The organism is Dongia sp. (assembly GCF_041905885.1).
GTDB lineage: Bacteria > Pseudomonadota > Alphaproteobacteria > Dongiales > Dongiaceae > Dongia.
In genome coordinates this window covers 1-111,448 of record NZ_JAYRKD010000013.1, presented here as the reverse complement: position 1 = coordinate 111,448, position 111,448 = coordinate 1, and the positions used below count along the sequence as shown (strand labels likewise).

Below are 111,448 nucleotides of genomic sequence, written 5' to 3'. Positions count from 1 at the left end.
CATGACCAACGGCGATGCGGCGATGGCCAAGCTTTACGCCAGCGAGATGCTCGGCCGCGTCACCGACCAGGCGATCCAGGTCTTCGGCGGCATGGGGCTGATGGAGGAGCTGCCGCTGGAGATGATGTGGCGCGACGCCCGCATCGAGCGCATCTGGGAAGGGACATCGGAGATCCAGCGCCATATCATCTCCCGTGAGATGTTGCGGCCTTTGGAAGGTTGAGCGGGTATTCTTCACGCGGAGAGGTCAACCCCCTTCCTAGCCTTCCCCATCTTGGGGGAAGGGACTCTTGTGAAGAGGCTGCATTGAGTGAGCGCGATGGCTCGCAGGCATCGCGAAGGCTCTCACCATCTTCCCCCCAAGATGGAGGCGGGTGAGGGACGGGGTTGATCGGAGAGCGACCCTCAGTGGTCACAGGAGCGGTGAGATGTTTCGAAACGACCTGCTGAAGGACAAGCGCATCCTGATCACCGGGGGCGGCACCGGGCTCGGTTTTGCCATGGGCCAGCGCTGCCATGAACTCGGGGCGAGGATCGTGATCTGCGGCCGCCGCGAAGAGGTGTTGCGCGAAGCCGCGGCGAAGCTCGGCGGTGAGTACCATGTCTGCGACATCCGGGACACGGCCCAGGTCGACGCGATGCTGGAAGCGATCTGGGAGAAGGGCCCGCTGGATGCGCTGGTGAACAACGCTGCCGGCAATTTCATCGCCAAGAGCGAGGATCTCTCGCCGCGCGCGGTCGATGCGGTGCTCGGCATCGTGCTGCATGGCACGGCCTATGTGACCCTCGGCTGCGGCAAGCGCTGGCTGGCGCAGAAGCACCCGGCCTCGGTGCTCTCGATCGTCACCACCTATGCCTGGACCGGGTCGGCCTATGTGGTGCCCTCGGCGATGGCGAAGGCAGGCGTGCTGGCGATGACGCGGAGCCTGGCGGTGGAGTGGGGCGGTCGCGGGATCCGGCTCAACGCGATCGCGCCGGGGCCGTTTCCGACACCCGGCGCCTGGGAGCGCCTGGTGCCGCGGCCGGAACTCGCCAAGACCTTCGAGACGCGAAATCCGCTGGGCCGTGCCGGCAGACATGAGGAACTCGCCAACCTCGCCGCCTTCCTGATGGCGGACGAGACCGGCTACGTGAACGGCGAGGTCGTGACCATCGACGGCGGCGAATGGCTGCAGGGCGCCGGCCAGTTCAATTTCCTCGGCCAGGCGATGACCGACGCCGACTGGGCAGCGATGAAACCGAAGAAGAAGTGACGCGCCGAAAGCGCGTCAGTCGCGGTCGCGTTTCAGGCCTTCGAGTGCGAGGTCGCCAGTCTGGATCGCGTGGCGGAGATTCTCCAGCGCGCGCTCGACTTCCTCATACATGAAGCGCGCGCGCTCGAGGTAGCGGACGTCCGATTCCGAGATCGGCCCATGCTCCGCGCTGGTCAGGTCGAGGGCCTGCGCGAAGTAGCGGCCTTTCAGCTTGGCGGCGAGGCGCGCGAGGCGCTGCACCTCGGCCGGCGTCGCGCCGACCACCGTGCCGCTGATCTCGGCGCGGGTGAAGCTGCGGATGTCCGAGGCGAGGTGGACCAGATACTGGCCGACGGTCGGCGGGTTCTCCAGCCGGGCCTTCGCGGACGGGACGGCTGCGCGCAAAGTCGGCCCAGTATTGGCAGGGCCGTTGGCGTTGGCAGGCCGGGCGGCGGCAATCGGCGCCGTTCCCGGCTTCATGGGCTTCGGCTCTTCGCCACGACCGAACATGGACAGCATCGATATACTCCCCGTCTGCAGGCGGAGCGCCTGTGGGGATTCCAGATGCAACTCTCGTGCCGGGGTCGGGCGAGGCTAAGGATATGAAATCGCTGAATACTTGGTCAGCGGGACGGCGGCAGGAATTGCCGGTTCAGGCGAAGGCGAACTGACCTTTGCCGCGTCCCTTCGCTCCAGCCAGCGCCTCGAACGCCTTGCCGATCAGCATGTCGGCATTGTCGGCGCTGGTCGGGAACAGCGAGATCCCGAGATTGACCGGAAATCTGTGCTCGAGATCGCCGAGCGGGAAGGGCTTGGTCAGCTCCTGGACGATCTTCTCGGCGACGATCTGGATGTCTTCGACCCGCGGCATCGATTCCACCAGGATTGCGAGCTGGTGATGCTCGAAGCGCGAGACCGTGTCGCTGGCCCGGAGCACGTGCGAGACCCGCTCGGCCGCGACCTGCATCACGATGTCGCCGATCGCGTCGCCGGCTTCCTGCGGCAGGTCGGCGACCTCGAGCAGGAGCAGGGCGAAGAAATCCTTGTTGCGCTTGGCGCGCCGTGCGGCGAGGCCAAGGATCTCCCAGAACAGGAACTGGCTGGCCAATCCGGTCGAAGGATCGAACAGGCGCGGCAGCCCGCGCTTCTGGCCGGCGGAGCCGGTGGCGATGACGGTGCGGATGGCGCGGCGCAGCGAGCGCGCATTCATCTCTTCGTCGAACAGGCAGTCGGCGGCCCCGGCCCGTTTCAACGACTGTTCGGTGGGGCGGTCGAGGGTGCCGGTCAGCGCGATCAGCGGGCCGCGCGAGGAGACGCTGGCGACGATGCCTTCCGCCTTGCTCATGCCGCCGCCCAGGAGCTGCTGCAGGTCCAAGAGGATCACGTCGAAGGCGGCATCGCCTTCCAGGGCTTCGGAAGAGGTCGCGGCGCGGCGCACGACATAGCGATCCTCGCCGAAGCTCTCGCACAGCCGGTCGATGGCCGCGAACACGGCCGGCGATTCGGAAATCACCAACAGGCGGACGATGCGTGGAAGTTCAGGGCCGGCCATTATTCCTATCCGGGCGCAGGGGTAGGGGATGAAACTGCCATCGGGGGTTTAAGAATATCTTAAACACGGTTACGACGCTGCCATGACAATCGATCCGATCCTGCAAAAGCTTTTGGCCTCCGTGCCCTTGCTGGCGGCGCGGCCGGCCGCCGAGTGGTCTGTCCGACCGCTGGCCGGCATGACCAACCAGAGCTGGCGGGTGACCGCCGGGGATCGGGATTTGGTCCTGCGTGCGCCGGGCGCTTCCTCGCAGCGCTACCTGTCCCGCGCCCAGGAGTTCCATAACGCGGCGATCGCCGCCGAGCTCGGCATCGCGCCGGCGCTGCTTTACGCCGATGCGCAGACCGGGGTCACATTGCAGCCGTTCCTCGCCGATGCCAGGGCACTGGCGCCGGAGGATTTCGCGGCGCCCGAGATCGCCCGCGAGATCGGCGCGCGGCTCGGGTGCCTGCACCGTTCGGGCCGAGCGTTTCAGGGCGTCATGCAGGCCTTTCCGATCATCGATACCTATCTCGGCCTTGCCGCCGATGCACGGCTGCGCCGGTTGCGGGATCGCGCCGAGCTCATCCGCGTCGCGCTGGAGGCGCATCCGGCGGCCCTGGTGCCGAGCCATATCGATCCCAATCCGGCGAACTTCCTGCTGCGTGCCGACGGCACGCTGCTGCTGATCGACTGGGAATATTCGGCGATGTGCGATCCGGCCTGGGATATCGCCGCGATCGTCATGGGCGGCCGGATCGATCAGGCTGCCTTCGCGCGAGGCTATGGCGCGCTACCGGGCGAAAGCCGGCTCTGGCTGATGCGCGCCGCCCTGCATCTGGTGGCGGGCAGCTGGACCTATGCGGAGATCGCCGGCGGCAACGCCGCGCCCGGCCTGGACGCCATGCTGGAGCGATACTTGAGCGACCTGGAGCGGATGCTGGACCATCCGGCGTTGAAGCGGCACCTCGCGGTGCTGGGCTAGGCGCGCAGCAATTCCCGCGCGGCGCCGAGGTCCCATTCCGTGCGCTCGCAATTCGCGAGATGGCGGCCGATCAGGCGGCGGAAGAAATCGCCGTGGCCGACCACGGCAATGCGCTCTTCCGGACGCGCGGCGATCAGCGCGGTGAAGTCGCGGACGCGCTCCTGGAGATGCGCTTCAGTCTCCTGGGGAAAGCCGAGCGAACAGGCGGGGAGGTCGTGCCGCCACCAGCGGTCGTCGAGCGCGCTGAAATCGAGATGCGGGAAATCGGCGCTGAGCGCCGCGACCTCGCGGCCGATATCGCAGCTGCTGATCTGCCATTCGCGGTGAATGGCGCAGATCTCGATCGGAATCTCGCGGTCGCCGAAGATGCCATGCGCGGTCTGGATCGCGCGGGTCAGCGGCGAGGCCAGCACGATGTCGTAGTCGCGGTCCCGGTAGCGATCGCGCGCCGCCATCACCTGCTGCTCGCCCAGCGTCGTCAGCCTTGCGTCGTAGTGCATCGGATCCTGGCCGGTCGCCTCGTAATGGGCGTTGAAGGTGGACTGGCCGTGGCGAATCAGGTCGACGGTGCGGGGCATGGTCTCTCTCGGGTTTTCGCTGGGATGATCTTCTAGACGGTCATAAGGAAAAGTTAAACCCGGCCCGCTGCATGGCTGGGTTCCGCTACCCGCTTGACATTGTCCCGGCTTCGACCGAAGGATGGCGCCACTCAACGGGGTGCCCCTGCTAGGGGGCTGAGAGATGCGACGGATCGCCTCAACCCGATGAACCTGATCCGGTTAGCACCGGCGGAGGGACATGAGTCAGCGATCCGAATCCCACACTCGCTGCTTCCTGTGCCCGCTGTCGGCAGAGGAGGTTTTCGCCATGCGTCTTTCGGCCCGTCTCGCTCTCGTCGCCCTCGCGTCTTTCGCCGGCATCGCCTCCGCCGCGGCGGATACGCCCAAGCTCACGGTCTACACCTACAGCTCTTTCGTCGCGGAATGGGGGCCGGGCCCGAAGATCACGCCGATCTTCGAGCAACAATGCGGCTGCAAGATCGAATGGGTCGGCGTCGGCGACGGCGCGGGCCTGCTCGCCAAGCTGAAGCTCGAGGGCGACAGGACGCCGGCCGACATCGTGCTCGGCATCGATACCAGCCTGACCGCCGAGGCTGCGGCGACCGGGCTGATCGCGCCGCACGGCATCGACGCCGGCGCGGTGAAGCTGCCGGTGGCCTGGGACGACCCGAATTTCGTGCCCTACGACTACGGCTACTTCGCCTTCATGTGGGACACGCAGCAGCTCAAGAATCCGCCGCAGAGCCTTGCCGATCTGGTCACAGCGGGCGCGGAGCCGAAGCTCCTGCTGGAGGACCCGCGCACCAGCACGCCGGGCCTGGGGCTCATGCTCTGGCTGAAGTCGGTCTATGGCGACAAGGCCGCCGATGCCTGGAAGGGGCTCGCGCCGAAGATCCTCACCGTCTCCAAGAGCTGGGACGAGGCCTACGGGCTCTTCACCAAGGGCGAGGCGCCGCTGGTGCTCTCCTACACGACGTCAGAGGCCTATCACGTGATGTCCGAGCAGACCGACCGCTACAAGGCGCTGGTCTTCCCGGAAGGCAATTACATGCAGATCGAGGTCGCCGGTATGCTGAAGAGCTCGAAGCATCCGGAACTCGCCAAGCAGTTCCTGCAGTTCCTGGTCTCGAAGGATTTCCAGACGGTGATCCCGACCACCAATTGGATGCTGCCGGTGATCGACGGCGCGACGCCGTCGGAATTCGCCACCGCCGCGCCAAAGCCGCAGAAGGCGCTGTTGCTGCCGGCCGACGAGGTGGCGAAGCACCGCGCCGCCTGGATCAAGGAATGGTTGGAGGCGTTGGGGCAGTGAATACTTCCTGCGTCGCCTCAAGCGGCTTGAAGCTGCGTGAGGTGGAGCAAGCAAAGCAGCGCTCGTGACTCTCTCACGCCTCGGCCTCATCCTCGCCGCGCTGATCGCCGCGACGATCCTGGCCGATTATGCCGCGCTGCTTTGGGGCGCGACGGCGATGGACCTCCAGAATCTCGCCGGCGATGTCTATCTCCGGCGGGTGATCGGCTTCACCGTCCTGCAGGCGACATTGTCGGCGCTGCTGGCTTTGGCCGCCGCGATCCCGGCCACCCGTGCGCTGGCCCGGCAGAGCGAATTCCCCGGCCGCGGCCTGATCCTGCAATTCTGCGCGCTGCCGATGGTGATGCCGTCGGTTGCGGCGATCTTCGGCATCGTCGCGATCTACGGGCGATCGGGCGCTATCGTGGAGCTGACGGGCTGGCGGCCGTCGATCTACGGCCTCAGCGGCATCCTGATCGCCCATGTCTTCTTCAACCTGCCGCTGGCGATCCGGCTGCTGCTGCCGGCCTGGAGCACGGTGCCGGCGGAGACTTGGCGCCTGACCGCGCAGCTCGGCATGTCGTCGAGCCAGGTATTCCGGCTGATCGAGCTGCCTTTGCTCCGGCAATACGTGCCGGCCGCGCTCGCCTTCATCTTCATTCTCTGCTTTCTCAGTTTCGCGGTGGTGCTGACGCTCGGCGGCGGCCCGCGCGCGACCACGTTGGAGGTCGCGATCTATCAGGCGTTGCGAGCCGACGTCGACTTGCCGCGCGGCGGCGCGTTGGCGCTGCTGCAGACCGTCGCATGTCTGGTCATGGTGGCGATCGCCTGGGCCATGGGGCGACAGCTCGATTTCGGCCGCGGCACGCGTCTCATTGGCGCACGCTTCGACGGTATGGGCGCCGGCGCAAGGCTTCGCGACTTCGCGGTGATCGCGCTGGCGACGGGCTTCGTTGCGTTGCCGGTCGCGGCGTTGGTGTTCGACGGTTTGCGTGGTCTACTGTTTGCGCAACAGAAGCTGTCGTCGCTGCTGAGTGCCAGCGCGGTCACCCTGGCGCTCGGGCTTCCGGCCGGGATCATCGCGACGGTGCTGGGCTATCCGATTGCCGTGGCCGCGGATCGCCTGCGCGCTTCGACCCCCGCGGTCATTCTCATCGGCATCGCCGGGCTCGCGGGGGTCATCGCCTCGCCGATGGCGATCGGCGCGGGCATCACCCTGGCGCTGACCGGACGGGTCGATCTCTACGCCGTCGCGCCGGCCGGCGTAATCGCGATGAATGCGCTGCTGATGCTGCCCTTCGCGGTGGGCGTGCTGCGGCCGGCGGTGGCGCGCAGCCATGCACAATATGACCGGCTCTGCGCCGGCCTCGGCATCGCCGGCTGGAACCGCTTCCGCGTGGTGGATTGGCCGATGCTGCGTCGCGCCGTGGGCCTCGCGCTCGGGCTCACCACCGCGGCGGCGATGGGCGATCTCGCGGCGATCGCCCTGTTCGGCAACCAGAACCTCACCAATCTCACGCTTCTGCTCTACAACCAGATCTCGGCCTATCGGATGGATTCCGCTGCCGGCACGGCGCTCGTCCTGCTGGCGCTCTGCCTCGCGAGCTTCGCGATCATCGAACGGGGCGTGGGAGGCAGACGTGCCGTTTCTTGAGATCGAAGGCCTCGCCTTCACCTATGAAGACCTGATGATGCGTTTCGATCTCGCGGTCGAAGCGGGGGAATGCATCGGCATCGTTGGCCCATCGGGTGCCGGCAAGTCGACCCTGCTGTCGCTGATCGGCGGCTTCGAGCGACCGCGCGGCGGCGCGATCCGGGTCGGCGGCGTCGATATCACGACGTTGCCGCCGGCGGAGCGACCGGTCACCACCTTGTTCCAGGACTTCAACCTGTTTCCGCATCTGAGCGTCGCGCAGAATGTCGGCCTCGGCCGCAATCCGGGGCTGAGTCTCGACGCCGCCGATCAGGAACAGGTCGCCTGGGCCTTGCGCCAGGTCGGGCTCGAAGGCTTCGAGGCGCGGCTGCCGGGCCAGCTCTCCGGCGGCGAGCGCCAACGGGTGGCGCTCGCGCGCAGCCTGATCCGGCACCGGCCGCTGCTGCTGCTGGATGAACCTTTCGCGGCCTTGGGCCCGGCGCTCAGGGTGGAAATGCTGGAACTCACCGACACTTTGCGCAAGGCTCAGGGGCTGACCGTGCTGCTGGTCACGCATGATCCGAACGAGGCGGCGCGGATCGCCAACCGCACCGCCTTCATCGCCGAGGGCAGAGTGGTTATGGTTGGGCCGACGCGCGACGTGCTGGCGTCTGATCGACCTGAGGTCAGGGACTATCTCGGACGATAGCCCTTTCGCTCTGTCGGGACATCCGGTCACAGCTTGGTGAAGGCGCTTGCGCCGCCCCGCAGTCTCCGCCAGATTTGCCCGATGGTGCTTCGGACACGCCGATTTATCCTCACCGCCTTGCTCGGATGCGCCTTCGCGCTGTCGGTAAGCCTGTCCGTGGCCCAGGCTGCGGCCATGGCTGTGCAGATGCCCGGCATGATGGGCATGAGCGGGCAGGGCGATTGCCGGTCCTGCCCGGACCCGACCGACAAGAGCGGGATGAAGGACGGCAGTTGCGTACAGGTCTGCGTGTTGGCCGCGATGAGCGCGGTGCTTCCTGTTGAGGTGCAGGTCGAAAAGACCAAGGCCCGGCTGCAGATGTCCGTTCGATCCGCTGCCGCGGCCGATTGGATCGCGGCGCCTAATCCCAGTCCTCCCAGATCCTGAAACCGCTTAGTCCGCATCCTGCCGGCGCAACTTCCGCCGGTTGCGGTGCGCGTTCGCAACGCCTTCCGGCGGTGCGATAGATCCAGCGCGGTCTCGAGGGAATCGCAATGTCCACGCATTTTTCGTCTGCGCTCACGCGGCGCAGGCTCCTGCTGGCCGGCGCCGGCCTTGTCGTCGCCGCGCCCGCCAGTATCCACGCCGCGGTGCCGTCCGTCACACGGCTCGTCGCGCGCAAGAGCGACACGGCGCTCGCCGGCGTTGATCGGCCGTCAACCGAGGTCTGGGCGTATGACGGCCGGGTTCCAGGCCCGACTCTGCGTCTGCGCCAGGGCGAGCCGGCAGAGCTCGTTGTCGAGAACCGGCTCGATGAGGAAACGACGGTGCATTGGCACGGCATCCGGTTGCCGATCGCGATGGACGGTGTTCCTGGAATCAGCCAGAGGCCGATCAAGCCGGGCGAGAGCTTCACCTACAGCTTCACACCACCGGATGCCGGGACCTTCTGGTATCACCCGCATGCCAACAGCCTGCAGCAGCTCGGGCGAGGCCTCGCGGGCGCGCTGATCGTCGAAGAAGCGGCACCGATTGCGGTCGATCGCGATCTCAGCTGGATGGTTTCCGACTGGCGTCTGCGCGCCGACGGCGGGATGGCGCCCGGCTTCGGCAATCCGATGGAGGCGGCGATGTCCGGCCGGGTCGGCAACCTGGTCACGGTGAACGGCGTGGCCGGCGCGGATCAACCGGTCCGCGCCGGCGAGCGGATCCGGCTCCGCCTGATCAACGCATCGCTGGCGCGGATCATGGCGCTGCGGATCGAAGGCCATCGGCCGGTCGTGGTCGCCTTCGATGGCCAGCCCTGCGAACCGCATGCGCCGGAGATGGGGCGCTTGCTGCTTGGACCGGCGATGCGCATTGACGTGATCATCGACCTCGATGGCGAGCCCGGCCGACGCTATGCGGTCGTCGACGACTTCTACGATGGCCTTGCCTACGACCTCACCCATCTCGCCTATTCGCAGGCGGCGGCGCTTCCGCGTCGTTCCACCGAGCCTCCCGTACTGCCGCCCAATCCATTGCCGGAGCCGGATCTCGCCGCTGCCGATCAATACGCGCTGAAGCTGCAAGGCGGGATGATGGGAGGTGGGGCGATGAACGGCATGGGCGGCATGTCTGGGATGACACATGCCGCCTGGGCGATCAACGGCATGTCGACGACCGGCGACGGCAGCATGGACATGCCGCCGCTGCTGACCTTGAAGCGCATGCAGACGGTGGTGCTAAGCCTGATCAATGAGACGGCCTGGTGGCATCCGATGCATCTGCACGGCCACAGCTTCCGGATTCTGAGGCGCAACGGCATCGAAGTCCCGCACCGGCAGTGGGGCGACACCGTCCTGCTGGCGCCGAAGGATCGGGTCGATTGCGCCTTCGTCGCCGACAATCCGGGCGAATGGATGTTCCATTGCCACGTCATGGACCATCAGATGACGGGATTGATGACTATTCTGCGTGTTTCCTAACCAACCCCGATGACATAGAAGGAGTCTGCCATGACACTCACCCGACGCGCCGCTCTCGCCGGTTTGCTGCTCGCCTATCCGCTGCGCGCCTTTGCGGCGACAACCTCAGTTCTGCTCTACAAGAATCCGCAGTGCAGCTGCTGCGAAGGCTATGCGGGCTATTTGAAGCAGAACGGCTTCGACGTCACCGTCAAGCCGACCAACGATCTCGCCGAGATCAGCGGGAAGGCCGGCGTGCCGGCGGATCTCCAGGGCTGCCACACGGCCTTCATCGAAGGCTATGTGGTCGACGGCCATGTGCCGGTGGCCGCGATCCAGAAGCTCCTCAGCGAACGCCCCTCCGTTGCCGGTATTGCGCTGCCGGGCATGCCGCTGGGCTCGCCGGGCATGGGCGGTGAGAAAAGCGAGCCGTTCGTGATTTACGCCGTGACCAAGGACGGTGCGGCGCCGACCGTCTTCCTGCAAATCTGATGCGCCGGCGCTGGATCACCCTGACGGCGATCGGCGGGATCGTCGTTCTCGGCATGGCGGCCTTCATCCTGCTGCAGCGAACCGCGCCGCCGGCCGCCGATCCGAACAACGCCGCCCAGGTGGAGGCCGGGCGGGTCGTCTATGTCGAGAACTGTGCGAGCTGCCATGGCGAGAAGCTGGAGGGTCAGCCGAACTGGCGCGAGCGAAAGGCCGACGACAAGCTGCCGGCACCGCCTCACGATGCGACCGGCCATACCTGGCATCATGCCGATTCACAGCTCTTCGACATCATCAAGCGCGGCGTCGCCGCTATCGTGCCCGGCTACCAGACCGACATGATCGGCTTCGGCGACAGGCTCTCGGATCAGGAAATCTGGAGCGTGATCGCCTACATCAAGAGCACCTGGCCGGCGGAGAACCTGGCAAGGCAGATGGAAATATCGCGGCGCGCGAGCGGACAATAGAGAAGGCCGCGGAGAAAACGAAGTCTCCGCGGCCTGCTTGCGTATCGTGACTACTCCGCCGCCCTGGCCGGTTCGTAGCCGATGACCGCCTTCACCTCGAGGAAGTCGTGGATGCCCCAGTCGGCGTATTCGCGGCCGTTGCCCGACTGCTTGTAGCCGCCGAACGGCGCGAAGGTGTCCCAGGCCGGGTAGTTGATCTTCACCTGGCCGGCGCGGATCTGGCGCGCGACCCTTGCGGCATGCTCGATGTCCTTCGATTCCACGTTCGCCGAGAGGCCATAGACCGTGTCGTTGGCGATGGCGATCGCCTCTTCCTCGGTCTTGTAGGGCAGGATGGCGATGACCGGGCCGAAGATCTCTTCGCGCGCGATGGTCATGTCGTTGCGGACATTGCCGAACACCGTCGGGCGCACATAGTAGCCGCGGTTGAGGCCGTCGGGACGGCCGGTTCCGCCAGTAACCAGCGTGGCACCTTCCTTGATGCCGGCTTCGATCAGGCCCTGGATTTTCTTGAACTGGGCCTCGCTGACCACGGGCCCGAGCATGGTCTCTTCCGACTTCGGGTCGCCGACCTTGTGCTTCTCCGCGGCGGCCTTGGCGATGACCAAGGCTTCGTCATGGCGGTCGAGCGGCACCAGCATGCGGGTCGGCGCGTTGCAGGACTGGCCGCTGTTGTTGAAGCAGGCGTAGATGCCCTTCTTCACGGCGGGCTCGAAATCGGCGTCGGGCAGGATCAGGTTGGGCGACTTGCCGCCGAGCTCCTGGCTGACGCGCTTCACCGTGTCGGCCGCCGCTTTCGCGACCAGGATGCCGGCGCGGGTCGAGCCGGTGAAGGACATCATGTCGATGCCGGGATGCGCCGACATCGGCGCGCCGACCGACGGGCCGTCGCCGTTGACCAGGTTGAAGACGCCGGCCGGGACACCGGCTTCATGCATCACCTCTGCGAATATAATGCCGGTGATCGGCGCGATCTCGCTGGGTTTCAGGATCATGGTGCAGCCGGCGGCGATCGCCGGGCCGACCTTGCAGGCGATCTGGTTCAACGGCCAGTTCCAGGGCGTGATCAGCCCGACCACGCCGATGCCTTCGCGCACCACGCGGGTGATGCCGCGCTGCTCCTCGAACTCCATCGCCTCGAGGGCTTTCAGCGTGGATTCGAGATGCACCTTGCCGGCAGCGGCCTGGGAATGCCGCGCCATGGCGATCGGTGCGCCCATCTCGGCGGAGACCGCCTGGGCGATGTCCTCGGCGCGCTTGTCGTAGGCGGCGATGATCTTCTTCAGCAGCACGACGCGCTCGGCCTTGCTGGTGCGCGAGAAGGCGGGGAAGGCGGCGCGGGCCGCGGCGACCGCCTTGTCGAGATCCGCCACGGAACCGGCGGAGATCTTGGTGAAGGTCTCCTCGGTCGCCGGGTTGACGACGTCGATGGTCGCCGGCTTCACCGGATCGACCCATTGGCCGTTGATGTAGAACTTCAGGTGGTTGGACATTTTCGATTCCTTGGCGGAGGAGATTCTAGGGAGCGAACAACTTCTGCAGCTGCGCGTCGGTGAGGGCGAGGCGATAATAGTTGCGATAGAAGCCGCGCACATCGGCAGCAAGGTCGCGCTTCGGCTCCTGGGGATAGAGCAAGGCCGAGAGCCATTCAAGCCCGATCAACCGATTGATACCGGGCGGCGACCCGAGCCACGCCCAAGGCAACTGGGGCGCGGCGAAGACCCGGCCCGCCGCGACCGCCGGCACCGCGCGCCATGCGGGATCCCGCGCGATCATCCGGGCGATCTTCCCGGTCGAAGCGACGACGATGTCGGGATTGAAGTCTGCGACCTGGCCGGGTGTGACGTTTCCGTGACCGCTGGCCGCATGCTCGCCCTGGAAGCCGACCGCGCCGAGCGCATCCAGGATCGCCGGATCGATGCCGACGCGGCCCATCGACGGCGGTGTATCGCGGCTTTGCGCATAGTAAACGCGACCGGGCCGGATCGCTCCGCTCTTCCGCGCGGCGATCTCGTCCAGCATCGAGGTGGTTTGCAGGGTCAGCAAGTCCCCCCGCATCCCGGCGCCCAGCAGCTCGGTCAGTTGCGCGTAGAGCGCGGCCGCCTGCGCGATGCCGCCATCCAGCACGACATAGGGGATGCCGGTCTCGCTCTGGATCTTGTCGGCGAGCGCGCGATACTGCGGCTTCAGGTCGCCGACATCGATGATAAGATCGGGTTTCAGCGCCTTCACCGCGGCGGCATCGAGATCGGCTTCCTTCCCGGTCAGCCGGCCGGCGACCGGCAGGCTGCGATAGGTCTCGCCGATGAATTCCTTCTGCTCATCTTCCAGGGGCTTCACCCAGCCGATCATCTTTTCCGGCGCCAGCGTGTAGATCGCCACCGCTGCCGGCGGGCCGGCCGGGAGGACGCGCGCGACCGTATCCGGCAAGGTGACAGTGCGGCCGAGGGAGTCGGTGAACTCGGCGGCCTGCGCCGGCACCAACCAGGCGGTGACCGTGAGCGCGACAAGCGCTAGAACCGTTACTCGACGCATGGATATTCCGTACGGATTCTTCGATATGTCGCCGGGAATATATCGTGGCGCCGCGATCGACCACAAGACCGGCGCAAGACAGTCTCTATCATGTTGAAAGTCAGACCCGGGCGATACTATATCCAGGGCAGAACCGAAGGAGAGCGCGCATGTCCGTTGCAGATCCCGTCGTGATCGTTTCCGCCGTCCGCACGCCGCTCGGGCGTTTCCAGGGCGAACTCTCGCCGGTCGCCGCTCCCGCGCTCGGCGCGCAGGCGATCAAGGCGGCGCTCGGCCGCGCCGGTCTCTCCGGCGACAAGATCGATGAAGTGCTGATGGGCTGCGTGCTGCCGGCGGGGCAGGGCCAGGCGCCGGCGCGCCAGGCCGCGCGGGCCGCCGGCCTGCCGGATGCGGTCGGCGCCACCACGGTCAACAAGGTCTGCGGCTCCGGCATGAAGGCGACCATGCTGGGCCACGATCTGCTGCGCGCGGGATCGGCCGGCATCGTCCTCTCGGGCGGCATGGAGTCGATGTCCAACGCACCCTATCTCCTGGCCAAGGCGCGCAGCGGTTATCGGGTCGGACATGACCGCATCTTCGATCACATGATGCTGGACGGTCTCGAGGACGCCTATGAGCAGGGCGTGCCGATGGGCGAGTTCGGCGAGCGCGCGGTGCAGGCGTTCCAGTTCAGCCGCGCCGACCAGGATGCCTATGCGGTCGAAACTCTCACGCGTGCGCGCAAGGCGATCACCGAAGGCGCCTTCAAGGCGGAGATCGTGCCGGTCGCCGTTCCGGCGAAGGGCGGCACGCAGACGATCGAGAACGACGAGCATGCGATGAAGATCTTGCCGGAGAAGATCCCGGGCTTGCGACCGGCCTTCCGTGCCGACGGCACGATCACCGCCGCCAGCGCTTCCGCCAATGCTGACGGCGCCGCGGCCCTGGTGCTGACCACGCGCTCGCGCGCCGAAAAGGAGGGGTTGCCGATCCTGGCCGAGATCAAGGGCCATGCGACCCATGCCCAGGAGCCGGCCTGGTTCACGACGGCGCCTATCCCGGCAATCCGCAAGCTTCTGGAGAAGAGCGGCTGGTCGGTCGCCGATGTCGATCTCTTCGAGATCAACGAGGCCTTCGCGGTGGTGGCGATGGCCGCCGCCAAGGATCTCGCCATCCCGCGCGAGAAGCTCAACGTGCATGGCGGCGCCTGCGCGCTCGGCCATCCGATCGGCGCCACCGGTGCACGGATCATCGTCACCCTGCTGCATGCCTTGCAGCGCTACGATTTGAAGCGCGGCGTTGCCTCGCTCTGCATCGGCGGTGGCGAGGCGACGGCGGTGGCGATCGAGCGGGTCTAGCGCAGCCTGCCCGGCCGATTCTTCCGGATGATCGCGATGATGATCGAGGCGAAGCTGACCGCGCGGGCCAGATAGACCAGCGGCTCGGTCTCCTCGGAGAGACGGCCGAGGCCGAGCACCAGGCGAATCGCCGCGTCCACGGCAAAGGCGAAGGCGAAGAACAGGAAGAAGGAATCCTGGGTCTGGCGCCAGAACCGCAGGAAGAACAGCATCGCCACGAAGGAAGCCATAGCGACGGCGCCGCTCAGGACAGGGAGGATGTTGCTCATGAGTCGGAATCCCAGATCAGGCCGAACAGCAGGATGATCATGGAGCCGAGCGCCACCAGGGTGCGCGCGACCGCGAGATCCTGTTCCGGCGGCAGCGCCACCTTGTCGATCACCAGCAGCAGGTTGTTGAGCGTGAGGCCGGCGAAGCAGAGGCCACTCCAGAACAGCAGTCGGTAGCGGCTGCGCCGGTAGCCGCGGAGCAGCAGGATGGCGCATCCCAGGGCGGTCAGGGCACAGAGGCCGTAGATGATCGCGGACATTATTTGTCCCTCTTGATCTTGAAGGCATCGGCGAAGGCGCGGATGCCGCGTGGCTTGCCATGAATGAGATTGGTGATCGGGATGAGTTGGCGGGCATAGGCCTCGGCCAACTGTTCGATGATCGGAGTCTGCGGGCCCGCCCGCTCGTAGCGATACGACCCGTCCTGTGCGACGATAAGGCCATGCGTATCCAGGTGCGCGAATATTGCCGCCGCCTCGGCTTCCTTGACATAGAGCCGCCTGGCCAGCTGCGCGACGTCCCAGCTCTTGTCCGGATCCGCGCGCAGCAGCAGAAGGGCCTCGAGCTGGCCCACCGAATCGATGCTCCCGACAATGAAATCCCGCAGTTCTGCGGGAATTCCGTCGTCTGTCATTTGTCTCGAACTCCCCCGACGGCGTCGACAAAACGCCGATTTTGCACCAATGCGTCAGCGGGACGAGGGTTCCCTGCGACGATGGGAGGGGCGCCCCCGGGTTCAGTGCGTGGACTTTGGTGTGCGGCCGAAGGCCTCGCGCAGCTTGTCCTTGGCGCGTTCGAGGGTCTTGAGGCGCGTGGCGCTCAGGTTCTTGCCGGCGCGGTTGATGTAGAAGTTCAGCATCGACATGGCCGAGCGGAAAGGCGGGGATTTCCGCCGATGGCTGCGCTCCGCCGAGCGCTTCAGCGACTGGGCGATGGCGGTCGGGCTGCGCTGCTTGAAGACGCTGTCCTCGAGGGTCATGGCGTCGCTGCGTTCGGTGACGCGGGCCGACCATTTGCGGGTCCCGGTCGTCTTTCGGGTCGTCTTGCGGGCGGCTTTGCGATGCGCCTTCTTGCGGTGGGCTTTCTTGCTTCTCGAAGCGGCCATGGCGGTCTCCATTTCCGTTCTCCGGAGCCAACGTCCGCGCGGGGGCGGCGTTGCATCACCAATGGCCCTTCCGGCGATTCCAGGCATAGAGGAAGTCGGCGAAGCGATCGTAGGCAAAGCGCGAAAGCTGGATCAGGCCGGGCAGGCCGAAGAGCTGCCCGAGCCAGGCCTGGCCCGGCGTCCGCCGCCAGATCGCGACCGCGCAATCGGCCCCGACATGGAGCCGGCCCTCGGCATCGACGGCGTGCAATCGTCGCCGCACGTCTTCGAGATTGGCGCCGAAGCGGGCGAGGGCATCGGGCTCGAAGTTGATGTCGCGAAACTCGATCGTGCCGGATTGCGCCGCCTGCAGCAGGCGATCGCGCTGCCAGTCGATTCCGGCGTTACAGACCGGGCATTTGGTGTTGTACCAGACGGTGAGCTTCGGGAGGTCGCTCATGGCCTTGCATCACTTCCGGCTGGAGATCTGAAGGGCATTGCCGTCCGGATCCTTCCCATCGCAGAGGTTGAAGCTTCCCGCGGAGACGACCTTGCCCATCTTGGCACCGCGGCGGGTGAGCGTCGCACGCACTGCGGCGACATCGGCGGCATAAAAGGCGAGCTTGGGCGGCCGGCTGCCGGCCTTGGACTCACCCTCATGCAGGGCGATGGCACAGCCCCCGGCGCGATACTCGCGCCATCCCGGCGCGGTATTGGCCAGCTCCAGGCCCAGCACTTCGGCGTAGAAGCGCCCCATCCCGTCCAGGTTCCGGGTGAACAGGATCACCCGCTGCAGCTCCAGACCCATTCATTCACCCTTGTGCTTCGGCTTCGTCAGTCACCTGACCGTAACGGCATCACGGCACTTTTTTATTCGCAAGTCTGTCCGCCTCGCCTTGACTCCGGGGCCGAGCGGAGGGATTAATCTTGCCTCAGCTGTATACAGCTTCGATGGTTCGGTTGCTCCGCGGTCGGGCGGCGGTCTAGTCTGTGAGATGAGAATCGGCTCGTCCGAAGCCGAGGAAATCTGGGGAGGATGGCATGGGTCTGGCGAAACGCGGGAATTGGGCAAGGCGCGGGCTTTGGCTCGCTTTGGTGGCAGCGGTCGCTCTGACGATCGGCGCCTGCGGCGAGAAGAAGGAAGAGCAGAGCGGCAACAGTGCCCCGGCCCCGGCCGAGCAGCAGACGACCGCAACGCCCGCACCGGCGCCGGCCCCTGCGACCACCGAGCCGCAGCCGGCGGCGACCCCTGCGCCTGCGACAACCGAGCAGCAGGCGGCGGCCACCCCGGCCCCCGCACCGGCGCCGAGCGCCGGCGAGAAGGTCCTGAAGCGCGGCATCGGCGCGACGATCGGCACGCTGGATCCCCAGGTCAATTTCCTCGCCTATGAGGGCTGGATTCAGGACGACATGTATGAGGGGTTGATCACGGCGGGGGCCGACGGCGAGCCGACGCCGGGCGCCGCCGAGAAGTGGGACATCTCCGACGACGGTCTCACCTACACCTTCCATCTGCGCGACGGCCTCAAATGGTCCGACGGCTCGCCGCTGGTGGCGCAGGCCTTCGTCGACGCGGTGGCGCGCACGCTGCTGCCGGAAACGGCCTCGGAGAAGAACTACATCTTCTCCTCGACCATCTCGATCACCGGCGCTGCCGCCTACATGGACAGCGAGAACAAGGACGCGCGCGATCCGAAGACTCTCGGCATCAGCGCGCCGGACGACAAGACCGTCGTCATCAAGCTCGATAAGCAGGCGCCCTACATGCTGTATCTGATGAACAGCTTCTACATGGCGCCGCTGCACAAGCCGAGTTTCGAGAAGTTCGGCAAGGATTTCATCAAGCCGGAGAACATTGTCTCCAACGGTCCCTATCACATGACCGAAAACGTGCCGCAGTCGCACGTGACCCTGGTGAAGAATCCGAACTTCTGGAACGCCGCCAACGTCAAGATCGACAAGGTGACCTACATCATCACCGAGAATGACGCGACGGCGATCAAGCTGTTCAAGACCGGCGAGCAGGACATCACCTACGACATCCCGAGCGACCAGCTCGAGCCGCTGAAGCAGGAGCTCGGCGACCAGGTGCACACCACCAACAGTACCGAGACGGTCTATTTCAGCTTCAACCTCACCAAGCCGCCGTTCGACAACATCAAGGTGCGCCAGGCGCTTTCCATGGCGCTCGACCGCGACACCCTGGTCAACAAGGTGGTGAAGGGCGGCTATGTGATGAACTGCGGCTATGTGATCCCGGTCCCGGGCTATGACGCGCCGAAAGTGCCGGAATGCGGCATGGACAAGGCGGCGCGCGAGGAGCAGGCCAAGGCGCTGTTCAAGGAAGGCATGGCCGAGGCCAAGATGGACAGCCTCAGCCTGAAGATCGAGGCCTCCAACAACGCCGCGATGAGCAAGTTCGCCGAGACCGCCGCGGTGATGTGGAAGCAGACCCTCGGCGTCAACGCCACGGTCAACGCCCAGGACCGCGACGCCTGGCTCTCCGCCTTCACGGCGGGCGGCTGGGACGTGTTCATGGATGACCTGGTCGGCGATTTCGCCGGGCCGGAAACCTTCCTCGCCTACATGGATCCCCGCGCCGAGGCCGGCTACAACTGGAAGAGCGAGGAGTTCGAGAAGCTCTACGACCAGGCGGTCGCGATCACCGACCAGGCGGCGCGTTACAAGGTGTTGGCCCAGGCGGAGAAGGTGCTGCTCGATTCCTACCTGACCGCGCCGGTTTCCGCGGCGCCGCAGAGGAACCTGGTCCGATCCAATGTGAAAGGCTGGGTGGACAACCCCACCGGCTGGCACGGCACGCAGTTCATGTCGCTGGAATAATGCCGCCGCGTGAACAGGGAGTGGATGGCGCCACTCCCTGTTTCGTTGCAAGGCCGGCCTGACCATGTGGAGCTATACCTTCCGCCGCGCGATCGGTGCCGTGCCGACGCTGTTCGCGCTCTCCGTCATCACCTTCTTCATGATGCGGATGGCGCCCGGCGGGCCGTTTTCCGGCAACCGCCGGATTTCGCCGGAAGTTCGCAAGGCGGTCGAGGATCACTTCCATCTCAACGACCCGCTCTGGGAGCAGTTCTGGCGCTGGTTCGTCGGCGTGCTGCATTTCGATCTCGGGCCCTCGCTGAAGCTCAAGGACTATAACGTCTCCGAGCTGATCGCGATCGGCTTCCCGACCTCGCTGGAGGTCGGCGCCTGGGCGATGCTGCTCTCGACCGTCGTCGGCATCGCGCTCGGCATTGCCGGCGCGCTCCGCCGCAACGGGCCGATAGACTATTCGGCCGGTGCCATCGCCATGGTCGGCGTCGCGGTGCCGATCTTCGTGATCGGCCCGTTGCTGCAGATCCTGTTCGGCCTGCAGCTCCATTGGCTGCCGGTGGCCCGCTGGGACGACAGCTGGCAATGCCGCGTGCTGCCGGTGCTGACACTCGCGTTGCCCAACATCGCCTATGTCTCGCGGCTGATGCGCAGCTCCATGATCGAGACCGCGCGCACCAACTATGTCCGCACCGCGCGAGCTAAGGGCATCGGCGAAAGGCGCACCATCATCAAGCACGCGCTGCGCGGCGCGATCATGCCGGTCGTCGCCTATCTCGGGCCCGCGACCGCCGTCACCATCACTGGCTCGGTCGTGGTCGAGAACATCTTCAGCATTCCCGGCATCGGCCGCTATTTCGTGCAGGGTGCGGAAGGCCGCGACTATCCGCTGATCATGGGCGTGACCTTGTTCTATGGCGCGATCGTCATCCTGGCCAACCTCGTGACCGACATCGCCCGCGGCCTGCTCGATCCGAAGGTGAGCTATGAATGATCTCACCTTCAATCCCGGCGGGCTGCCGGGCACGCCGCCGTTGAGCCCGGCGGACCAGGCGATGCCGGTCGGGATCAGCCCGTTCAAGGCCTCGGCGCGGCGCTTCGCCAAGAATCACCTAGCGGTGCTGAGCTGCTTCATCCTGCTGGCGATCGTGCTGGCCTGCTATATGGGGCCGTTCTTCTTTCCCTTCACCAGCGAGGAAGCGGATTTCGAGAACATCTCGGCGCCGGTCGATTTCTTCACCGCGCATCCCTTTGGCACCGACGATCTCGGCCGCGACCTGCTGCTGCGCACATTGGACGGCGGTCGGGTCTCGCTGGCGCTGGGCTTCTTCGGCGCCATGGTCTCGGTGCTGATCAGCGTCATCTACGGCGCCACCGCCGGCTATGCTGGTGGCTGGCTGGACGACATCATGATGCGCGCGGTCGATATCCTGCTCTCGCTGCCGTTCATCTTCCTGGCGATCCTGATCAAGGTGGTGCTGCAGGATTCCGGCCTGCATCTAGGGCCCATCCCGCTCGACAGCCCGAACATCGCGCTGTTCATCGCGGTGGCATTCACGCTCTGGCTCACCCCGGCGGTGATCGCCCGCGGCCAGGCGGTCAGCCTAAGGAGCCGCGAGTTCGTCGAGGCGGCCAGGGCCGGGGGCATGAATGCCTGGCAGATCATCACCCAGCATATCGCGCCCAATTCCGTGAACGTCGTCATCGTCTATTCGAGTCTGCTGGTGCTCGAGGCGATCCTGACCGAATCCTTCCTCTCTTATCTCGGCATCGGCGTGGCGCCGCCCTTCGCCAGCTGGGGCTCGCTGATCAACGAGGGCGCCGACAAGATCGAGACCGATATCCGGCTGCTGATGGTGCCGGGCGGCTTCCTGGCGGCGGTGCTGTTCTGCCTCAACTACATCACCGACGGGCTGCGCGATGCCTTCGACCCCAATGAGCGCTGAACGCGCCGCACCGCCCGACGCCGGCCGGCCCGTCCTGTCGGTCGCGGAGATGTCGGTGCAGTTCAAGCTGCCGCAGGGCTGGGTGACCGCGGTCGATCGGGTCAGCTTCGATCTCCGCCAGGGCGAGATCGTCGGCATCGTCGGCGAATCCGGCTCAGGTAAGAGCCAGATCCTGCTGTCGCTGATGGGCTTGCTGGCCAGCAACGGGCGCTGCTCGGGCAGCGCGGCGTTCGAGGGCCAGCAGCTGCTGAACCGGTCGCCGAAGGAGCTCGACGCGATCCGCGGCTCGGCGATGTCGATGATCTTCCAGGACCCGATGACCTCGCTCAACCCCTATATGCGGGTGAGCGACCAATTGACCGAGGTGCTGATTGCGCACCAGGGCAAGTCGAAGTCGGAGGCCGAGGAAGTCGCGATCGAGATGCTGGACCGGGTCCGCATCCCGGAGGCGCGGCGGCGCATCCGCATGTATCCGCACGAATTCTCCGGCGGCATGCGGCAGCGGGTGATGATCGCCATGGCCTTGCTCTGCCGCCCGGAAGTCCTGCTCGCCGACGAGCCGACCACCGCGCTCGACGTGACGGTGCAGGCGCAGATCCTGGAGCTGATGGCCGAGCTTGCCCGCGACATGAAGACCGCGGTCGCGATCGTGACTCACGACCTCGGCGTGATCGCCCGGCTCTGCGACCGCGTCATCGTGCTCTATGGCGGTCGGATCATGGAGCAGGGGAGTGTCGACGAGATCTTCTACAACCCGAAGCATCCTTACACGAAAGGCCTGCTGGCCTCGACGCCGCGCCTGGATGAGAAGGTGCACGGCGCGCTGAAGACCATCGCCGGCCAGCCGCGCGCCGCCATGGGCGACATTCCCGGCTGCCCGTTCGAGCCGCGCTGCACGCTGAAGGTCGAGCGCTGCAGGACCGAGATGCCCGCGCTGCTGGGCGACGGAAGCGGCCGCGCCGTGGCCTGTCGTGAAAGCAAGGCGTGACATGGCAGCCCCTCCGATTCAAAGGGATGCGCTCCTTGCGGTCGAAGACCTCAAAGTTCATTTCCCGATCAAGGGCGGGGTGCTCGGCACCACTTTCGCCCATGTGCGGGCGGTCGACGGTGTCAGCTTCGACCTGAAGCCCGGCGAGACCCTGGGCATCGTCGGTGAGTCCGGCTGCGGCAAGTCCACGCTCGGCCGCGCGGTCCTGCGGCTGATCAAGACCACCGAAGGCCGCGTGGTCTGGGCCGGGCACGACCTGTTCGACCTCGGCGCTCGGGAATTGCGTGCCGAGCGGCGGCAGATGCAGATCATCTTCCAGGACCCGCTGGCTTCGCTCGACCCGCGGATGTCGGTCGAGGCGATCATCAGCAAGCCCTTGCGCATCTTCCACCCGGAGCTCAGCCGTGCCGAGGTCAGGAAGCGCGTGTTCGAGACCATGAACCAGGTCGGCCTCGCCGCCAGCATGGCCAACCGCTATCCGCATGAATTCTCCGGCGGGCAATGCCAACGGATCGGCATCGCGCGGGCGATCATCCTCAAGCCTAAACTGCTCGTCTGCGACGAGCCGGTTTCGGCGCTCGACGTCTCGATCCAGGCGCAGATCATCAACCTGCTGATGGAGCTGCAACGTGAATTGGGCGTCTCGCTGCTGTTCATCTCGCACAATCTTGCCGTGGTGCGGCATATCAGCCACCGGGTGATGGTGCTCTATCTCGGCAAGGTCATGGAGATCGCCGAGCGCGACGATTTCTACGCGCGGCCTTTGCATCCCTATTCCCAGGCGCTGATCTCCGCCGTGCCGATCGCCGATCCCAAAGTGGAGCGCGGCCGACCGCGGGTGCTCTTGCAGGGCGACATCCCGTCACCGATCAACCCACCGAGCGGCTGCCGCTTTCGCACCCGCTGTCCCAAGGCGACGGAGATTTGCACCACGCAGGAGCCGGAAATGCGCGACTACGGCGGCGGGCATTTTGCGGCGTGCCATCACATCGGAGCATAAGGATACATTCGTCATCCCCGGGCTTGACCCGGGGATCTGCGCGACTAGAACTGCTTGCACATGACGCTCGAGTGACCATGCCCCTCGATCTCTCCCAGCACGACTCCTTCCTCGACCGGCTGCTGAAGACGCCGCAGCTCTACAGCGCGCGGATCTCGCCGGACGGGAATTCCGTGGCCTGGATCTGGGCGGGTCTCGCCGAGACGACGCAGCTCTGGGTGACGGCGGCGGACGGCAAGGGCACGCCGCGCTGCCTGGTCGGCGATGAATGGGACTGCGATTCCTTCCGCTGGGCGCCGGACAGCGGCAGCATCGTCTATGCCCGCAGCCAGGACGGCGACGAGCGCGTCGGGCTGCACCAGGTGTTTCTCGACGGGCGGCCGAGCGTCGCGCTGACCGAGGATCGCCCGGACTACTACATCCATGGCGGCCAGCTGGCCAAAGACGGACAGACGTTGTTGTTCTCGGCCAATGTCGATGAGGCCGGCAGCGAGATCGAGCCGACCCTGGTCTATGTGCAGGACGGGCCGAAGGGGAAGCGCCGCGTGCTGGCGCGGCCCAAACGCGCGCATTACGGCTGGCCCTTGCTCTCGCCCGACGATCGCCATGTGCTCTATGACCGCAACGACCCGCATCCCTCGGGCAGCCAGCTTTGGCTGACCGATCTTGCCGGCAGCTTCGACCGCGAGATCGTCAATGTCGGCGCGGAGAAGAAGGCCGACGGCGCCTGGTCGCCCGATGGCCAGTCGATTCTCGTCGTGGCCGAGGCGGAAACGCATCGCAGGATCGGCCTCTGGAACCTGGCGAGCGGAAAGCTGGACTGGCTGGTCGATGATCCGGAGCGCGCGGTCGCCAATGCCGACTGGCCGAAGCGCTCGGCGGAGATCGTGGTCGATGAAACCCTGGAGGCGCGGCCGAAGAGCCTGCTCCTCGATCCGCTGACGAAGCGCGAGCGTCCGTTCGGGCCGTTTGCCGATGGCGCACTGACCCCGGTCGGGCCGCTGGCGGACGGCGCCTGGCTGGCCTGGCATTACAGCGCGCGGGTCCCGGCCAGGCTGGTGCGGGTTGCGCTTGAGGCAAACGGGCCGCGGATCCTGGGCGCAATCTCGACACATCCCAGCGCGTCGATCCCGGCGCCGGATGAACTGGTCGCGGCCGAAGATTTCCGCTGGACCTCGGAAGATGGGCTGCCGATCCAGGGTTGGCTCTACCGCGCCCGTGGAACCGCGATCGGCACGATCCTGGATATCCATGGCGGCCCGACCGCGCATGACGAGGATGCTTTCGCGATCGATCCGCAGTATTTCGCCCGTGCGGGCTTCAACGTGCTGCAGACCAACTACCGCGGCTCGACCGGCTTCAGCTTCGCCTTCCAGGAGTCCATCAAGCTGCAGGGCTGGGGCGGGGCCGAGCAGATCGACATCCGCACCGGCGCCGAGGCGCTGATCCGCGCCGGCATCGCGCAGGCGGGCAAGGTCGGGATCACGGGCACGTCCTATGGCGGCTATTCCTCCTGGTGGGCGATCACCCATTTCCCGACGGAGATCATCGCCGCCGCGGCGCCGATCTGCGGGATGACCGATCTCGTGGTCGATTACGAGACCACGCGGCCCGACATCCGGCCCTATTCCGAGGAGATGATGGGCGGGCCACCCAGCGCCGTGCCGGAGCGCTATTACGAGCGTTCGCCGATCAACTTCATCGACGCTATTCAGGGCGCGTTGCTGATCGTGCAGGGCGCCAACGACCCCAACGTGACGCCGGAGAACGTCGCCGAGGTCAGGAAGCGCCTCGACGCCGCCGGCAAGAAGTATGGCGTCCTGCTGTTCGACGACGAGGGCCATGGCATCAGCCGGCCGGCCAACCGCCGCGTGCTGTTGAAGCGCCTGGCGGAATTCTTTGCCGCGGCCTTCGCATGAAGATCGACGATCTCGCCCGCAGCTGGGCGCGCTATCCGATCCTCTGGTCGCCGCGGGTCTCCGGCGACGGGCAGTGGCTGGCCTGGACCTGGACTGGCATCACCGAGACCGGCGAAGTCTGGATCGCGCCGACCGACGGCTCGCAACCGCCGGAACGGATCACCGAGGGCAAGGATCATTTCTATGTCCGCAGCCTCTCGCAGGACGGCAGCCAACTCATCCTCGCGCAGTCGATCGGCAGCAACGAGCATGACCAGCTGTTCCGCTTGGACCGGGCGAGTGGCGGGCTCGAAGCGCTGACGCCGCTGCAATCGACCAGCTATGTCTTCGGCGGCGCGCTGACCGAGGACGGCGGCGCGGTCGTCTATACGGCGGATCTCGTGAACGGTGAGCCGGTCGAGGGCAGTCGGATTCAACGCCTCGATCTCTCGACCCGCCGCACCCATGTGCTGGCGCATGCCAAGAGCTTCTATGACCTGGAGCCGGAAATATCGCCTGATGGCGATCTGGTGCTCTATGGCAGCTACGACGCCGATCCGAACGGCAACCAGATGTGGGTGGTCGGTATTGACGGCAGCGGCAATCGCGAGGTGCTGAACGCCGGAGCCCGGTTCAAGACCCGGGCGCATTGGCTGGGGAAGGGGAGCCGGCTGCTGGTGCAGGCCGAGACCGAGAGCCATGACCGGGTCGGCCTGCTGGACCTGGAGACCGGTGCGCTGCGCTGGCTGATCGACGACCCGCGCCGCAACATCGACGCCGTCGTTGCCGGCCAGGACGGGCGCAGCGCCATGATCCTCGAATACGCGGATGGCCGGCTGATGGCGAAATGGCTCGATGTCGAGACCGGGGTCGAGCAGCTGTTCATCCTGCCGGAAACCAGCCTGAAGCCGATCGCGCAGCTGCCCGGCGGCGACTGGGTCTGCGAACGCTACAGCGCGGCGCGCGGCCATGACCTGGTGCGGATCGAGCCTGTCACCATGCGCGTGACGAACCTCACCCGCAGTAGCGAGCGCTTCCGGGGCTGCACCCATCCAGCGCGTGACTTTCGTTGGACCTCGAGCGACGGGCTGCCGATTCAGGGCTGGCTCTATGAGCCCGAAGGCGAATCCCGCGGCCTCGTCGTCAATGTGCATGGCGGGCCGACCTGGCACAGCGAGGATTGGGTGACGCCGTTCATCCAGTTCATGGTCGGCGCCGGCTTCACCGTGCTCGACCCGAACTACCGCGGCTCGACCGGCTTCGGCCGCGCCTTCCGCGAGGCGATCAAGAAAGACGGCTGGGGCGGAGCCGAGCAGGACGACATCCGCACCGGCATCGAGGCACTGCTCGCCGCCGGCAAGGCCGAGCGCGGCAAGATCGGCGTCATGGGGCTCTCCTACGGCGGCTACTCGTCGTGGATCGCGATCACGCGCTTCGCCGACCTGGTGGATGCGGCCGTGCCGATCTGCGGCATGTATGCACTGGACATCGACTATCACGCGACCGAGATGCCGCATGGCCGCGCCTTCTCGATCGAAATGATGGGCGGCACGCCGGAACAGCTCCCGGACCGTTATTTCCGCGCCTCGCCGCAGAACTTCATCAAGAACATCAAGGGCCGGCTGTTGATCGTGCACGGGCTCGCCGACAGCAACGTATCGCCGGAGAATACCAAGGTGGCCTGCCGGGATCTCATGGCGGCGAAGATCCCCTTCGACCTCATGACCTTTGATGATGAAGGGCATGGGATCTATAAGGCAGGCAATCGCGAGAAGCTGCTGCTCCGGATCGAGCGCTTCTTCTCCAAGGCATTTGCGTAAGGATCAAGAACATGAATCAGGAAAAGCTGGCGCAGTTCATCGGCGGCATCTGGGACGCAGAGGTCATTCCGCTGCTCTGCGACTACATCAGGATCCCGAACAAGTCGCCGGACTTCGACCATGACTGGGAGAAGCACGGCTACATGGACCAGGCGGTCGACCTGCTGGCCGGCTGGGCGCGGCAGAAAATCGCGGCGATGCCGGGCGCGACGCTGGAGGTGCTGCGCCTGCCGGGCCGCACGCCGCTGATCGTGATCGATATCCCGGGCTCGGGCCGCGACCAGGATCCGGTGCTGATGTACGGCCATCTCGACAAGCAGCCGGAAATGGTCGGCTGGGCCGAGGGTTTCGGCCCCTGGATCCCGGTCTTGAAGGACGACAAGCTCTATGGCCGCGGCGGCGCCGATGACGGCTATGCGATCTTCTCGGCGATCACATCGATCATGGGCCTGCGCGAGCAGGGCATCCCGCATGCCCGCTGCGTGGTGCTGATCGAGGCCTGCGAGGAATCCGGCAGCCCGGACCTGCCCGTCTATATCGACCATATCGCCAAGCGGCTCGGCACGCCGTCGCTGGTGGTGTGTCTCGATTCCGGCTGCGGCAACTACGACCAGCTCTGGCTCACCACTTCCTTGCGCGGGCTGTGGAATGGCACGGTGACGGTGCGGGTGCTGGAGGAGGGGGTGCATTCCGGTGCCGCCTCCGGCATCGTGCCCTCGAGCTTCCGCATCATGCGCCAGCTGCTCTCGCGCATCGAGGACGAGGCGACCGGCGCGGTCCTGCCGCCGGAGCTCTATGCGCAGATCCCGGCCGACCGCATCGCCCAGGCGCGCGATGTAGCCCGGGTGCTGGGCGAGGCGGTCAGGACCACCTATCCCTTCGCCGGCGCGACCAAGCCGGTGACCGACGATTCCGTCGAGCTGATCCTGAACCGCGCCTGGCGCCCGCAGCTCGCGGTCACCGGCATGAAGGGCCTGCCCGAGCCGGAAAATGCCGGCAATGTGATGCTGCCCTTCACCACGGCGACCCTGAGCCTGCGCCTGCCGCCTTCCCTCGACGCGAAGGGCGCCGATGTCCTGCTGCGGAAGCTGCTGACGGAGGCGGTGCCGTATGGCGCCCAGGTCGAGCTCTCCGTCAGGGGCGTCGGCAGCGGCTGGAACGCGCCCAGCCTCTCGCCCTGGCTGGAGAAGTCGGTGGCTGAGGCCTCGCAGGCGACCTTCGGCAAGCCGCCGGCCTATTTCGGCGAAGGCGGCACGATTCCCTTCATGGGCATGCTGGGCGAGAAATTCCCCAAGGCGCAGTTCATGATCACCGGTGCGCTCGGCCCGCATTCGAATGCGCATGGGCCGAACGAGTTCCTGCACATCCCGGCCGCGAAGAAGGTGACCGCGGCGGTCGCGCATGTGCTGGCGGACCATTTCGCCGCTTGATTGAGGGCCTTGGCGCAAAGCGGCCAATTCGCTAGCTTCATGCCCGGGAAAACCATCTCGGGCCTGGCACCGCATGAAGCCTTCAGAGGCTCATACCTGCTATCTCAGCGGGCAGGAGCTGTTCCATCGCAACTCGCGCCGCAACTACGTGCGGGCGAAGGATATGTTTTCGAAAGCGATCGCGCTTGATCCCGGCTATGCGCAGGCTTACGCCGGAATTGCCGATGTCGATGCCTTCCTCTTTATCGATTATTCAATGGAAGGGGCGCTCGACGGTGTTCTGGTGAACAGCGACAAAGCGCTGGCGCTCGATCCCAATCTGGCCGAGGCGCGGGCCACGCGCGGCCTGGCGCTGTCCGGCAAACGGCGCTACGCGGAGGCGGAGGCGGAGTTCGAGCGGGCGATCGCGCTCAATTCAGAGCTCTATGAGGCGCATTATTTCTACGGCCGCTGCTGCTACGTTCAGGGCAAGCTGGAGGAGACGGCGCGCCATTGGACGCGGGCCTCGGAAGTCAACCCGAACGATTTCCAGGCGCAGGTCCTGCTGACCCAGGTGTATTTCTCGCTCAATCAGCGCGACAACGAATTGAACGCGGCACGCCGCGGCCTCGAGCGCGCGGAGCAGGAACTGGCACGAAACCCGGAAAACGTGCGTGCCGCCTATCTGGGGGCCAACGCGCTCTCCGTGCTTGGGCAGGTCGAGCAGGCAAAGGAGTGGTCGACCCGAGCCCTGGCGATCGACCCGACCGATGTCATGACCAGCTACAACATCGCCTGCCAGAGTGTCGCTTTCGGCGAGTTCGATCGGGCCTTCGATCTGCTCGAAAGCCTGTTGCCGCGCGCCAGCCGCGACACCAAGGTGTGGACGCTCCAGGATTCCGATTTCAATGAGCTGCGCGACCTGCCGCGCTGGCAAAAGGTCGTGGAACTGACCAGCGCCTAGCCGAGAAGCTGGCGCGCCTTCATCAGCTCCTCGGCCAAACGATCCACCTCTCCGGCATGGGAGTGCACGGCGAAGGAGGCGCGCACTGTACCTTGGATGCCGAGATGCTCCATCAGCGGCTGGGCGCAGTGGTGGCCAGTGCGAACGCAGATGCCGGCGGAACCCAGCAGCGTGCCGATGTCATGGGGATGGATGCCGTCCAGCACGAAGGAGACGATGCCGGCGCGCTGCTGCGGCATGCCGATCAGCTTCAGCCCCGGGATCTCGCCGAGCCTGCCCATCGCGTAATCCGCAAGCGCCCGGTCATGCGCCCCGATCTTGTCGAAGCCGATGCCCTCGATGAAATAGAGCGCGGTCGCCAAGCCTACGGCGGCGCCGATCGGCGGCGTGCCGGCCTCGAAGCGGCGCGGGGATTCGGCGAACAAGGTGCGTTCGAAGGTGACGGTGCGGATCATGTCGCCGCCGGTCTGCCAGGGTGGCATCCGGTCGAGCAGCTCGGCCTTGCCGTAGAGCACGCCGATCCCGTCCGGGCCATAGACCTTGTGGCCGGTGAAGGCGAGGAAGTCGCAATCGAGCGAAGCGACATCGAGCTGCAGATGCGGCGCCCCTTGCGCGCCATCGACCAGCACCCGCGCGCCGGCCTGGTGGGCCAGGGCGATGATTTCTTGAAGCGGCGTCACCGTTCCCAGCGTGTTGGCGACGGCAGTAACACAGACCAGCTTCGCCCCGTCGAGCTGGCGGCGATAAGCGTCGAGGTCGAGATCGCCGTTGCCGTCGATCGGGATCACCTCGAGCCGGGTGCCGCGGCGGTCGCGCAGCTGCTGCCAGGGCACGATGTTGGCGTGGTGCTCGAGCGCCGAGACCAGCACCTTGTCGCCGGGCTGCAGGAAGTGTTCGCCAAAGCTGTAGGCCACCAGGTTGATCGCCTCCGTGGCGCCGCGGGTGAAGACGATTTCCTCGGTCTTGGCGTGCAGGAACCGGGCGACCCGCTCGCGCGCGCCTTCATAGGCCTCGGTCGCGCGTTCGCTGAGCGGATAGACCCCGCGGTGGATGTTGGCGTAGTCGCGCGTGTAGAAGTCGCGCAGCCGGTCCAGCACGACGGCCGGTTTCTGGGCGCTGGCGGCGCTGTCCAGGTAGGCGACAGGATTTCCCTCCGCTTTGGCGCGGGCGAGCAGGGGAAAGGCGTCGGGATCGACCAGGGGATCGAGATTCATGATGGGCGGCATGACGAAGATCAGATGAGAATATGTCAAGCCTGCGTCCCGATGGCGTGGCGATGCCCCGTCCGCCACATGCTATGCTCGGCTTGACAGGCGGTGCGGCGATAGAGATCATTTGTACACAAACAAATTCACCAAAAGGGCAACTTGGCCGGACAGGCCTGCCCGAACACAGCGGAACCCAGGGAGGGTGAAAAATGACGGAAGTTTCGAAGTTCCGGTCTTTCGGCCGGAGCAACCGCCGGCAGTTTCTGGCCGGTGCCACGGCTCTGGGTGTCGGCGCCACGGTGCTCGGCGCGCCGCGGATCGCCCGCGCCGCCGGCGACGTGAAGGTGCTGAACTGGCAGGGCTACGGTACCGACGAAGCCTGGTCGGTCGACGCCTTCCACAAGGCGACCGGCAACACGGTCACCCACGACTACTACAATTCCGAATCCGAGATGATCACCAAGATGCGGACCAACCCGGGCGGCTACGACGTGGTCGTGACCAACTGCGCCTGGAACAGCATCGCCTCGAAGGAGGGGCTGATCCAGCCGATAGATACCGCGAAGATCCCGCATTGGGCCGACCTCAACCCGGCATTCCGCGATTCCCCGCTGCTGAACGATGGCGGCAAGCCGTTCGGCGTGGCTTGGGTCTGGGGAATCACCGCGATCGCCTATAACTCCGATGTGTTCAAGGAATCGCCGGCGACGCTGGCCAAGCTCTGGGATCCGACGCTGAAGAAGCGCGTGGCCTTGCGCGACGACGGCATCGAGAATGTCGGCTTCGGCGCCATCGCGACCGGCCAGGATATGAATCATCCGGCCGACCTTGAGAAGGTCAAGGCGAAGCTGCTGGAGCTGAAGGAGAACGTGGCGCTGCTCTGGTCTTCGGAAGACGAGTGGAACAAGCAGTTCGCCGCCAAGGCCTTCGACCTCTCTGTCTATTGGAGCGGTTCGGCCCTGCGCAGCAAGACCAACTTCAAGCTGCCGGTCGGCTATTACGTGCCGAGCGAAGGCGGCATCGGCTGGTTCGACGGCCTCGCCGTGGTGAAGGACTCGCCCAATCCCGACGGCGCCCATGCCTTCATCAACTGGATGGTCGATCCAAAATTCTACGTCGAATGGGCCACCAAGGTCGGCGCGCCAGCTTCCGCCAACCCGAAGGCGATGGAAGCCCTGCCCGACAGCGACGCCTCGAAGACCTTCTACAGCGACCAGGAGGCGATCAAGCGCCTGCAATTCATGGCGCCGCTCTCCGACGAGGAGAAGCAGAAGTATTCCGACCTTTGGGCCGAGGTGAAGACCGCGTTCGCGGGGTAAGGACACTGGGCGCTGGATCTTGAGCGCTCAGGCTGCACGTGCCCCCCTCCCGACCTCCCCCCTGAAGGGGGGAGGAGAAGGATCGTGTTTCGGCGAATGTGACAACTCTATCCGACCCCTTCCCCCTTCAGGGGGAAGGCAGGGATGGGGGGCTGTGCAGCCTGAGCGTCCCTGATCCAGCGCCGGGTCTCTCAAGAGCAAGGGGACAGCACATCACCATGTCGCCACGCCAGCGGCAAATGTGGTCGATCTTCGGGCTGACCGGGCCGGCTTATGCCTGGCTGGCGGTGACGATCTTCCTGCCGCTTTCGGCAATGCTCTATTGCAGCGTTCTCGACGTCTCGCCGCTGGTGCCACGGCCGGCCAATTTCACGCTGGCGAACTACGCCGCCTTCTTCCAGAAATCCTTCTATCTGCCGCTGACCTGGTGGTCGATCCTGCTCGGCTTCTGGACCACCCTGTTCTGCTTCCTGGTCGGCTATCCGGCGGCTTACGCGCTGGCCAAGCGAGTCAAGGGACGGTGGCGCGAGGCCTTGTTCCTGCTGATCGTGCTGCCGTTCTGGAGCAACGCGCTGGTTCGCGTCTTCTCCTGGACCATGGTGCTGCGCCAGGGCGGCTTCCTGGACATGGCGCTGCATGCGGTCTTTCCCGATGCGCCGGCCATCAACCTGCTGTTCACCTATCCGGCCGTGGTGATCGGCCTGGTGCATTCCTATCTGCCCTACATGATCCTCACCTGCTACGTCTCGCTGCAGGCGATCGATGACTCGCTGATGGAAGCGGCGCGCAGCCTCGGGGCGGAGAGTTGGACCGTGTTCCGCCGCGTCGTCTTCCCGCTGAGCCTGCCCGGAGTCATCTCCGGTGCGGTGCTGATCTTCGTGCCGGTGATCGGCTCCTTCATGGAGCCGCGCATCCTCGGTGGCGCCAAGGGCGCCACGCTCGGCATGAATATCGAGGAGCAGTTCACCGTGACCGCGAACTGGCCGCTCGGCGCCGCGCTCTCCTTCACCATGCTGGCGATCGTGCTGATGATCTTCGCCGTGCTCTATCCGATCCTGAAGCGGCGCGGGGTCTGGGGATGAACCGCAAGCTCGACATCGGCGGCGGCATCGCCAAGACCTATCTGGCGCTGGTCCTGCTGTTCCTCTACGTGCCGATCCTGGTGATGGCGCTGCTCGCCTTCAACCGCTCGCCCCTCTACCAGATGCCCTTCGAGTTCGACCTGGTCTGGTTCAAGGCGCTGGCGGAGAACGACCGGCTGCTGAATGCCGGGCGCAACAGCGTGGTGATCGCCCTGGTGAACACGGTGGTCGCGACCGCGCTCGGCACCGCGGCGGCGCTCGCCTTCTCGCGCTACCAGTTCCGCGGCCGTAACCTGATGCAGCTCCTGCTGCTGCCGCCGATCACCATTCCCTGGCTGGTGATCGGCACGGCGATGCTGGTGTTCTTCTACTGGACCTTCCCCGCCATCGGCCTGAAGCCGCGCGGGCTGCACGCGATCCTGCTCGGCCATGTCGCCTTGTCGCTGCCTTACGTGATCATCGTCGTGGGCGCGCGGCTGTCGGATTTCCCGAAATCGGTGGAGGAGGCGGCGGCGACCCTGGGCGCCACGCCCTGGCAGACCTTCTGGCGGGTCTCGGCGCCGATCATTGCGCCCGGCGTGGTGGCGGCGGCTCTGTTCGCCTTCGCCACCTCCTTCGACCAGTTCGTGATCTCTTATTTCCTGGCGCCGCCGGGCGTGACCACCCTGCCGGTCGAGATCTACACCTCGATCCGCAAGGGCTTCACACCAGAGATCAACGCCATTTCCACCATCATCATCGTGGTTTCCATGGGCATCATGCTGATCACCGCACGCTTCTACAAATTCGGCGGTGAGCGATGAGCACGGTCGAAGTCGTCGGCTGCACCAAGCGCTACGGCGCGCTCGCCGCGCTGGATGAGGTGTCGCTGAAGTTCAAGGAGGGCGAGCTGTTCGGCCTGCTCGGGCCCTCCGGGAGCGGCAAGACCACCTTGCTGCGCGCGATCGCCGGCTTCATCGATCTCGACCACGGCCAGGTATTGCTGGACGGCGAGGACATCCGCCCGGTGCCGGTGCACAAGCGCGACATCGGCATGGTGTTCCAGAACTACGCCTTGTTCCCGCATATGACGGTGTTCGACAACGTCGCCTTCGGCCTCTCGGTCCGCAAGATGCCGGCGGGCGAGATCAAGGCACGGGTCGATGAGATCCTCGGCCTGGTGCGCCTGGCCGGCCTGCAGGAGCGCAAGCCCAAGCAGCTTTCCGGCGGCCAGCAGCAGCGCGTCGCCTTGGCGCGCGCCCTGGTGACGCGGCCGAAGGTGCTGCTGCTGGACGAGCCGCTGGGCGCGCTCGACAAGCATCTGCGCGAGGAGATGCAGGTGGAGCTCCGGCGGATCCAGCGCGAGGTCGGGATCACCACGATCTTCGTCACCCATGACCAGGAAGAGGCGATGACGCTCTGCGACCGCATCGCCATCATGAACCAGGGCCAGATCGTCCAGCTCGGCCCGCCGTTCGAGGTCTATGAGCATCCGACCAACCGTTTTGCCGCCGGCTTCCTCGGCGTCGCCAATTTCCTGGAGGGCCGGGTCGCTTCCATTTCCGGCAACGAGGCGCGGATCGAGCTCAAGCTCGGCGGCGAGGCGCTGGCGCCGGCCGACGGCTACCGCGCCGGCGATGCGGCGCTGCTGGCGGTGCGGCCGGAGAAGATCGGCCTCGAGCCGGGCAGCGCGGTCGGCGTCAACCGGCTGACGGGCTCCGTGATCGGCGCGGTTTTCTCGGGCAGCAGCACGACCTATCGGGTGCAGGTCGGCGACCAGGTCGTCGCGGTCTTTCAACAGAACAGCGCGCCCCGCCGCTTCCAGCCCGATGACAAGGTGACCCTGCACTGGTCGCCGGAGCATAATGTGCCGGTCGCACCCTGAGTCGAAGCCGAGCGGGTGAGGCAGGATGGGGACGGGGATGCCGGATCTCTCACGCGCCATGCACATCGTCATCGACATGCAGCGGCTGTTTGCCGAGCATCCCGACTGGGCGGTGAAGGATATCGGCCGCATCCGCCCGGAAGTCACCTGGCTCGCCGAGCACAAGCCCGGCCGCACCTTCTGGACCCGCTTCGTGCCGGCACAGAATGCCGCCGCGGCGCCGGGCGCCTGGCGGAAATACTATGAGCAATGGCCGAGCGCGACCCTGGACGGCGGCGGCGCCGACTATGTCGATCTCCTGCTCGAGCACCGCACGCTCGCGGGCAAGGCCGGGATCTTCGACAAGAGCACCTTCTCCGCCTTCGGCAACGCGCAGTTCGGCGCAGCCTTGCAGGCCGCCGGAACCGATACGCTCGTTCTCTCCGGGGTGGAGACCGATGTCTGCGTCTGGGCGACGGCACTGGACGCGGTCGATCTCGGTTATTTCGTGGTCCTCGCACGCGATGCCCTGACCAGCGGCGTGCCGGAGGCGCATCAGGCGATCCTGGACGTCATCGCGCCGCATTTTGCGCCGCAGGTCACCGTCATGAATCATGCGGAGTTGGAAGCGGCGTGGAAATAGCTCCGGCCTTGAACACCGATTGGAATACCTGGGACAGCGTCTACCCCGCGCAGATGACCTATCTGCCGCTGGGTCTCACCGTGACGCCCTGTGCCTATGCGGCCAGCACCGGGACCTTCACTGCCTTTCCCGCGACCGCGCCGGGCTTGCAGCTGTGGGAGCGCGCGATCGATGGTTCATGGGTCAGCCTGCATTTGCAGCACGCTGGTTCCGAACTCGACCTGCGCTACGACAAGCCCTCACCGGACGTGCTGCGCGGCGGATGGCGCGCCGGCAAGTTGGCGGAATGGGGCCTCCGGGTCTGGGTCATCGTGGTGTTCGAGGCGGGCGATACCGAATGGCGCTACGATCCCGAGAGTGGCCGGCTTTCCGCCGAGATCGACGGCAGGCCGATCACGGTGACAGGCCAGGCGCCGCCGCTGATGGCGACCTTCCACGATTCGATCGCCGCGCTGGAGGCGGAGCTGAAGCAGCACGGTTATTTCTATCTCGCCTCGCGCGGAACCCGTGGGCGGGTCGCGGCGCTCCGCTACAATCTCGAGGAGATGCCGCGGTTCAGTTTTTCCGTGACCGTCGGCGGTGCGCCGCTGCCAATCCAGAAGGCTGTGCAGCCTAAGCCGCTGCAGTCGGGCTTCGCTGCGGCGCCGCTCGATGCCTTGCGCGACCTGGTCGGCTGGAACACCGTCTTCGATGCGATCAACCGGCGGCGCTACATGTCGCTGAGCCGCAACTGGGTGGCGCAGAAATTCGGCGGCTTCGGCGTCTGGCTGGACGATCTCTTCTATCACGCGCTGATGAGCGCGCTGTTCGATCCCACCTTGGCGCGCGATTGCATCAAGGCGGTGTTGGCGACCGAGACGCCGGAGGGCAATTTCGCCTGCCTCATCACCGGCAACGACCGCTGGATCGACCGCTCGCAGCCGCCGATCTGCAGCTTCATTCTCTGGAAGATCTGGCAACATACCGGCGACGACAGTCTCGTCGATCTCGCCTATGACCGGCTGCTGGTCAATCACGATTGGTGGTTCAGCCGGCGCGACGGCAACCAGGATGGCTTGATGGCCTGGGGCACCTCGCCGGTGGGCGACGGGCTCTACATGCGCACCAAGCTCGGCGCCAAGAACGAGTCCAGCATGGACAACTCGCCGATCCACGACGAGGCGCAATACGACCCGAAGAGCGGCTGCCTCGACCAGGCCGATGTCGGCTTGAACAGCCTGATCGCCCTCGACGGCGAGATCCTCGCGCGCTTCGCCCGGGGGCGCGGCGATGCCAAGACGGCGGAGCGTCTGGAATCGCGCGCCGCCGCCTTGCGCCGGCGGATCGAGGAACGGCTCTGGGATCCGGCGCGCGGTATCTTCGCCAACCGGCGCTGGAACGGCAATTTCATTCGCAGCCTGGCACCCACCAGCTTTTATCCGATGCTGGCCGGGGCGGCGACGGAAGCGCAGCAGGGGAGCTTGCTGAAATGGCTCGATGATCCGCGTGCCTTCGGCGGCGTGCATCGCCTGCCGTCGGTGACGCGGGATGATCCGGCCTATCATGACAATGTCTATTGGCGCGGCCGGGTCTGGCCGCCGCTCAACTACCTGACCTATGGCGGGCTGAAGCGCTGCGGCCATTTGGCCGAGGCGACGGTGCTGGCCGGGGACAGCGTGAAGCTATTCGCTGCCGCCTGGGCCAAACGGCAGATGCCGGAGAATTTCAGCGCCGAAACCGGCCAGGCCGACGACCAGGTCGATACCGATCTCTTCTACGGCTGGGGCGGGCTGATGCCGCTGATCGGGATCAATGAAATCATCGATGTGACACCCTGGGATGGCTGGGAGATCAACCCCCGTCCGGACCGGGCCGAAGGGGATTGGCGGCTCGGGCCGCTGCTTGCCTTCGGGCGCAAGGCCGAACTGGTTTCGGAAGGCGGCTGGCTGACGCTCACGCTGGATGCACAGCCGGTGCTGCGGACCGATATCGCGACCCGGCTGACTCAGATCGAGATCAGGCCGGATGGGACTGACCTCGACACACGGGGCGGTGGCACAATGGTGCTTTCGGCCCAGGCGACAGGGGAACTCCGGTCGGCTAAGTTCGACGGGCGCGACATCGCCATGACCCGGGGTGAAGTCACCCTGCCGGCGATGCACCAGGCGCGGCGGCTGCAGCTGCGCTGGAAATAGAACAAAGGCCCGGGGAGGGGATCATGATCGTCGTGTTCGGCTCGTTGAATGTGGATCTCCTGATCCCGGTCGACCGCCTGCCGAACCACGGCGAGACGGTGATCGGTCCCGGCTACAGCTTCGCGGCGGGCGGCAAGGGCGCCAACCAGGCGCTGGCGGCAGCACGCGCCGGCGCCCAGGTGCGGATGGTGGGGCGGGTCGGCACCGACGATCTCTCCGCGATCGCGCTCAACGACCTCAACCTGCAGGACGTTGACCTCTCGCTGGTCGCCAAGGACGAGAAGCCGACCGGCCTCGCCGCGATCTGCGTCGAGAAGGGCGGCGAGAACATCATCGTGGTCGCCGCCGGCGCCAACAGCAATGCCCGCGCCGACCAGGTGCCGGAGCATCTGCTGACGCCGGAGACGATGGTGCTGCTGCAGATGGAAGTGCCGCTCGAGGAGAACTGGACCCTGGTGCGCCGCGCCAAGGCGCGCGGTTCCCGCGTGATGCTGAACGTCGCCCCGGCGGCCGCCGTGCCGACCGACATCGTGCGCATGTTGGACTGGCTGATCGTCAATGAGACCGAGGCGATGCTGGTCGCGGATTCGCTCGGCCGCCACCGCGACAATCCCCGCGCCGCCGCAGCCGCTGTGGCAGAGGCCGCACAGACCACGGTGATCGTCACCCTGGGCGGCGAGGGTGCCAGCGGCTTCTCCGGCCATAAGATCTACGACGTGGCCGCGCTGTTGATCACGCCGGTCGATACGGTCGGCGCCGGCGATGCCTTCGTCGGCGCCTTCGCCGCGGCGATCGACAGCGGCGGCGACATCTCGCGCGGCCTCGCTTACGGCTCGGTCGCCGGGGCGCTCGCCTGCCTGATCCCCGGCGCCCAGCCCAGCCTGCCGATGAAGGCCGCGATCGACAGGCGGCTGAAAGACCTGCCGCCGATCAAGGTGCATTGAGCGCTCAGCTCGCCGCCTTCGAAGTCCCCCGCGCGCGTTCCTTCTCGCGCCACTTCTCCAGGAAGGCGGTCGCTTCCGCGGCCGGCAGCGGCTTGCTGTAGACATAGCCCTGCACGAACTCGACACCCATCTCGCGCAAGGTCGCGACCGAGGTCTGGTCTTCGACGCCTTCGGCGACCACGTCGCGCTCCAGCACCTTGGCCATGCTGGCGATGACGCGGACGATCTCGTAGCCCTCGCGGCTGTCCGCCATGCGCACGATGAAGGAGCGGTCGATCTTCAGCGTGTTGAAGGGGAAGCGGTGCAAGTGCGAGAGCGATGAATAGCCGGTGCCGAAATCGTCGATCGAGACCTTGCAGCCGATCGCCATGATCCGCTTCAGGAGATCGACGGTGCGCTCCGGATTGTCCATCACCAGGCTCTCGGTCACCTCGACCTTGAGGCTGCCGGGCGGAATCTCGGTGATCCGGAGCGCGTTCTCGATGTCGTCGAGCAGGCCCTCGGCGGCGAACTGCCGGCCGGAGACGTTGACCGCGACCTGGGGCGGCTTGCCCCCGCCGGGCGGGGTCCAGGCCTGGATCTGGCGCGCGGCTTCCAGGATGCAGCGCCGGCCGATCTCGACGATGAGGCCGGTATCTTCCGCGAGCGGGATGAAATCGATCGGCGAGACCAGGCCGCGGGTCGGGTGGCGCCAGCGCAGCAGCGCCTCGTAGCCGTGCATGCGGTCGTTCTGGATGTCGATGATCGGCTGGTAGAAGAGCTCGAGCTCCCCACCTTTTGCGATGGCGCGGCGGAGATCCGCCTCGAGGTCGAAGCGCTTGACCGCGGTCGCGTGCATCGCCGCCTCGAACGGCTCTGCCTTGTTGCGGCCGGTGGTCTTCGCCTTGTAGAGCGCGAGGTTGGCGTCGCGCAGCAATTCGTCGCCGCTCTCGCCGGCGGACTGTGAGGCGAACACATAGCCGATGCTGGCGGTCATCTCGAAGTCGCGGCCGTCGATCGAGATCGGCTCCGCCATGACCCTGTAGAGCGCCTCCAGCAGCTGCTCCAGCTGCCCGCGGACGTCGCCGGCCGAAAAGCGCAGGATCGCGAACTCGTCCTCGCCGAGATGCGCTAACGTGTCGTCCGGCCGCAAGGCCGGCTCCAGGTTGCGCGCCAATGAGATCAGCACCTGGTCGCCGATCGCCTGGCCCAGGGTCTCGTTGATGTGCCGGAAATGATCGAGGTCGAGGATCAGCACGATCACGTCGCTCTCGCCGCCGGGATGCCAGAGCTGGGTCGCCTGGTTGATGCGGTCGATCAGCAGCGCGCGGTTAGGCAGGCCCGTCAAGCGGCTGTGGAAGGCGTCGAACAGCAGCTGCCGTTCGGCGAGCTTGCGGTCGGTAATGTCGGTCATCGAGCCGGCGAAGCGATAGGGCTTGCCGATCTTGTCTACCACCGCGAGGCCGCGGGCATGCATCCAGCGGTCGCTCTGGTCGGCATGGCGCATGCGGAATTCCTGCTCGAAATGCGCCGACTGGCCGGAGAGATGCGCCTGGATCGCGGCCCGCAAGGTCGTCACGTCCTCGGTGTTGGTGCGGGTGAACCAGTCGTCCGGCGTGCCGCGGGCTTCCTCGGCCGCGATGCCCAGCATCTGGTGCCAGCGCGGCGATGAGTAGAAGCGGCTGGTGACCAGGTCCCAGTCCCAGAGCCCGTCGTTGGCGCCGCGCGCGGCGAGCGCATAGCGTTCCTCGCTGATGCGCAGGCTGCGTTCGGCGGCGCGGCGCTGCTGCTCCTCGCGCACGACCCGGAGCACGGTCATCGCGATGAAGCTCGCCAGCACCGCGAGCGCCGGATAGACGAAGTTCAGCCGGACCCCGCCGGGGAACAGCGCCAGCTGGCCGATGCCCCACCAGACCACGACCAGGACGACGGTGCCGGCGATTCCGCCGCTGGCGGGCATGCGGGCGGTGAAGGCCGCGGTCAGCAACCCCAGCACGGCCAGCGCGCCGAGGTTGACCAGCACCATGTAATCCGGCTCGACCAGCGCCGGTCCTTCCAGGATGCGCTGGGTGATGGTGGCGTGGCGCTCGACGCCCGGGAAATTGAGGCTGAACGACGACTTGAAGAGATCCTGCACCGCGGTCAGCGTCACGCCGACGAACACCACCTTGTCGGTGAAGGTGCCGGGCGCGAACTTGCCCTCGACCACGTCGAGCAGCGAATAGGTGGGAATGGTCTGGTTCGGGCCGTAGTAGTTGACCAGCGTCTTGGCGGCGCTGTTGATCGGCAGCTGCCGGTCGCCGACCGCGACGCTGCCCAGCTCCATCGGCGAGCCCAGCGTGATCTGCAGGTCCAGCGGCGAGACGCCGAGATAGGCGGCGGCGGCCGCCAGCGAGAGGGGCGGATAGGTCTCGCCGTCGAACTGCCAGGCGAAGTTTTCCGAGCGCGGCGCGCTGTCGCGGTCCTTGTCGACATTGACGAAGCCGCCGGCGACCGCGGCCTCGCCCAGCTGCGCCACCGGCGGCAGCACGCCGATCGCTTGCTTGCCGACGTCGTTGCTGCCGTCGGGCCGGGCATTGAGCTTGCCGTAGGCCCAATCCTCGACGAAGGCCGGCGCCTCGACCCCGCGGATCTCGGCATCGCCCATGTCCAGCGTGAAGGGCAGCACCACGTTCCCGGCGGCCGTCATCGACTGGGCCATGGCGTCGTCCGGGCTCGGCGCATCGAGCACCGACTGCAGCGCCTTGCCCTCGGTGGAATCCGGCGGCATGGCGGCGGCCAGCGCGGAGAGCTTCGCCCGGACGTCGTCCGGAAAGGACAATTCGGGGTCGGGAAAGATGATGTCGAAGGCGATGACCTTGGCGCCGTCCGCCTTCAGGCGGTCGATGGCCAGGGCGAAGTAGCGGTGCGAGAACGGCCAGCGGCCGAACACGGCTGCGGTCTTCTCGTCCGCGGCGACCACCACGGTCTCGGGGCCGGGCTTCTCGACCCCGCGGATCCGGAAGCGCAGGTCGTAGTTTTCGGCCTCGACCCGGTCGAGCAGGGCCGGATCCAGCCGGATCATCGTGAAGGCGACCAGCAAGGTGACCAGCACAGCGACCACGACCGCCGCCGAGCGCTTCCCGATTGCACCGCCGATGCTTGCCATTCCGACCGGATCCCCGGAATCGGCCCGCCGATTCCCCATCTTCCCTGGAACTATAGTCGGTTAACGGCCGTTTGTCGTCCCGACGGCGCGGGGTTGCAGCGGCCTGTCCAAGCCCCGCGTCCTCGGCCGGATATCATGCGAGGGATCGGCGCTAACATATTGAAATTTCAAATTCTCTGCTGCGGTGTTTCCGCGAAATCCAACCGCCCGGTGCGATCTTTGGCGGATTAGCAAGCTTTCGCTTAACATTTAATTAGAGTTCTGCGGGCATTTTATGTACATGTTACACATCAAGTTGGGTGCCAAGTGAGGGATGGGTTGATGGACGGGAAACACGAGGTCCCGGCCTTGACCGGGGACACGGATCTGGAGTTCGACCATCAGGACCAGGAATTGGACCTGACCGTCAGACTCGCGCTCTCCGATCTGCTGCCGGACGCAAACGGCGAGATTGTCGTCATGAACGAAGGCGACGATCCGCAGGTGAACATCGAAACCGACCTGAGGGTCCTGGATGCCGGAGTTTCTCCGGCGCACACGACCGCCGGCGGTATCGATGTCGGCGGCATGCAGTTCTGGGTCTTCGAGGACGGCACGCGGCTCTACTACTCGCCGGGCCTGTCGATTTCCGTGAGCCAGGACGCGGTCTGACCGCCCACAGCTAGTGCTGAAACGCTTTGATCCGCGCGCGCTTCCGCGTGCGGTCCGGCGCGACCCGCCTGCGGCCTGTCAGGGCAGCAGGCCGTCGTCGTCCATGGGCACCCCCAGGGCTTCCGTGATCGGACTCAAGGACGAGCGCAAGCGCCTGCGGCGCATGAGCTTTTCCTGGGCTGCCTGGGGGAAGTCGGTGAGCGCCACGATACGCTTGCCGATCAGGATATCGGTCAGATCCTCATAGACTCGGATCATCTCCAGATCGGATTGCAGCAGCGCGCCGCGGCCCTGGTTGCGCCGTTCCCCGAATGGCTCCAGGAATCCCGCGACATCCGGGTGATCCAACGGAAGGTATTGAAGATCCTGGGAATCTTGCTCCCGGTGAAGGGAGGTGACCCGGCCTGCAGCGTCACGTTTCACGAAAGGCATTGTGTTCCCCCGGCCGCTTCAGGCGGCAAAAGTTGTGTGAGTCCGCTGGAGGGTATATTAACCACTTCCACATTGTGCTAAACAGCGTTTTCGCACACGCTTGTGCGCTGGCCGTCAGACACGATCGGAGGGGCCGATCGGGGGTGAGGCTGGTATTCAAGATGGGAGCTGCTCGGCCTTGTCGGACGCGACCGCCCAACGCACGTCTTCGATAAAGCTCGCTTCGATCCCGGACCCGCGATTGATTCATCGCGTCGTCCAGTTCAAGGGGCGTCGCTATTCCTTGAAGCTCGACTACAGCTCTTGGAACGCTCTAGAGCAGGCGGCTGCGCGGCGCAACATGCGCTTGAACCAGCTGGTCGACGAGCTGGCGGTTGCCACCAATCACGAAGGCAACTTCTCGGCGACGGTGCGCGCGCAATGCCTTGCCGAGTTGAAGACCCAGATCGAGGAGCTTGAGAGCAAGGTCCGGCTGACGCAGATGTCGGGCGAGGGCATCTCGGCGGCGCTGATCGCCGATGCATCTCCGGCGCCGTGCTTCGTGGTCGATGGCCGCAACGCGGTGCAGAAGGCCAACGGGCCGGCGCAGAAGTGGCTCGGCCTCGCGGAATCCGCGCTGGTCGGCCGGCCGGTCGATCAGTATTTCCAGGTGAAGTCGACCCTGTCGCTGGGCCAGATCGTCGAGCAGTTCGGCCAGGGCAAGTACCAGGTCTTCCCGGCGCGCATCGTCTGCCTGCGACCCGGCCGGCTGATCATGGCGAAGGCGACCATCTGCCCGGTCTTGCGCCGCTCGGACACGGATCTCATTTACGTCATCATGATTGACGTCGGCTGAGCTGACCGGGCGATCGCACAGAACCGCGACGCCCGTGCTGCCGGCGAAGGCGGGCAGCAACGCCCGTCGTGGTCAAAGGGGAGGGGGAGTGCATGAGCGCCGGAGCCGGCTGGTCGCAGGGCTACGTTACCGACGTCAGCTACACCAACAGTTTCTTTCGTGAGCTGTCGCCGGCCTGGCTCAATCATGTCGCCATGGCCAACGGCGCGCATCCGCGCCTGCTCGATGAAGGCTTCAACCATATCGACCTCGGCTGTGGCCTCGGCCAGTCGGTCAACGTGCTTGCGGCCTGTTTCCCGCGTGGCAATTTCTACGGCGTCGATTTCAATCCCGCCCATATCGACACCGCCCAGCACCTCTCCAGGCAGCTCGGCATCGACAACGCGCATTTCATCGAGCGGGCCTTCGAGGAGCTGCTCGAAGTCGACCTGCCGGATTTCGACTTCGTCACCCTGCACGGGATCTACTCCTGGATCGGCGAGGAGACCCGGGCCGCGGTGCAGCGCTTCATCTACAAGAAGCTGAAGCCCGGCGGCATCGTCTACAACAGCTACAACTGCCTGCCCGGCTGGACCAACGAGGCGCCGATCCGCCGCCTGCTGCTGGAATTCGGCCAGACCCATCACGGCGACAGCGCCGCGCGGGTCGAGAAGGCCGCCAAGGACGCCGAGGAGATGGCGGCGCTGAAGCTCGGCTATTTCCGCGCCAACCCGACCGCCGCCGACCAGGTCGGCAAGCTGACCAAGCGCGCCACCAACTACCTCGCGCACGAATATCTCAACGCCAGCTGGACCACCTTCTATTCGGCCGACGTGGCCGATGAGATGGACCGGGCGAAGCTCACCTATCTCGGCTCGGCGACGCTGATGGAGAACCATCTCGAGCTGATGATGCCGGATCCGGCGGTCGCCTATTGCAAGAAGCAGCCGACCGACCGGCTGCGTCAGCTGGCGCAGGATTTCCTGGTGGGCCAGCGCTTCCGGCGCGACGTCTATGTGCGCGGCCATCCGCGCTTGCCGCGCGGTGAGACCTCGCGGCATCTCAGGAACGCCTGCTTCGCCTTGCCCGGACCGGTCGAGGATTTCACTGACAAGACCAAGGTGCCGCGCGGCGAGATCAGCTTTGACCAGAAATCGGCGCAGATGATCCGCGAGGCGTTGGCCAAGGGCTCCCTGTCGCTGGACCAGATCATCGAGACCACCGGCGCCAAGAAGAACATCCAGGAGCTGGAGCGCACCGTGCTTTTGATGTCAGCGGTCGGTAAGCTCATTCCGGTGGGATCGGCGTTCCAGCCGAGCGGTTTGTCGGCGAAGCCGGAGCGGATCCGTATCGTCGACAACATCAACCGTCGCCTGATCGAGCTCGGACGGCAGACGATCAGCCGCCAGTACCTGATCGCACCGCAGGTCGGCAGCGGTCTTGCGATCGATTCACTCGATGCCGTGGCACTCTCCTTGCTGGAGGAGGGCGTTCCGACCGCCAAGCTCACCGCTGCGGTCGGCGAGGAGTTGAAGAGCCGCGGCGTCCGGGTCAACAAGGATGGCGCGCCGATCACCGACGAGAAGGAGGCGGCGGCCAAGACCGGCGAGATCGTTGGCCGTTTCCTTACGCGCGCCGTTCCCACCTTGATGCGCTACGGCGTGGTGGAGGCGGCTTAGTCGAAATCTCTCGTTCGGAAATCGTCCGTTCCGCCGCCAGGTTCTCGTGCGCGTTCTGTCACGCCGAATAAACGATCTCTGGAGCAGAATGCAGTCGTCTTGATGTGCGCCCGGTCACCAACCGGCTCACATGGACGTGCGACCACCCGACGATCCTAAGGCAAATGCAGCTGTGCCACACCGAAGTGTGTCGGATGTCATTTGTTAATCATTTGCCAAGGGTTTATATGATTAATGCTTTATCCTGCTGCTAGGGATAGGCCGATCGGTTGGGTATCGCCGGTCCGTGGGAAAAGAGACGGGGACTATGGGATTCAAATTCGGCAGCCGCCTCGATCCGAAGGCGGCTTCGGCGAAGGGATCGGACGATCCGGTGGCTGCGGAAGACACGCCGTTGAGCCGGCTGCGTGCCGGATTGGGCCTGCAGCCTGCGGCGCCGGCCATTTCCGCGTCGGCCGCGGTCGAGGCGAAGCGGGTTGAGCCGAAGATTTCTCATCCCGGAGCCGCGCCTGCGCCTGAGCTCCAGCCGCGCGTCAATCCTTCGAATGAAGCAAAGCCGGTCGAAATGCGGGCGCCGGAAGTGAGAGCCCCAGAAATCAGAGCGCCCGAGCCGAAACCGATGCCGGTCGAGGCAAAGCCGGTTCCGGCCGAAGTGAAGCCGGTTGCCGCCGAGGCGAAACCCGTCGAGGTGAAGGCGCCCGAACCGAAAGCTGAGACCAAAGCCGAGCCGAAAGCGGTGGAAGCCAAACCGGTCGAAACCAAAGCGGCGGAGCCCAAAGTAGCGCCGAGCATCTCAACACCACCACGCCAACCGGCACCGCAACCCGCGGCACAACCTCCTCAGGCGTCGCGTCCCGCGGCAGCCGGACCGGTATCGAATTCCACCTATCCACCGACCCCGGAAAAGACTATGGATGCGCCGCGCCCCATGAGCAGCAACGCACCTTCGTCGGAAGCGACCGCCTCCGGTTCGAGCCAACGCGGCACCGGCGAAAGCGCTGCGCCCGTTTCGACCACGGCGGCACCGCGCCCCGCAGCACCCGCTTCAACTTCCGCCCCTTCGACCTCGCCCGCCGGCGCCGCGCGGCCCAATCCTGCGCCGCAAGGTGGCGCCGCGCCGCAAGGGTCAATGCCGCCCGCCGGCATCCCGCCGCGCGCACCCGCCGCCGCAACGCCGCCGTTGCATGCGGCTGAACTGGTGCGCAGTGACGCGCCGCAGGTGCCGATCGAATATTCCGGCCCGACCTCGCGCGAAGACCAGTTGCTCTCCTGCCTCGTCATCATGACCCGCATCTTTGGTTCGCCGAAGTCGCCCGCCGCGCTCTCGAGCGGCTTGCCGGTCGGCGACGACGGCATGACGCCCGATCTCTTCCTGCGCGCCGCCGACCGCTCCGGTCTTTCGGCTTCGCAGATCCGGCGCAAGCTGGACCAGGTCGACAAGATGAGCCTGCCCGCGGTTCTTCTGCTGAAGAACCGCAAGGCCTGCGTTCTGTTGTCGCCCCCGCGCGCCGGCATGGCGGAGATAGCGACTCCCGACAATCTCGACGGCAGCCACTCCTACCCGCTGGCCGAGCTCGAAGCGGTCTACACCGGCGTCCAGATCGTGGTGCGCCCGAAGATCCGGCTCGACACCCGTTCCGCCGATCTCACCGAGGCCCGGCCGCGCAACTGGTTCTGGACCAATGTCGCGAAATTCACGCCGGTCTATGGCGAGGTCGTCGTCGCGGCACTGCTGATCAACATCTTCACCATCGCCACCTCGATCTTCTCGATGCAGGTCTATGACCGCGTCGTGCCGAACAAGGCCGAAGGGACGATGTGGGTGCTGGCGCTTGGCGCCATCACCATCTTCGTCTTCGACTTCCTGTTGCGCACCCTGCGCGCCTATTTCCTCGACAAGGCCGGCAAGTCGCTCGACAGAAAGGTGTCCTCCTCGCTGTTCGAGCATATCCTTTCGATCCGCATGGCCGCCGGGCCGCAATCGGCCGGCGCCTTCGCCTCCAACATCCAATCCTACGAGACGCTGCGCGACTTCTTCACCTCGGCGACTCTCTCTGCGGTGATCGATCTGCCGTTCGTGCTGATCTTCCTGGTCATCATCTTCATCCTGGCCGGTCCGGTTGCCCTGGTGCCGGCGATCCTGGTGCCGGCGGTGATCCTGGTCAGCATTGCGGTCCAGGCGCCGATGCAGAAGGCGGTCGAGCGCTCCTACCGCGAGATGGCGCAGAAGCACGCCATGCTGGTCGAGACCATCAACGGCCTCGACACCATCAAGGCCGCGTCCGCTGAAGGCCAGATGCAGCGCGACTGGGACGGCTACGTCGCCGCGTCCTCGTCCTCGGCGATGGAGTCGCGTTTCTGGTCGACGATCGCCATCAACTTCGTGGTGATGAGTTCGAACCTCGCCTTCGTCGGCGTGCTGATGGTCGGTTGCTACATGATCTTCACCCATGACCCGACCAGCCCCTATCCGGCGCTGACCACCGGCGCCATGGTGGCGGCCTCCATGCTCACCAGCCGCGCGATGGCGCCCTTGGGCCAGATCGCCGGCCTGATCGTGCGCTTCCATCAGTCCTGGACCTCGCTGAAGGGCTTGAACCGCCTGATGGACCTGCCGGTCGAGCGGCCGCAAGGCAAGGTGTTCCTGCGTCGCCCGCGCATCGACGGCGGCATCGAGTTCCGCAACGTCGTCTTCAAGTATCCGAACGCGCAGACCCCGGCCCTGGACGGCGTCTCGTTCCGCATCCAGCCCGGCGAGCGGGTCGGCATCGTCGGCCGCATCGGTTCCGGCAAGACCACGATCGAACGTCTGGTCATGGGCCTGTTCGAGCCCTCCGAAGGCGCGGTGCTGGTCGATGGCACCGACATCCGCCAGCTCGACCCGACGGATCTCCGCCAGTCGATCGGCTGTGTGCTGCAGGATCCGCATCTCTTCTTCGGTTCGGTGAAGGACAACATCACCTTGGGCGCGCCTTACGTGGACGAGGACTCCTTCCTCCGCGCCGCGACCTTGGCCGGCGTCGACCAGTTCGTGCGCCAGCATCCGCTGGGCTACGACATGCCGACCGGCGAGAACGGCCGCTATCTCTCGGGCGGCCAGCGCCAGTCGGTCGCCGTGGCGCGGGCGCTGCTGCTCAACCCGCCGATCCTGGTGCTGGACGAGCCGACCAGCTCGATGGACAACTCGACCGAGAACACGTTCAAGACGCGCCTCGGCGAAATCGTGCCGGGCAAGACCTTGCTCCTGGTCACCCACCGCAACTCGATGCTCTCCCTGGTCGATCGCCTGATCGTGCTCGACCGCGGCAAGGTGGTCGCCGACGGGCCGAAGGCGGGCGTGCTCGATGCGCTGATGAAGGGCCGTATCCGGGCCAACGAAGGTTGAGGCCAGAGGTTTAAAAGGATTCCATCATGTCGCTGACCAACCGTGACCTCTGGATCGATCCCGCCGAAACCGAGCGCGAAGGCATCCAGCGCTTCGGCCACATCCTCCTCGGCGCGATCCTGTTCGTCGTCTTCAGCTTCCTGGTCTGGTCCTATTTCGCCAGCCTCGACCAGATCACGCGCGGCGAGGGCAAGGTCATTCCCTCGAGCCAGACCCAGATCATGCAGAGCCTCGACGGCGGCACGCTCCAGGAGATGCGGGTGCGGGAAGGCGACGTGGTCGAGAAGGACCAGGTCCTGCTGGTCATCGACAACAGCACCGCGATCCACAGCCTGGCCGAATTGAAGCAGCGCTACTACATCGCTTCCGCCGCGATCGCCCGGCTCCAGGCCGAGATCGCCGGCAAGAGCGAGCCCGCCGAGATCGACTTCCCGGACGACGTCGAGAAAGACGCACCGGACAAGATCGCGCAGGAGCAGAGCCAGTTCGTCATCCGCCAGAACCAGCTCTCGGCCCAGCTCACGACGCTCCGCGACCAGATCGAGCAGCGCAAACAGGACATTAACGCGATCAACACCAAGATCTCTTCCGCCGCCGCCGGCCTCGACGTGGCCGAGCAGCAGGTCGCCATTCTCGGTCCCGCGGTTGCCGCCGGCGCCGCCTCCAAGGTCGATCTCCTGAAGGCAAAGCAGGAAGCGCAGAACTACCGCTCCGAACTCAACAATGCGCGCGCCTCGCTGCCCAGCGCCAAGTCGGCGCTGCAGGAATCGCAGAGCAAGCTCAGCGAGGCCGTGGCCACCTTCAAGGCCGAGTCGGCCGGCGAGCTCGCCAAGCAGCAGAGCGATCTCGCCAGCGTCCGCGAATCGATGAAGGAAGCCAGCGCCAAGGTCGGTCGGACCGAGCTCCGCTCTCCGGTCAAGGGGACGGTCAAGGAGATCAAGGCCCGGACCTTGGGCGGCGTCATTCAGCCGGCCCAGGACATCATGGAAATCGTTCCTATCGAGGACAATCTGCTGATCGAGGCGCAGATCCGGCCGCAGGACCGCGGCTTCATCGCCCCCAACCAAAAGGCGAAGGTTAAGATCACCGCCTACGATTACAGCATCTATGGCGGCCTCGATGCCACGCTGGAGCAGATCAGCGCCGACGCGATCGAAAATGAGAAGAAAGAGCTGTTCTTCCGGGTGCGTCTGCGAACAGATAAGAACTTCCTGGTCGGCAAGCAGGGGGAGCAGCTGCCGATTATCCCAGGCATGACCGCCACCGTGGACATCCTGACTGGAAACAAAACCGTCCTCGAATACCTCCTGAAGCCGATCTTGAAGGCCCGGGACACGGCTCTTACCGAACGCTAGAAACTTGTTAATAAGTGTGCGGAAGGGTTGGAAAAAGGTGGTGCGTGTCATTTCGGAAACTGGTAAAAAGCTACCGGGTGGAATCGAAGCGACTTTCGGTTAAACAGTTGATTTCCTAGGACTAGCAGGAGCGTTTGGATGGATGCTCGGGGCTGGTCCTGTCAGGTGTGGGGAGTTTTTTAGATGAAGACTGTGGTCTTTAAGCAACACTCGCGGAGTGCGTTGTTGCTTGGTGCTGCGCTCGGATTGGTCCTGAGCGCCAGCAGCGGTGCGCAGGCGATGTCGTTGAAGGACGCCATCCAGCTCGTGCTCACCACCAACCCGGAAGTGGGCGTCGTCGCCAAGGACCGGCGCGCGATTGACCAGGAGCTGCGGCAGGCCTGGGGGCTCTACTATCCGCAGATCGACGTGAAGATCGACGGCGGTCCGGAATTCACCGAGAGCGGCAGCGTGGATACCCCGCCGGCCGAACTCGACCAGGGCCCGCATGACAACGGCCGCTGGCTGGTGCGCACCGACGCCCAGATCACCCTGCAGCAGCGCTTGTTCGACGGCTTCGAAGCCGCCAGCGAAGTGCAACGCCAGAAGGCCCGGGTGAACTCCGCGGCTGAACGCGTGCAGGACCAGTCGGAAGTCTCGGCGCTCGATGCCACCGAGCAGTACCTGAACGTGCTGCGCGACCAGATGCGCCTCAAGAACGCCGAAGAGAACATCAAGAAGCACGAAGAGACCCTCGGTCTCGTGCAGAAGCGCGCCGATCTCGGTGGCGGCAACGTGGCCGACGTGAGCCAGGCGGAAGCCCGCTTGCAGACCGCGCGCTCGACCTACACCGATATCCAAGGCCAGCTGCGCGAGACGCAGACCCTGTTCCTGCAGGTCGTCGGCGTTCCGGCGACCGACCTCCAGGACATCACGGATGCCGACTGGTCCCGCCTCGCCGAGAACGTCGATCTCTCGGTGCAGAAGGGCCTGGAGAACAACCCGAAAGTCCGCCTCGCCAAGCATGACGTGGAGCGTGCCGAAGCTGAAGTTCGCCAGCAGAACTCGGCGCTCTATCCGAAGCTGAACTTCGAGGCCGTGGGCTCGGTCAACCGCTATAACAGCGGTCTCGAGGAGAAGGATCACAACGCGCAGTTCCTGCTCGTTCTGCGCTACAACATCTATCGCGGCGGCGCCGACATCGCCCGCATCAAGGAATTCAAGGAGCGCCGCTCCGAGAGCCTTGAGGAATTGCGCGTCCGCGAGCGCGAGGTCGAGCAGGATGTCCGCAGCTCCTGGGCTGCCCGCCAGACCCAGCAGGATCGCATCGCGCTCCTGGAGAAGCAGGTCGCGGCCAACCAGCAGACCTACGACGGCTACGTGCAGCAGTTCGACATCGGCCAGCGCGGCCTGCTCGACGTGCTCGACGCCGCCAACGAACTGTTCATCTCGAACGATCAGCTGATCGCGGCGCAGACCGAGGAGAACTTTGCGAACTACCGCATCCTCGCCTCGCAGGGCCAACTGGTCGAATCCGTGGCGCTCACCTACCCGGTGGAAGGCACGGTCGGCGAGATCGACGACGCCAAGAAAAATCCCTGATCTTTCCGGATCGGGTTCGAGCCAAGGCCGTCGCCCGCAAGGGCGGCGGCCTTTCGCTTTTGAGGTGGGAGACCTCGTCCCCAAGCATTGTGCCTGCGGCGCCCCCACCCAACCCTCCCCCTAAAGGAGGGAGGGTGCTGCAGCGTGCGACGGCACGACCGCACTCCTTCCCCCTTCAGGGGGAAGGTAGGGATGGGGGTGCGTGCAGCCTGAGCGCTCAAGATCCAGCCTGCCCTCCGAAGCGCATCGCGCGTAGGAGGGCGCTCGGTCTCACGTCACGGATTGTCGGAGAGAAGATTTGGAGGCCCGGGCCGGAATCGAACCGACATCAAAGGATTTGCAGTCCTCTGCATAACCACTCTGCCACCGGGCCGGTGGGAGCGGCACGTATAAGGCCCCGAACCGCCCAAATCAAGCCAAGTTGCAGGGGGTTGGCGGATCGGGCCGGGGCCCGCGCCTGCGTGTTGTCTGGCGTCGGGGCAGCGATTATAAACACTTGAATCGATTTAGCGTCCTCGCCCTCCCGGGGACATCTACCCTGAGGATTTCCATGGATTACGCCGCAGCCCGGCAGCACATGATCGACAGCCAGATCAAGACCAACAAGGTCACCGATCCCAGCGTGATCGAGGCCCTGGCGGCCGTGCCGCGTGAGGCCTTCGTCACCGACGCGCAGAAGAAGCTCGCTTATATCGACCGCCCGGTCGCGATCGGCGCCGGTCGGCGCATGACTGAGCCGATGGTGCTGGCGCGCCTGCTCCAGGTGGCGCAGCTGAAGCTCGGTGACAGCGCGCTGGTGGTGGGGGCGGGGACCGGCTACAGCGCCGCCATCGTCGCGCGCCTGGTGAAGAAGGTGGTGGCGCTGGAATCCGCGCCCGAGCTCGCCGAGCGCGCCAAGGCCATCGCGGCCCAGCTCGGCATCGGCAATATCAGCGTCGTCACCGGCGACCTCACCGCAGGGCGGCCGGGTGATGGTCCGTATGACTTCATCCTGGTGGATGGGGCGGCGGAAATCGTTCCGGAAGCGCTGACGGCCCAGCTCGCCGACCGCGGGCGGCTTGCGGTGGTGATCAAGGATCAAGGCGTCGTCGGTCGCGGCACGCTGTTCACGCGTGCCGACGGCGTCGTCTCGCAGCGTGCGATCTTCGATGCCGATGCCGAGGCCCTGCCGGGGTTCACGCGGCCGCAACGCTTCGTGTTCTAGCCTGCACCACTATTACGAACTCCGTGGTCCTTGGAGGGGAGAATCGATGAGACGCGTTGCGCAACTGGCGGCGGTTTCGTTCTTTGTCCTTCTCGCCACCGGCGTCACGGCCGGGGCCGAGGACCTGAACGGCGCGCTCGGCCAGGCCTATCTCGGCAATCCCACGCTCGACGCCGCCCGAGCCCAGCTCCGCTCCACCGACGAGGGCGTGCCGCAGGCCCTGAGCGGCTGGCGCCCGACCGTCACCGGCCAGGTGAATGCCGGCGTGGAATGGAGCCATGACGGCACCAAGCCGGGGCCGAACAATCTCATCGTCGACCGCAACCGGCAGTTCTACCCGCACACCTTTAGCCTCACCCTGAACCAGCCGATCTTCAACGGCTTCGGCACCGTCTCCGGCACCAAGGCGGCGGAGAACAGGGTGAAGGCCGGCCGTGCGCAGCTGCTCGACACCGAGCAGCAGGTGCTGTTCGCGGCGGTGCAGGCCTATATGTCGGTGGTCTCCAACCAGTCGATCCTGGAGCTGAACCAGAACAACGTGAAGGTGCTGCAGGCGCAGCTGCAGGCGACCAACGACCGCTTCCAGGCCGGCGAGGTCACCAAGACCGATGTCAGCCAGGCGCAGGCCTCGCTGCAGGGCGCGGTTGCCGCCGCGACCGCGGCCGAAGGCGATCTCACCGCCTCGATGGCGGTCTATCGCCAGATTGTCGGCCAGGAGCCGGTGCAGCTCTCGATGCCGAACGTGCCGCCCAACCTGCCGCTGCAGCAGGATGACGTGGTCGCGATGTCGCAGCAGGCGCCGATCGTGATCGCCGCGCAATTCGTCGAGGCGGCGACCAAGGACGACATCGACACCCAGTTCTCCGAGCTGCTGCCCTCAGTCAGCCTGCAGGGCTCTGTCTCGCGCGCCGACGAGCAGGCGAGCGATCGCGATTCCACCACCGAAGGCACCATTCTCGGCGTGCTGACGGTGCCGCTCTACCAGGCTGGCGCGCCGGATTCCCGCGTGCGCCAGGCCAAGCAGCTCTACCAGCAGTCGCGTCGCCAGCTCGACGAAGCGCGCCGCTCCGCCGCCCAGCAGGCGGTAGCCGCCTGGCAGTCGCTCGAGACCGCGCAGGCGCAGATCGCTTCCTTCGAAGAGCAGGTGCGCGCCAACACCGTAGCGCTCGAGGGCGTGCGGCAGGAGCAGACGGTGGGAGCCCGCACCGTGCTCGACGTGCTCGATGCCGAGCAGGCGCTGCTGAACTCCAAGGTCAATCTCGTCACCGCGCAGACCAATCTCGTCATCGCGCGCTATCAGGTGCTGCAGGCGATCGGCCAGCTGAACGCAAAGTCGCTCGCTCTCAACGTGCCGCTCTACGATCCCGCGCTGCACTACAACGACGTGCGCAACAAGTGGTGGGGCACCGGACCCGCGGTGCAGTAACGCCGAAGCCGCGAGTCGCACGCGACGCGACTCGGAGTCACGACGCGCAACATGTTGTGGAATCGCGGGTTTCGCTTCCCATTCCTTGAGTAAATTTCGAAGACTCATTAATATGACACCGCTGGAGCAATGGCTTTTGGCGCAACGATTCTGCGCCGTTGCTATGCGACTCGGCGGGGACCCGGAATGACCGAAGGCAAGACCACGCAAGAACCGACCATGGAGGAGATCCTCGCCTCCATCCGACGGATCATTTCCGAAGACGACAAGGAAGCGGCGCCGCCCACCAACGGCAAGGCGAACGGCAACGGCAAGCAAGTGGCGTCGCCACCGCCGCCCGCCGAGGAAGAAGAAGACGATCTGGTGCTCACCGAAATGGTGGTCGGCGACGGCAACACCGTTGCGCTTGATGAGGAAGCCGCCGTCGACGAACCGGAAGCGATTGCGCCCGAGCCGGAGATCGAAGACGAGCCGCTGCCGATCGCGGAACCGGAGCCGGTCGTCGAGCCGGTGCGCGCGGCACCGCCGCCGCCACCTCCGCCTCCGCCTCCGCCGCCCCCACCGCCGCCGCCTCCACCTCCACCCCCACCACCTCCGCCGCCACCTCCACCCCCGCCGCCGCCACCACCGGAGCCGCCGCGGAGTGAACCGGAGCCTGAGCCGATGGAAACCGAACTGGTCTCGCCCTCCGTGGCGGAAGCTGCCGCCGCGACCATGGCGCAGCTCGCCGCCCGCAAGGCCTCGCATGCCGTCGAGCAGAATGGCGGCGACGGCCTGCTGGTCGAGACCCTGGTGCGCCAGGCGGTCGAGCCGATGCTGCGCGACTGGCTGGACGTCCATCTCCAGGGCATCGTCGAACGCCTGGTTCGCCGCGAGGTCGAGCGCATCGCCCGGCGCGCGGAGCTTGGCTGAGCCCCCAGCGGCGCTCTTGCCAGCCGGTTTTCAGCCGCTATAACCAACATCCAGAATCCGGCGGCTCGACGCTGAGCTGTCGTAAATCCTCTATTTTCCGGTGGTTAGCGGATGACGTTGGAGAAGACCTTCACGCCCGACGCGGTGGAGAAGCGGCAATACGAAGCCTGGGAGAAGTCGGGGGCCTTTGCCGGCCAGACCACCTCCAACAAGGTGCCCTATACGATCATGATGCCGCCGCCGAACGTCACCGGCAGCCTGCATATGGGCCATGCCCTCAACATGACCCTGCAAGATGTGCTGATCCGCCACGAGCGGATGAAGGGCCGCGACGCGCTCTGGCAGCCCGGCACCGACCATGCCGGCATCGCCACCCAGATGGTGGTGGAGCGTCAACTCGGCCAGCAAGGCATCAAGCGCACCGACCTGGGGCGCGAGAAGTTCATCGAGAAGGTCTGGGAGTGGAAGGCGGAATCCGGCGGGATGATCACCAGCCAGCTTCGCCGGCTCGGCGCCTCGCCCGACTGGGCGAAGGAACGCTTCACCATGGACGAGGGCCTGAACAAGGCCGTGCGCAAGGCCTTCGTCGATCTCTATCGCCAGGGCCTGATCTACCGCGACAAGCGGCTGGTGAACTGGGACCCGAAGCTCCACACCGCGATCTCCGACCTCGAAGTCGTGCAGAAGCAGGAAAAGGGCAAGCTCTGGCACCTGAAGTACCCGGTTGAGGGGCAGCCCGACCGCTTCCTGATCGTGGCGACCACGCGGCCCGAGACCATGTTGGGCGACACCGGCGTCGCCGTGCATCCGGACGACGAGCGCTACAAGGACCTGGTGGGCAAGAACGTGGTGCTGCCGCTGGTCGGCCGCCATATCCCGGTGGTCGCCGACGAATACGCCGATCCCGAGACCGGATCCGGTGCGGTGAAGATGACGCCGGCGCACGACTTCAACGATTTCGAGGTTGGCAAGCGCCATGGCCTGGAGATGATCAACATCTTCGACCGCGACGCCAAGCTGAACGACAACGTGCCGGCGAAGTATCGGGGCTTGAGCCGCGAGGCCTGCCGCAAGGCGGTGCTGGAGGATCTCGAGGCGCAGAACCTGATCGAGCGCATCGACGATCACCCGATGACCCGGCCCTATGGCGACCGCTCCGACGTGGTGATCGAGCCCTGGCTGACCGACCAGTGGTATTGCGACGCCGCCACCCTCGCCAAGCCCGCGATCAAGGCGGTGGAGGAGGGGCGCACCGTCTTCGTGCCGCGGAACTGGGAGAACACCTATTTCGAATGGATGCGCAACATCCAGCCCTGGTGCATCTCGCGCCAGCTCTGGTGGGGCCACCAGATTCCCGCCTGGTATGCCGAGGACGGCAAGGTCTTCGTCGCCCATACCGAGGAAGAAGCCCAAGCGGAAGCCGACAAGCATTACGGCAAGCCGACCAGGCTGGAGCGCGATCCCGACGTGCTCGACACCTGGTTCTCGTCCGGCCAGTGGCCGTATTCGACGCTCGGCTGGCCGGACAAGACCCCCGAGCTGCAGCGCTATTATCCGGGCGACGTCCTGGTCACCGGCTTCGACATCATCTTCTTCTGGGTCGCCCGCATGATGATGATGGGCCTCCACTTCATGGGCGATGTGCCGTTCAAGACGGTCTACATCCACGCCCTGGTCCGAGACGAGCACGGCCAGAAGATGTCGAAGTCCAAGGGCAACGTCATCGATCCTCTGGACCTCATCGACAAATACGGTGCTGACGCGCTGCGCTTCACCCTGGTGGCGCAGGCGGGTCAGGGCCGCGACATCAAAATGTCGGAGAACCGGGTCGAAGGCTATCGCAACTTCGCGACCAAGCTCTGGAACGCGGCGCGCTTCTGCGAGATGAACGAATGCGTCGCGGATAAGAATTTCGATCCGAAGAAGGTCACGCAGAACCTCAACCGCTGGATCATCGGCCGCCTGGTGAAGGCGCGGCAAGCCGTCGATCTGGCCCTTGAAGGCTATCGCTTCGACACCGCGGCGGGCGCGCTCTACCAGTTCGCCTGGGGCGAGTTCTGCGACTGGCACCTGGAATTCGCCAAGCCGGTGTTCATGGGCGAGGACGCAGCGGCCAAGGCCGAGACCCGCGCCGTGACCGCCTGGGTGCTCGGCCAGCTCCTGCATCTCATGCACCCGCTGATGCCTTTCATCACCGAGGAACTCTGGGAGCAGGTACGGCCGAAGGACTCTTCCAGCACCCTGATGACCGCGCATTGGCCCGACCTCGCGCCGGAGCTGATCGACGCCAAGGCCGACGCCGATCTCGACTGGGTCATTCGCTTGATCGGCGAGGTACGCGCGCTCCGCACCGAGATGAACGTGGCGCCCGGCGCCCAGGTCAATCTGGTGATCAAGGATGCGGGTGCCGAGACCCAGGACCGGGTCGCGCAATACGGCGACCTGATCAAGCGCCTGGCGCGGGCCGAGCAGATCGACATCGTGAGCGGCGAGCCGCCGAAGGGTGCGGCGCAAATCGTCATGGACGAAGCGACGGTGTTCCTGCCGCTGGCAGGCATCATCGACATCGCCAAGGAGCGCGCGCGCCTCTCCAAGGAGCTCGACAAGGCGAAGGCGGAAGCCGAGCGGATCGAGAAGAAGCTCGCCAACCCGCAATTCGTCTCGCGCGCGGACCCGGCGGTGATCGAGGAGCAGCGCGCCAAGCTGGCCGAGTTCGATCAGGCCAAGGCGAAATTCACCCAGGCGCTGGAGCGGCTGGCGGGCGTGTAACGCCGGAAACAGATCGCCGGGTCAAGCCCGGCGATGACAATCTGTTTTTGGCGTCATGCGCGGGCTTGACCCGCGCATCTCGTGCCGCGGAAGGCTCCTTCAGCACTCCGCCGCGCGCTTCAAGAGCAGCGCCCGTTCGCGCGCGTTCCGGGTCATCGCCGCCGCGCGCTCGAACTCGGCTTTCGCCTCCGGCTTGCGGTCGAGCTTGAACAGCAAGTCACCGCGCACGCCGGGGAGAAGGTGATAGTTCTTCAAGGCCGGCTCTTCCAGCAGTGCATCGACCAGCGCCAAACCGGCCGCCGGCCCCTCCGCCATGGAGACCGCGACCGCGCGGTTCAATTCCACCACCGGTGAGGGCGCGATCCGGCCGAGCGCATCGTAGATCGCCGCGATCCGCGCCCAGTCGGTCTCCGATGCAACATGCGCGCGCGCATGGCAGGCAGCGATCTCCGCCTGCAAGGCATAGGGCCCGAGGCCGATGGCTTGCGCCGCCGCCACGCGCTCCGCGCGATCCAGGGCGGCCAGGCCGCGGCGGATCAGCATGTGGTCCCAGCGGCTGCGGTCCTGCTCCAGCAACAGAATCGGATCGCCGTTCGGCGCGACGCGCGCATGCAGCCGCGAGGCCTGGATCTCCATCAGTGCCACCAGCCCATGCACCTCCGGTTCATGCACCGCCAGCTCGGCCAGGATCCGGCCGAGGCGCAGCGCCTCGTCGCACAAGCCCGGTCGCACCCAATCTTCGCCGGAGGTCGCGGTATAGCCCTCGTTGAAGATGAGATAGATCACCTCCAGCACCGAGCCGAGGCGCAGTTCCATCTCCTCGCCGCGCGGGACTTCGAACGGCACCTTGGCCTCGGAGAGCGTGCGCTTGGCGCGCACGATGCGTTGCGCCATGGTCGGCTCGGCGACCAGGAAGGCGCGGGCGATTTCGTCGGTCTGGAGGCCGCCCACCATGCGCAGGGTGAGCGCGGCGCGCGCCTCGGTCGAGAGCACGGGATGGCAGGCGGTGAAGATCAGCCGCAGGACGTCGTCGCCGACCGGATCGTCAAGTGCCGCGTCCCAGTCGGGCATTTCTTGCTCCTGGGATTCCAGCTCGCGGCCGATCTCGACATGTTTCTTGGCCTGCATGACGCGGCGACGGATGCCGTCGATGGCGCGGTTCTTGGCGCTCTGCATCAGCCAGGCGCCGGGCTTCTCCGGGATGCCGGATTCCGGCCATTGCCGCAGCGCCGCCTCCAGCGCGTCCTGCGCCAACTCCTCGGCCTGGCCGACGTCGCGGGTGATGCGGGTCAGCCCGGCGATCAGCTTCGCCGCCTCGATCCGCCAGACCGCATCGATCGTGCGGTGGATGTCGGGAGTCTCGGTCGCCACCATGGCGCCTGGGTAGCGCAGAACTTGCAAGCAGCGCAAGTTTGCCAAAGATGAATCCCCTCCCCCAAGATTGGGGGAGGGTGGGGGAGGGGGTTGATGCAGCCTGAGCGCTCAAGATCCAGCGCCGGGTCTCTCGAGACTGTGGCGGTGTCGCGCTGGATCTATTGCTCTCGTCAATGCCGGGGAACATCACGGCTGCATCACCCCCCTAACCCTCCCCCGATCTTGGGGGAGGGGACTCTATTGCTGGCTTCACTACTTCTTCCTTTTCTTCGCCGCTTTCTTCGCTTTCTTCTTCGCCGCCTTGCGCTTCTTCTCCAGCGCCTTGCGGATCTTCGGTTCGTGCTTGGCCGCTTTCTGGACTTCGGGCGTGAAGTCCTCCCATTCCTGGATCTGGCGAATCTCGATGGTCATGTCGTCGCCGCCGGGGCATTTCTTCGCCCATTGGATCGCCTCGGCCTTGGACTTCACGTCGATCATCCAGAAGCCGCCGACCACTTCCTTCGCCTCCGGGAACGGCCCGTCCTTCACCTGCGCTTTGCCGCCGGGGAAGGTGACGCGGACGCCGGTCGCGGGCGGGTGCAGCCCCTCCATCGCCAGCACCACGCCGGCCTCGAGCAGCGCGTTGTTGTACTTGTCCATCGCGCCGACAGTCTCGGCATCCGGCATCGCGTCCGCCGGGGCGGTGTCGTAACCCTTGGGGATCACGATCATCATGAAACGCATGGCACCTGCTCCTACATGGCCTGCGGGACGATGACCATCCAGCCGAGGCCGAACTTGTCGGCCAGCATGCCGAAGGCCGGCGAGAAGAAGGTCTTGCCGAGCGGCATCTTGACCTGACCGCCGTCGCTCAGCGCCTTGAAGACCTTCTGCGCCTCGGCCTCGTCCTTGCAGTTATAGGTCAGCGAGAAGCCTTCGAATTTCGGCGCCCCGCCGCAGAAGCCGTCGGATCCCATGATGGTCGAGCCGCCGACCTCGAAGTTCATATGCATGACCTTGTTCTCGCCGCCCGGCGGAATGCTGCCGGGCTGCGGGTCCGGCATGTCCTTGTACTTCATGACCATCTCGTTCTTGGCGCCGAGCGTCTTCTTGTAGAAAGCCAAAGCTTCCTCGGCGCGACCTTCGAAGAACAGATAGGGTTGGATCGTCATCTCTCTCTCCTGTCTTGCTGTCTGTTGGGGGCAATTTCGCCAGGGGCTATTTCGTCTGCCCGTGCTTTTCCATCTCACGGAACTTGTCGATCGAATCCTTGGCCGCTTCGAGCGTGGCGAAATCGTCGAGCTCGTAGAGCTGCCGCACCTCGATCTCGCATTCATGATCGAAATGCGGCTTGGGGAAGCGGCGGGTCCATTCCAGGGCTTCCTCGCGGGTCTTGGTCTGGATCAGCGTGTAGCCGGCGACCATCTCCTTCGCCTCGGTGAACGGGCCGTCGACCACGCTCCGCTTGTCGCCGGCATATTTGATCTTCCACCCGGCCGATGAAGGCTGCAGGCCGGCGGCGTCGAGCAGTACGCCGGCCTTCACCAACTCGTCGTGATAGGCGGCCATGGCGTCGAACAACTTCTCGGCATGGTCCGGAAACTTGCCCGCTTCGGTGTCTTTGGTCGCTTTCACCATGATCATGAAACGCATCTCGCTCTCCCTTTTCGTCGGTTCCCCACTGGGCTCCTGTAAGAGACGTCGAAGCAACGGGCGCCGGATCGACAAGATCGACTGGAAATCGACGATTTTTTCGCCGGCGCCACCCTGTCATTTTCGGCTATTCCCTAAGTCGTTGAAAATATTGCATGGTATGGGGAAGCCGTGCGCTGACGCGGCAAGTCAGGGGGCGTTTCATGACGGTTCTGCGTCTCTTCCTGGGCGTGTTGCTGCTGCGAGCGGCGCTCGGCGGCGCCGTTGCCGATCCGGTGACGGTCGAAGGCGTCACCTTTTCCGACGAGCTGGGCAATTTCAAACTGGTCTCGGTGACCGGCAAGGGCAGCATCGAGGATCCCTTCGTGGTGAAGGAGGAGGTCACCGGCCCCAACGATCCGGTCCTGGTGATCAAGGGCTTCACCCGCGATTTCGGCAACCGGGTGGCGACCCAGCACACCGCGGCCTTTGCCATGGTCAAGATCGTGGTCAATAAGACCGGCCGCGCCTGGCAGGGCTATCAGCTCGAGCTGCGCGAGATCGAGAACCGGCCGAGCACCTATGAGGACGGCTTGAGCTTCGGCCAAGCCTCGACCGTCGCCGACCAATACGTCAACAGCAGCCTGCCGCATTCCCAGCGCCTGGACGAACCGGAAGACTCGCTCGGCTTCGGCGGCGATTCCATCCTGCCGGGCGCCGAGGCGACCTTCCGCTTCATCATCTCCGACATGTCGCCGCTTTACCGCTTCTATCTGGTGCAGCGGCCGCAGCAGCCGCTGTCATGACCGTGATCCCGTTTTCCGTCCTGCGGCTGGCCGCCTTGGCGGTCGCGGCCGCCACTCTGGTGACGGTTGCTTTGGCCTTCACGACGCCGGAACGGACCGGCTTCGTGACAGACGCGGCCGGCATCCTCGGCCCCGACACCGAGATCGGCCTCGCCGCCCGGCTCAGCGATCTCCAGCGCCGGACCGGGACAGAGGTCGTGGTCGTCACGCTCGACAGTTTGCAAGGCGCGTCGATCGAGACCTGGGGAAATCTGCTCGGCGAGAGCTGGGGGATCGGACGCGCCGGCGGCAATGATCGCGGCGCCCTGCTGATCGTGGCGCCCAACGACCGGAAAGTGCGGATCGCGGTCGGCTACGGGCTCGGCAATCGGCTCTCGGATTCCATCGCCGAGATGATCGTCGCCGATCACATCCTGCCATACTTTCGCCAAGGCAACTTCGTGCGCGGCATCGAATCCGGCGTCGCCAGCATCGAACTGCAGCTCGACCCGGCCGGCAGTGCTTCGACGACGGCAAGCGGTACCGATGTCGAGCGCACCGCCTATCCGATCGCGGCGCGGCCACCGTCTTTATGGCAACGGCTGCGCGCCAAGCTGACGCCGGGCGGCGATGCCAAGGCGATTGCCGTCTGGGTGCTGGTCTTTGTCGTGATGTTCATCTGGATGGTGATCAACGTCGGCAATGTCGGCGACGGCGGTGGCGGGCGGCGCGGCTGGGGCGGTTACAACTGCTACGGCGGCGGCGGCATCTCGATCGGCGGCGGATCGTCGGGCGGCGGCGGCGGTTCGTCGCCGCGCGGGTCCTTCGGTGGCGGCGCGACCGGCTCATGGTGAGCGGCCGGCGCGCGCTATCGCGAAACGGGTCTCGCGCTCGGTCGCGCTCACCTGTATGTTGAACCCAGACATCTGAGGAGATCCGCTGCAATGCGTTACGTCGGCTTCGCCGTGTTGGCTCTGGTTGTGATCGTGATCGGCTGGGCGCTGATGAGCGTCAACGCGATCCCGAGGGACGAGGAGAGCGCCCAGGCCGCCTGGGCGCAGGTTCTCAACCAGTATCAGCGCCGCGCGGATCTCGTTCCCAACCTGGTCGAGACGGTGAAGGGCGCCGCCAAGTTCGAGCAAGATACCTTGACCGCCGTCACCGAGGCGCGGGCCAAGGTCGGCACGGTGCAGCTTTCGCCGGCCGATCTCAGCAATCCCGAAAAGATGAACGAGTTCGAATCGAGCCAGGGCGCGCTCACTTCCGCCTTGTCGCGGCTGATGGTGGTGGTCGAGAAATATCCGGAGCTGAAGGCGACCGAGAACTTCGCCAACCTCCAGGCCCAGCTCGAAGGCACCGAGAACCGCATCGCCGTGGCGCGTATGGATTTCATCAACGCGGTCCGGATCTACAACACCGATTTGAAGACCTTCCCCGGCGTGATTTGGCATTCGATCCTCTACGGCGATCGCGCGCCGATGCAGCAGCTCCAGGTCGAGCCCGCCAAGCTCGACGTGCCGAAGGTCGACTTCGGCACCAGCGGCAACTGATTCCCGGCCATCGGCATGGCTTGGCAGCAGATCGCCGGCCTCGTCCTGCTGACGCTGATCGTGGTGGTCTGTCTCTGGCCGCGCGGGCGCAAGAGTGGAGACAATGAACCCGGGAGTATGACGGCGAGAGCGGCGGCGGCCACGGCCGCGGCGGTTTCCACGGCGCCGGCGGCGCGGTGGGCGGTGCCGGCGCTTCAGCGCATTGGGGCGACTCGCATGGCGGGGCGGATGCGGGCGGACATGATTGAGAAGCCCGCAGCGCTGCGCGCTCTGCGACAGGGGATTCTGGCCGGTCTGGTGCTCGCCGTGGCGCTTATCGGCACGGCGCAGGCGCTGTCAACGCCGGAGCGCAGCGGCTGGGTGACCGACCAGGCCGGCATCCTCGACCCCCAGCTGGAGAGTGACCTGGCGCGCCGCCTGATGGAGCTGAAGCGGCGGACCGGCGCCGAGGTCATCGTGGTGACCTTGCAGAGCCTGCAGGGGGCTTCGATCGAAACCTGGGGCGACATGCTCGGCGAGAGCTGGAATGTCGGCCGTGCCGAGGGCAAGGATTACGGCGCGCTGCTGATCGTGGCGCCCAACGACCGGAAAGTGCGGATCGCCGTCGGCTACGGCCTCGGCTATCGCCTGTCGGATTCGGACGCGGTATCGATCATTCAGGATCGCATCCTGCCTTACTTCCGGCGCGGGGATTTCGCCGGCGGCGTCGACGACGGCGTGACCGCGATCTTCGAGCGGGTCGACCGCCGGGCTGCAATCGAGCCACCGGCCCTTGATAACCCGGCGGTCGAGCGCAGCACGGCCTCGGATCTGCCGGAGATCGAGCAGAGCAGCCCCGCCGCGCCGCCGCCGGCGAAACTTCGCCGGGAGTCCGACACGACGTTGTCCACGATCTCGACGGGGGCCGTCGTGGTCCTGATCGGCTGTGGCTTCATCCTGCTGTTCCTCCACCGCACGAGCCGCATCGACGTCGCCGTCAGTTCCCCGCCCCGCCAAAGGGACGAGGCCGGCAGCGCTGCCGCGGCAGACACCGCCGTCGACAAACTGGTCGCTGCAACACAAGCGGCTACGCCCCCGACCAACACCGACGACGAAACACTCGGCGACATCATCTTTCGGATTCTGACCTCGAACGCCGGGAATGGTTCCAGTTGGGGCAACAGGAGGAGTGGCTGGGAACCAACCAGCTGGACTTCGAGCTCTTCCCGCGGCAGCAGCTGGGTCCGTCCTTCCTCGAGCTCCTCCTCATTCGGAGGCTTCTCGTCCTCGAGCCATTCCTCATCGAGCTCATCCAGCCGCTCTTTCGGCGGTTCCTCCTCGGGCGGATCGCGTCGCTCCTTCGGCGGCGGGGCGAGCGGGTCATGGTGAGGATTCTCGGCTTCCTGGTCCTGCTGGTCGGCTTCGCCGCGCCGGTCCTCGCTGGGCCGCCGATCCCGACCCTGACCGGCCGTGTCATGGACCTTGCCGGCATCCTCGATCGCGCCACCATCGATGCCGTCACCCAACAGAGTGCGGCCTATGAGGCATCGACCGGAGGCCAGCTCGTGGTGGTGACACTGCCGAGCCTGCAAGGCTATCCGATCGAGGATTGGGGCTTGGCGCTCGGCCGCGGCTGGGGCATCGGCCGGAAGGGGAAGAATGACGGCGTGCTGCTGATCGTGGCGCCGAAAGACCGCGCGCTGCGGATCGAGGTCGGCTACGGCCTCGAAGGCCAGATCCCCGACGCCACCGCCAACACCATCATCCAGTCGGAGATCATCCCGCATTTCAAACGCGACGATCTGAAGGGCGGTGTTCGCGCCGGCGTCACCGCTATACTGCGCGCGCTCGGCGGCAGCTATCGTCCGACCCAGCTCGTCGCATCGGGTGCGCCCAACGCTTTCCTCGGCATTTCTGCAGCTGTATTCGCGCTGGTCGCCTTTGCCTTCATCGTGATCATCATGAGCTGGAATTCGCAGCCCACCCGAAATCGCCGGCGACGCGACGACAATGATGACTCCGATTGGAGTTCCTCCAGCAGCGGGTCGAGCGGCAGCTCCAGTGGCGGCTTTTCCGGCGGCGGCGGATCATTCGGCGGCGGCGGGGCGAGCGGGCGATGGTGAGAATTCTCGGGCTGCTGATCCTGCTGACCGGCTTCGTTGCGCCGGCCTTGGCCGATCCGCCGATCCCGAGCCTGACGGGTCGCGTGGTCGATCAAGCCGACATCCTCGATGCCTCGACCGTCGCAACCATCACCGACCGGCTCGCCGGTCTTGAATCCTCGACCGGCATCCAGCTGGTCGTGGTGACGCTGCCGGATCTCAAGGGCTATGTGATCGAGGATTGGGGCCTGGCGCTGGGCCGCGGCTGGGGCATCGGCCAGGCCGGCAAGAACAACGGGCTGCTGCTGATCGTGGCGCCCAACGACCGCGAGCTCAGGATCGAGGTCGGCTACGGCCTCGAGGGCCAGATCCCCGACGCCACCGCCAACAGCATCATCCAGCGCGAGATCATTCCCTATTTCAAGCAGGGCGACATGAACGGCGGCGTGCGCGCCGGGGTCGAAGCGATCCTGGCGGCGCTCGGCGGCGGCTACGTACCAACGCAGCCCTTGACCGTGCAGAACTCCGGGGAGTCGTCGTCGTTCACGGACGTGCTCGAGCCGCTCGGAATTTTTGCAATTGCCTTCCTGGCGACGGTGGTGATGAGCCTGCGCCGCCGCTACGACCCGAAGCGGCGCCGCAATGTCTGGTACCTGGCCCGTTCGAGCGGCGGCTCTTCCAGCAGCCGGTCCTCCGGCAGCAGCTTTCGCGGGGGCGGCGGGTCATTCGGCGGCGGCGGGGCCAGTGGGCGATGGTGAGGGGAAAACCATGATCGATGACGGAATGCGGGATCGGATCGCCGCGGCGATCCAGCGCGCGGAGCAGGGGACCCGGGCGGAACTGGTGGCGGCGATCGCCCAGCGCGCCGACAGCTATCGCAGCAACGCGCTCGCGGCCGCGCTGGCTGCGGCGTTGATCGCCGGGCTTGCGGTCTGGGCCTTGCTGCCCTGGCCGGGGCCGGTCGAGATGCTGGCGGCCGAGCTTGTCGCCTTCCTCCTCGTCTATGTGCTGATCGCCTTCACGCCGTTCGGGGTCCGGGTGGTTCCCGCCGCGCGCAAGCGGCGCATGGCCTCGCGGCTGGCCAGGCTGGTGTTCCTGGAGCGCGGCCTCGCCTCGACCGAGGAGCATTGCGGCGTGCTGTTCTTCGTCTCGGCGGCCGAGCATTATGTCGAGATCATCGCCGATCGCGGCATCGACCGCGCCGTCGAGCCCGGCGCCTGGGAGAAGATCGTCGCGGCCTTCACTGCCGCGGTGAAGAAGGGCGAAGTGGAGCAGGGCTTCATCGCCGCGATCGACACCTTGGGCGCTTTGCTGGCCAAGCACTACCCGGCGGATGGCAGCAATCCCAACCGTATCCCCGACCGCCTGATCGAGCTCTAGCCTGATCTAAGCGGCTTCTGCGATCACCCGGTTGCGGCCGGCGCCCTTGGCTTCATAGAGCGCGGCGTCGGCGCGGCCGACGAAGGTCTCGACATTGTCGGTCATGCGGTACTTGGCGACGCCGATCGAGACGGTGACCTGGCCGTAGAGGTCGCCGGTCGCCTTGTTGCGCAGATAATTGTTGGCCAGGGCCTCTCGGAGCTGGTCGGCGCGGCGCATCGCGATCTCCATGGGGGCGCCCACCAGCAGCAGGGCGAATTCCTCGCCGCCGTAGCGCGCGGCGATATCGCTGCCGCGCGACATCTGCTTCATCTGGCCGCCAACCACCTTCAGCACCTGGTCGCCGATCCGATGGCCGTAGTTGTCGTTGAACCGCTTGAAGTGATCGATATCGATCAGCAGCAGGCAGAGCTCCAGCTCGCCGGCGGCGGCGCGCTCGCTGTGCTCGATCAGCGCCAGATCGAAGCAGCGCCGGTTGCCGATCCCCGTCAGCGCATCGGTGAAAGCCTCGCGCCTGGCCTGCTCCAGCCGGTCCTGCAGCGAATTGATCTCAGTGGTCGACTTCCTGAGCTCGGTCTCGAGGTCGCGGTTGCGCTTCACCATGTCGTTGGTGGCCCCGGAGAGGCGATGCACCACCGCCTGGACCCGCGAGCCCTCCACCACCGGCACCGCTTTCAGCGAGCCATGCACCTGCACCAGGGTCTCTCCGAAGGCCGCCGCATCCTGCCCGGCGGCGTCGAGCCGCAACAGCACCTTGCCGACGGTCTGGTTGAGCTCGCTGCCGGTCTTGCGGATCGCGGCGGTCTCGACGTCGGTGCCGAAATAGCGCTCGAACAGCTCCTGGTTCGCCTGCCAGCCGAAGCCCTTCTGCAGCGCGATCCGCTCATCGATATCGCGGGTCAGGGCGGCGATCGCCTTGGCGACGTAATTGTACCAGACGCAGTAATTCGGCGGCGTCGGCGGGACACCGTATTTGACCATCTCGGCCAGAGCCGCATCCGCCAGTGACTTGGCGGATTGCAGATCTACATTGAATGTCGACTGCGTCCCCACGCATCTTCCTCAGAGAAGGCCATCCCCATGGCCGGCTTCGCTTATACAGGAGTCGACGATTCCCGCCTAGGTGGTTGTCGTAGAACCATACTTAATTGTGGTTGTGGCTTCGCCTGCTTGCCCCTTTTGTTTCATCCTGCGAAATTCAGCCGGCAGTTTGAATCGACCGTTCAGGAGTGAATCGTGGCGCGCATTGCGATCGGCGGCTTCCAGCACGAGACCAACACCTTCGCGCCGCTGAAGGCGACCTACCGCGATTTCGAGCAGGCGGATGGCTGGCCCGGACTGACCGAAGGGGCAGCGATCCTCGGCACTTTCGACGGCATCAACCTGCCGATCGCGGGCTTCCTCGAGAGCACGCGCGCGAAGCATGACATCGTGCCGCTGCTCTGGTGCTCGGCCTCGCCCTCCGCGCATGTGGAGCGCGACGCCTATGAGCGCATCGCGAGCCGGCTCTTGAGCTTGATCAAGGCCGCGGGCTCTATCGATGGGATTTATCTCGATCTCCACGGTGCGATGGTGACCGAGCATCTGGAGGACGGCGAGGGCGAGCTTCTGGAGCGGATCCGCGCGATCACCGGCCCGGATCTGCCGATCGTGGTCAGCCTCGACCTGCACGCCAATGTCACCAGGCGCATGGTTCGGCATGCCTCGGCGCTGGTGGTTTGCCGGACCTATCCGCATGTCGATCTCGCGGAATCCGGCCAGTGGTCGGCCGAGGTGCTGGAGCGCTTGATCAAGCACGGGCCGCTGAAGAAGGCGATGCGCCGCGCCGAATTCCTGGTGCCGCTCACCTGGCAATGCACCCTAATCGAGCCGGCGCAAGGCATCTACCGCGCGGTCGCCCAGCTTCAATCGATGGGGGGCAACACCGCCAGCGCCTCCTTCGCCTTTGGATTTCCGCCGGCCGACATTGCCGAATGCGGGTCGGTGGCGCTGGCCTATGCCGAAAGTCAGGATGCCGCCGATGCCGCCGCCGATCGCCTGATCGGCATGGTCACCGGCGCCGAGCGCGACTTCGCCGGCAAGGTCTGGGATCCGGACGAAGCGGTCGCCTATGCCAAACAGCGCGCGCTGGAACTCAAGCGGCCGATCATCCTCGCGGATACCCAGGACAATCCCGGCGCCGGCGGCAACTCGGATTCCGTGGGCCTGCTCGAAGCCCTGGTGCGCAACCGCGCCGAGGACGCGGTCTTCGCCAATCTCTACGACCCGAAGACCGCGGAGATTGCGCATCGGGCGGGCGAGGGCGCGGAGATCAGTCTCGGCATCGGCGCCTGGAGCGGCATCCCCGGTCATGTTCCCTTCAAGGCGACCTTCACCGTCGAGCGTCTCGGCGACGGCAGCTTCACCGCGACCGGTCCCTTCTACCGCGGCAACAAGATGCAATTGGGGCCGATGGCTTTGCTGCGGATCGGCGGTACCCGCATCGTCGTCGCCAGCCGCAAGCAGCAGGCGGCCGACCAGGCGATGCTGCGGCATCTCGGGATCGAGCCCTCGGCGCAGAAGCTCCTGGCGCTGAAAAGCTCGGTGCATTTCCGCGCCGATTTCCAGCCGATCGCCGGCGAGATCCTGATCGTGGCGGCGCCTGGTGCCAACCCGGTCGATCACCGGTCCTTCGCCTATCAACACCTCCGAAAGGGTGTTCGCCTAATGCCGCTGAGCACGGAAGTTTCGGGCTAGCCCCGGAAGCTTTTTCAGAACTATTTCCGCGGCTCGCCGCGGAAAAACATACTTTTGTGTGGCAACCCAAGCGGGCTTTTTGCCTTTATTCGGCTTGCCACACTGTGTTTTCAGTCTGGGAAATCGAGGCATGAGCGGAAACAAGACCAAGGCCCGCACCGGGGTTCAAGGCCTGGACGATGTGCTGTCCGGCGGCTTGTCGCAGGGCAATGTCTTCCTGCTGGAAGGCGAGCCCGGCGCCGGCAAAACCACCGTCGCCCAGCAATTCCTCATGGAGGGCGCAAGGAACGGCGAGACCGGACTCTATATCGCGCTCTCGGAATCCGAGGCGGAGCTCCGCCACGGGGCCACTTCGCATGGCTGGGATCTGAAAGAGCCGATCCATATCTATGAACTGACGCCGCAGAGCCTGGTCGATCCGGAGAAGGAACAGAGCCTGCTCTATTCCGCCGATCTCGAGCTCGGCGAGGCCACGGCCAGGATCTTCGAGGCCTTCCACAAGGTGAAGCCGCAGCGCGTGGTTCTGGATTCGCTTTCCGAAATCCGGCTGCTGGCGCAGGGCTCGCTGCGTTATCGACGGCAGATTCTCGCCATCAAGCAGTTCTTCGCCCGGCACGATGCCACGGTGCTGCTGCTGGACGACCTCACCTCCGACATCGAGGACAAAACGGTCCACAGCATCGCCCATGGCGTCATCCGCCTGGAGGAACTGGCGCCCAACTACGGCGCCGAGCGTCGCCGCCTGCGGGTGATGAAATACCGCGGCCAGAAATACCGCGGCGGCTTTCACGACTTCATGATCGTGACCGGGGGCTTGCGCGTCTTCCCCCGCCTGGTCGCAGGCGAAGCCCGCAGCAGCCAGGCGCGCAAGCAGATCCCGACCGACTATCCGGCCTTCAATGCCTTGCTCGGCGGCGGCATCGAGTCCGGGTCGAGCACCTTGATCATGGGTCCGGCCGGCACCGGCAAGTCGCTGATCGCCATCACCTTCGCCATTGCCGCCGTCAAGCGCGGCGAGAAGGCGGCGCTGTTCGTCTTCGACGAGGAGCTGGGCCTGCTGTTCGACCGGATGAAGGCGCTTGGCATCGACCTTGCGGCCTTGCAGAAGGAAGGTAAGCTCAGTATCGAGCAGGTCGATGCCGCGGAATTGTCGCCGGGCGAGTTCACCCATCGGGTCCGCTCCACCGTCGACGCCAGAGGCATCAAGACCGTAGTGATCGACAGCCTGAACGGCTATCAGGCGGCGATGCCGGAGGAGCATTCGTTGACCCTCCATATCCATGAGCTGCTGCAGTATCTGAACCGGACCGGCGCCGCGACCTTCATGACGGTGGCGCAGAAGGGCATCACTGGCGACATGAGCTCGCCGGTCGACGTGACCTATCTCGCGGACACCGTCATCCTGCTGCGCTACTTCGAGGCCCTGGGCAGGGTCCGGCGCGCGATCTCGGTCATCAAGAAGCGTTCCGGCGCCCACGAAACCAGCATCCGCGAATATGAGATCAGCGGGCGCGGCCTCACCGTCGGCGAACCGCTGAGCGCCTTCCAGGGTGTCTTGCGCGGCGTGCCGACCTATCTCGGCGAGAAGAACCCGCTGATCGGTGAGCCCAGTTGAGCCGAAGCGGCACCCTCTCGGAGCGTGCGCTGATCCTGGCGCCGCTCGGCCGCGATGCGGCGCTGGCCGCAAAGATCCTGAGCGAGGCCGGCTTTGAATCGCATGCCTGCCCCGACGTCCTCAGTCTCGCCCGCGAGCTGCAGGCGGGCGCAGGCTGCGCGATCATCACCGATCAGGCCCTGCATCGCGTCGATCTCGGCCCGCTCAGCGACTTCCTGAAGGCGCAGCCGTCCTGGTCGGACATTTCCATCATCCTGCTCTCGCCGCGCGGCATCGGCTCGGAGGAGAGTCCCGCCGAAAGCCGACTCGCCGCGGTGCTCGGCAACGTCACGTTTCTGGAGCGTCCGCTGCATCCGACCAGCCTGGTCGGCGCCGTGCGGACGGCCTTGCGCGGCCGTCGTCGCCAGTATGAGGCGCGCGCGCGGCAGAAGGAGCTGCGCGAGGGCGAGGAGCGATTGCACACCGCGCTGAAGGCCGGGCGCCTCGGCGCCTGGACCCTCGACCTGCCGTCGATGAACCTGCGCTGCTCGGAGAGCTGCAAGGCCCAATTCGGCCGCGGCCCGGATGAGAGCTTCCTCCACGCCGATCTCCAAGATTCGATTCACCCGGACGATCGCGCCCGGGTCCAGGCGGCCTTCGACCAGGCGGTGAAGAGCGGCGACGACTACGCGGTCGAATACCGCCTGCACTGGCCCGACGGCAGCGAGCACTGGGTCGATCTGCGCGCGCGCGCGATCCGCGGCCGCGACGGCAGCGTCAGCCAGCTGGTCGGCGTCTCCTCCGACATCACGGAACGCAAGCGGGCCGAGATCGAGCGCGAGCGGCTGCTGAAAGAGCTCGCCGCCGAGCGCGCGGCGCTCTCGAACCTGACCTCGCATCTGGAGCAGCGCGTCGCCGAGCGCACAGCGGAGCTCTTGACCGAGGTCGCCGCCCGCGAGCGGGCGCAGGAACAGCTTTTGCAATCGCAGAAGATGGAGACGATCGGCCAGCTGACCGGCGGCGTCGCGCATGACTTCAACAACCTGCTGATGGCCGTGATGGGAAATCTGCAGCTCCTGAAGAAGCGCTTCCGCGAGGACGACCGCGCCCAGCACCTGATCGCCGGCGCGCTCGAAGGGGCGCGGCGGGGTGCGGCGCTGACCCAGCGCATGCTGACCTTCGCAAGACAGCAGGAGTTGAAGACGACTTCCGCCGACCTCGTTTCGCTGGTCGCCGGCATGCAGGACCTGCTCGACCGCACCCTCGGCCCGCAGATCGAGCTCCGCTTCGAGCTGCCGGAAGGCCTGCCGCCGGCGCAGGTCGATGCCAACCAGATCGAGCTCGCGATCCTCAACCTCGCGATCAACGCCCGCGACGCGATGCAGGCCGGCGGTGTCATCTGCATCGGCCTCGACACCGCGCCGCCGCCGCCGGGCAAGGGCCTGAAGGATCCGGAATACCTCCGCCTCAGCCTCACCGATGACGGCAGCGGCATGGACGATACGACGATGAAGAAGGCGATCGAGCCTTTCTTCTCCACCAAGCCGACCGGCAAGGGCACCGGCCTCGGCCTGTCAATGGTGCACGGCCTCGCCGTGCAGCTGGGCGGCATGCTGGAACTGGAGAGCAAGGTGGGGCAGGGCACCACGGCGACGCTCTGGCTGCCGATCGCCAAGGCGCCGGCACCGGTCGCCGAGACCAAGCTGGTGCCGGCCGATACCGGCAGCCGCGCCATCATCCTCGTGGTCGATGACGATCCGCTGATCGCCATGAGCACGGTGGAGATGCTGGAAGACCTCGGCCACCGCGCGATCGAGGCCAATTCCGCCGCCCAGGCGCTGGCGATCCTGAAGGACGGTCAGGCCGTCGACCTGATGCTGACCGACCAGGCGATGCCCGGCATGACCGGAATCGAGCTCGCCGAGATCGCCCACCGGGAACGCCCGAAGATGCCGATCCTGCTGGCGACCGGCTATGCCGATCTGCCCGCCAGCAAGATCAAGCTGCCCCGGCTTTCGAAGCCCTACCTGCAATCCGAGTTGCAGGAGGAGATCAACCGGCTCCTTGCCGGCGCGGCATAGCGGCGAATTGGGGCTAGGAAGCCCCGGGTCCGCCGATTAGATTGGCCTCCTTCGCGAGATGCCCAGGGAGAGCCCCATGTCCGCCGCCGTCGAATCCAGCAAGACCGCATCCGCCGGCTGCCTGCCGGCCGGCGTCGTCACCGGCGAGGACTATCGCTCCCTGGTCTCGGCCTGCAAGGCCGGCGGTTATGCGCTGCCCGCGGTCAACGTCACCGGCACCAATTCGCTGAACGCCGTGCTGGAAGCGGCCGCCGCGGCAAAATCCGACGTCATCATCCAGCTGTCCAACGGCGGCGCCCGCTTCTTCGCCGGCGAGGGGATGAAGGACGAGGCCCAGGCCCGCGTGCTCGGCGCGGTCTCCGCCGCGCGCCATGTGCACCTCCTGGCCCAGCATTACGGGGTATGCGTGGTGCTGCACACCGACCACGCCAACAAGAAGCTGGTCCCCTGGGTTGAAGCGATGCTCGGCCACAGCGAGGAAGAGCACAAGAAGCACGGCCGGCCGCTGTTCAGCTCGCATATGCTCGACCTCTCCGAGGAGCCGATCGACGAGAACCTCGCCATCTGCGCCAAGACCCTGAAGCGTATGGCGCCGATGGGCATGAGCCTGGAGATCGAGCTCGGCGTCACCGGCGGCGAGGAGGACGGCATCGGCTCCGAGCACGAGGACGGCGCCGACAACGCGCATCTCTACACCCAGCCCGAGGACGTGGCGAAGGCCTTCAAGCTGCTTTCGATGCTCGGCCACTTCTCGGTCGCGGCTTCCTTCGGCAACGTGCACGGCGTCTATGCGCCCGGCAACGTGAAGCTCCGCCCAGAGATCCTGAAGGCCTCGCAGGAGCTGGTGCAGCAGCAGTTCAAGACGCCGGCGAAGCCGCTGAACCTGGTGTTCCACGGCGGCTCCGGCTCGGAGAAGGACAAGATCGCGCAGGCCGTCTCCTACGGCGTCTTCAAGATGAACATCGACACCGACACCCAGTTCGCCTTTGCGCAAGGTGTCGGCAAGTTCGTGCTGGAGAACGCCGTCGCCTTCCAGCACCAGATCGACCCCGCTACGGCCAAGCCCACCAAGAAGCTCTACGACCCGCGCAAATGGCTGCGCCTCGGCGAGAAGGCGATGGTCGAGCGGTTGCAGGAAGCGTTCGTGGATCTCGGCTCGAAAGGGAAGTCGCTGGCGGGATAGGGGAGCGATTCTGAACGAGATGCGCGGATCAAGTCCGCGCATGACGCTTCTCTGAACCGTCATCGCCGGGCTTGACCCGGCGATCTGTCGCCGGCGAGAACGCCGTCAAAGATCCAGCGAGCACCAGATCGGCGTGTGATCGCTGGGCTTGTCGCCGTTCCGTGGCGTCTTGTCGATGTCGCATTCGTCGAGTGAATCCGCGGCCTGCGGCGAGAGCAGCAGGTGATCGATCCTGAGGCCTTCGTCGCGCTGCCAGCGCCCGGCCTGATAGTCCCAGAACGTATAGCGATGCGCCTCGGCGCCGTGCAGCGCGCGGAAGGCGTCGACATAGCCGAGATTGAGCAAACGGAAATACCCGGCGCGGCTTTCCGGCCGGCAGAGCGCGTCGTTGGCCCAGGCGGCGGGGTCGTAGACGTCGTCGTCGGTCGGCGCCACGTTGTAGTCGCCGCCCAGCACCAGCGGCTCCTCCAGGTCGAGCAGCTGCTGCGCGTGATCGTTCAGCCGCTCCAGCCATTGGAGCTTGTAGGAGAACTTGTCGGTATCGACCGGATTGCCGTTCGGCAGGTAGATCGAGGCGACGCGCAACGCCTTGTGCCGCTTGCCCTCGGCGACGTCGATCACCGCCTCGATGTAGCGCGCATGGTCGTCGCCCTCACCGCCGGGCAGGCGCCGCTCTTCCACCATGAACGGATGCTTCGAGAGAATGGCGACGCCGTTATAGCTCTTCTGCCCGACCGCCTCGAAGTTATAGCCGAGGTCCTCGATCTCCAGCTTGGGCAGGTCGGTGTCGAGGCACTTGATCTCCTGCAGCAGCGCGACATCCGGCTTGGCGCTGCGCAGCCATGTGAGAACATTCCCAATGCGGGCGCGCAGGGAATTCACGTTGAAGCTGGCGATCTTGATCACGTTGCCGGAGCCCTCAACCGACGCCATCGAACTCGTGTAGTGCTGTTAAGCGACCGCGAACGAACTCCCGCAGCCACAGGACGATGTGGCGTTCGGATTCTTGACCTGGAAGGAGGAGCCGACCAGGTCCTCGACGAAATCCACCTCGGCGCCGGCCAGCAGATCGAGCGAGGTATCGTCGATCACCATTTTCACGCCGTTGCGCTCGAACAGGTGGTCGTCCGCCTGGGTCGCGTTGTCGAAGGAGAAGCCGTACTGGAATCCCGAGCAGCCGCCCCCGGAGACGGTCAGGCGCAGCATGAGCGAAGCATCGCCCTCCAGGGCGATCAGCTCGCCGATGCGCTTGGCGGCGCTCTCGGTCAGGCCCACTTTACGATCGGGGCTCGGGGACATCTCGTTCATCGCGGAATCCGCACGGGTTAACCTTCCTTATTATCTAGGGACGGAGGACGGAAAGTCAAACCGCCACAAGGACTAGCGGGGTTGCGCGGGCTGCGGGCTCAATCCCCGGTCGCCGCCGATTTTCGGGGCAGGCCGTCGGTCAGGTTCACCCAGGAAATCCGCTCATTTTCAAAGACATGGCGCTCCGGGGCGAGATGGGCAGCGTCCTGGTCATCGGCGCTGCCGACCAGCAGGTGGATCTCGCCCGGCCGGTCCAGCGCCTCATAGGTCAGGGGCGTGCCGCAATGGGCGCAGAAGGTCCGGGTGACGCCGGGCGAGCTCTCGTAGCGCGCGGGCTCCCCCTCGAAGGCGAAATTCGTGGTCGGATAGCCGGCATAGGCGGTGACCGGCGACCCTGTCGCCCGTCGGCAACTCTCGCAATGGCAATAGCAGCGGAAGATCGGCTCCCCGGTCGCGCGATACTTCACGCGCCCGCAGAGGCAATGGCCGGTGGTGTCGGGTGTGCTCATGAGCGCCAGTTTGCACCGGTAGGGACAGCACGCAACCGTCAAAGATTCGCCTCCCCGAGATCGGGGAAGGGGAAAATGGAGTGGGAGAAGGCTATAAGCAGGACATGACTCGCGCCCCCTATGCCTGCGACCCCGCGCAATCGCGCGGCCGGCTGATCCCCGAGCCGCCGAGCGGAACGCGGACGCCGTTCCAGCGCGACCGCGACCGCATCATCCACGCCACCGCCTTTCGCCGGCTGAAGCACAAGACCCAGGTCTTCGTGCAGCATGAAGGCGACCACTACCGGACGCGCCTCACTCACAGCCTGGAAGTGGCGCAGATCGCCCGCTCGATCGCGCGCAGCCTCGGCCTCGACGAGGATCTCGCCGAGGCGCTTTCGCTCGCCCATGATCTCGGCCATCCGCCCTTTGGACACGCGGGAGAAGAGGCGCTCGATCTCTGCATGCAGCCCTTCGGCGGCTTCGATCACAACGAACAGACGTTCCGCGTGCTGACCCGGCTGGAGCGCCGCTACCCCGCCTTCGACGGCCTCAACCTCACCTGGGAAGCGCTGGAAGGCATCGTCAAGCATAACGGGCCGCTCACGGGACCCGCGGCGAGTGCCAAGGCGAAGGCACGGCCCGTTCCGCGCAGCATCGCCGAATTCTCCGCGCGCTGGGACCTGGAGCTCGGCGAGTTCGCCAGCCTGGAAGCCCAGGTCGCCGCGGTCTCCGACGACATCGCCTACAACAACCACGATATCGACGACGGCCTGCGCGCCGGTCTGTTCAGCCTGCAGGATCTCGCCGACGTGCCGCTGGCGGGGCCGATCGTCGCCGCGGTGCGCCGCGACCATCCCGGCCTCGACGAGGACCGCGCGATGCACGAGACCGTGCGCCGCATGATCGGCGAGATGGTCGAAGACGTGATCGCCGAAACCCGCCGCCGCATTGCCGCGGCGAAGGTCAACGCGCCGGAGCAAGTGCGCGCCCTCGGCCATCCGCTCGCCGTCTTCTCGGAAGCGATGCGCCAGAACGACATCGGCCTGAAGCGCTTTCTCTTCGCGCATATGTACCGTCACGCGCGCGTGACGAAGATGACCGAGCAGGCGAAGCTGGTGGTCGCCGATCTCTTCGACCGCCATCTCGCCGATCCGAGCTTGCTGCCGGATGACTGGCAGGCGGAGATCGGCGCGCCGGGCGATGGCAAGACCGCGCGGGTGGTCGCGGACTACATCGCCGGCATGACCGACAACTTCGCCTTCGAAACGGCGGACCGGCTGGCGAACACCGAGTCGGCGGCAAAATAGCGGAGACGGACGCCCGGCCCGGCCCCGCTCGATCCGCCGCATTACTGCCACATTCTTGGACTCTAAAAAGCTAAGGAGAATCCGTCGATTATTCGGCAAAGTTCCGGCATCGGCTTGACCGACTCGAAGCCCAACTGATTCATTATCCACAGGCTGGGGCCCGAGTCGCCCTGGGCATTGCCGGCAGTGGGGACCGCCGAGACGCGTGACGGCGCGCGCCGGTCCGGAGGAACAACCCAAAAGGGGTTAGCCATGAGTGCAGCAGAAGCACCGAAGTCCGAACAGATTCAGGCCAACGTCGCCGCCGCCTTGAGCCGCCTCCGGGGCGAGCTCGGCGCCGCGTCGAGTCCGGTCGCCAGCCCGACCCCGATCCCCTTGCCGAAAGTCGGCGCCGAACCCGTGCCGCCAGAGCCGATGCCGGAACCCGTCGCCCTGGCGCCGCTGCCTGCCGGTCCGGTGCGCACGCCCGAGACTTCCGGTGCAGTCAGGCCGTTCGAGCCGATCCTCAACGCGATGTCGGCCGGCAACAGCAACAGCGCGCCCAGCAACGACGCGGCTCCCGCGCCGGTGGAAGGGGCGAAGCCCGATCTCTTCGGCCGGCTGCGCGCCGACCCCAGCCTCACCACCGATCGCGCCGCCGCGGCGGCGATGTTGAATGCGAGCGAAGCGAAGCCCGACAGCCAGCCCGATCTCCTGACCGGCATGGAAGTGCCGCCGGCCCCGCCGCCGCCGCTGGGCAGCTTCGAGGCCGAGGACGAGGTCAACGGCCGCGGCCGCCGCATGCGCAATCGCCTGATGGTGCTGGCGGCGATCGTGGTGATCGCCGGCGGCGCCGCTTGGGCCTGGGTCTCCAGCCACCGGACGCCGGAAGGCCCGGTGCCGGTGATCGCCGCCGACACCTCACCGGAGAAGGTGAAGCCGGACGACGAAGGCGGCATGCAGGTGCCGAACCAGAATGTCGAGATCCTGAACGGGCAGGCCACCACCGACGAGCAGCCGGCCATCACGCCGCCGCCGGAGCAGCCGGTCTCCCCGCCGATGACCGAAACCACCGACGAGGCCAATGCCGCGTCGCAGGCTCCCGTCATCACCGATGCGCCGAAGCCGGCCGAGCCGACGCCGCCCGCGGCCACCGATGCCGTGCCGAGCGTGGACGCACCGGCGATCCCCAGCGTCTCCGCGCCGGAACCCGGCCAGACCGCCGCCGCGCCGGCCCCGGTCGTCTCCGAGGCCGAGACCCAGCAGGCGGCGCCGGCACCGGCTGAACCGGCACCGGCCCCGGCCACCACCGCCGAGAAACCGGCCGAGCCCACGGCTGCCGCGGCCGCCACCAGCACCGCCAAGGCGCCCGAGCCTGCGCCGGCGCCGAAGGCGGAGCCGACCCAGACCGCCGCTGCGCCGGTGGCGCCGGCCGCGCCGAGCGTCGCCCCGACCGCTGGTGGCGCTGCGCGCATCCAGCTTGCCGCGGTGAAGTCCGAAGCCTTGGCCCAGTCGGAATGGGCCAAGCTGCAAAAGGCGCATCCCGCGCTGCTCGGCGGCCTGACCCTCAATGTCCAGGCGGTCGATAAGAACGGCTCGAAGCTCTACCGCATCCAGGCCGGTCCGCTCACCAAGGCGCAGGCGAAGGACCTCTGCACCCAGCTGAAGGCGCAGAAGCAGGACTGCATTGTTGCGAAGTAACTCTGCCTTCTCCTCCCCCCTTCAGGGGGGAGGTGGGAGGGGGGCATGCAGCCGTAGCGCTCAAGATCCAGCGCCCGGTGCATGCCAATGACATCCGCCGTCATCTTCGGCTGCGCGGGAACCGAGATCACCGCCGATGAGCGCGCCTTCTACCGCGAGGTGGATCCGCTTGGCTTCATCCTGTTCGCGCGCAATTGCGCCGACCCGGACCAGATGCGCCGTCTCACCGGTGATCTTCGCGAGTCCATCGGCCGGGACGACGCGCCGATCCTGATCGATCAGGAAGGCGGGCGCGTGGCCCGGTTGAAGCCACCGCATTGGCGCGCGATGCCCGCCGCGGCGCGCTTCGGCGAGCTGGCGCAGATCGACCGCGCCCGCGCCGCGCAGGCGGTGCGCATCAACCACGAGCTGCTCGCCGCCGAGCTGCGGGCGATCGGCATCAACGTCGATTGCACACCTTGCCTCGATCTCAAGCGCCCCGAGACCACCAACGCGATCGGCGATCGCGCCTTCGCCGCCGATCCGCACCTCGTCGCCGATCTCGGCCGCGCGGCGGCTGAAGGACTGCTGGCGGGCGGCGTCATCCCGGTGATCAAGCATATGCCGGGGCATGGTCGCGCCACGGTCGACAGCCATCTCGATCTCCCGACCATCGAGGCCGATTTCGACGACCTGGTGGACAGCGATTTCGTCCCGTTCCGCAAGTTGAACGACCTGCCCTGGGGGATTACCGCGCATCTCGTCTACAAGGCGATCGACTCGGAGCGGCCGGCGACGCTCTCGCCCCGGGTGATCAACGAGGTGATCCGCGGCGAGATCGGCTTCGGCGGGCTGCTCATCTCCGATGACATGTCCATGAAGGCCCTGAAGGGCAGCCTGGACCGCCTGGCGGCCGATCTGATCGCCGCCGGCTGCGACATCGCCCTGCATTGCAACGGCAATCTGGAGGAGATGCGGCTGGTGGCCTCAGGCTGCGGCCCCTTGTCTTCTGCCGCTGCGCTCCGATATGAACGCGGACGCCAGCGGGTCAACCGGGAACCGGATTTCGACACGGAGGAGCTGGCCGACGAACTGGCCGGATTGATGGCCTAAGGAAGCAAATGGGCGGCGGCGATATCCAACAGACCTTGCTGGCCATTTCGATCCTGGCACTGCCCGTCTTGATCGCCATCACTTTCCATGAGGCCGCGCATGGCTTTGTCGCCAAGCAGTGCGGCGACAACACCGCCTATGCCCAGGGCCGGGTCACCTTCAACCCGCTGAAGCACATCGATCCTTTCGGCACCGTTCTGCTGCCCTTGCTGCTGTTCTACACGACCGGTTTTCTGTTCGGTTACGCCAAGCCGGTGCCGGTCAACGCCCGCTACTTCCGCAACTACCGCCGGGACATGATCCTGGTCGCGGCGGCCGGGCCGGGCAGCAACCTCATCCTGGCCGTCGTCTCGGCCCTGCTGATCCATGTCGCGACGCTGACGCCGGACTGGTTCTCCGAATGGGCGGTCTCGGCGCTCTACTACTCGGTCGCGATCAACGTCGTGCTGGCAATCTTCAACATGCTGCCGCTCCTGCCGCTGGATGGCGGCCGAGTCCTGGCGGCGATCCTGCCGCGCCATCTCGCCATCGCTTATCAGCGGACCGAGCGATATGGCATGTTCATCTTGATCGGATTGATCTTTTTGCTGCCAATGCTGGGCCGGCAAATAGGTGTGGATATCGACATATTCCACTGGATTTTGGGGCCCGCTACCGATTATGTGCGGTCTTTGATCGGTCATCTGACCGGCCTCGGAGACTCGCTGACCTGACCATGACCACTTGGCATCCGGACACCGAAACGGAACCGACTCCGCAGCCCGAGTCGGAGCCGACCGGTGCTGCCGAGACCCCGACTGCCGAAGGGCCAGAGGGCGGCGACGGCTTCGACGACGCACCGCCGAAGGTCGCCAATGACGACGAGCTCCTGCTCGACCTTGACGGATTCGAAGGGCCGATCGACGCGCTGCTGACCCTGGCGCGCGACCAGAAGGTCGACTTGAGGAAGATTTCGATCCTTGAGCTGGCCGACCAGTATCTCGCCTTCATCGCGCGCGCGCGTCGCCTGCGGCTCGAACTCGCCGCCGACTACCTCGTGATGGCGGCCTGGCTCGCCTACCTGAAATCGCGCCTGCTGCTGCCCGAGCCGCCGGCCGACGGCGAGCCTTCGGGTGCGGAACTGGCCGCGGCCCTCGCTTTCCAGCTGCAGCGCCTCGAGGCGATGCAGCAGGCGGGCAAGAAGCTGCTGGCGCTGCCGCAATTCGGCATCGACTTCTTCGCCCGCGGCGAGCCGGAGCCGGCGAAGATCATCGACGTGCCGGTCTGGGGCGTGACCCTGTTCGACCTCTTGAAGGCCTATGGCACGCATCCCGGCCGCCGCAAGGAAGGCATGCTGCGCATCGCGCCGCTCAATCTCTTTTCGATGGACGATGCCCTGCGCCGGATCGGCGACATGCTGGGGCAAGTGCTCGACTGGACCGTGCTGCGCAATTTCCTGCCCGAAGGGCTCGACACGCCGCTGCAGCGTCGCGCGGCGATCGCCGCCACCTTCGCAGCCTCGCTGGAGCTCGCGCGCAACGGCCGCGTGGAGCTGCGCCAGGAAAGCACCTTCGCGCCGATCTACCTGCGGCGCGCCAATCGACAAGACGATATTGCGCCGGCACCGGCACCCGACCTGCAACAGGGTTAAGTCATGAGTGAAGATATCGTCACGGAAGACAATGTCAGCGAAGTGAACGTCGGCGACGATCGCTTCCAGCTGCTGCGCCTGCTCGAGGCCCTACTGTTCGCCACGACCGAGCCGATCAACGAGAAGGTGCTGAAAGCGCGCCTGCCCAAGGGCGCCGATCTGCCGGGCCTGCTGTCGGAACTGGCCGAGAGCTATTCCAACCGTGGCGTCAACCTCACCAAGATCGAGGACCGCTGGGCCTTCCGCACCGCGCCCGATCTGGCGGCGATGCTGTCGATCGAGCGCAAGGTCAACAAGAAGCTCAGCCGCGCCGGCATCGAGACCCTGGCGATCATCGCCTATCACCAGCCGGTGACCCGCGCCGAGATCGAAGAGATCCGCGGCGTCATCATCTCCAAGGGCACCCTCGACCTGCTGCTGGAGATCGGCTGGATCAAGCCGGCCGGCCGCCGCGAGACTCCCGGCCGCCCGGTGACCTGGGCGACCACCAGCGCCTTCCTGGAGCATTTCGGCCTCGAGAACACCGCTGCCTTGCCGGGCGTCGAGGAGCTGCGCGCCGCCGGCCTGCTCGATGCGCGCGCCGGCATCTCGACCCTCGCGACCCAGGCCTCGGCCGATGGCCGCGGCGTGCCGCCTGAGGAAGACGAAGACGAGCGGGCGGCCGCCGAAGAGTTGCACGGCGAACCGGTCGCCGAAGGCGAGGGCGAAGAAGCCGCCGACGACGATTACGAGAGCGCGCTGCTGGAGCGACATGGGGAGCCCGGCGAGCAGGGGCCCCGCGATGCGGTTGCGGCGGTCGAGCGCGAGGAGCCGGTCGATGAATCCGCCGAGGTCGAGCGCGAGCAACCTGAAGCCGACGCCGGCGATGACGAAGACTACGGCGATGACGATGACGACGATGATGACGATGACGACGACGACGACGATGCCCTAGAGGTCGAAGAGTCCGAAGAGACCGACGAAGATTCGTCCAACGACAAGAAAGTCGCCGAGAAAGGCGAGTAGGGCGCTGGCTTGGCCCCGCCGGCGGCCATTTCGATCGAAATAACCTCAACCCGCGTCGGATGCTTGCACGGCGCGATCCCGCCGGATTAGCCTTTCGAAGAAGGCAGATCCGGAGCAATGCCGATGTACACCAAGCAGGCCCTGCGCGAGATCGGGCTCGACGGCTCCGAGCTCTCCGACGCGCAGCGCCGGGCGCTCGACGAGCAGGGCTATTTCCTGGTCGAGGGCGTCTATTCCAAGGCGGAATGCCGCGAGATGGCCGAGGAATTCGACCGCCTGCATGCGGTCGAGCGCGACCAGGGCGGCCATGAGGTCCATGTCGAGCCCGGCGCGCCCCGGGTCTCCAACATCTTCAACAAGACCGCGGCCTACGACCGCTGCCTCGAATGCAAGCCGCTGCTGGCCGCGGCCGCGCATCTGCTCGGCGAGTTCAAGATCCACGGCGCCAACCTGCGCGATCCCCTGAAGGGGCAGGGGCACCAGGACCTGCATTGCGACGTGCCGAAATACTTCCCGGACGACTGGTGGGTGGCGAACGGCATCCTGCTGTTCGACGACATGACGCTGGAGAACGGCCCGACCCGGCTGGTGCCGGGCTCGCATCTGCGCGCGCCGATCAACATCCCCTACGTCAACATCGGCGACTGGACCCCGACGCCGCTTTCAACCGAAGAGCAGAAGCTGGTGCCGCAGGATTTCTCCAAGCCCTATCCCGGCGAGATCTACGTGACCGCGCCGGCGGGCTCGGTCGCGATCCTCAACTCCTCGCTCTGGCATGCCGGCACCACGAACAAGAGCGGCGCCCGCCGCCGGGTGTTGCACCTGACCTACACCCGCCGCGATCTGCCGCAGCAGCTGGTGCAGCGCGATTACTTGACGAAGGAGCTTTACCAGCGCCTTTCGCCCGCCCACCGCTTCCTGATGGACGTCGAGCCCGAGCAGACGATGGCCGCGCCCCGCAAATCCGCCGGCCGCGCCGGCGCGGCAGGCTGGTGGAATTGACCGCGGCGCCTCTTGCCCCTTCCCCCTTCAGGGGGAAGGTAGGGATGGGGGCCGTTGCAGCCGCGCTGCCCTAAATCCAGCGCCGGGTCTCAGAAGCGGTTCGGCATCGACCGCAGTTTCTCAGCGATCACCGCAAGCACACCCTCGATGTTGCTGAGGACTTCATTGTTCCAGAACCGCAGTACCTGATAGCCCTTGCGCTCAAGCCACCGGGTACGCTGGACATCGGCGTTATTGTCAGCGTGCTGCCCGCCATCGACCTCGATCACCAGCCTCTTCTTCAGGCAGCAGAAATCCAGGATGTACGGCTTCTCAGGCACCTGCCTCCGGAAACGGTTTCCCTCCAACTGGTCCGCGCGGATGTGATGCCAAAGCTTCTTCTCGGCCTCGGTCATTTCGCGGCGCAGGTCGCGGGCGCGTTTTAGGGTCGGGGCGTCAGTGCGATACTCTTTCGCCATGACTGATTGTAACTGAAATCAAACGGCGCAACCGGCGCTGGATCCAATGCGCTCCGGCTGCACGTCCCCCCATCCCGGCCTTCCCCCTGAAGGGGGAAGGGGAAGATGCGGCGACTCAGCCTGCGGCTAAGTGCCTGTTTGCAATTCAGAATAGGTCGCAATAGGCTGCGCCGTTGAGAATCCCGAGGTGGGATCTCTGAGGGCAGACAGTCTTGGCCGACGCCGTTCAATCTCCAATCCAGGTGCCGAAGCTGCGGCGCGGGTTTAGCCGCCCGAGCGGCTGGACCATTGCCGCCTGGATCGTCGCCGCCTGCGTCGCGGCGCCGGTGGTCACCGTCTTCTCCCATGTCTTCCTGCCCAAGGGCGAGATCTGGGTGCATCTCTACGAGACGGTGCTCGGGTCCTATGTCGCCAATTCCGCGCTGATGATGCTGCTGGTCGGCATCGGCGTCCTCATCGTCGGCGTGCCCGCCGCCTGGATGGTGACGCTCTGCGTCTTCCCCGGGCGCAAGTTCTTCGAATGGGCCTTGCTGCTGCCGATGGCCATGCCGGCCTATGTCGTCGCCTACACCTATGTCGGCCTGCTGGACTATGCGGGGCCGGTGCAGACCGCGCTCCGGGATCTGCTCGGCATGCCCGACGGCCTGCATTGGATCCCCGAGGTCCGCAACCTGCCCGGCGCCGCGCTGATGCTGGTGCTGGTGCTCTACCCCTATGTCTATCTGCTGGCCCGCGCCGCCTTCCTGGAGCAATCGGCCTGCGTGCTCGAAGTCTCGCGCACGCTGGGCTGCTCGCCGACCAAGGGCTTCTTCCGCGTGGCGCTGCCGCTGGCACGGCCGGCGCTCGCGGCCGGCGCCGCTTTGGCGGTGATGGAGTCCTTGAACGATTTCGGCACGGTGCAGTATTTCGGCGTCGATACCATGGCGACCGGCATCTACCGGGTCTGGCGCGGCATGGGCGACCCCGAGGCCGCGTCGCAGCTCGCCGCCCTGCTGCTGATCTTCGTCTTCGTCGTGTTCGGCTTCGAGCGCTGGTCGCGCGGGCGCAAGAGCTTCGCGCATACCTCTTCGCGCTACCGGCCGCTGCCGCGCTATCACCTGCAGGGCTGGCTGAAGCTCGGCGCGATCGCCGGCTGCTCGCTGCCGCTGCTGCTCGGCTTCGTGGCCCCGGCGGCGGTGCTGCTGGGCTGGGCCCTGAACCATCCCGAATTCTGGTGGCGTCCGTCCTTCCTGCTGCTGATCCGCAACAGCTTCATCATGGCCGGCATCGCCGGCCTGCTGGGTGTCGCGGTCGCGGTCTTCCTGGCCTATGCGCTGCGGCTGCACGCGACGCCGGCGACCAGCCTCGCGGTGCGGATCGCCGGCATGGGTTACGCGATCCCCGGCACGGTGCTGGCGATCGGCGTGCTGCTGCCCTTCGCGGCGCTGGACCATGAGATCAACCGCTGGGCCAAGGCGACGCTCGGCGTCGCGCCGGGGCTGATCTTGAGCGGCACCCTGGTCGCGGTCACCTTCGCCTATCTGGTGCGGTTTCTCACCGGCAGCCTGAACGCGGTCGAGGCCAGCCTCGGCAAGATCACCCGCAGCATGGACCACGCGGCGCGCAGCCTCGGGCGCGGCCCCGGCAGCACGCTCTGGAACGTGCATCTGCCGATCATGCGCGGCAGCCTGCTCACCGCCGGCATCCTGGTCTTCGTCGATGTGTTGAAGGAGCTGCCGGCGACGCTGGTCTTGCGCCCGTTCAATTTCGACACGCTCGCGGTGGTGACCTACAACCTCGCTTCCGACGAGCGGCTGGCGGAAGCCGCGGGGCCGGCTCTGGCGATCGTCGTGGTCGGCGTCCTGCCGGTGATCTTGCTGTCGCGCGCGATCGGCCGCTCGCGGCCCGGAACCGGCGGCGCGGTCGAAGGGGCCGTGCCGTGAGTGAAGGACTGAGCGAGATCATCCTCGGCCTGGAAGGCGTCGGCCATTCCTACGACGGCCAGACCGAAGTCGTCTCCAGCTTCAGCCTCGGCGTCGGCGCGGGTGAGATCGTCTGCCTGCTGGGGCCGTCGGGCTGCGGCAAGTCGACCGTGCTGCGCCTCGCCGCCGGGCTCGAGCCGCTGCAGAAGGGCCGCATCAAGCTGCGCGGCGAGACGATTGCCGAGGGCGAGAGCCGGATCAGCGAGCCGCCGGAGCGGCGCAATGTCGGCCTGGTGTTCCAGGATTTCGCGCTGTTCCCGCACCTCACCGTCGCCCGCAACGTCGCGTTCGGCCTGTCGGGCCTCGCCGACGACCAGCGCAGCCAGCGGGTCCAGGAAGCGCTGAGCCAGGTCGGCATGGGCGCCTATCTCGGCGCCTATCCGCATGCGCTCTCCGGTGGGCAGCAGCAGCGGGTCGCCCTGGCCCGGGCGCTGGCGCCGCGACCCTCGGTCATGCTGCTGGACGAGCCATTCTCCGGTCTCGACGCGCGGCTGCGCGAGCAGATCCGCGACGACACCCTGCGCGTCCTCAAGCGGAGCGGGGCGGCGACCCTGCTGGTCACCCATGACCCGGAGGAGGCCATGTTCATGGCCGACCGGATCTACCTGATGCAGGCAGGAAGGCTCATCCAGTCCGGCCCCCCGGCCGAGGTCTATGCCCGGCCGAACAGCGAGTTCGCGGCCAAGTTCTTTTCCAATATCAACGAGTTGGAAGGCATCGTTCAGGATGGCGCGGTGGCCACGCCGCTGGGGCCGATCCCCGCCTCCGGCTGGACCGCGGGCAGCCGGGTCAAGGTGCTGTTCCGCCCGGAATGCCTGGATTGCGTGCCCGCCAACGGCAACCTGAATGGGGCGGCGGGGCGGGCGATCCTGCCCGCCACCGTGACCGAGGTCCGCTTCATCGGCGTGGCGCGGCTGCTGCGGGTCCTTGCGACCCCGGCAGGCGGCCCGGCCCTGGACCTTCAGGTGCGGACCGGCGGCGCCTTCGCCCCGGAGGTCGGGGCCAAAGTCGGGCTTTCACTGGACCCCGCCCAGGCCTTCGTCTTCGGCCCCGGTTAAAAGCCGGCACTGGGAGACTGGCGGAACCGCGTCCGAACGCCTAAGTATGGCGTAACATAAGAAAATCCCGCGGTCTTTCGGCTCCAGGGATTCATTGCAGGGCGGGGGCGATTTTGCCATAGTCCGCCCGACTTTTTGGTTCGAGGGAGAGGCGCCGTTATGGGCAGCTTTAGTATCTGGCATCTTCTGATCGTGCTGGCCGTCGTGCTGGTGCTGTTCGGTGGGCGCGGCAAGATTTCCAACATCATGGGCGACTTCGCGCAGGGCATTAACGCCTTCAAGAAGGGCCTGAAGAACGACAAGGACGACGTCCCTCCGACGGCCTCCGCCGACCGGAAGCCGACCGAGACGATCGAACGGGGCTGACCCTGATCCTTGCCCCGGGGGGAGACCGCCGGGGCCGTCTGATTAGGGGACGTGAGCGCGTATGTTCGACCTCAGCTGGGGCGAAATGGGGATCATCGCCGTCGTGGCGCTGGTCGTGCTTGGGCCGAAAGAGCTGCCCAACGCGCTCCGCACCATGAGCGGATTGATGAAGAACGCCCGCAAGCTGGCGGGCGAGTTCCAGAGCGGCGTCAACGAGATCATCCGCGAGGCGGACCTCGAGGATGCGCGCAAGAAGCTCCAGGAAGTCCAGTCGCTCAACAAGAACCAGATCAAGAACGCGATCGAGAAGGCGGTCGACCCGACCGGCGAGGTGAAGACCGCGTTGAGCGAGGTCGACCCGACCGGCCCGGCTCGTACGGAAACCAAGTCGGTCGAGATCGCGCCCGCGGCGACCCCCGCGATAGAATCCGGCGAGGATGACGCGGTGGAGATCGCCGCCGCCCAGCCGGTCGCGCCGGTGAGTTCCGATCCGGATGTGACCCCGGCGCCCGAAGCCCTGGCCCCCGATACGTTGACCAAAGAGAAGACCTGACCCGTGTCCGGCGCCGAAGACGATGTGAAAATGCCGCTGATGGAGCACCTGACGGAGCTCCGCACCCGGCTGCTCTATTCTTTCGCCGGATTCATCATCGCCTTCGTGGTCTGCTTCTACTTCTGGAAGCCGGTGCTCGACGTCATCACCGCGCCGCTGGAACGCGCCTGCATCGCCCAGGGCAAGCCCTGTCCGGTCATCTACACCAGCCTGATCGAGCCCTTCTTCACCCAGGTGAAGATCGGCGCCTTCGCGGCGCTCTGCATTACCTTCCCGTTGATCGCGGCGCAGATCTACAAGTTCCTGGCGCCCGGCCTCTACAAGAACGAGCGGATGGCGCTGGTGCCGTTCCTGATCGCGACGCCGATCATGTTCGCGGTCGGCGCCACCTTCCTCTATTTCGTGCTGCTGCCGATGGCGCTGCACTTCTTCGTCGGCTATCAGCAATACGCCAACATCGAGCTCATGCCGAAGATCGGCGAATACATCGATCTGGTCATGAAGCTGGTCTTCGCCTTCGGCCTCTGCTTCGAGCTGCCGGTGATCCTGACCCTGCTGGCCAAGGTCGGCATCGTCTCCTCGCAGGGCCTGCGCGACAAGCGGCGCTATGCGATCATCATCGTGACCGTGGTGGCGGCGATCTTCACACCGCCCGACGCGATCAGCATGATCTCGCTCGCGGTGCCGATGATCGGCCTCTACGAGATCTCGATCTGGCTGGCCAAGGGTGTCGAGAAGAAACGCGCCGAGGAAGAGGCCGCCGCCGCGACCGAGGGCGGCACCGAGGTCACGCCGGCTTCGTAAGTGCGCGGCCGCGCGGCGCCTTCCTTGACGCAGATCATTCCACGCATCCGAATCGCTGAGCAGTTTTACGTAGTCGATGCCGGTCGGTCGCGGCGAGCGAAGCGCGCGGCCGATGGTGCGCTTCGCTAAGTCGCTTCGGCAGAAAGCGAATCTACAGCGGCGCGGGGTAGATATATCGCTCTGCGATCCGAGCTATGCGCGGCGCACATCCGTGCATGCAAAGTGCATTCTTCAACACCTTCTTAACAAGCCGCGGCTAGCGTCACGCCGCTTCGCAAGCCGGCGTGCAAGCGCGCTGCGGAGCACCGGCCATGAACCTCCTTTTGGGACTTAAAATGTCATTTTTCACCAACCTCAAGATCGGCCGCAAGCTGGCGGCCAGCTTCGCCGTGCTGGTTGTGCTGACCGCCGTGGTCAGCACGATCATCTACAGCCAGGTCGCCTTCGTGCAGAAGAGCATCGGCTGGACCACGCATACCTACGTCGTCCTCGGTGAGATCGACACGATGGTCGGCGCCATGGTGAACCAGGAGACCGGCGTGCGCGGCTATCTCGTTTCCGGCGATACCGGCTTCCTGGAGCCCTACAACAACGGCAAGAAGCAGTTCGACGCGTCGTTCGAGAAGCTGAAGCACGAGACTTCGGACAATGCCGAGCAGCAGGCGCGGCTGGACGCGATCCTGAAGCTCGCCCGCACCTGGCAGACCGACGTCGCGGAGAAGGAAATCGCCCTGATGGGCGTTGCCGATACGCATGACGCAGCGCGCAAGCTCGAGGCGAGCGGCGCCGGCAAGGCCTCGATGGACGGCCTGCGCGCCAAGGCCAACGAGATGAAAGACGCCGAGTCGGGGCTGCTCGTCACCCGCGGCGAAGACCAGGATAATGCGATCGACACGACCTTCCTCGCCACGCTGATCGGCGCCGTCGCGTCGATCCTGATTTCGATCGTCGTGGCCTTCGCGCTGACCCGCGGCATCGCGCGGCCGACCGCGCGGATGACCGCCGCCATGAATACCCTGGCCAAGGGCGACACCGGGGTCGAGATCCCCGCCCGCGGCCGCAAGGACGAAGTCGGCGCCATGGCCGAGGCGGTGCAGTTCTTCAAGGACAACATGATCGAGACCGAGCGCCTGCGCAGCGAGCAGGAAACGGCCAAGGCCCGCAACGAGGCCGAGCGCCGTCAGTCCATGCTGGACCTCGCCGATCGCTTCGAGAGCTCGGTCGGCAGCGTGGTCAACGGCGTGACCGCGGCCGCGACCGAGATGCAGGCGACCGCGAAGTCGATGTCCTCGACCGCCGACGAGACCTCGCGCCAGTCGACCGCGGTGGCGGCGGCTTCGGAGCAGACCACGCAGAACGTGCAGACCGTGGCTTCGGCGACCGAGGAGCTTTCCGCCTCGATCGGCGAGATCACCAGCCAGGTGAACGAGTCCACCAGGATCGTCAGCGAGGCCGTTCACCAGGCCAACGACACCAACAGCAAGGTGAAAGGCCTGTCCGATGCGGCGCAGAAGATCGGCGAAGTGGTGCGCCTGATCAATGACATCGCCGGCCAGACCAACCTGCTGGCCTTGAACGCGACTATCGAAGCCGCGCGCGCCGGCGAGGCCGGCAAGGGCTTTGCGGTGGTTGCTTCGGAAGTGAAGACCTTGGCGACCCAGACCGCCCGGGCCACCGAGGAGATCGCCGCCCAGGTCCGTGCCATCCAGGATGCGACCGCGAGCTCCGCGGATGCGATCGAGAGCATCACCAAGACTATCGGCCGGGTGAGCGAGATCTCGACCACCATTGCTTCCGCCGTCGAGGAGCAGGGTGCCGCCACCCAGGAGATTTCCCGCAACGTCCAGCAGGCGGCGCAGGGGACGCAGGAAGTCTCGTCCAACATCGGTGGCGTGACCAGTGCGGCCCAGCAGACCGGCAGCGCCGCCGGCGAGGTGCTGCAGTCGGCTGGCGAGCTTTCGCGCAACGGCGAGATGCTCAAGGCCCAGGTCGAGGAGTTCCTGCGCACCGTTCGCGCAGCCTAGGCAACCGGAGCGGCGCGTCGGGTTTCGACCCGGCGCGCCCTCTGCGCTACCAGCTCTTCAGCGCCCGCAAAGTGGGCGTCTTCTTGAAGACATGGGTATCCATGCGCTGCAGCAGGCCGTCGAGCAGCTCGACGGCGGTACCGATGGCGGCGCCCTTGTTCAGCATCACGCATTCGGCGCGGGCGGCCATCGCCGCATCGGTCATCTCGCCGCGCGACGGAATGCCGGTCTTCACCAGGTCTTCCAGCACCTGCGTCGCCCAGATCGCCGGCACGCCGGCGGCTTCGCAGATCCAGAGAATCTCTTCCTGCATCTCCGCCAGCCGCTCGAAGCCGATCTCGGCGGCAAGGTCGCCGCGCGCGATCATCACACCGAACGGACGGCTGGAACTGGCGCGAGCGATCAGGTCGGGCAGATTCTTCACCGCTTCCGGTCGCTCGATCTTCGCCACCAGGCCCAGCGGGAATTCCGCCGGGCGGTCGGCGCAATGCTCGACCAGGAAGCCTTCCAGCAGATCGATGTCCTCCGGCTGGCTGACGAAGGAATAGCCGATCATGTCGGCGCATTCCGCCACGGTCGCGAGGTCGTCATGGTCCTTGGCGGTCAGCGGCGAAAGGCCGAGCGCGGTATCCGGCAGGTTGATGCCCTTCTCGGGCTTCAGCTTGACGCCGCTTCCCTTGGCGCGGGTGATCCGGATCACCGCCTCGCGGTCGCCGAGGCTCTCGACCTCGCCTTCGAGCTTGCCGTCGTCATAGCGGAAGCGGTCGCCGACCGAGAGCCGGGTCACCAGTTCCGGCAGCGAGACGGCGGCGGCGTAAGGCACCTCCGCGGTCACCCGCGGCGCCCCACTGGCGACCAGGCGGAGTGCGTCGCCTGCGGCCAGCTTCGCCTTCTTGTCCAGCTGCAGCACCGCTTCGGTGCGGATCTTCGGCCCGGCAATGTCCATCAGGATCGCGATCCGCCGGCCGATGGTTTCGCCGGCCTTGCGGATATGCGCCGTCATGGCGCGCCAGGCCTCGGGATCGTCATGGGCGCAGTTGATGCGGGCGACATCCATGCCGCGCTTCGCGAGGTCCAGGATGAAATCGGGATCGCCCGCGGCGGTCGAGGGCAGGGTCACCATGATCCGCTCGCGGCGGCCTTCGGGCGGCGGGCCGAACAGCCTGTCGGTGGCGGCGCGCAGCCGGGTCTCGCCGTCGAAGAAGTCGTGCTCTTCGGGCGGGATGATCGGGCAAGGGCGCCCGGCCATCGCAGCCAGCGCCACGATCACCGCGTCCAGGGTCGGCAGCACCCGGCTCTCCAGTCGGCCCAGCGACGAGATCCCGCGCCACATCAACTGCCTCTGCAGGCCGCGCCGGTCATGGCGCCGGAAGGCGAGATAATGCGCGAGGTTGGCCAGCGCCGGCTGCGGCGCGCCGGCATCCCGGCCGAAGCGCTGCATCCAGGGCGCGGCGCCGGCGACGACCTCGGCGCGCAGCGCCAGGACTTCGTCAAAAAGGGCGCCGGTTGGTTCGGGCTGGCGCGCGCGGGGTGTGGCATTGACCGGTGAGTTCATGGCCAAAGCTTAGGCCGCCGGCGGTGACGCCGGGATGACACCCGTCAATCCAAAGCCGTGAAGGCCTGCGGCCGGGTGACGCGGGGTCGTTGCTGCATGAGCGGCCCGGCCCTGCTAGACTCGGCGGCCGATTCGGGATGCAGGAAATGCCAGGGCTAAATGTTTGATCTGAAGTGGATTAGGGACAATCCGGCGGCCTTCGACCAGGGTCGCGCGCGGCGTGGACTGGCGCCGCTCTCGGCGCAGGTGCTGGAACTCGACCAGAAGCGCCGGGCTGCGCAGACCCGCTTCCAGGAATCCCAGGCCCGGCGCAACGACCTCTCGCGCCAGATCGGCCAGGTGAAGGCCAAGGGCGGCGACGCCTCCGCGGTGATGGCCGAGGTCGCGGCGCTGAAAGACGGGATCGCCGCCGCCGAGGCCGAGGATCAGGCGCTGGGCGCCGAGCTCGACGCGCTGCTGGCGGCCCAGCCGAACCTGCCGGCGGGCGACGTGCCGGACGGCGCGGATGAGAGTTTCAACCGGGTCGAGCGCACCGTCGGCAATGTGAAGAACTTCGCCTTCAAGCCGAAGCAGCATTTCGAGCTGGGCGAGGAATTGGGGCTGATGGATTTCGAGGGCGCGGCCAAGCTCTCCGGCGCGCGCTTCGTGGTGCTGAAGGGCGCTCTGGCGCGGCTCGAGCGTGCGCTCGCCTTGTTCATGCTCGACCTTCACACCACGGAATCGGGTTACACCGAAATGGCGCCGCCCTTCCTGGTGCGCGACGCGGCGCTCTATGGAACCGGCCAGCTGCCGAAGTTCGAGGAGGACCTGTTCAAGACCGAGCAGGGCCTCTATCTCATCCCGACCTCGGAAGTGCCGCTGACCAATCTCGCCGCCGACGAGATCATCGACGAGGACAAGCTGCCCTGGCGCTTCACCGCGTTGACGCCGTGTTTCCGCTCCGAGGCGGGCGCCGCGGGCAAGGACACCCGGGGCATGATCCGCCAGCACCAGTTCATGAAGGTGGAGCTGGTCTCGATCGCGCATCCCGACCATTCCGAGGCCGAGCACCAGCGCATGACCGGCTCGGCCGAGAAAGTGCTGCAGAAACTGGGTCTCCCCTACCGGGTTATCTGCTTGAGCACCGGCGACATGGGCTTTGCCGCGCAGAAGACCTACGACATCGAGGTCTGGCTGCCGGGGCAGGGTGCCTATCGCGAGATCTCGAGCTGCTCCAATTGCGGCGAGTTCCAGGCGCGGCGGATGAAGGCGCGCTGCCGCAAGCCCGGCGAGAAGGGCACCCGCTTCGTGCACACCCTGAACGGGTCGGGCGTGGCGGTGGGCCGGGCGCTGATCGCGGTCATGGAGAACTACCAGCAGGAGGACGGGTCGATCGCCATTCCCGAAGCCCTCCGCCCCTATATGCAAGGTCGGGAGAAGATCGCCCGTGAGTAAGCCCGCCGAAAAAAGACACATCGCGCTGCGCAACAAGAAGTCCGAGAAGCCGATGTCGGCGCCGACCAGCGCCAAGGTGAAGTCGCCGCCGGCGGATTTGCGGAACGCGCGCATCCTGGTCACCAATGATGACGGCATCCACGCGCCGGGCCTGAAGGTCCTGGAGAAGATCGCGCGGTCTTTGAGCAACGACGTCTGGGTGGTGACGCCGGAAAGCGAGCACAGCGGCGCCAGCCACGCACTGACCCTGCGCCGGCCGTTGCAGATCCACAAGCTCGGGCCGAAGCGCTTTGCGACCTCCGGCACGCCGACCGACTGCGTGCTGCTGGCGGTCAACCATCTGGTCACCGGCGAGCGGCCCGATCTCGTGCTCTCCGGCGTTAACCGCGGCGCCAACTTGGGCGAGGACGTGCTCTATTCCGGCACCGTCGCCGCGGCGATGGAGGCCTCGATGCTGGGCATCCCGGCCATCGCCATGAGCCAGGTGCGGATGGGCGAGACCCTGCACTGGAAGACCGCCGAGAAGTTCGGCGCTGACATCGTGCGCAAGCTCGTCGCGTTGGAATGGCCGGACGATCTCCTCATGAACGTCAACTTCCCGCCGATCCCGCCGGAGCAGGTGACCGGCATCGCGGTCGGCGCGCAAGGGCGGCGCAAGTCCGAGGTGCAGGTGGTGAAGAGCAAGGATCCCTTCGCCCGCGATGTGCTCTGGGTCGGTGACTTCACCAATGACGATCCGGAAGACCCGCACAGCGATCTTGCGGTCATCGCCCGCGGCGGCATCGCCATCACGCCGCTGCATTTCGATTTGACCCAGGGCGCCATGCTGAAGCGGATGGCGGGATTGTTTCCGGGCGCGCGCGCCGCGTCGCAGTCGCGGCCGGCCACGAAGCCGCGTCGCCGCAAGAAGGGCAAATCCGCGTGAGGATGTTCCGGTGAGTCTCGCTGCGCGCAAGATCCGGTTGATCATGGGGCTGCGGCGGGCCGGCGTCACCGACAGCGCCGTGCTGAACGCGCTGGAGCGGATCCCGCGCGAAGCCTTCGTTCTGCCGCATTTCCATGATCAGGCTTACGAGGACCAGGCCCTGCCGATCGCCCAGGGCCAGACCATCAGCCAGCCGCAGATCGTTGCGATGATGACCGAGGCCTTGCGTGTGACCAAATCCCATAAGGTGCTGGAGATCGGCACCGGCTCAGGCTACCAGACCGCGGTGCTCTCCAAGCTCGCCCGGCGGGTCTACACCATCGAGCGCTGGAAGACGCTGCTCGACGAGGCCGAGGGACGGTTCAAGCATCTCAGGATCCACAACGTCACCTCGAAATGCGCCGACGGCTCCAAGGGCTGGAAGGAGCAGGCGCCGTTCGATCGCATCATCGTCACCGCCGCCGCCGCCGAAATGCCGCAGACCCTGGTCGAGCAGCTCGCGGTCGACGGCATCATGGTGCTGCCCTTGGGCGCCGAGCGCGGCGAGCAGGTGCTGGAGCGCGTGACCAAGCTCGCCGACGGCAGCTTGAAGCGCGAGACCCTGGCCGACGTCCGCTTCGTGCCGCTGGTCGCCGGCGCGCTGCCGGAAGAGGAACGCCGCGCCTTGGGCAAGGTGGGCCATGGCTGAATATCGTGCAGCGACACCGCGCTTCTCCTTCCCCCTTCAGGGGGAAGGCCGGGATGGGGGCACGTGCAGCCGCGCTGCCCAAGCTCCAGCGCGACGGCGTTCGATAACGTCGCCACTCCTGATTTCCGCCATCTGCCTGGCGCTCGCGGCCTGCAACGCCAGTGGGCGGCCGAAGAACGCGCCGAAGGTGGCCGAGCCCGCCGTGGCGGCACGGCCGGCGGTCGATCCGAGCAGCTTCGGCAAGGTCAGCGGCAGCGAATATGTGGTGGCGCCGGGCGATACCCTCGCCGTGGTCGCCGCGCGCACCAACACGCCGATCCGCAGCCTGATCGACATGAACGGCCTGCAGCCGCCCTATGGCCTGGCGCCGGGCATGCGGCTCGCGCTGCAGCAGCGCTCGCAATACGTGGTGCAGGCGGAGGACACGCTGCCCGATCTCGCCGCGCGTTATGGGGTGAGCCAGAGCGATCTCGTCTCCATCAACAATCTGACTCCGCCCTACACGCTGAAACCGGGCCAGTCGCTCAACATCCCGAGCCAGAGCGAATCTTCCAATCTGCCGGCGATGACCGCTTCCGCCGTGCCGCCGCCGGCACCGACCGGTTCCGTGACGTCGGCGCCATTGGATGCGCCGCCGCCGACCGCGTCGAAGACCACCGGCTCGAGCGGCGGCAGTGTCGGTTCGACGCCGCTGCCGTCGCCGACGGTTATCGCACCGACCGCAACGCCGCCGAAGCCGGCGGCGCCGCTACCGACGACGACTACAAAGGCCGCGCCGCTGCCGCCGACGCCGACCGCGCCGGTGGAGGAGGCCGTGGAGGCTCCTGTCCCGGCCGCACCGGCGAAGACCCAGACAGCAACCGCGCCCAGCAAGGCGAAGACGCCGGAGCAGATCGAGGCCGAGACCGAAGCAGCCGTTGAAGCGGCCGAGGTGGCGAAGTCGGCAGGCCCCGCGGCCGGCACCGGCAAGGGCCCCTTCGTCTGGCCGGTCCAGGGCAAGGTGATCGGCGCCTTCGGCTCGAGCAAGGACGGGATGAAGAACGACGGCATCAACATCGCCGCGCCCAACGGCGCGCCGGTGGTGGCCGCCGCCGACGGCACCATCGCCTATGCCGGCAACGAACTGCGCGGCTTCGGCAACATGATCCTGATCCGGCACGAGGGCGGCTACGTCACCGCCTATGCGCACAACGCGTCGCTGCTGGTGAAGAAAGGCGACAAGGTGAAGCGCGGCCAGACCATCGCAAGAGTCGGCCAGACCGGCGCCGTGTTCGGCCCGCAGCTCCACTTCGAGATCCGCAAAGGCACCCAGCCGGTCGACCCGCTGAGCTTCCTCGGCGGGTGAGGCTTCTCTAGCGTCAGTCCTTGTTCTCGATCCGCAGCGTGGAGGCATTGCCGTCCGCTGCGCAAGGCAGGTCGGGGTTCCAGTCGGCCAGCGTCGCGCCCTGCATGCAGGCGCCGGAGGTGTTGGCTTCTTCTGCCTCTGCGACCGGTTGCGCCACCGCTTTCGGCGGCTCGGCGCCGATGATGGTTTTGGCGACGATCTTCGGCTTCTCCGCGGTCGGCTGCGATGCCGGCGGCTCGGCGCCGATCACGGTCTTGGCGACGATCTTCGGGTTCTCGAATTTCGGCTCTACGGCTTTCGGTGCCGCGATCTCCGGCTTTGACGGCGTCGCAACGGACGCGACCACGATCGGCGCGGGCTCCAGCGATTTCGGCGGCTCGGCGCCGATGATGATCTTCGGCTTCACCACGATCTTCATCTGCTTGGTCGGCGTGCAGGGCAGGAAGGGGTTCCAGTCGGCGAGGTTGGCCGACTGCATGCAGGCCATGTCGGAATCATCCTCGAAAGTCGCCGAAGCGGAGGCGGGCGAAGCCGCGGGCTCGGCTTCCGCCGGCGCAGCCGAAGCCACCAGGATCGGCTGCGACTGGGTCGCGAAGGTCTCCGGCGTCGCTTCCGCGACCTGCACGTCTTCGATCGGCTGTTGCGCCGCGCCCGGCGAGGTGATCAGCGCCGCGACTTGCGTCGCATCGGCGACGTAGCCCGGCGGCGGGGTCGGGGTCACCAGGTTGTAGATCTGCACACTGTCGGCGTTGACGCCGGCCAGCACCTTGTATTTGCCCAAGCCCGAGAGATCGGCGAGATCGCTGCGGCGGTTGTCGAGAATGAAATATTCGCCCTCGGCGCGGACCCGGAGCACGACATGGCCGCCCTTGAAGCTGTCGGCGAAGCCGGGCAGCTGGGCGACGATCAACTGCAGGTCGCGCTCCTTGAAGCCGAGCCGTTTCAGGGTGAAATACTCGGCCAGCGCGTGGTCGCCGCAATCGCCTTCGCGATCGGCGAGGAAGTCGAGCCGCGTCTTCCAGCAATCGACGCCGCAATCCGGCGCGTGCTCCTTCCACTTCACCGCGTTGAAATAGGCATAGACCGCCTCGACCTGCTCGACCGGCGATAGGTCCTGGAGCTTCTCTTCCAGCAGCAGCGCTTCCTTGGCGGCGCAGGCGAGGCGCGGCTCGCCGGCCTTGCAGTCGTCCGGGTTGGCGCGCGCCATCAATTCCGCTTCGCGCTGTTGCACCGAACGCCAGCGCATCAACGCCGGCGCTTTCGGGAACGGATAATCGTCGATCGCATAGACCGGGAACTGGCTGGTCGGAACGGCGTCGGCCGGCGCGGCGAAAGCCAAGAGGGCGCCGAGAACAAGCCCGAAGCAGGCCGCGATGCGGTTGTATCTGATTGAATTCGCCATAATCTCCCCGAGCCCAGTCCCCGGCTGGAGTATAGGCGGAGCGAAGCGCACTGCAAGGCCGCGCGCCGACATTCCTGTGGAGAAACTCACCCAATGGTGGGCGTCGACCTAGGCGCCGCTGAAGCGAATGGAGATAGCGCCGAAAACCTTCCCATCCATCCGGATATGGAGCTGGCGGTTGCCGGTATTCACATGCAGGAACGGGAGATAAGGCGAGAGCGATTCCAGGCAAGGCCGCCAGGTGAAGCTTGGAAAGACCGCGGTCATGTCCGACCAGAGCGGCACCGGTTCCGGGCTATCGTCGACCAAGACCGAGCCGCGCGCCAGCATCGCATCGAGCTGCGCCCGCGCGCGGGCGGGCGAGGCGGGATGATCGGCATCGACCGGCGAAGATTCGCGATAGCTGCCGTCATACGCATCCAGGGTCAGCAGCAGGGTCGCGCGGCCGTCGCGCCGCATCGGCACGATGTAATAATGGTCGGCCGGGAAGTTGAGCCGCGTGACCAGCATCGGCGCGCCCGGGACCGTGTTCCTGGCCGCTTCCCGCCAGCGTGGATGCCGCGCGAAGCGCTCGCCCGAGACGGCGGCGCTGGCGGCATCGGCGATCTCCGCCGGGTCGATCAGTGCGTGTCGGACGAACGGCGGCTCCGGCTCCGGACGCAGTTCCGGCGCCGCGGCCGCCGCCGCGCCGGTACAGACCACGACACGCCGGGTCCGCCAGATGCCATGCAGCACGCCGGTCTGGTATTGCGCAATCCAGCTCCGCACGTCGATGTGATGGTCGAGCGGTCCATAGGGATTGCGCAGATAGAAGCCGCGCAAACCCCAATTCGCGGCGTCGATCGAAGCGGGCACGGCATCAGCCTCGAAGCCGGTGACCAAGGCCCAGTGCCGGCATTTCCAGATCAGCACCGCCGGCGCAATGCCATCCTTGAGGATCGACCAGGCGCAACGCCGCGTCGCCTGGTCGGCGGTGATGTCGGGATGAAAGGCGAAAGCTTGCCCTGCATGCTGCGTGAGCACCTTGGCCAGCGCGTCCGGCGCCATTTTCCAGCCCGGCTCCTCGGAGCCGAGCTGGTGGGATTTGCGGGTCAGCGCCGCCTGGTCGAGGCCGGCGTCGCCGAGCAGCATCTGCACGCAGGCGCCGCCGCCGAGATCCGGCTTCTCTTGCGCGAAGGCGGGGAGGTCGAGCGTGCAGAGCTCGGCCAAGCGCTCAGCCTTCGATGGTCTTGCCGAGCCGGCCGGCGAGGTCCTGGATGAACTGCCAGGCGACGCGGCCCGACCGCGCGCCGCGGGTCATCTGCCACTCGATCGCCTGGGCGCGCAGCGCCTCCGTCTCGATCGGCAGCTGATAAGTCTTGGCATAGCCTTCGATGATCGCGAAGAAGGTGTCCTGGTCGCAGTTGTGGAATCCGATCCAGAGGCCGAAGCGATCGGAGAGCGAGACCTTCTCCTCGACCGCTTCGGAAGGGTTGATCGCGGTCGAGCGCTCGTTCTCGATCATCTCCCGCGCCATCAGGTGGCGCCGGTTCGAGGTCGCGTAGAAGATCACGTTCGCGGGCCGGCCCTCGATGCCGCCTTCCAGCACCGCCTTCAAGGACTTGTAGCTGGTGTCGGCGGTGTCGAAGGAAAGATCGTCGCAGAAGATGATGCAGCGGTGCTTCGACCCGCGCAGGATCGAGAGCAGCTTCGGCAAGGTGACCAGGTCCTCGCGGTGGATCTCGATCAGCTTCAGCTTGGCCTTGCTCTTCTCGTTGATCTGCGCGTGCGTGGCCTTCACCAGCGAGCTCTTGCCGGTGCCGCGCGCGCCCCAGAGCAGGGCGTTGTTGGCCGGCAGTCCCCTGGCGAAGCGCTCGGTATTCTCGATCAGCATCCCCTTCGCGCGGTCGATGCCCTGCAGCAGGTTGATATGGACCCGCGACACGGTCTTGACCGGCTCGAGCCAGCCTTCGGCCTGCCAGACGAAGGCGTCGGAGGCATTGAGATCGTTGCCCCGCGCCGCCTGCGGCGCCAGCCGCTGCAGGCTCTCGGCGATCGATTGCAGAACAGGAAGCAGGTCTTTCTCGGTCATGCGCGATGGTTCCCCGGATGCGGGGCCAGTATGCCGACCGGAGCTTTCATTTCAAGCGCGCATCATTCGGCCGCAACCGGCACCAGCCGTGCGGTCTGCTTTTCGGGATCGATGGTGAGCCGCCGGTCGTGGTATTGCGCCACCGCCTCGCGGTGGGCGATCGACAGGATCGTCGCGTTCGGCAGGTGCGTCCTCAAGAGCTCATACATCTGTCTCTCATTCTCGGCATCGAGCGCCGCGGTCGCCTCGTCAAGATACAGCCAGTCGGGCTTGAGGAGGAGCGCGCGGGCGATGGCGAGCCGCTGTTGCTCGCCAACGGAAAGAGCCATCGCCCAGTTCTGGTCGTCATCGAGGCGATTCTGCAGATGCGGCAGGTTGACGGCATCCAGCGCGGTCCGAAGGACCTGATCGTCGAACTCTTCCGCCGGTGCCGGATAGGCGATGGCGTGACGCAGGCTTCCAACCGGCAGGTAGGGGCGCTGCGGCAGAAACAGGGCGCGTGCTTGCGCGGGCTGGCGCACCTGGCCCTTGCCGAACGGCCAGAGCCCGGCGAGGGCGCGGAACAGCGTGGTCTTGCCGGAACCCGAAGGGCCGGTCACCAACACCTTGTCGCCGCGGGCGACCTTCGCGTTGAGCCCGGCAAGCAGCGTTCGGCCGTCGGGGAGCTGCAGCGCGAGGTCTTCGGCCGCGAGCTCGTTCGGGCTGGATGCCGAAACCACGATACCGGATTCGATCTGCCGCACCTGATTGAGCGCATCGAAGAAGCCGGTCAAACGGTCGATGGTCGCTTTCCACTCGGCGAGGCTGTTGAAGGCGTTGACGAACCAGGAGAGGGCGCCCTCCACCTGACCGAAGGTGGAGCGGATCTGCATCAAACCCCCGAGCTGGATGGCGCCGGAGAAGTAGCGCGGCGCTGCGACCAGGATCGGAAAGACGATCGCGATCTGGCCGTAGCCGGAGAGGAGCCAGGACAGGCGTTTCTGCTGGCGCATCAACTGCCACCAGATGGTCCAGATATCGCCGAAGCTCAGCAGCAGGCGCTGGCGCTCCGCCTCCTCGCCGCGATAGAAGGCAACGCTCTCCGCATTCTCGCGCAGCCTGGCCATCTCAAATCGAAAGGTTGCGTTGTAGCGCTGCAGCATGAAATTGGTGCGGATCAGCGGTCGGCCGACATAGAACGTCAGCACCGAGCCGACAATTGCATAGATCAGCGCCACCCAGACCATGTAGCCGGGAATGGTGATCTCGGCGCCGAACAGCGGAACGGTCAGCGGCCCGGATATCGTCCACAGAATGGTGATGAACGAGACCAGCGTCACGATTGAGTTCAGCAGGCCGAGCGTGTGCGTCAGCGCAGCATCGGTGAAGAGGTTGATGTCCTGCTCGATGCGCTGCTCGGGATTGTCGGTGCGGTCGGCGCTGAACTGCATCCGGTAATAGCTCTGGTCGGTAAGCCAGCGTTCGAGCAATTCCCGGGTCATCCATCGGCGCCAGCGAATTTGCAGCATCTGCTGCAGGTAATTCGAGTAGACGGCAACGACGATGAAGGCGGTCGCCAAGACGCAGAACTTGCCGAGCTGATACCAGAACGCCGAGATGTTCTTGTCCTGCAACGCGTTGTAGAAGTCGTTGTACCAATAGGTGATCGCCACGTTGATGCCGACGATGGCGAGGCTCAGTGCGATGATCACCGCGAGCAGGCCGCGGGCGATCCACCTCTCCTCGGACCAGTAGTAGGGCCAGGTCAGCGCCCAAAGCTTCTTCAGGAAGCCGCCGCGATGGGGAATGGCGATGTCGATCTGAGCCATGTCTCTAGATTCCGCTGCTGTAGAATGCAGCGGATCATAGGCGACGGCAGGGGGAGGCGTAAGCTTTTGCGGGTAACGCGCTGTGACGCGCGTTACATCAGATCTGGAAATCCAGGTGGATGCCGCACTCGGTCTTGTCCATGCCGGCCCAGCGGCCCGCTCTGGCGTCCTCGCCGGCTTCGACGCGGCGGGTGCAGGGCTGGCAGCCGATCGAGGCGAAGCCTTCGTCGAACAGCGGATGCTGCGGCAGCTTGAAACGCTTGAACGCGTCCTGGACCATGTCGGGCGTCCAGTAGGCCAGCGGATTGACCTTGATCTTGCCTTCGGCCGAGGCCTCGAACAGCGGGATCGCCTTGCGCGAACTCGCCTGGAAGCGCTTGCGGCCGGTGAACCAGGCATCGAAGGGCTGCATCGCGCGGTCGAGCGGCAGCACCTTGCGGATGCGGCAGCAGGCATCCGGGTCCCTGGACCAGAGATCGCCGGCGGGATCCTGCGCGGCGAGGTCGGCGGCATCCGGCTTGATCTCGCGGGCGTCGGTGAAGCCGAAGCGGTCGATCAGGATGTCCCGGTACATCAGGGTTTCCATGAAGTGCTTGCCCGTCTCCAGGAACAACACCGGCACCGACTTATCGACCTGGGCGAGGTAGTGCAGCACCACCGCCGCCTCGGTCCCGAAGGAGGAGAGCAGGGCGATCTTCCCCGGGAACAGCTTCTTGACCGCATCCTCGAGCAGCGCCTCGATCGGCAGGCCTTGATAGGCGGCGTCGAGCTGGCGGGCGATTTCCTTCAGATCCGCCGGCGAATGCGCCGGCGGGGCGGGTTGCAGGTCTTGAAGGGCGGGGGCGAAGGTCATGATTTCACACGAAAATCGTTGCTGGAAGGCGGGGCGCGCTTCAGCAGCTTCTACATATTACGTTTTGAAAATGTAGTTTTCCTTCTTCCATGTGAAATAAACTGGCGATTTCCCATGGAAAGTCAATGTGGCCGCTTCGCCACGCGCAATGATTTCTTGTTTCACACAAGCGGTTGACGCTGCGGTCGGGGCCGAAACATGGCGCCGGCAAGAGCGGCTAGGGTCCGGCTCCAACCGAGGAGGAGCCACGATGATCACCTGCTTCATTCGCTACGAGATCGACCCGTTCAAGAGCGAAGCCTTCGCGGAATACGCCCGCAACTGGGGCCAGGCGATCCCGCGCTGTGGCGCCGACCTCATCGGCTATTACGCGCCGCATGAGGGCTCGGCGACGACCGCCTATGCCGCCTACAACATCGCGGACCTCGCGGCCTACGAACGCTACCGCGCAAGGCTGCGCGCGGACCCGCTCGGACAGGAGAACTACGCCTTCGCCAGACGCGAGCAGTTCATCCGCCGGGAGGACCGCATCTTCCTGCGCCTGGTCTCGGCGCCGCACGCGGCGCTGGTGAAGGCGTAACGCGCCCCCATCCCGGCCTTCCCCCTGAAGGGGGAAGGGGAAGTGGTGCCGCTGCACCGCTCGCACTCCTTCCCCCTTCAGGGGGAAGGTAGGGATGGGGGGAAGTGCAGCCTGAGCGCTTTCGATCCAGCGCGCGCCCTCACCGCAGCGTTTTTAGATAAGCGATCAGATCCGCGCGGTCTTCCGGCTTGGTGACCTTGAAGTTCATCTTCTGCCCGGGCACGAAGGCCTGCGGGTTGGTGAGCCATTTATCCAGGCTGGCCTCGTCCCAGGTGAAGCCGGCGCCTTTGAGCGCTTTCGAATAGCTGTAGTCCGGCAGCGACCCGGCCTTGCGGCCGAAGACGCCGCGATGCATCGGGCCGACCCGGTTCGCATCCGGCGAGTGACAGGCGATGCAGCGGCTTTCGTAGATCTCCTGCCCGTGCATGGCATCGCCTTCGGCATGCGCCGGCGCGGCCGTCAGGGTCATCAAGCCAGCCAGCACCATCGCGCGTTTCATCGCTTCTCTCATCCATCGGTAAAAGGTGGCTCCGCCGCGCCCAACGGATCGGGGTGATCCGCCCCTTGGTTGGGGGACTGTTGGGGAGGAGCGCGGCGGAACCGAGTTTTCGGCGCGCGACCGCTAGGATTGACGCGCCGAATCTCGCGAGGGGTCTAGAACGTGTTAGGCGCCAAACGTGAGCGCCTTCTCCGGCAGCGCCTGCTTCAGCGCCGAGGCGAGCACGGTCCAGTGCATGGTCTCGTCGGCGGCGAGGCGGCCGGCGACCTGGGCAAGGTCCTTGTTCTCGAAGGCGGGGATGACGCCGAGATAGGCATTGGCGGCGCCCTTCTCGAGCTTGGCCGCCAGCATCAGCACATCGGCCTGGGACTTCAGCGTCGCGGCGTTTAGCTCCTTGGCGTAGTCGTCCTTCATCTTCTCGGCGACCGGCATGCCGCCCATGCTCTTGATCGCCGCGATCAGCGCGTCGCGATGCTGCTTGTGGTGGCTCTGGAACGAGACCGCGACGTCGAGAACCGGCTTCTGCAACAGGCCGCTCTCGGCGCCGAGCTGGTAGGCGTTGATCGCCTCATGCTCGAGACCCAGCGCCACGTTCAAGGTGTTGACGTCGCCTTCCGAGGCCATGGTCGTGGCCATGGTGTTCTTGCAGCCGCCGAGGATCGCGATCGCGGCGGCGCTGAGCGTGGTGACGCCCGCGGCGCGGAACATCTGGCGCCGGCCCAAATCGATACCCCCGGCGTTGAGCGCTTGCGCGCGGATGATGGTGGTGTTGGCAGTTTCCAGCTTCGACATGTCTGCACTCCCGTTTTTCATGTCGGCGCGCCGATCGCGTCGCCGTATCGGAACTACGGGAGGTCTCGCTGGGTGGATGTGTGACGGCCGTCACTAAATCCGACCGGCCGGAATCCGCGGCGCTAGTCCCCGGCCAGGTGGAAGACGCCGGTGTAGAGCACCGGGCCGGTCGGGGTGCCGACGGCCGAGCCGCCGCTCGGCTCGAGGCTGACCGCGAGCATGGTGCCGGGCTGGATCAGGGCGGCCCGCATCTGGTCGATCGGCCGCTCGATCCGCTCTGCGGCCTTCAGCACGCCCAGCGAAACCGGGCTCTTGCCGGGCGGCAGCACCCAGAGCTCGTAATCCTTGCCGGCGCCGGCGCCGGCGGTCTGCGCGAACAGCACGACCTGGCGGCGGTCCTTGTCGATCTGGAACACCACCACATCGGCGGTGCCGGTCTCCTGGCGCAGCATCGCATAGCCGCCGAGCTTCGGCGGTTGCGGGGTGAGCATGAAGACCAGGGCCACGGCGACGGCCGCGCCGATCGCCGAGGCCCCGAAGGTCCAGGCCAGCCAGCGGATGATGCTGAACGGCCGCGCCTCGGGCCGGTCGCCGCCGATCCTTGCCAGCACCCGGTCGCGCAAGGCCAGCGGCGGGGCGACGGCGGCGACTGAATCGGCCAGCGGCTGCAGGCGCTCCGACCAGGCGCCGACGGCGCGGCGCAGGGTCTCGTCGCGGGCCAGTTCCGCCTCGAAGCCGGCGCGCTCTTCGCCGGCGAGAGTGCCCAGCACATATTCGGCGATGCGGGCGTCGCGGTCTTCCGGGCTCATGTTCATCGTGTCGGTCATGATTCGAGACAGCCTTTGAGCCGCTGCAGCCCGCGCCGGATCCAGCTCTTCACCGTGCCCAGGGGCGAGGCGATGCGGGCGGCGAGTTCCTCATGGGTGAGGCCGTCGAAATAGGCCAGCAGGATGGCGCGCTTTTGGACCTCTTCCAATTGCTCCAGGCAGGCCGTCAACCGGCGCCCGGCCTCGCCCGAGATGGTGAGATCGAGCGCCGAGGGACTCGGGTCCTCGACCTCCGGCAGGGCATCACCGCTGGGCTCCAGCCGTGCCGTGCTCTCGCGCCGCAGCCGGTCGAGCGCACGGTTGCGCAAAATCACGGTCAGCCAGGCCTTGCCGCTGCCCAGCTCGCGGCGGTATTCGCCGGCATTGCGCCAGGCCGAGATCAGGGCTTCCTGCAACACATCCTCGGCCCAGTCGCGTCTTTTTAGGATACGCAGCGCCAGGCCGAATAGTTGCGGCGCCGCGGCATCGTAGAGCGCGCTGAAAGCGGCCCGGTTACCGGCGGCACTGGCTTCGATCAGGGATTCCAGTTCGGACATGTCTCTGGCATTGGCCCCATTCCCCCGGGGGGATCATTAGCGGCGATTGGTTCGGGTTGCAATCCGGCCGCTTTTCCGCCGGGACGGGAGATCGGCTACCTGTCCGGCGTCGGATGGCGCTCAGCCGATGTCGCCTTTCCGCATGTCGATACAGGCCGCCGCTCAACATGATAGACACGAAACAAGGCGAATCCGGGAGAAGGGCGATGAGTGAAGCGGTCAAGGTGGTGAAGCGCGGGCATGTGCTCGAAGTGACGCTGGACCGGCCGAAGGCGAATGCCATCGACGTGGCGACCAGCCGCGCGCTGGGCGAGGCCTTCGTCCGCCTGCGCGACGACCCGGAACTCCGGGTCGGCATCATGACCGCGGCCGGCGACCGCATCTTCTCGGCGGGCTGGGACCTGAAGGCCGCCGACCGCGACAACCTGGTCGGCCGCTGGTGGGAGACCGATTACGGGCCGGGCAGCTTCGCCGGCCTCACCGAGCTCTGGGACTTGAACAAGCCGGTGATCGCCGCGCTGAACGGCCTTGCCTTCGGCGGCGGCTGGGAGCTGGCGATCGCCTGCGACCTGATCATCGCCGCCGAGCATGTCGAGTTCGCCTTGCCCGAGCTGCCGCTCGGCATCGTTCCGGATTCCGGCGGCGTGCAGCGGGTGCCGAAGCGGCTGCCGCACAACATCGCGATGGAGATCCTGCTGCTCGGCCGGCGCATGTCGGCGCAGGAGGCGCATCACTACGGCATGGTCAACAAGGTGGTGCCCAAGGACAAGCATCTCGAAGCCGCGCGCGAATGGGCCGACATCATCGCGACCGGCGCGCCGCTCACCATCCAGGGCCTGAAGGAATGCCTGCGCGAGATGGACGGAAAGTCGGTGAAGCAGTCCTTCGATCTCATCCGCAGCGGCACCATGAAGGCCTATGAGAAGGCGGTCCAGTCGGAAGACGCGAAGGAGGGTGTGAAGGCCTTCGCCGAGAAGCGGAAGGCGAACTTCCGCGGCGTCTAGAGCCTGGATGCCGGCGGTCTCCGTCATCATCGCCGCGCTCGACGCCCAGGACACCTTGGGCGCGGCGATCGACAGCGTGCTGGCCCAGGATTTCTCCGACTTCGAGATCGTCATCGCGCCGGACGAGCCGGCGGACTACGCGGTCTTCGCCAGAAGCGATCCGCGGGTCCGCGTACTCGCCGGCGTGCCGGCGCCGACCGGCCCGGGGCCGGCGCGCAACCGCGCGCTCGCCGCGGCGCAAGGCGAATGGATCGCGTTGCTCGATGCCGACGATCTCTGGTCGCCGAATTATCTGGGAGCGCTGATGCGCGCCGCCGCGCCGTTGGGTGCGGCGTTCGGTAGAACTTCGGTTCTGGACGAAAACGATCGAGAGTTGCGGTCTATTCCACCGCAAAATTACCGCGGCCCGGCAAATTTTTCGGTCTTCGCGCGGGCCTTCGGATCGTTTCACGGCATCACGCGCCGGAGCCCCGACCGGGCCTGGCGCAATCTCTTCGCCGAGGATGTCCTGTTTGACATGGAGACGCTGTCGCTGGTCGGCGGCGCAGCGCCTTATGTTCCGGAAGCGGTTTACACCCTGCGTTCGCGCGCCCGCTCTGCGACCCGCAGCGCATCCTTCATTGGAAATATTGGAACGCACTACGCGACGATCATCGATAACATCGCGGCGCTGCGAACCATGATTGGTTCGGCGCATCGGGCCGACGCCATCGCCGTCTTCGAGTCCTGGGCGGCAATGAACGAAAGATTCCTGCAAGCCAGCGCCGCCGATTCCGCTTTGAAATATCAAAATTATATTTTCAGCCTCAAGCTGTGAGACGGATTCGGAGTTTTGCAATTTCTTGGCGAATCCCCGGAGATTTTTTTTGCAAGCCCGTCTTGGTCTTGTCATAGTGTAACCGCCGGTTGCCGTTGGATTGAACGTATGACCCTACGGCGTCGACTAACCCGACGCGCCGCGTTCGGCACTTGATCGACTTGAGAGGGATCAAGACACGAGGGATCGACTCGATCGGATGACCGATCGCCCTCCGCGATTAAGCCGAATGTCCGGTTTTGTTCACAGTTCTCGGCACGTGGTGTCGCAGACAAGTCTGAGGGAGAGAAGATCATGGTGCGCAAGCGTAAGTCCTCCGGCCGAATGGCCAGCAAGGGCTTCCCCAACCCGATCGATGTGCACGTCGGCAACCGCATCCGGCTGCGCCGGACCCTGCTGGGGATGAGCCAGGAGCGGCTCGCGGAGCAGATCGGCCTGACCTTCCAGCAGGTCCAGAAGTATGAGCGCGGCACCAATCGCGTGAGCTCGAGCCGCCTGTTCGACCTTTCCCGCGTGCTCGATGTTCCGATTCGCTACTTCTTCGAGGAGATGAGCGCCGGCGTCGAGAGCCAGAGCCCGGGCCAGCTGCATGGCGCAGCGCCCAGCCTGCCCGGCGAGGAGCACGATCCGATGGCCCGCCGCGAGACCCTCGAGCTGGTCCGCGCCTACTACAAGATCCCCGACCAGGCGGTGCGCAAGCGCATCACCGATCTCGCCCGCGCCCTCGCGCGCTCGGCCTGACGACGTTGGCGGCGCGCCGGCTTCCGCCGGCGCGCCCCGCAACCCTCCTGAAAACTAGGCGACCTTCCGCAAGGTCGGCGCGCTGATCAGTTCGGTCAGCGTGGTGAAGAATCGTCCGTAGCCGTCCATGAAGGCGTCGGCGCCGGCCGCGATTTCGGCCGTGCAGTCCGGTCGCCGCGCCAGGTAATCGCGGACGGCGGTGCGGCTGCTCGCGCCATGCCTCGGCTCGACCTGGGTGTGGATCAGGTAGAAGCCGAGCTTCGGATCGTCGGGGCCGGAGAGCCCGTAATACGCCGCATGCGCCTGCAGCCCCTCCAGGCAGAGCGTGAACTCGACATCCGAGGTCAGTTCCGAGGCGAGGTGAAAGCCCAGGCTCTCGCCGACCGGGCGGCGGCGGTAGAACAGGGCGGTCAGCGCCGCCATCTCCCGCGCCGCCTGGGTGATCGCGGCCGGATCTTCCAGTGCCGGCCGCGCCACGCCGAAGGCCGCCGCGGTCTCCAGGAAAAAGGCATGGTGCGAGGCCTGCACGCCGCGCCGCAGCTGATGCAGGCCGAACTCATCGACCGCCGAATAGAGGATCTGCGCGCCTTTCTCGACCGCGCCGAACCTTGCATGCGGCATCCAGTCGTCGGTCAGCCGCAACGCGAGCGCGAGAATCCCGCCCGGCACCTCGCGGAAGAACTCCGCCGTCGAGGCGAACAACAGGCGCAGGCCCGCCGCATCGAGTGGCCGTCTGCGCAATTGCTCCCCGAAACGCCGGAGTGCGAACATGCCGGGGTGAGACTCGATCCGGAGGGCAACCGAGTCCGCCTCCGCCTCGAGAGCGGGACTAGGCGCAAATACCTCAACCGGTTGGCTCGGGACGGTCGAAAGATTGCTGGAAGCGTTCATGGGATAGTGCTCCTGCATGGGTTTCAGAAACATTAAAATTCAACGCGTTACCATGCCTCGCGCGCACAGCGGGGCGATCCATGCTGGACGAAGTTGCAACCTTGGTATATCACGTAACTGGGGTATGCCCGTTTTAGGCGAGACCCGTCGAGGTGTTTAGTCCCAGGAGCGAGCCAGCCGATGTCCGGTGAGCCAGCCACTCTCAACAGCGCGCAGACCATCGCCCAGGCCCTGCGCGAGCAGATTCTTTCCGGCGAGCTTGCGCCGCATACCCGGGTTACCCAGCGCGACCTTGCCGCGAAGTTCGGCTTCTCCCCGATGCCGGCGCGGGACGCCGTGAAGATGCTCCTGGCCGAGGGGCTGGTGGTCCAGGAAGGCAGCAAGACCATCGTCGTCGCGCCGGTGAACGACGAGGATTTCATCGAGATCATGGACATGCGGACCATGCTCGAGCCGCGCGCGCTGCAGCTTTCGATTCCACGGCTGACCGAAGCCGACTTCGCCGTCGCACGGGCGGCGCTGGCGACTTCCGGCACCACCAGCGATCCGCGCCAGGTGGTGGAGAACCATTGGGCGTTTCACCGCGCGCTCTACCCGCGGGCCGGCCGGCCGCGACTGCTCGCCCTGATCGAGCAGCACCACAATCTGCTGGCGCGCTATCTGCTGCCGAGCTGGGCGCAGTTCGGCGTCATGGACGAATGGGCGCCCGACGAAATGGGGTTGATGGAGCTGGTCGAGCGGCGGCAGGTGGACGACGCCGTCCGCTGGCTGCAGCGCGATCTTGGCGATGCCAAGGACCGCGTCATCCACACCACGCGGCAATAGGCGAAGTCGTTCAGCTCTCCAGCGGCCGCAGCAGCGCCCGCGAGATGATGTGGCGCTGGATCTCCGAGGTGCCGTCCCAGATCCGTTCGACCCGCGCGTCGCGCCACAGGCGCTCGACGCCGGTCTCCTCCATCAGCCCCATGCCGCCGAAGATCTGCACCGCGTTGTCGGTGACCCGCGCCAGCATCTCGGTCGCGAACAGCTTGGCCATCGCATAGTCCTGGTCCTGTGCCGTGCCTTGCTCGGTCTTCCAGGCGGTCTGCATGACGATCAGGTTGGCGCATTCGATCTCGGTCGCCATGTCGGAGAGCTTGAACGAGGTGCCCTGGAACTTGCCGATCGCCTGGCCGAACTGCTTGCGCGTGGCGGCCCATTGCGTCGCCATGTCGAGCGCGCGCTGCGCCCGGCCGACGCATTGCGCGGCGACGGTGAGGCGGGTGGCGCCGAGCCAGGTGTTGGCGACGTCGAAGCCCTTGTGCACTTCGCCCAGCACCTGGCGCTTGTGAACGCGGGCCTTGTCGAAAGCGAGCTCGCAGTGATGGAAGCCGCGGTGGCTGACCGAGCGCGAGCCCTTGGTCACGGTCAGGCCCGGCGTGTCCTTGTCGATCAGGAAGCTGGTGATCAGCTTCTTCGGCCCCCGCGGCGTGTCCTCGACGCCGGATGCGGCGAACAGGATGATGTAGTCCGCGACATCGGCATAGGAGATGAAATGCTTGGTGCCGGTGATGACGAAATCGTCGCCTTCCTGCACCGCGCGGGTCGCCATCGACTTCACGTCGGAGCCGGCATTGGGCTCGGTGATGCCGAGGCATTCGACCCGCTCGCCGCGGATGGTGGGAAGCAGGTAGCGTTCCTTCTGCTCTTCGTTGCAGGCGCGCAGGATGTTGCTCGGCCGGTGCACCGCGTATTGCAGGGCGAAGCTGGTGCGGCCGAGCTCGCGCTCCATCAGGGTGAAGGCGACATGGTCGAGCCCGCCGCCACCCAGGTCTTCCGGCATGTTGGCGGCATAGAGCCCGGTCGCCTGGGCCCGCGCGTGGATCTGCTGGATCAGCGCCGGCCGTACTTCGTCGGTCTTCTCGACCTCGTTCTCGTAAGGCACCAGCTCCGCATCCACGAAGGCGCGGACCGTGTCCACCAGCATGCGCTGCTCTTCGGTGAGGCCGAAATCCATGGTCCAACTCCCTCGCTCTTCTCCCTCCCCCTTCAGGGGGAGGCCCCTTTCTTCTCCCTCCCCCTTCAGGGGGAGGGCGGGGGTGGGGGGACGAGTCAACGCGGTGTCACGTGGGGGG

105 protein-coding genes, 1 tRNA gene and 1 riboswitch (1 of these 107 cut by a window edge) are annotated in these 111,448 nt (G+C 66.1%); of the genes, 70 read left to right on the top strand and 36 right to left on the bottom strand.

Going from position 1 to position 111,448, the window contains the following annotated elements; genetic code table 11:
* Both ACH2CY_RS14985 and ACH2CY_RS14980 read left to right on the top strand, forming a co-directional pair.
* Window positions 1-223, top strand: the end of a protein-coding gene (locus tag ACH2CY_RS14985) for an acyl-CoA dehydrogenase family protein (protein ID WP_395020092.1). The gene continues 944 nt to the left of window position 1, outside the view; 223 of the gene's 1,167 nt are visible here — the last part of the coding sequence; its start codon lies off the left edge, out of view; the stop codon is at window positions 221-223.
* 205 nt (window positions 224-428) lie between these two features.
* On the top strand, window positions 429-1,253 hold the full coding sequence (locus ACH2CY_RS14980) for an SDR family oxidoreductase (RefSeq protein ID WP_395020091.1): 825 nt from the start codon (window positions 429-431) through the stop codon (window positions 1,251-1,253).
* Window positions 1,254-1,268: 15 nt separating this feature from the next.
* Here ACH2CY_RS14980 and ACH2CY_RS14975 read toward each other — a convergent pair whose 3' ends face one another.
* Together ACH2CY_RS14975 and ACH2CY_RS14970 are read right to left on the bottom strand one after the other, a co-directional pair.
* Window positions 1,269-1,751 (bottom strand): hypothetical protein, encoded by a 483-nt coding sequence (locus tag ACH2CY_RS14975; RefSeq protein WP_395020089.1) that lies wholly within the window; start codon window positions 1,749-1,751, stop codon window positions 1,269-1,271.
* 133 nt (window positions 1,752-1,884) lie between these two features.
* Window positions 1,885-2,784 carry a diguanylate cyclase domain-containing protein gene (locus tag ACH2CY_RS14970; protein ID WP_395020088.1) on the bottom strand — a complete coding sequence of 300 codons (900 nt, stop codon included), beginning with the start codon at window positions 2,782-2,784 and terminating at the stop codon, window positions 1,885-1,887.
* Between the two features lie 82 nt (window positions 2,785-2,866).
* Between ACH2CY_RS14970 and ACH2CY_RS14965 the strand changes: the two genes are divergently transcribed.
* Window positions 2,867-3,748 carry a choline/ethanolamine kinase family protein gene (locus ACH2CY_RS14965; protein WP_395020087.1) on the top strand — a complete coding sequence of 294 codons (882 nt, stop codon included), beginning with the start codon at window positions 2,867-2,869 and terminating at the stop codon, window positions 3,746-3,748.
* Here the strand turns inward: ACH2CY_RS14965 and ACH2CY_RS14960 are convergent.
* Window positions 3,745-4,326 (bottom strand): histidine phosphatase family protein, encoded by a 582-nt coding sequence (locus ACH2CY_RS14960; RefSeq protein ID WP_395020085.1) that lies wholly within the window; start codon window positions 4,324-4,326, stop codon window positions 3,745-3,747. The two genes, ACH2CY_RS14965 and ACH2CY_RS14960, sit on opposite strands and share 4 nt — an antisense overlap.
* Window positions 4,327-4,451: 125 nt before the next feature.
* A riboswitch (TPP riboswitch) is annotated at window positions 4,452-4,563 on the top strand.
* A gap of 52 nt (window positions 4,564-4,615) precedes the next feature.
* Here ACH2CY_RS14960 and thiB point away from each other — a divergent pair.
* From thiB to ACH2CY_RS14925, 7 genes are all read left to right on the top strand, one after another.
* Window positions 4,616-5,620 (top strand): thiamine ABC transporter substrate binding subunit, encoded by a 1,005-nt coding sequence (gene thiB, locus ACH2CY_RS14955; protein ID WP_395020084.1) that lies wholly within the window; start codon window positions 4,616-4,618, stop codon window positions 5,618-5,620.
* 64 nt (window positions 5,621-5,684) lie between these two features.
* Window positions 5,685-7,253: a hypothetical protein gene (locus tag ACH2CY_RS14950; protein WP_395020083.1), complete on the top strand. Its 1,569-nt coding sequence runs from the start codon at window positions 5,685-5,687 to the stop codon at window positions 7,251-7,253.
* On the top strand, window positions 7,240-7,941 hold the full coding sequence (gene thiQ / locus ACH2CY_RS14945) for a thiamine ABC transporter ATP-binding protein (RefSeq protein ID WP_395020082.1): 702 nt from the start codon (window positions 7,240-7,242) through the stop codon (window positions 7,939-7,941). The genes ACH2CY_RS14950 and thiQ overlap by 14 nt, the downstream gene beginning before the upstream one ends.
* 81 nt (window positions 7,942-8,022) lie before the next feature.
* Complete coding sequence (locus ACH2CY_RS14940) at window positions 8,023-8,367, top strand: hypothetical protein (RefSeq protein WP_395020081.1); 345 nt, start codon at window positions 8,023-8,025, stop codon at window positions 8,365-8,367.
* A gap of 107 nt (window positions 8,368-8,474) precedes the next feature.
* Entirely contained in the window at window positions 8,475-9,887 is a 1,413-nt protein-coding gene (locus tag ACH2CY_RS14935) for a multicopper oxidase family protein (protein WP_395020079.1), read from the top strand.
* 30 nt (window positions 9,888-9,917) lie between these two features.
* On the top strand, window positions 9,918-10,358 hold the full coding sequence (locus tag ACH2CY_RS14930; protein WP_395020078.1) for a DUF411 domain-containing protein: 441 nt from the start codon (window positions 9,918-9,920) through the stop codon (window positions 10,356-10,358).
* Window positions 10,358-10,822, top strand: a complete 465-nt coding sequence (locus tag ACH2CY_RS14925) for a c-type cytochrome (RefSeq protein WP_395020077.1) — start codon at window positions 10,358-10,360, stop codon at window positions 10,820-10,822. Before ACH2CY_RS14930 ends, ACH2CY_RS14925 begins: the two co-directional genes overlap by 1 nt.
* Before the next feature lie 50 nt (window positions 10,823-10,872).
* Here ACH2CY_RS14925 and ACH2CY_RS14920 read toward each other — a convergent pair whose 3' ends face one another.
* Both ACH2CY_RS14920 and ACH2CY_RS14915 read right to left on the bottom strand, forming a co-directional pair.
* Window positions 10,873-12,315 carry an aldehyde dehydrogenase family protein gene (locus ACH2CY_RS14920; protein WP_395020076.1) on the bottom strand — a complete coding sequence of 481 codons (1,443 nt, stop codon included), beginning with the start codon at window positions 12,313-12,315 and terminating at the stop codon, window positions 10,873-10,875.
* 25 nt (window positions 12,316-12,340) lie between these two features.
* Window positions 12,341-13,357 (bottom strand): ABC transporter substrate-binding protein, encoded by a 1,017-nt coding sequence (locus tag ACH2CY_RS14915; protein ID WP_395020075.1) that lies wholly within the window; start codon window positions 13,355-13,357, stop codon window positions 12,341-12,343.
* A gap of 149 nt (window positions 13,358-13,506) precedes the next feature.
* Between ACH2CY_RS14915 and ACH2CY_RS14910 the strand changes: the two genes are divergently transcribed.
* Window positions 13,507-14,694, top strand: a complete 1,188-nt coding sequence (locus tag ACH2CY_RS14910; protein ID WP_395020074.1) for an acetyl-CoA C-acyltransferase — start codon at window positions 13,507-13,509, stop codon at window positions 14,692-14,694.
* Here the strand turns inward: ACH2CY_RS14910 and ACH2CY_RS14905 are convergent.
* The 6 genes from ACH2CY_RS14905 to ACH2CY_RS14880 form a co-directional block, all read right to left on the bottom strand.
* On the bottom strand, window positions 14,691-14,963 hold the full coding sequence (locus ACH2CY_RS14905) for a DUF5985 family protein (protein WP_395020073.1): 273 nt from the start codon (window positions 14,961-14,963) through the stop codon (window positions 14,691-14,693). The two genes, ACH2CY_RS14910 and ACH2CY_RS14905, sit on opposite strands and share 4 nt — an antisense overlap.
* Window positions 14,960-15,223 (bottom strand): DUF5985 family protein, encoded by a 264-nt coding sequence (locus ACH2CY_RS14900; protein ID WP_395020072.1) that lies wholly within the window; start codon window positions 15,221-15,223, stop codon window positions 14,960-14,962. Before ACH2CY_RS14900 ends, ACH2CY_RS14905 begins: the two co-directional genes overlap by 4 nt.
* Window positions 15,223-15,537, bottom strand: a complete 315-nt coding sequence (locus tag ACH2CY_RS14895; RefSeq protein ID WP_395020071.1) for a hypothetical protein — start codon at window positions 15,535-15,537, stop codon at window positions 15,223-15,225. The genes ACH2CY_RS14900 and ACH2CY_RS14895 overlap by 1 nt, the downstream gene beginning before the upstream one ends.
* A 162-nt stretch (window positions 15,538-15,699) precedes the next feature.
* A complete protein-coding gene (locus tag ACH2CY_RS14890) occupies window positions 15,700-16,068 on the bottom strand; it encodes a DUF3175 domain-containing protein (RefSeq protein WP_395020070.1) in 369 nt (122 codons plus the stop codon).
* Window positions 16,069-16,123: 55 nt separating this feature from the next.
* Entirely contained in the window at window positions 16,124-16,507 is a 384-nt protein-coding gene (locus ACH2CY_RS14885) for a thiol-disulfide oxidoreductase DCC family protein (RefSeq protein ID WP_395020069.1), read from the bottom strand.
* Between the two features lie 9 nt (window positions 16,508-16,516).
* Entirely contained in the window at window positions 16,517-16,855 is a 339-nt protein-coding gene (locus ACH2CY_RS14880) for a VOC family protein (RefSeq protein WP_395020068.1), read from the bottom strand.
* A 233-nt stretch (window positions 16,856-17,088) separates the two neighbouring features.
* Between ACH2CY_RS14880 and ACH2CY_RS14875 the strand changes: the two genes are divergently transcribed.
* The 9 genes from ACH2CY_RS14875 (at window position 17,089) to ACH2CY_RS14835 (ending at window position 28,904) form a co-directional block, all read left to right on the top strand.
* Window positions 17,089-18,888: a peptide ABC transporter substrate-binding protein gene (locus ACH2CY_RS14875; RefSeq protein WP_395020067.1), complete on the top strand. Its 1,800-nt coding sequence runs from the start codon at window positions 17,089-17,091 to the stop codon at window positions 18,886-18,888.
* 64 nt (window positions 18,889-18,952) lie between these two features.
* On the top strand, window positions 18,953-19,873 hold the full coding sequence (locus ACH2CY_RS14870; protein WP_395020066.1) for an ABC transporter permease: 921 nt from the start codon (window positions 18,953-18,955) through the stop codon (window positions 19,871-19,873).
* Window positions 19,866-20,825, top strand: a complete 960-nt coding sequence (locus ACH2CY_RS14865) for an ABC transporter permease (RefSeq protein ID WP_395020065.1) — start codon at window positions 19,866-19,868, stop codon at window positions 20,823-20,825. The genes ACH2CY_RS14870 and ACH2CY_RS14865 overlap by 8 nt, the downstream gene beginning before the upstream one ends.
* Complete coding sequence (locus ACH2CY_RS14860; RefSeq protein WP_395020064.1) at window positions 20,800-21,813, top strand: ABC transporter ATP-binding protein; 1,014 nt, start codon at window positions 20,800-20,802, stop codon at window positions 21,811-21,813. Before ACH2CY_RS14865 ends, ACH2CY_RS14860 begins: the two co-directional genes overlap by 26 nt.
* A gap of 1 nt (window position 21,814) precedes the next feature.
* The gene (locus tag ACH2CY_RS14855; protein ID WP_395020063.1) at window positions 21,815-22,813 is read left to right on the top strand and encodes an ABC transporter ATP-binding protein; all 999 of its coding nucleotides are present in this window, start codon (window positions 21,815-21,817) and stop codon (window positions 22,811-22,813) included.
* 77 nt (window positions 22,814-22,890) lie between these two features.
* A complete protein-coding gene (locus tag ACH2CY_RS14850; RefSeq protein ID WP_395020062.1) occupies window positions 22,891-24,732 on the top strand; it encodes a prolyl oligopeptidase family serine peptidase in 1,842 nt (613 codons plus the stop codon).
* A complete protein-coding gene (locus tag ACH2CY_RS14845; protein ID WP_395020061.1) occupies window positions 24,729-26,531 on the top strand; it encodes a S9 family peptidase in 1,803 nt (600 codons plus the stop codon). The genes ACH2CY_RS14850 and ACH2CY_RS14845 overlap by 4 nt, the downstream gene beginning before the upstream one ends.
* Before the next feature lie 11 nt (window positions 26,532-26,542).
* Window positions 26,543-27,961 (top strand): M20 family metallopeptidase, encoded by a 1,419-nt coding sequence (locus ACH2CY_RS14840; RefSeq protein ID WP_395020060.1) that lies wholly within the window; start codon window positions 26,543-26,545, stop codon window positions 27,959-27,961.
* Window positions 27,962-28,034: 73 nt separating this feature from the next.
* Window positions 28,035-28,904 carry a tetratricopeptide repeat protein gene (locus ACH2CY_RS14835; protein ID WP_395020059.1) on the top strand — a complete coding sequence of 290 codons (870 nt, stop codon included), beginning with the start codon at window positions 28,035-28,037 and terminating at the stop codon, window positions 28,902-28,904.
* On the opposite strand, the gene ACH2CY_RS14830 is transcribed toward ACH2CY_RS14835, so the two are convergent.
* The gene (locus ACH2CY_RS14830) at window positions 28,901-30,157 is read right to left on the bottom strand and encodes an aminotransferase class V-fold PLP-dependent enzyme (RefSeq protein WP_395020058.1); all 1,257 of its coding nucleotides are present in this window, start codon (window positions 30,155-30,157) and stop codon (window positions 28,901-28,903) included. The two genes, ACH2CY_RS14835 and ACH2CY_RS14830, sit on opposite strands and share 4 nt — an antisense overlap.
* Window positions 30,158-30,321: 164 nt before the next feature.
* On the opposite strand from ACH2CY_RS14830, the gene ACH2CY_RS14825 reads away from it, so the two are divergent.
* From ACH2CY_RS14825 to ACH2CY_RS14795, 7 genes are all read left to right on the top strand, one after another.
* Complete coding sequence (locus ACH2CY_RS14825) at window positions 30,322-31,431, top strand: PotD/PotF family extracellular solute-binding protein (RefSeq protein ID WP_395020057.1); 1,110 nt, start codon at window positions 30,322-30,324, stop codon at window positions 31,429-31,431.
* A 218-nt stretch (window positions 31,432-31,649) separates the two neighbouring features.
* Window positions 31,650-32,513 (top strand): ABC transporter permease, encoded by an 864-nt coding sequence (locus ACH2CY_RS14820; RefSeq protein WP_395020056.1) that lies wholly within the window; start codon window positions 31,650-31,652, stop codon window positions 32,511-32,513.
* Window positions 32,510-33,316 carry an ABC transporter permease gene (locus ACH2CY_RS14815; RefSeq protein ID WP_395020055.1) on the top strand — a complete coding sequence of 269 codons (807 nt, stop codon included), beginning with the start codon at window positions 32,510-32,512 and terminating at the stop codon, window positions 33,314-33,316. The genes ACH2CY_RS14820 and ACH2CY_RS14815 overlap by 4 nt, the downstream gene beginning before the upstream one ends.
* Window positions 33,313-34,377 carry an ABC transporter ATP-binding protein gene (locus ACH2CY_RS14810; protein ID WP_395020054.1) on the top strand — a complete coding sequence of 355 codons (1,065 nt, stop codon included), beginning with the start codon at window positions 33,313-33,315 and terminating at the stop codon, window positions 34,375-34,377. Before ACH2CY_RS14815 ends, ACH2CY_RS14810 begins: the two co-directional genes overlap by 4 nt.
* Before the next feature lie 37 nt (window positions 34,378-34,414).
* Window positions 34,415-34,999 carry a cysteine hydrolase family protein gene (locus tag ACH2CY_RS14805; RefSeq protein WP_395020053.1) on the top strand — a complete coding sequence of 195 codons (585 nt, stop codon included), beginning with the start codon at window positions 34,415-34,417 and terminating at the stop codon, window positions 34,997-34,999.
* Between the two features lie 8 nt (window positions 35,000-35,007).
* The gene (locus tag ACH2CY_RS14800; RefSeq protein WP_395020052.1) at window positions 35,008-37,173 is read left to right on the top strand and encodes a trehalase family glycosidase; all 2,166 of its coding nucleotides are present in this window, start codon (window positions 35,008-35,010) and stop codon (window positions 37,171-37,173) included.
* A 23-nt stretch (window positions 37,174-37,196) separates the two neighbouring features.
* A complete protein-coding gene (locus ACH2CY_RS14795) occupies window positions 37,197-38,117 on the top strand; it encodes a ribokinase (protein WP_395020050.1) in 921 nt (306 codons plus the stop codon).
* Window positions 38,118-38,121: 4 nt separating this feature from the next.
* On the opposite strand, the gene ACH2CY_RS14790 is transcribed toward ACH2CY_RS14795, so the two are convergent.
* Complete coding sequence (locus ACH2CY_RS14790; RefSeq protein WP_395020049.1) at window positions 38,122-41,244, bottom strand: EAL domain-containing protein; 3,123 nt, start codon at window positions 41,242-41,244, stop codon at window positions 38,122-38,124.
* Window positions 41,245-41,565: 321 nt separating this feature from the next.
* Between ACH2CY_RS14790 and ACH2CY_RS14785 the strand changes: the two genes are divergently transcribed.
* The gene (locus ACH2CY_RS14785) at window positions 41,566-41,895 is read left to right on the top strand and encodes a hypothetical protein (protein WP_395020048.1); all 330 of its coding nucleotides are present in this window, start codon (window positions 41,566-41,568) and stop codon (window positions 41,893-41,895) included.
* 78 nt (window positions 41,896-41,973) lie between these two features.
* Here the strand turns inward: ACH2CY_RS14785 and ACH2CY_RS14780 are convergent, their stop codons facing one another.
* Window positions 41,974-42,327 (bottom strand): hypothetical protein, encoded by a 354-nt coding sequence (locus tag ACH2CY_RS14780; RefSeq protein WP_395020047.1) that lies wholly within the window; start codon window positions 42,325-42,327, stop codon window positions 41,974-41,976.
* Between the two features lie 241 nt (window positions 42,328-42,568).
* Here ACH2CY_RS14780 and ACH2CY_RS14775 point away from each other — a divergent pair, with 241 nt between their 5' ends.
* From ACH2CY_RS14775 to ACH2CY_RS14755, 5 genes are all read left to right on the top strand, one after another.
* On the top strand, window positions 42,569-43,162 hold the full coding sequence (locus ACH2CY_RS14775; protein ID WP_395020046.1) for a ribbon-helix-helix domain-containing protein: 594 nt from the start codon (window positions 42,569-42,571) through the stop codon (window positions 43,160-43,162).
* A 92-nt stretch (window positions 43,163-43,254) separates the two neighbouring features.
* The gene (locus ACH2CY_RS14770) at window positions 43,255-44,820 is read left to right on the top strand and encodes a class I SAM-dependent methyltransferase (RefSeq protein WP_395020045.1); all 1,566 of its coding nucleotides are present in this window, start codon (window positions 43,255-43,257) and stop codon (window positions 44,818-44,820) included.
* A 928-nt stretch (window positions 44,821-45,748) separates the two neighbouring features.
* Entirely contained in the window at window positions 45,749-48,205 is a 2,457-nt protein-coding gene (locus ACH2CY_RS14765) for a type I secretion system permease/ATPase (protein ID WP_395020044.1), read from the top strand.
* A 26-nt stretch (window positions 48,206-48,231) separates the two neighbouring features.
* Window positions 48,232-49,560 (top strand): HlyD family type I secretion periplasmic adaptor subunit, encoded by a 1,329-nt coding sequence (locus ACH2CY_RS14760; RefSeq protein ID WP_395020043.1) that lies wholly within the window; start codon window positions 48,232-48,234, stop codon window positions 49,558-49,560.
* A 225-nt stretch (window positions 49,561-49,785) separates the two neighbouring features.
* A complete protein-coding gene (locus ACH2CY_RS14755) occupies window positions 49,786-51,141 on the top strand; it encodes a TolC family outer membrane protein (protein WP_395020042.1) in 1,356 nt (451 codons plus the stop codon).
* Window positions 51,142-51,440: 299 nt separating this feature from the next.
* On the opposite strand, the gene ACH2CY_RS14750 is transcribed toward ACH2CY_RS14755, so the two are convergent.
* Window positions 51,441-51,514: transfer RNA gene (locus ACH2CY_RS14750), tRNA-Cys, on the bottom strand.
* Window positions 51,515-51,691: 177 nt separating this feature from the next.
* On the opposite strand from ACH2CY_RS14750, the gene ACH2CY_RS14745 reads away from it, so the two are divergent.
* The 4 genes from ACH2CY_RS14745 (at window position 51,692) to ACH2CY_RS14730 (ending at window position 57,452) form a co-directional block, all read left to right on the top strand.
* On the top strand, window positions 51,692-52,345 hold the full coding sequence (locus ACH2CY_RS14745; RefSeq protein ID WP_395020041.1) for a protein-L-isoaspartate O-methyltransferase: 654 nt from the start codon (window positions 51,692-51,694) through the stop codon (window positions 52,343-52,345).
* A gap of 46 nt (window positions 52,346-52,391) precedes the next feature.
* Complete coding sequence (locus tag ACH2CY_RS14740; protein WP_395020040.1) at window positions 52,392-53,771, top strand: TolC family outer membrane protein; 1,380 nt, start codon at window positions 52,392-52,394, stop codon at window positions 53,769-53,771.
* Window positions 53,772-53,957: 186 nt separating this feature from the next.
* Window positions 53,958-54,683, top strand: a complete 726-nt coding sequence (locus ACH2CY_RS14735; RefSeq protein ID WP_395020039.1) for a DUF2497 domain-containing protein — start codon at window positions 53,958-53,960, stop codon at window positions 54,681-54,683.
* Between the two features lie 111 nt (window positions 54,684-54,794).
* Window positions 54,795-57,452 (top strand): valine--tRNA ligase, encoded by a 2,658-nt coding sequence (locus ACH2CY_RS14730; protein ID WP_395020038.1) that lies wholly within the window; start codon window positions 54,795-54,797, stop codon window positions 57,450-57,452.
* 99 nt (window positions 57,453-57,551) lie between these two features.
* Here the strand turns inward: ACH2CY_RS14730 and ACH2CY_RS14725 are convergent, their stop codons facing one another.
* The 4 genes from ACH2CY_RS14725 to ACH2CY_RS14710 all read right to left on the bottom strand — a co-directional run bounded on the left by ACH2CY_RS14725 (window position 57,552) and on the right by ACH2CY_RS14710 (window position 60,458).
* Window positions 57,552-58,853, bottom strand: coding sequence for an RNA polymerase sigma factor (locus ACH2CY_RS14725; protein WP_395020037.1), 1,302 nt, complete (start codon window positions 58,851-58,853; stop codon window positions 57,552-57,554).
* 225 nt (window positions 58,854-59,078) lie between these two features.
* Window positions 59,079-59,549 (bottom strand): YciI family protein, encoded by a 471-nt coding sequence (locus ACH2CY_RS14720; protein ID WP_395020036.1) that lies wholly within the window; start codon window positions 59,547-59,549, stop codon window positions 59,079-59,081.
* A gap of 11 nt (window positions 59,550-59,560) precedes the next feature.
* Complete coding sequence (locus ACH2CY_RS14715; RefSeq protein WP_395020035.1) at window positions 59,561-59,977, bottom strand: VOC family protein; 417 nt, start codon at window positions 59,975-59,977, stop codon at window positions 59,561-59,563.
* 46 nt (window positions 59,978-60,023) lie between these two features.
* The gene (locus tag ACH2CY_RS14710; protein WP_395020034.1) at window positions 60,024-60,458 is read right to left on the bottom strand and encodes a YciI family protein; all 435 of its coding nucleotides are present in this window, start codon (window positions 60,456-60,458) and stop codon (window positions 60,024-60,026) included.
* A 203-nt stretch (window positions 60,459-60,661) separates the two neighbouring features.
* Here ACH2CY_RS14710 and ACH2CY_RS14705 point away from each other — a divergent pair, with 203 nt between their 5' ends.
* From ACH2CY_RS14705 to ACH2CY_RS14675, 7 genes are all read left to right on the top strand, one after another.
* Window positions 60,662-61,243, top strand: coding sequence for a hypothetical protein (locus ACH2CY_RS14705; RefSeq protein WP_395020033.1), 582 nt, complete (start codon window positions 60,662-60,664; stop codon window positions 61,241-61,243).
* Window positions 61,240-62,076: a TPM domain-containing protein gene (locus ACH2CY_RS14700; protein WP_395020032.1), complete on the top strand. Its 837-nt coding sequence runs from the start codon at window positions 61,240-61,242 to the stop codon at window positions 62,074-62,076. Before ACH2CY_RS14705 ends, ACH2CY_RS14700 begins: the two co-directional genes overlap by 4 nt.
* A gap of 90 nt (window positions 62,077-62,166) precedes the next feature.
* Window positions 62,167-62,772: a LemA family protein gene (locus ACH2CY_RS14695; protein WP_395020031.1), complete on the top strand. Its 606-nt coding sequence runs from the start codon at window positions 62,167-62,169 to the stop codon at window positions 62,770-62,772.
* Window positions 62,773-62,787: 15 nt separating this feature from the next.
* Window positions 62,788-64,140, top strand: a complete 1,353-nt coding sequence (locus tag ACH2CY_RS14690) for a TPM domain-containing protein (RefSeq protein WP_395020030.1) — start codon at window positions 62,788-62,790, stop codon at window positions 64,138-64,140.
* Complete coding sequence (locus ACH2CY_RS14685; protein ID WP_395020029.1) at window positions 64,134-64,874, top strand: TPM domain-containing protein; 741 nt, start codon at window positions 64,134-64,136, stop codon at window positions 64,872-64,874. The genes ACH2CY_RS14690 and ACH2CY_RS14685 overlap by 7 nt, the downstream gene beginning before the upstream one ends.
* Window positions 64,868-65,611 (top strand): TPM domain-containing protein, encoded by a 744-nt coding sequence (locus tag ACH2CY_RS14680; RefSeq protein ID WP_395020028.1) that lies wholly within the window; start codon window positions 64,868-64,870, stop codon window positions 65,609-65,611. The genes ACH2CY_RS14685 and ACH2CY_RS14680 overlap by 7 nt, the downstream gene beginning before the upstream one ends.
* A 10-nt stretch (window positions 65,612-65,621) precedes the next feature.
* Window positions 65,622-66,233 carry a TPM domain-containing protein gene (locus ACH2CY_RS14675; RefSeq protein ID WP_395020027.1) on the top strand — a complete coding sequence of 204 codons (612 nt, stop codon included), beginning with the start codon at window positions 65,622-65,624 and terminating at the stop codon, window positions 66,231-66,233.
* A gap of 6 nt (window positions 66,234-66,239) precedes the next feature.
* Here ACH2CY_RS14675 and ACH2CY_RS14670 read toward each other — a convergent pair whose 3' ends face one another.
* Window positions 66,240-67,286: a GGDEF domain-containing protein gene (locus tag ACH2CY_RS14670; RefSeq protein ID WP_395020026.1), complete on the bottom strand. Its 1,047-nt coding sequence runs from the start codon at window positions 67,284-67,286 to the stop codon at window positions 66,240-66,242.
* 183 nt (window positions 67,287-67,469) lie between these two features.
* Between ACH2CY_RS14670 and ACH2CY_RS14665 the strand changes: the two genes are divergently transcribed.
* The 4 genes from ACH2CY_RS14665 to fbaA all read left to right on the top strand — a co-directional run bounded on the left by ACH2CY_RS14665 (window position 67,470) and on the right by fbaA (window position 73,827).
* Window positions 67,470-68,969: a M81 family metallopeptidase gene (locus ACH2CY_RS14665; protein ID WP_395020025.1), complete on the top strand. Its 1,500-nt coding sequence runs from the start codon at window positions 67,470-67,472 to the stop codon at window positions 68,967-68,969.
* 130 nt (window positions 68,970-69,099) lie between these two features.
* The gene (locus ACH2CY_RS14660; protein ID WP_395020024.1) at window positions 69,100-70,584 is read left to right on the top strand and encodes an ATPase domain-containing protein; all 1,485 of its coding nucleotides are present in this window, start codon (window positions 69,100-69,102) and stop codon (window positions 70,582-70,584) included.
* Entirely contained in the window at window positions 70,581-72,644 is a 2,064-nt protein-coding gene (locus ACH2CY_RS14655) for a PAS domain-containing protein (RefSeq protein ID WP_395020023.1), read from the top strand. The genes ACH2CY_RS14660 and ACH2CY_RS14655 overlap by 4 nt, the downstream gene beginning before the upstream one ends.
* Window positions 72,645-72,720: 76 nt before the next feature.
* Window positions 72,721-73,827: a class II fructose-bisphosphate aldolase gene (fbaA, locus tag ACH2CY_RS14650; protein ID WP_395020022.1), complete on the top strand. Its 1,107-nt coding sequence runs from the start codon at window positions 72,721-72,723 to the stop codon at window positions 73,825-73,827.
* 105 nt (window positions 73,828-73,932) lie between these two features.
* Here the strand turns inward: fbaA and xth are convergent, their stop codons facing one another.
* The 3 genes from xth to ACH2CY_RS14635 all read right to left on the bottom strand — a co-directional run bounded on the left by xth (window position 73,933) and on the right by ACH2CY_RS14635 (window position 75,644).
* Window positions 73,933-74,760, bottom strand: coding sequence for an exodeoxyribonuclease III (gene xth, locus ACH2CY_RS14645; protein ID WP_395020021.1), 828 nt, complete (start codon window positions 74,758-74,760; stop codon window positions 73,933-73,935).
* 18 nt (window positions 74,761-74,778) lie between these two features.
* A complete protein-coding gene (erpA, locus tag ACH2CY_RS14640; RefSeq protein WP_395020019.1) occupies window positions 74,779-75,135 on the bottom strand; it encodes an iron-sulfur cluster insertion protein ErpA in 357 nt (118 codons plus the stop codon).
* Window positions 75,136-75,233: 98 nt separating this feature from the next.
* Window positions 75,234-75,644: a GFA family protein gene (locus tag ACH2CY_RS14635; protein ID WP_395020018.1), complete on the bottom strand. Its 411-nt coding sequence runs from the start codon at window positions 75,642-75,644 to the stop codon at window positions 75,234-75,236.
* A gap of 104 nt (window positions 75,645-75,748) precedes the next feature.
* On the opposite strand from ACH2CY_RS14635, the gene ACH2CY_RS14630 reads away from it, so the two are divergent.
* The 7 genes from ACH2CY_RS14630 (at window position 75,749) to ACH2CY_RS14600 (ending at window position 83,342) form a co-directional block, all read left to right on the top strand.
* Window positions 75,749-76,933, top strand: coding sequence for a deoxyguanosinetriphosphate triphosphohydrolase (locus ACH2CY_RS14630; RefSeq protein ID WP_395020124.1), 1,185 nt, complete (start codon window positions 75,749-75,751; stop codon window positions 76,931-76,933).
* 252 nt (window positions 76,934-77,185) lie between these two features.
* The gene (locus tag ACH2CY_RS14625) at window positions 77,186-78,613 is read left to right on the top strand and encodes an SPOR domain-containing protein (protein WP_395020017.1); all 1,428 of its coding nucleotides are present in this window, start codon (window positions 77,186-77,188) and stop codon (window positions 78,611-78,613) included.
* 87 nt (window positions 78,614-78,700) lie between these two features.
* Window positions 78,701-79,705, top strand: a complete 1,005-nt coding sequence (nagZ, locus tag ACH2CY_RS14620) for a beta-N-acetylhexosaminidase (protein WP_395020016.1) — start codon at window positions 78,701-78,703, stop codon at window positions 79,703-79,705.
* Between the two features lie 8 nt (window positions 79,706-79,713).
* On the top strand, window positions 79,714-80,418 hold the full coding sequence (locus ACH2CY_RS14615) for a site-2 protease family protein (protein WP_395020015.1): 705 nt from the start codon (window positions 79,714-79,716) through the stop codon (window positions 80,416-80,418).
* A 2-nt stretch (window positions 80,419-80,420) separates the two neighbouring features.
* Complete coding sequence (locus ACH2CY_RS14610) at window positions 80,421-81,335, top strand: segregation and condensation protein A (protein ID WP_395020014.1); 915 nt, start codon at window positions 80,421-80,423, stop codon at window positions 81,333-81,335.
* A 3-nt stretch (window positions 81,336-81,338) separates the two neighbouring features.
* Entirely contained in the window at window positions 81,339-82,340 is a 1,002-nt protein-coding gene (scpB, locus tag ACH2CY_RS14605; protein ID WP_395020013.1) for an SMC-Scp complex subunit ScpB, read from the top strand.
* Between the two features lie 123 nt (window positions 82,341-82,463).
* Window positions 82,464-83,342: a phytanoyl-CoA dioxygenase family protein gene (locus ACH2CY_RS14600; RefSeq protein WP_395020012.1), complete on the top strand. Its 879-nt coding sequence runs from the start codon at window positions 82,464-82,466 to the stop codon at window positions 83,340-83,342.
* Window positions 83,343-83,431: 89 nt separating this feature from the next.
* Here ACH2CY_RS14600 and ACH2CY_RS14595 read toward each other — a convergent pair whose 3' ends face one another.
* Complete coding sequence (locus tag ACH2CY_RS14595; RefSeq protein ID WP_395020011.1) at window positions 83,432-83,800, bottom strand: endonuclease domain-containing protein; 369 nt, start codon at window positions 83,798-83,800, stop codon at window positions 83,432-83,434.
* Window positions 83,801-84,012: 212 nt separating this feature from the next.
* Between ACH2CY_RS14595 and ACH2CY_RS14590 the strand changes: the two genes are divergently transcribed.
* The 6 genes from ACH2CY_RS14590 (at window position 84,013) to ACH2CY_RS14565 (ending at window position 90,566) form a co-directional block, all read left to right on the top strand.
* On the top strand, window positions 84,013-85,722 hold the full coding sequence (locus ACH2CY_RS14590; protein WP_395020010.1) for an ABC transporter permease: 1,710 nt from the start codon (window positions 84,013-84,015) through the stop codon (window positions 85,720-85,722).
* On the top strand, window positions 85,719-86,819 hold the full coding sequence (locus tag ACH2CY_RS14585) for an ABC transporter ATP-binding protein (RefSeq protein ID WP_395020009.1): 1,101 nt from the start codon (window positions 85,719-85,721) through the stop codon (window positions 86,817-86,819). Before ACH2CY_RS14590 ends, ACH2CY_RS14585 begins: the two co-directional genes overlap by 4 nt.
* Before the next feature lie 159 nt (window positions 86,820-86,978).
* Window positions 86,979-87,185, top strand: a complete 207-nt coding sequence (locus ACH2CY_RS14580) for a twin-arginine translocase TatA/TatE family subunit (protein WP_395020008.1) — start codon at window positions 86,979-86,981, stop codon at window positions 87,183-87,185.
* A gap of 61 nt (window positions 87,186-87,246) precedes the next feature.
* On the top strand, window positions 87,247-87,738 hold the full coding sequence (gene tatB, locus ACH2CY_RS14575) for a Sec-independent protein translocase protein TatB (RefSeq protein WP_395020007.1): 492 nt from the start codon (window positions 87,247-87,249) through the stop codon (window positions 87,736-87,738).
* Between the two features lie 3 nt (window positions 87,739-87,741).
* Window positions 87,742-88,542: a twin-arginine translocase subunit TatC gene (gene tatC, locus ACH2CY_RS14570; protein WP_395020006.1), complete on the top strand. Its 801-nt coding sequence runs from the start codon at window positions 87,742-87,744 to the stop codon at window positions 88,540-88,542.
* 335 nt (window positions 88,543-88,877) lie between these two features.
* Complete coding sequence (locus tag ACH2CY_RS14565; protein WP_395020005.1) at window positions 88,878-90,566, top strand: methyl-accepting chemotaxis protein; 1,689 nt, start codon at window positions 88,878-88,880, stop codon at window positions 90,564-90,566.
* 46 nt (window positions 90,567-90,612) lie between these two features.
* Here ACH2CY_RS14565 and ACH2CY_RS14560 read toward each other — a convergent pair whose 3' ends face one another.
* Window positions 90,613-92,121 (bottom strand): pyruvate kinase, encoded by a 1,509-nt coding sequence (locus tag ACH2CY_RS14560; RefSeq protein ID WP_395020004.1) that lies wholly within the window; start codon window positions 92,119-92,121, stop codon window positions 90,613-90,615.
* Window positions 92,122-92,280: 159 nt separating this feature from the next.
* Between ACH2CY_RS14560 and serS the strand changes: the two genes are divergently transcribed.
* From serS to ACH2CY_RS14540, 4 genes are all read left to right on the top strand, one after another.
* Window positions 92,281-93,555: a serine--tRNA ligase gene (gene serS, locus ACH2CY_RS14555; RefSeq protein ID WP_395020003.1), complete on the top strand. Its 1,275-nt coding sequence runs from the start codon at window positions 92,281-92,283 to the stop codon at window positions 93,553-93,555.
* The gene (surE, locus tag ACH2CY_RS14550; protein WP_395020002.1) at window positions 93,548-94,480 is read left to right on the top strand and encodes a 5'/3'-nucleotidase SurE; all 933 of its coding nucleotides are present in this window, start codon (window positions 93,548-93,550) and stop codon (window positions 94,478-94,480) included. Before serS ends, surE begins: the two co-directional genes overlap by 8 nt.
* Window positions 94,481-94,490: 10 nt before the next feature.
* On the top strand, window positions 94,491-95,168 hold the full coding sequence (locus ACH2CY_RS14545) for a protein-L-isoaspartate(D-aspartate) O-methyltransferase (protein WP_395020001.1): 678 nt from the start codon (window positions 94,491-94,493) through the stop codon (window positions 95,166-95,168).
* Between the two features lie 187 nt (window positions 95,169-95,355).
* Window positions 95,356-96,513 (top strand): peptidoglycan DD-metalloendopeptidase family protein, encoded by a 1,158-nt coding sequence (locus ACH2CY_RS14540; protein ID WP_395020000.1) that lies wholly within the window; start codon window positions 95,356-95,358, stop codon window positions 96,511-96,513.
* A 13-nt stretch (window positions 96,514-96,526) separates the two neighbouring features.
* On the opposite strand, the gene ACH2CY_RS14535 is transcribed toward ACH2CY_RS14540, so the two are convergent.
* From ACH2CY_RS14535 to ACH2CY_RS14515, 5 genes are all read right to left on the bottom strand, one after another.
* The gene (locus tag ACH2CY_RS14535) at window positions 96,527-97,915 is read right to left on the bottom strand and encodes a transglutaminase-like cysteine peptidase (protein WP_395019999.1); all 1,389 of its coding nucleotides are present in this window, start codon (window positions 97,913-97,915) and stop codon (window positions 96,527-96,529) included.
* A 108-nt stretch (window positions 97,916-98,023) separates the two neighbouring features.
* The gene (locus ACH2CY_RS14530; protein ID WP_395019998.1) at window positions 98,024-99,124 is read right to left on the bottom strand and encodes a hypothetical protein; all 1,101 of its coding nucleotides are present in this window, start codon (window positions 99,122-99,124) and stop codon (window positions 98,024-98,026) included.
* Window positions 99,125-99,128: 4 nt separating this feature from the next.
* The gene (locus ACH2CY_RS14525) at window positions 99,129-99,986 is read right to left on the bottom strand and encodes an ATP-binding protein (protein ID WP_395019997.1); all 858 of its coding nucleotides are present in this window, start codon (window positions 99,984-99,986) and stop codon (window positions 99,129-99,131) included.
* A 62-nt stretch (window positions 99,987-100,048) separates the two neighbouring features.
* Window positions 100,049-101,794, bottom strand: a complete 1,746-nt coding sequence (locus tag ACH2CY_RS14520) for an ABC transporter ATP-binding protein/permease (protein WP_395019996.1) — start codon at window positions 101,792-101,794, stop codon at window positions 100,049-100,051.
* Window positions 101,795-101,891: 97 nt separating this feature from the next.
* Window positions 101,892-102,647, bottom strand: a complete 756-nt coding sequence (locus ACH2CY_RS14515; protein WP_395019995.1) for a phosphoadenylyl-sulfate reductase — start codon at window positions 102,645-102,647, stop codon at window positions 101,892-101,894.
* Between the two features lie 250 nt (window positions 102,648-102,897).
* Between ACH2CY_RS14515 and ACH2CY_RS14510 the strand changes: the two genes are divergently transcribed.
* Window positions 102,898-103,227 (top strand): NIPSNAP family protein, encoded by a 330-nt coding sequence (locus ACH2CY_RS14510; RefSeq protein ID WP_395019994.1) that lies wholly within the window; start codon window positions 102,898-102,900, stop codon window positions 103,225-103,227.
* Between the two features lie 139 nt (window positions 103,228-103,366).
* Here ACH2CY_RS14510 and ACH2CY_RS14505 read toward each other — a convergent pair whose 3' ends face one another.
* From ACH2CY_RS14505 to ACH2CY_RS14490, 4 genes are all read right to left on the bottom strand, one after another.
* Complete coding sequence (locus tag ACH2CY_RS14505; protein ID WP_395019993.1) at window positions 103,367-103,726, bottom strand: c-type cytochrome; 360 nt, start codon at window positions 103,724-103,726, stop codon at window positions 103,367-103,369.
* A gap of 165 nt (window positions 103,727-103,891) precedes the next feature.
* The gene (locus ACH2CY_RS14500; protein ID WP_395019992.1) at window positions 103,892-104,518 is read right to left on the bottom strand and encodes a ferritin-like domain-containing protein; all 627 of its coding nucleotides are present in this window, start codon (window positions 104,516-104,518) and stop codon (window positions 103,892-103,894) included.
* A gap of 122 nt (window positions 104,519-104,640) precedes the next feature.
* Window positions 104,641-105,345: an anti-sigma factor domain-containing protein gene (locus ACH2CY_RS14495; RefSeq protein ID WP_395019991.1), complete on the bottom strand. Its 705-nt coding sequence runs from the start codon at window positions 105,343-105,345 to the stop codon at window positions 104,641-104,643.
* Window positions 105,342-105,881 (bottom strand): sigma-70 family RNA polymerase sigma factor, encoded by a 540-nt coding sequence (locus ACH2CY_RS14490; RefSeq protein WP_395019990.1) that lies wholly within the window; start codon window positions 105,879-105,881, stop codon window positions 105,342-105,344. The genes ACH2CY_RS14495 and ACH2CY_RS14490 overlap by 4 nt, the downstream gene beginning before the upstream one ends.
* Before the next feature lie 206 nt (window positions 105,882-106,087).
* Between ACH2CY_RS14490 and ACH2CY_RS14485 the strand changes: the two genes are divergently transcribed.
* The 3 genes from ACH2CY_RS14485 to ACH2CY_RS14475 all read left to right on the top strand — a co-directional run bounded on the left by ACH2CY_RS14485 (window position 106,088) and on the right by ACH2CY_RS14475 (window position 108,443).
* Window positions 106,088-106,885, top strand: a complete 798-nt coding sequence (locus tag ACH2CY_RS14485; RefSeq protein ID WP_395019989.1) for an enoyl-CoA hydratase-related protein — start codon at window positions 106,088-106,090, stop codon at window positions 106,883-106,885.
* A 7-nt stretch (window positions 106,886-106,892) separates the two neighbouring features.
* A complete protein-coding gene (locus ACH2CY_RS14480) occupies window positions 106,893-107,702 on the top strand; it encodes a glycosyltransferase family 2 protein (RefSeq protein WP_395019988.1) in 810 nt (269 codons plus the stop codon).
* A 294-nt stretch (window positions 107,703-107,996) separates the two neighbouring features.
* On the top strand, window positions 107,997-108,443 hold the full coding sequence (locus tag ACH2CY_RS14475) for a helix-turn-helix domain-containing protein (RefSeq protein ID WP_395019987.1): 447 nt from the start codon (window positions 107,997-107,999) through the stop codon (window positions 108,441-108,443).
* Window positions 108,444-108,497: 54 nt separating this feature from the next.
* Here ACH2CY_RS14475 and ACH2CY_RS14470 read toward each other — a convergent pair whose 3' ends face one another.
* A complete protein-coding gene (locus ACH2CY_RS14470) occupies window positions 108,498-109,184 on the bottom strand; it encodes an iron-containing redox enzyme family protein (protein ID WP_395019986.1) in 687 nt (228 codons plus the stop codon).
* Window positions 109,185-109,514: 330 nt separating this feature from the next.
* Here ACH2CY_RS14470 and ACH2CY_RS14465 point away from each other — a divergent pair, with 330 nt between their 5' ends.
* Window positions 109,515-110,159 (top strand): GntR family transcriptional regulator, encoded by a 645-nt coding sequence (locus ACH2CY_RS14465; protein ID WP_395019985.1) that lies wholly within the window; start codon window positions 109,515-109,517, stop codon window positions 110,157-110,159.
* A gap of 10 nt (window positions 110,160-110,169) precedes the next feature.
* Here ACH2CY_RS14465 and ACH2CY_RS14460 read toward each other — a convergent pair whose 3' ends face one another.
* Complete coding sequence (locus ACH2CY_RS14460) at window positions 110,170-111,330, bottom strand: acyl-CoA dehydrogenase family protein (protein ID WP_395019984.1); 1,161 nt, start codon at window positions 111,328-111,330, stop codon at window positions 110,170-110,172.
* Window positions 111,331-111,448: the final 118 nt, after the last annotated feature.

What these genes read in the sequence shown, in the direction of transcription:
- ACH2CY_RS14915 (WP_395020075.1), bottom strand. Translation starts at nt 13,357, where the DNA reads ATGCGTCGAGTAACGGTTCTAGCGCTTGTCGCGCTCACGGTCACCGCC.
- ACH2CY_RS14850 (WP_395020062.1), top strand. Translation starts at nt 22,891, where the DNA reads ATGCCCCTCGATCTCTCCCAGCACGACTCCTTCCTCGACCGGCTGCTG.
- ACH2CY_RS14600 (WP_395020012.1), top strand. Translation starts at nt 82,464, where the DNA reads ATGTACACCAAGCAGGCCCTGCGCGAGATCGGGCTCGACGGCTCCGAG.
- ACH2CY_RS14855 (WP_395020063.1), top strand. Translation starts at nt 21,815, where the DNA reads ATGGCAGCCCCTCCGATTCAAAGGGATGCGCTCCTTGCGGTCGAAGAC.
- ACH2CY_RS14765 (WP_395020044.1), top strand. Translation starts at nt 45,749, where the DNA reads ATGAGCAGCAACGCACCTTCGTCGGAAGCGACCGCCTCCGGTTCGAGC.
- ACH2CY_RS14635 (WP_395020018.1), bottom strand. Translation starts at nt 75,644, where the DNA reads ATGAGCACACCCGACACCACCGGCCATTGCCTCTGCGGGCGCGTGAAG.
- ACH2CY_RS14865 (WP_395020065.1), top strand. Translation starts at nt 19,866, where the DNA reads ATGAATGATCTCACCTTCAATCCCGGCGGGCTGCCGGGCACGCCGCCG.
- ACH2CY_RS14890 (WP_395020070.1), bottom strand. Translation starts at nt 16,068, where the DNA reads ATGGCCGCTTCGAGAAGCAAGAAAGCCCACCGCAAGAAGGCGCATCGC.
- ACH2CY_RS14885 (WP_395020069.1), bottom strand. Translation starts at nt 16,507, where the DNA reads ATGAGCGACCTCCCGAAGCTCACCGTCTGGTACAACACCAAATGCCCG.
- ACH2CY_RS14785 (WP_395020048.1), top strand. Translation starts at nt 41,566, where the DNA reads ATGGACGGGAAACACGAGGTCCCGGCCTTGACCGGGGACACGGATCTG.
- ACH2CY_RS14960 (WP_395020085.1), bottom strand. Translation starts at nt 4,326, where the DNA reads ATGCCCCGCACCGTCGACCTGATTCGCCACGGCCAGTCCACCTTCAAC.
- ACH2CY_RS14835 (WP_395020059.1), top strand. Translation starts at nt 28,035, where the DNA reads ATGAAGCCTTCAGAGGCTCATACCTGCTATCTCAGCGGGCAGGAGCTG.
- ACH2CY_RS14940 (WP_395020081.1), top strand. Translation starts at nt 8,023, where the DNA reads ATGGTGCTTCGGACACGCCGATTTATCCTCACCGCCTTGCTCGGATGC.
- fbaA (WP_395020022.1), top strand. Translation starts at nt 72,721, where the DNA reads ATGTCCGCCGCCGTCGAATCCAGCAAGACCGCATCCGCCGGCTGCCTG.
- ACH2CY_RS14660 (WP_395020024.1), top strand. Translation starts at nt 69,100, where the DNA reads ATGAGCGGAAACAAGACCAAGGCCCGCACCGGGGTTCAAGGCCTGGAC.
- ACH2CY_RS14870 (WP_395020066.1), top strand. Translation starts at nt 18,953, where the DNA reads ATGTGGAGCTATACCTTCCGCCGCGCGATCGGTGCCGTGCCGACGCTG.
- ACH2CY_RS14845 (WP_395020061.1), top strand. Translation starts at nt 24,729, where the DNA reads ATGAAGATCGACGATCTCGCCCGCAGCTGGGCGCGCTATCCGATCCTC.
- ACH2CY_RS14795 (WP_395020050.1), top strand. Translation starts at nt 37,197, where the DNA reads ATGATCGTCGTGTTCGGCTCGTTGAATGTGGATCTCCTGATCCCGGTC.
- ACH2CY_RS14615 (WP_395020015.1), top strand. Translation starts at nt 79,714, where the DNA reads ATGGGCGGCGGCGATATCCAACAGACCTTGCTGGCCATTTCGATCCTG.
- ACH2CY_RS14770 (WP_395020045.1), top strand. Translation starts at nt 43,255, where the DNA reads ATGAGCGCCGGAGCCGGCTGGTCGCAGGGCTACGTTACCGACGTCAGC.
- ACH2CY_RS14935 (WP_395020079.1), top strand. Translation starts at nt 8,475, where the DNA reads ATGTCCACGCATTTTTCGTCTGCGCTCACGCGGCGCAGGCTCCTGCTG.
- ACH2CY_RS14695 (WP_395020031.1), top strand. Translation starts at nt 62,167, where the DNA reads ATGCGTTACGTCGGCTTCGCCGTGTTGGCTCTGGTTGTGATCGTGATC.
- ACH2CY_RS14735 (WP_395020039.1), top strand. Translation starts at nt 53,958, where the DNA reads ATGACCGAAGGCAAGACCACGCAAGAACCGACCATGGAGGAGATCCTC.
- ACH2CY_RS14560 (WP_395020004.1), bottom strand. Translation starts at nt 92,121, where the DNA reads ATGAACTCACCGGTCAATGCCACACCCCGCGCGCGCCAGCCCGAACCA.
- ACH2CY_RS14715 (WP_395020035.1), bottom strand. Translation starts at nt 59,977, where the DNA reads ATGACGATCCAACCCTATCTGTTCTTCGAAGGTCGCGCCGAGGAAGCT.
- ACH2CY_RS14500 (WP_395019992.1), bottom strand. Translation starts at nt 104,518, where the DNA reads ATGTCGAAGCTGGAAACTGCCAACACCACCATCATCCGCGCGCAAGCG.
- ACH2CY_RS14880 (WP_395020068.1), bottom strand. Translation starts at nt 16,855, where the DNA reads ATGGGTCTGGAGCTGCAGCGGGTGATCCTGTTCACCCGGAACCTGGAC.
- ACH2CY_RS14910 (WP_395020074.1), top strand. Translation starts at nt 13,507, where the DNA reads ATGTCCGTTGCAGATCCCGTCGTGATCGTTTCCGCCGTCCGCACGCCG.
- ACH2CY_RS14720 (WP_395020036.1), bottom strand. Translation starts at nt 59,549, where the DNA reads ATGCGTTTCATGATGATCGTGATCCCCAAGGGTTACGACACCGCCCCG.
- ACH2CY_RS14760 (WP_395020043.1), top strand. Translation starts at nt 48,232, where the DNA reads ATGTCGCTGACCAACCGTGACCTCTGGATCGATCCCGCCGAAACCGAG.
- ACH2CY_RS14740 (WP_395020040.1), top strand. Translation starts at nt 52,392, where the DNA reads ATGAGACGCGTTGCGCAACTGGCGGCGGTTTCGTTCTTTGTCCTTCTC.
- ACH2CY_RS14820 (WP_395020056.1), top strand. Translation starts at nt 31,650, where the DNA reads ATGTCGCCACGCCAGCGGCAAATGTGGTCGATCTTCGGGCTGACCGGG.
- ACH2CY_RS14925 (WP_395020077.1), top strand. Translation starts at nt 10,358, where the DNA reads ATGCGCCGGCGCTGGATCACCCTGACGGCGATCGGCGGGATCGTCGTT.
- ACH2CY_RS14810 (WP_395020054.1), top strand. Translation starts at nt 33,313, where the DNA reads ATGAGCACGGTCGAAGTCGTCGGCTGCACCAAGCGCTACGGCGCGCTC.
- ACH2CY_RS14460 (WP_395019984.1), bottom strand. Translation starts at nt 111,330, where the DNA reads ATGGATTTCGGCCTCACCGAAGAGCAGCGCATGCTGGTGGACACGGTC.
- ACH2CY_RS14700 (WP_395020032.1), top strand. Translation starts at nt 61,240, where the DNA reads ATGACCGTGATCCCGTTTTCCGTCCTGCGGCTGGCCGCCTTGGCGGTC.
- ACH2CY_RS14920 (WP_395020076.1), bottom strand. Translation starts at nt 12,315, where the DNA reads ATGTCCAACCACCTGAAGTTCTACATCAACGGCCAATGGGTCGATCCG.
- ACH2CY_RS14710 (WP_395020034.1), bottom strand. Translation starts at nt 60,458, where the DNA reads ATGCGTTTCATGATCATGGTGAAAGCGACCAAAGACACCGAAGCGGGC.
- xth (WP_395020021.1), bottom strand. Translation starts at nt 74,760, where the DNA reads ATGGCGTCGGTTGAGGGCTCCGGCAACGTGATCAAGATCGCCAGCTTC.
- ACH2CY_RS14515 (WP_395019995.1), bottom strand. Translation starts at nt 102,647, where the DNA reads ATGACCTTCGCCCCCGCCCTTCAAGACCTGCAACCCGCCCCGCCGGCG.
- serS (WP_395020003.1), top strand. Translation starts at nt 92,281, where the DNA reads ATGTTTGATCTGAAGTGGATTAGGGACAATCCGGCGGCCTTCGACCAG.
- ACH2CY_RS14745 (WP_395020041.1), top strand. Translation starts at nt 51,692, where the DNA reads ATGGATTACGCCGCAGCCCGGCAGCACATGATCGACAGCCAGATCAAG.
- ACH2CY_RS14900 (WP_395020072.1), bottom strand. Translation starts at nt 15,223, where the DNA reads ATGTCCGCGATCATCTACGGCCTCTGTGCCCTGACCGCCCTGGGATGC.
- ACH2CY_RS14565 (WP_395020005.1), top strand. Translation starts at nt 88,878, where the DNA reads ATGTCATTTTTCACCAACCTCAAGATCGGCCGCAAGCTGGCGGCCAGC.
- ACH2CY_RS14505 (WP_395019993.1), bottom strand. Translation starts at nt 103,726, where the DNA reads ATGAAACGCGCGATGGTGCTGGCTGGCTTGATGACCCTGACGGCCGCG.
- nagZ (WP_395020016.1), top strand. Translation starts at nt 78,701, where the DNA reads ATGACATCCGCCGTCATCTTCGGCTGCGCGGGAACCGAGATCACCGCC.
- thiB (WP_395020084.1), top strand. Translation starts at nt 4,616, where the DNA reads ATGCGTCTTTCGGCCCGTCTCGCTCTCGTCGCCCTCGCGTCTTTCGCC.
- ACH2CY_RS14625 (WP_395020017.1), top strand. Translation starts at nt 77,186, where the DNA reads ATGAGTGCAGCAGAAGCACCGAAGTCCGAACAGATTCAGGCCAACGTC.
- ACH2CY_RS14525 (WP_395019997.1), bottom strand. Translation starts at nt 99,986, where the DNA reads ATGACCGAGAAAGACCTGCTTCCTGTTCTGCAATCGATCGCCGAGAGC.
- ACH2CY_RS14705 (WP_395020033.1), top strand. Translation starts at nt 60,662, where the DNA reads ATGACGGTTCTGCGTCTCTTCCTGGGCGTGTTGCTGCTGCGAGCGGCG.
- ACH2CY_RS14630 (WP_395020124.1), top strand. Translation starts at nt 75,749, where the DNA reads ATGACTCGCGCCCCCTATGCCTGCGACCCCGCGCAATCGCGCGGCCGG.
- ACH2CY_RS14485 (WP_395019989.1), top strand. Translation starts at nt 106,088, where the DNA reads ATGAGTGAAGCGGTCAAGGTGGTGAAGCGCGGGCATGTGCTCGAAGTG.
- ACH2CY_RS14790 (WP_395020049.1), bottom strand. Translation starts at nt 41,244, where the DNA reads ATGGCAAGCATCGGCGGTGCAATCGGGAAGCGCTCGGCGGCGGTCGTG.
- ACH2CY_RS14980 (WP_395020091.1), top strand. Translation starts at nt 429, where the DNA reads ATGTTTCGAAACGACCTGCTGAAGGACAAGCGCATCCTGATCACCGGG.
- ACH2CY_RS14815 (WP_395020055.1), top strand. Translation starts at nt 32,510, where the DNA reads ATGAACCGCAAGCTCGACATCGGCGGCGGCATCGCCAAGACCTATCTG.
- ACH2CY_RS14535 (WP_395019999.1), bottom strand. Translation starts at nt 97,915, where the DNA reads ATGGCGAATTCAATCAGATACAACCGCATCGCGGCCTGCTTCGGGCTT.
- ACH2CY_RS14675 (WP_395020027.1), top strand. Translation starts at nt 65,622, where the DNA reads ATGATCGATGACGGAATGCGGGATCGGATCGCCGCGGCGATCCAGCGC.
- ACH2CY_RS14805 (WP_395020053.1), top strand. Translation starts at nt 34,415, where the DNA reads ATGCCGGATCTCTCACGCGCCATGCACATCGTCATCGACATGCAGCGG.
- ACH2CY_RS14730 (WP_395020038.1), top strand. Translation starts at nt 54,795, where the DNA reads ATGACGTTGGAGAAGACCTTCACGCCCGACGCGGTGGAGAAGCGGCAA.
- ACH2CY_RS14610 (WP_395020014.1), top strand. Translation starts at nt 80,421, where the DNA reads ATGACCACTTGGCATCCGGACACCGAAACGGAACCGACTCCGCAGCCC.
- ACH2CY_RS14965 (WP_395020087.1), top strand. Translation starts at nt 2,867, where the DNA reads ATGACAATCGATCCGATCCTGCAAAAGCTTTTGGCCTCCGTGCCCTTG.
- ACH2CY_RS14825 (WP_395020057.1), top strand. Translation starts at nt 30,322, where the DNA reads ATGACGGAAGTTTCGAAGTTCCGGTCTTTCGGCCGGAGCAACCGCCGG.
- ACH2CY_RS14495 (WP_395019991.1), bottom strand. Translation starts at nt 105,345, where the DNA reads ATGACCGACACGATGAACATGAGCCCGGAAGACCGCGACGCCCGCATC.
- ACH2CY_RS14690 (WP_395020030.1), top strand. Translation starts at nt 62,788, where the DNA reads ATGGCTTGGCAGCAGATCGCCGGCCTCGTCCTGCTGACGCTGATCGTG.
- ACH2CY_RS14490 (WP_395019990.1), bottom strand. Translation starts at nt 105,881, where the DNA reads ATGTCCGAACTGGAATCCCTGATCGAAGCCAGTGCCGCCGGTAACCGG.
- ACH2CY_RS14465 (WP_395019985.1), top strand. Translation starts at nt 109,515, where the DNA reads ATGTCCGGTGAGCCAGCCACTCTCAACAGCGCGCAGACCATCGCCCAG.
- ACH2CY_RS14840 (WP_395020060.1), top strand. Translation starts at nt 26,543, where the DNA reads ATGAATCAGGAAAAGCTGGCGCAGTTCATCGGCGGCATCTGGGACGCA.
- ACH2CY_RS14475 (WP_395019987.1), top strand. Translation starts at nt 107,997, where the DNA reads ATGGTGCGCAAGCGTAAGTCCTCCGGCCGAATGGCCAGCAAGGGCTTC.
- ACH2CY_RS14875 (WP_395020067.1), top strand. Translation starts at nt 17,089, where the DNA reads ATGGGTCTGGCGAAACGCGGGAATTGGGCAAGGCGCGGGCTTTGGCTC.
- ACH2CY_RS14970 (WP_395020088.1), bottom strand. Translation starts at nt 2,784, where the DNA reads ATGGCCGGCCCTGAACTTCCACGCATCGTCCGCCTGTTGGTGATTTCC.
- ACH2CY_RS14580 (WP_395020008.1), top strand. Translation starts at nt 86,979, where the DNA reads ATGGGCAGCTTTAGTATCTGGCATCTTCTGATCGTGCTGGCCGTCGTG.
- ACH2CY_RS14680 (WP_395020028.1), top strand. Translation starts at nt 64,868, where the DNA reads ATGGTGAGAATTCTCGGGCTGCTGATCCTGCTGACCGGCTTCGTTGCG.
- ACH2CY_RS14480 (WP_395019988.1), top strand. Translation starts at nt 106,893, where the DNA reads ATGCCGGCGGTCTCCGTCATCATCGCCGCGCTCGACGCCCAGGACACC.
- ACH2CY_RS14595 (WP_395020011.1), bottom strand. Translation starts at nt 83,800, where the DNA reads ATGGCGAAAGAGTATCGCACTGACGCCCCGACCCTAAAACGCGCCCGC.
- ACH2CY_RS14905 (WP_395020073.1), bottom strand. Translation starts at nt 14,963, where the DNA reads ATGAGCAACATCCTCCCTGTCCTGAGCGGCGCCGTCGCTATGGCTTCC.
- ACH2CY_RS14685 (WP_395020029.1), top strand. Translation starts at nt 64,134, where the DNA reads ATGGTGAGGATTCTCGGCTTCCTGGTCCTGCTGGTCGGCTTCGCCGCG.
- ACH2CY_RS14975 (WP_395020089.1), bottom strand. Translation starts at nt 1,751, where the DNA reads ATGCTGTCCATGTTCGGTCGTGGCGAAGAGCCGAAGCCCATGAAGCCG.
- erpA (WP_395020019.1), bottom strand. Translation starts at nt 75,135, where the DNA reads ATGAACGAGATGTCCCCGAGCCCCGATCGTAAAGTGGGCCTGACCGAG.
- ACH2CY_RS14930 (WP_395020078.1), top strand. Translation starts at nt 9,918, where the DNA reads ATGACACTCACCCGACGCGCCGCTCTCGCCGGTTTGCTGCTCGCCTAT.
- ACH2CY_RS14520 (WP_395019996.1), bottom strand. Translation starts at nt 101,794, where the DNA reads ATGGCTCAGATCGACATCGCCATTCCCCATCGCGGCGGCTTCCTGAAG.
- scpB (WP_395020013.1), top strand. Translation starts at nt 81,339, where the DNA reads ATGAGTGAAGATATCGTCACGGAAGACAATGTCAGCGAAGTGAACGTC.
- ACH2CY_RS14780 (WP_395020047.1), bottom strand. Translation starts at nt 42,327, where the DNA reads ATGCCTTTCGTGAAACGTGACGCTGCAGGCCGGGTCACCTCCCTTCAC.
- ACH2CY_RS14860 (WP_395020064.1), top strand. Translation starts at nt 20,800, where the DNA reads ATGCCTTCGACCCCAATGAGCGCTGAACGCGCCGCACCGCCCGACGCC.
- tatB (WP_395020007.1), top strand. Translation starts at nt 87,247, where the DNA reads ATGTTCGACCTCAGCTGGGGCGAAATGGGGATCATCGCCGTCGTGGCG.
- ACH2CY_RS14510 (WP_395019994.1), top strand. Translation starts at nt 102,898, where the DNA reads ATGATCACCTGCTTCATTCGCTACGAGATCGACCCGTTCAAGAGCGAA.